This window comes from Spirosoma humi (assembly GCF_054776575.1).
The window spans coordinates 115,343-230,685 of sequence record NZ_BAAHBR010000002.1 but is presented as its reverse complement, the minus strand read 5'-3'; the positions used below and the strand labels follow the sequence as shown (position 1 = coordinate 230,685).

Here is a 115,343-nt window from a genome sequence, read left to right as displayed (position 1 = left end):
GAATACCCAGTTCGGCCAACTGGCCTGCGGCTTCCAGAATGATTCGGCACATGGAGCCATAGGTCACCACCGTCAGATCGGAGCCGGAGCGCAAAATTTCCGGTACGCCCAGGGGTACGCAGAACGCATCAAGATTAGCCGGAAGTGTTTCTTTTAATCGGTAACCATTCAGCGATTCGATCAGCAAAGCCGGGTCATCACCCTTAAGCAATGTATTGTAAAATCCGGCCGCCTGGGTCATATTTCGCGGTACCAGTATATGAAGGCCCCGCAAACTGCTCAGCATTGTGCCCATTGGGGAGCCCGAATGCCAGATACCTTCCAGCCGATGACCGCGCGTTCGAATAATCAGCGGGGCTTTCTGACCACCTTTCGTCCGGTAATGCAAAGTAGCCAGATCATCGGTCAGCGTTGCCAGCGTATAATACACATAATCGAAATACTGAATCTCGACAATGGGGCGAAGGCCGCGCATAGCCATGCCAATGCCCTGGCCGATAATGGTGGTTTCGCGAATCCCCGTGTCGGTGATACGTATCTCACCAAATTTCTCCTGTAATCCTGCGAAGCCCTGATTTACATCACCAATCTGCCCTACATCCTCTCCTAAAGCGACCACCCGTTCATCACGGGCAAATACACTCTCGAAATAACGCTGAAGGAGCAGGTACCCGTCGAGCACAGGGCTTTCGTCGGTAAACTGGGCGGGTACGGCCTCGACCAGCATCGGCGATTCCGGAGACTGGCTGTACAAGTGAGAGCTAAAGCGATCGGCATTTTCAGCATCCGTACGTTCGAGCCAGGCTTTCAGACGCTGGCGCCCCGTACTCGTATCGTTGCGCAATACACGCAGGGCCTTCCGTACCGCCGAAACGGCATCCCGACGAACGGGCGAAAACGTCTTGCGAAGTTCCTCCCGAATCGCCATCAATTCCGTTGATTTGGTATTATGGCGAGCCGTTTGCTGCAACAAATCAAGTGCCTCGTCAAAGTCGCCCTTCAGCGACGCCTGAAAAGCATTCCACGCACTGATACGGGCACTTTTAGCCACTTGGCGGGCTTCCGCTTCTATAGCTTCCAGCTCATCATTGTTGGCGTATCCGTTCTCTAAAATCCACTGGCGGAATACCCGGTTGCAATCGTGCTCGGCTTCCCAAGCCAGGCGTTGTCGGGACTTATAACGCTCATGCGAGCCGGATGTGGAATGTCCTTGGGGCTGGGTAAGTTCCTGTACATGCACCAGTACCGGTACATGCTGTGTACGGCAAATATGAGCGGCCTGCTGGTAGGTTTCCACCAGCGCGGCATAATCCCAGCCTTTTACGGTGAAGATTTCCATGCCTTTCTCATCGCCATCACGTTGAAAGCCAGCCAACGCCTTCGAGATGCTGCCTTTTATGGTTTGATATTCGACCGGAACCGATATGCCGTAGCCATCATCCCAAACCGACATCAACAAAGGAACCTGCAACACACCAGCCGCATTCATTGTCTCCCAAAACATGCCCTGCGACGTTGAGGCATCGCCAATGGTGGCAAAGACAATCTCGTTGCCATTATGCGAAAAGTTCGTCAAGTCGCTCAGGGCAGGATTATTGCGAAAAAGCTTGGAAGCATAAGCCAACCCCAGAGCCCTTGGAATCTGGCCTGCTGTAGGAGCAATGTCACAAACAGAATTATATAGTTCAGTCTGGTTGCGCCACAGTCCCTGTTCGTCGAGCCAGCGAGTAGCAAAGTGCCCATTCATGGATCGACCGGCGGTATTGGGTTCGGCCTCCAGGTCAGTATGGGCGTAAAGCTGAGCGAAGAACTCTGTCCAGCGAAGTTCGCCCAAAGCTGCCACGAATGTCTGATCGCGGTAATAGCCCGAACGGAAATCGCCCCGGTTAAACGCACTGGCTGCCGCTAATTGCGCCAACTCTTTGCCATCGCCGAATATGCCGAACTTAGCCTTTCCTCCCATCACGTCACGCCGACCTAATAAGCTCACCTGTCGGCTTTCATAAGCCAATCGGTAAGCTGACAAGATTTTTTCACGACTTAAAATATCAGTCGAGCGGAGTTGTTCGTTTGCTATCACAACAGAGCTACGGGTTGAAAACGTCTAACAATCAATTTATCGATGAAGTGGCCGGTACCGAGTTGTCGATTCCCTAGCGCAAGTAAAAGTAAGGCAAAACAAGTCAGCTTTCAAAAAAACGATTTTTTGAGTTTATTTGTTGACCGAATGAAAACTAATAACGTTTTGGCAGACTGTTTGCTACACGTACTAGTACACAAGACTTAGTATTTTAAACCAAACCATAATTCCATTTAGTCCAATGAAAAAGACTTTTTCACTTTTCGTAGCTTTGTTCATGCTTGTTGCTGTTAGCTACGCCCAAAAAGGAGTTTTAAAATTTACGAAAGAAACCCACGATTTTGGTAAAGTTGAGCAGGGCAAGCCGGTAACTCACGTTTTCGAATTCAAGAATACGGGGACCGATCCAATCGTTATCAACGACGCGCAGGCATCCTGCGGTTGCACAAAGCCAAGTTTCTCGCGTGAGCCAATCATGCCAGGCAAAACCGGTTCTATTTCAGCCACGTACAATGCTGCCGCTGCTGGCCCATTCAACAAATCGGTAACGGTAACGAGCAATGCCGAAGCTGGTCAGGCTGTTCTGTACCTGAAGGGTGAAGTTGTTTCTGCCGCTGCTGCCGAAACTGCCGCTGCACCAGCTACAGCCGCACCTGCTGCTAAAGACAAGAAAAAAAGTACGAAAACTTCACGCTAATTCACTGAAGGGTTAATAGTGTGGTTAAGAAAGGCATCTGGTCGTTTACCGGATGCCTTTTTTTATGTCCCAAACAGTACCGATTGGGTTGTTAAGGCTTATCTCCCCTTCCATGCCTACGTTCGGGATAAGGCCATCTATATCGTTTTGTATTCTGTAGCGGTAGAAACGTTCCGCGCATGTTGACGGATAAATAACGGGATTCCACCGTAGAGAAGCTCTTATAGAGGACAGGCTTGACCTGCACAAAAGAGGCCCTATTCGCCTGCATAGGTTTGATAGAGCCTCTTTTTTAGTTATCATTGCTTTCCTCCCCATATCCCAGTCTATGCAAAATACAACCTCTACTCAAGAACCTGCCCTTGCCCAACCAGTTCCCATTCGTCGTCTTTTATCCCTCGATGCCTTGCGAGGATTCGATATGTTCTGGATTATGGGGGGCGAAGAAGTCTTCCATGTTCTTGCCAAAACAACCGGCTGGGCATGGGCTGTTTTTCTGGCAGATCAATTTACCCACGTCACCTGGAACGGGTTTCGCCCTTACGACTGTATTTTCCCGTTGTTTCTGTTTCTGGCGGGCGTCTCAACTCCTTATTCACTGGGCAGTCGATTAGCCAAAGGTGATGATCGAACGATGCTGGCCCGGAAAGTCATCAGCCGGGGGCTGATTCTGGTCATTTTGGGTATTATCTATAACAACGGTCTGTTTATGAAACCCCTTGCCGAAATGCGTTTTGGCAGCGTTCTGGCCCGTATTGGGCTGGCAGGGATGTTTGCCCAACTTATATTTCTGTATGTCCGTAACGAACGAGCCCGATATGGCATTTTTGTGGGCATTCTTTTACTTTACTGGGCTTTGCTGATGCTCGTGCCCGTACCGGGTTTTGGCGCCGGTAATCTAACGATGGAAGGAAGTTTGGTTGGGTATGTAGATCGTCTGTTTATGCCAGGACGACTTTATAAGGGCGTACATGATCCGGAAGGGCTCTTGTCAACCTTGCCCGCCGTTTGTACCGGGCTACTGGGCGTTTTTGCCGGAACTACCCTACGTCGGCATGGCCTTTCTGACAACCGGAAAGTTCAACAACTCGTTTTGGCCGGTGTGAGCTGCGTCGCTCTGGGATGGATATGGAATATCGTATTCCCTGTCAATAAAAACCTTTGGACAAGTTCGTTTGTGCTGGTCGCTGGCGGCTGGAGCCTGCTTATTTTAAGCCTATTTTACTGGATTATCGACGTAAAAAACAGGCATGGATGGGCTTTTTTCTTTGTCGTAATTGGTATGAACTCGATTCTTATTTATTTGGCAAAGCGAGTTATTGACTTCGAATACACTACTGATTTTCTCTTTGCCGGATTGCTAAGTTTCTTTAGCGCGCCCGTTCAGGCAGTGGGTAGTGTAGTCGCTTTTCTGGCGGTTAAATGGGCTTTTCTCTATTTCCTGTACAAGAAAAAAACGTTTCTGCGGGTCTAGCTTGATTCCTGTCATTCCGTCTGACAGCATTAAGCCGATGCTATGTGTGGGGGCCGTGGACACACGGCCCCCAGAATAAAGTAATCCAAAGCCTACAGTTTATTTCTTGCCGTACAGGCTGGTCAGCCAGGCTTTGCAGGCATCGGGCCATGCGTTGAGCGAACCGAATTTAGCCGTTCGGAGCCCAAAGCCATGCCCGCCGTTTGGATACAGGTGCATTTCGGCAGGAACCCCACTCTTCAAACAAGCCAGGTAAAACTCAATGCTGTTCTCAACCGGAACGGCTTTATCATCCTCGGCATGCACTAAAAAGGTAGGGGGTGTCTGCGCTGTAACCTGTAGTTCGTTGGAATAATAAGCAATCATCTCTGGTGAAGACACCAGTTTACCCAGCAGGTTATTCCGCGAACCAGCGTGCGCTTTTTCTCCAAATGAGATCACCGGGTATAGTAGAATAGCAAAGCTTGGCTTGGCCTGCTCATTAGCTCTGGGCCCCTTATTATAGTGCGTAGCGAGTGTAGAGGCTAAGTGCCCTCCAGCCGAAAAGCCCATCACGCCAATTTTATTGGGGTCAATCCCATAACGGGCGGCCTCTTTCCGGATAAGTGTCAAACCCTGCATCGCATCCATCAGAGGAACTTCCTGCTGATTCGTCATAATAGCGGGGTTGGGTAATCGATATTTTAAAACAAAAGCAGCAACCCCCATCTCATTGAACCAACGGGCTACGTCTGAACCCTCGTGGCTGGCGGCCAGAATTCCGTAGCCGCCACCGGGACAAATCATCACAGCGGCTCCGGTTGCTTTATTTTTAGACGGTAAATATACCGTTAATGTTGGCACAGACACATTGCTGATCCGGAGAATGCCATTGGCATCTGTTTCAGACTTTTCGGTGATCTGTGCCCCCGCAATTGCGTTGGGAATGGCTCCATCGGGCCAGAGTTTGACAATTTCCTGCGCTAACGCAAGGTTGGGTAGTGCAGTGGCCAGTAGCATACTAAGCAGTAGTAAACGCATGAAGAATGGTCGGCTCAAGGAGCATCGTTAGGTGGTAAAAAAGAAAAAGCCGACCCTGAGGCCGGCTCTACTCATATTTCTACTTCACTTTCTTCAGTTGACACTTTGTCACCCGATCCACCGTGCAACACTTCGATGAGTTCCTTAACCTGGTAAACGGTTGTATTGTAACGGTTTCCGAGAATTATAATCACATACTCATCCTTAGGACTGAACCAGAACATGGTGTTGTACCCTTTCCACCAGCCCGAATGGTAAATGTATTCAGGCTGTTTGTTATCGTTCAGCATCATTCGAAAACCATAGCCGTAGTTCTTCGCGCCCTTCTTTTCAAAACTGCGCGGCACAAACGCTTCGGCAAGCATTTTCTTCGGCAATAAACAGTCGCCGTTCAACGCCCGATACCACCTGAACAAATCTCCTGTAGTTGAATAAATCCCCTTATCACCAACGACATCATCGTAATAATCCTTGGGAATGCGTCGGTTCCACTGGTATCCCGCTGTTCGATGGTGATTGATCGAGTCGTTTTTCGTTGTCGCGACGAATGTTTGGTGCATGCCCAATGGCTCGAATATATTCTTTTGGATGAAAGCTTCATAACTCTGGCCTGTCACCTTCTCGATGATCGACGCCAGCACCATGTAATTGGTGTTGCTATAGCTAAACCCACGTCCGGGAATATTATAGGCTTTGGGTGTTGGCTTAACCGTGGCAAACCAATGCATGATTGTCGCGTTTGATGGATAAGGCTTCTCCTTTTTGTAAAAGTTCACCTTCATGCTATCATCAAAAGCGTATTGGTAATTCGGCAAACCGCTGCGGTGGCTCAACAATTCGCGAACGGTAATGCCATGATAAGGAAAATCAGGATAGAAACGTTGTATTGTATCCTCGAATTTAAGTTTGCCCGCTTCAATGAGTTTGAGTGTACCAACGGCCGTGAAGGTTTTTGACAACGACGCCAGTTGGAACTTCGAATCTTCTACGAGCGTATCGCGTTGATTCCGTTCAAAATGGCCTAAACCGAAGCAGTTCTTGTATAAGACGATGCCTTTCTGAGCCACCAGTACATTACCATTCAGCCCACCCCGGACTTTCTGTCTGAAAATGTCTTCGATCCTTCGGCTTTTCCCCTCGGCATTGATCTGTTGACGAATGGTCGTTTGTTCTGCCGTCGTCAGAACCTGTTCATCAGCACAATTACGCAACGCACGCGCCGACTTATTCAGGTTCTTTTGATCCTGTCCACAGGATGCACCAACACCAACCAGTACTAAAACGCAAAACCAACTCAAGAAACTATTCATTCGCACCATCCAAACTCACGTATTCGTTGAGTGATAAATTAAAAAAGCCTGGGTAAAAATAGCAATTGAGCGTTATACTAACCTGCTATATCTCTTAAAAAGAGATGAAAGTTTGCAATTGGGTTAAGTGATCCCGTACGACCAAGGTTCATTAAAACCCTCGGCGTGGCGAAACGATCGTCTGACGGTTTCCACCTCCTAAAACGCCTGTTTTCCGTAAGCTAATATAGCCCCCCACGCTATTTGGCAAAAGTTTACCTGCATCAACCGCTAACGAACCATTCAGAACAGTTCCCCCAAATAGGCCAATGGGTACCGAAGCGGTTAATAAACCAGAAAATTGCTTAGGAATCGTTAAGTATGGGACAGCGTATGTTCCAGCATTTTGGCTGTAGGATAATCGGACGATAATATCCACTTTATCGGCGACAAGTGCACTCAGGCCAAGGTGATAAGCACTCACTCGATTGTTGGCAATTCCGTAGCGGGGTGGTAACGATGAGCTTACTTCTTGTTGAGGTGTTAGAAAAGGCGTTCCAATTGTGCGACCAAAGTATGTCCAGCCATCTATAAATTGACTATTATTAAAGTAGTCATCCCGCCCTCGTTTCTGAGGATCTTCGAGAATAAATAAATCTCCACCTTGACTTCCCGTAAATAAATACTCCAGGGTAATCTGCCTTAGGAAAAATGCGGCTCCGGTCGGCTGGTCACGATTCCGTATCCGCAGCCCATTTAAGCCATCGACCAGATTCGTTCCATAGAACAGCGACCCATCGTCATATAGAAATTGCCGGTATGCGAACAGATTCCAATGGTTCAGATTAATATCCATGGCCAAGTCGACAGAGCCGAGGTGGTTACCCACTCGGTTTTCTTCAAAATGAGAAATTGTCTGAATACTCTGATCGTCTGGATAAGGATTTCGCGTACCCAGTACAACAGCAGGAAAATACTTGATACTCGAAGGTAGTTTACCGTTTGCGGATACGGTATTATCTAAGTAATCCGAATGCCCACCCCACATAACCTGATGGTTGAATCCACCATAGAAGCGTACACGCCAGGAAGGTTTCCCTATTCGGCCGTACAAAGATGATTGGTGCAAATAAGAGCCCTGCACCAGGCGACCATCATTCTCGAACCAGCCATGCGAAAAAGTACCCATAACCGATAAAACACCTTTCGTAAACGGAATAGGAGTAAAGACGGGTACGGCTAATTGTATTTTTGGGAAAGGTAATGTATTTCCCGACCAGATATAGGAACCGCTCGTGAGCAATGTATCAACAAGTCCAATAATTTCTTTTCGGCGTCCGGCGTAGAGCTCAAATCCGCCAATACGACCTTTTATGTAGGCTTCGGGAAGCAGAAATTGATTAGTTGCGCCAATGTTACCAACGACATTAAGACCATATCCCCAGTCTGCTTTGAGTTTATGCCCCGTACTGTCAGCGAGACGATAATCAGAATACAGCCCGGCATTGAGCCGAAGCGCTGGATTCTTGAGTGGTACAATCCCGTATTGATTGGCTCGCAGCCAGAAGGGCGTTTGATCCGATGAACCCAGAATACCCGTTTCTACCTGGTATTGACTAGTCCGCTGCCCGTACCCAGGGGTACAACCTGCAACAAGAATAACTCCATACCAAATATTCAAAAACAGAAATCTCATAGAAGGCAGGCCGAGTTTCAATTGATCAGACAAGAGCGGTTACTTGCCACGGCCCTGAGCCATCACCCGAAGTGTTTGGGCAATAATCCACATATCAAATAAGAATGACCGACGCTTTGGATACAGCAGATCATATCGCAGCCGCTGAACCATTTCATCGATATTGGAAGCATACCCGTATTTAATCTGGCCAATGGATGTAATACCAGGCTTTACTTTTAACAAAGAGCGATATTCGGGAGCAATTTCAACAATTTGATCAATAAAATGCTGCCTTTCTGGACGGGGACCAACAACAGACATGTCACCAATCAACACATTGTAAAATTGGGGTACCTCATCTAGTCGTGTACTCCGCATAAATCGACCCCAGGGCGTAATTCGATTGTCGAGTAATCCGCCGGACAGCACTGGGCCAGTCTTCTCGGAGTCGACATACATGCTTCGGAATTTATATATCTTAAACGGTTTGCCTCCTCGCCCAATACGCTCCTGCGCGTAAAAAATAGGGCCTGCTGAGGTAAATTTAGTGATAGCCGCCAAAACAAGAAAGAGTGGCATTCCTAAGCCAAGTGCTGCTACCGAGAATAATAAATCAAACGATCGCTTAAGCGTATTAACTTGAAAATCAGCTAACGTTTGCGACGAAAGATTTAGGATCGGCAAAAAATCATGATATTCTACGGATGCTCCACGAGCTAAAAAGCCTCTAAAATCCATTAAAAGTTTAGTCTGGTAATTAAATTCAATACCATGATCAACAACCATGCGAATTTGCTGACTGTCCATGTAGGGCATACAACAGTAGACACAATCGATGTGATTGGCCTGGATATAAGCTAACAGACTTTCGTAATTTCCATTTAGCACTTGACCATTATCAGCTGTTTTATCATCGAAGAAACCGCAGAAATGAAAACCCATTTCAGGGTGTGCGTCATAAAAATCCCGGATTGTATTCGCTAATTTGCCATACCCAACAATAATATACCGTCGATTATTATACCCTCTCGCCCGGTATTCATTTAAGAATAAGACCCCACCAACTCGGAAAACTGTTCCAAAACAAAGGAACAAGGCATAAGTAATAAGCAGATGTTCACGAGAATAATAATACCCCTGAATTGCTACCCAACATAAGGCAATCACGGCGGCATGAGTGAACGTAAGCAGAAAAAGCTGCTTTATCAAATGAAGCGACTTGAATAATTGCCTTGGGTATATATAAGGTTTAAAAAGCAGTATATCTAACAACCAAATTGCATTAAAGAGCCACCAAAGCGATGCATAAGGAGAATCAGTAATTGCTTCGAGTGAATGAAACTCTATCCAATAGGCACCTGCAAAAGCAGCATTTAAGCCCAGGAAATCAATGATAACATGGAGCGGGAAAAATAATATAGAATAACGATGCCTCATACATATCAGGGTTACACGCTGAGTTTGGCATGTGATTACCGAACTGTATGCCCTAAAAATAACGTATTCATTTAAGGAGCCGACAACAATATTATCTTGCGGCTCGATTAACTGGACCGCAAATTAGTGACAAACGCCTAGCAAGCCAAGTTTACATAGCAATATTTTATATACAAAATCCGTCATATCATTTACTTGTCCACAGCTTTTTTATACTCAGAAACGAACCTACACTGTTTTGATACAGTGACCCTACATCAGTCGCTAAAGTGCCTGTAATCAAAAGCCCACCCATAAAATTCAAGGGCGCCACTACATTTATATAGGAAGAAAATTGGTCACGAGGAAAGATATACGGCAAATTATACGTACCCAGATTTCGGCTAAACGATAGTTTTGTCTGATAAGCTATAGGTCCTGATAACAAACGTCCACTGATAGGAAGGCTACCAGCCAATCCAATATGAAATACATAAACTCGATTATTAGCCGTGAATGTTCCCTGCGGATATTGATCTTGCGGACCTAAAGCAGGAGGAATAAAGGGGGTGCCTATGGTATGCTGCCGATACGCCCAGCCATCTCTAAACTGCTGATGATTAAAGTAATCATCTTTACCACGCTTGCTTGGGTCATCGATGATGAATTCAGGGCCACCCTGACTGGTTGTATTCAGAAACTCGAACAGGATATCGCGCACAATAGCCTTTGGGTCATTTCTGCGAATACGAACGCCATTCAGACCATCGGCTATATTAATAAGGTAGAAGAGCGATCCATCCTCATATATATTTTGGCGGTAAAAGTATAACGTATGACGAACCAAGTCGATCTCAGCAGCTAAATCAACCGTGCCTAAGTGATTCCCAACCCGGTTTGTTAAGTCAAAGTAATTATACTGGCTGGTATCCGTTTGGCGGGGATAAAGAGCTGAAACAACATAGAAATAATTGATTAAGCCAGATGGTAACTTGCCATCCGCCTGGATGGTAGGTGGTATATTTTTAGGATCTGCAATTCTTCCTCCCCAAACGACCTGGTGATTTATTCCACCATATACTCTTACGACATCTTGCGGTCGACCAAAACGGAGATATAGTGATTTTTGGTGCAACATCGGGTTCTTAATGTAGCCGTTTGCATCCAGATAGCCATGCGCAAATGTTCCCTGAACAGCTACCCAACCTTTTGTAAAACCGATTGGGGTGAAGTTTGGAATAGAGATTTGAATTTTGGGAACGGGCATGGCATTACCTGACCAGGCGTATGATCCCGTTGACAAGCTGGAATCAGCCAGGCCAAACTTTTCTCGTTGCCTACCAATGTATAATTCAAAGATACCCCGCCTTACTTTCACATAGGCTTCGGGCAACAGCAACTTCCGCTCATAAGATAATTGGTTCTGCGTTGCGTTAGCAACTAAATTAAACCCATAGCCGAAATCATATTTTGACGTACGCCAACGACCCGTACTATGCTGAGAGCTATCATAATCATTATATATCCCTACACGAAAGGTTAGTGCAGGCGACTGATTTGGTACGACACCATATTGATTTGACCTTAACCAAAACGGCGTTTCTGTTGAAGAGGAGAGGTACGTACCTACTTCAGCTGAGTACTGAGTAGGCTTACGAATAGATTGAGCAAATAAACGGGGAGAAGCAATTAGTGAAGAAAAGCATACTAACAGTAAACCTGACTTTAGGCCTATATGCATTGAATGTGGGTTATCACGTGAATATACTAGGTCACAATATTAATGCCATCTGTCTATCTTTATTATACATCTCCTTGTTTTCTTAGAGTACGGACATAAAACGAGGCCTGATAAATTTATCAGGCCTCGTTTTATGTCCTATATAAAGGACACTACTTTTTGATGAGTCGGCTAATCGCTTTCTGATTGTTCGATTCGATAATAGGAATATAGACACCAGCATTTAGTGCATTGGGTTTCCATTCAGCTTTGTGCATACCCGCTGACTGGTTTTCATCCTTTATCAACTGACCTACAACTTTACCCTGTGCATCCGTTATCCATAAGTTCACTTTACCATCCGCAGGAAGATAGTAATCAATCATGGTTGACTGTTCAAAAGGGTTCGGATAAGCTTTCAATTGTAACGAAACCTCTGCAGGGACGTTATTGACTGGTTTAATGTCAGCTGCGAAAACACTTCCGTTCTTAGCCTGAAAACCAGGCAGTAAACTTATCGACTGACCAGCCTGATAAGCAACGACACTTCTCGTTCCTATTATATTAACCGCTTCTATCGTTTCTACAGCTTGTTCCAGATGTTGCCCCGCTTTCTCATAACTGATCTGAATTCGTACCGATTGCGGTATCGTTTGCGCAAGAGCAAGTAACGATAGACAGCAGCCTATTAGCGTCAGTAAATATCTCATATCACTTACGTGTTTTAGGCTGAAGTTTATTTACCCGTTGCTCTAAGCGAGTGCTTTTCTGTTTCAGAATGTCATTCTGTTTTTTCAGTTCGATAACATACAAAGTAAGCTCTTCTACTTTTTCTAGAAGCTTCGCTTGCATTTTGCCAACATCTACACCCTGCTCAACCACTTCCTCTGCTGAAGGAACTCCAGGGAGGTGTTTATTTTTAGTTATGTATGATTCTACATCCCGCAGTTTACGCAAGTGGTAACCCGAATCAAACACTCGGTCTGACCAGTCACTTGTACTTTTTACAGCTACTTTTACCTTTTCTGTTAAAATACCGTCAGAAACATACAACCGGTAACCAGCCGGTGTTTGTGCTACACCAGGCCCAATTATAACGCCCCCTGAATTTGTGTTTTGAACATTGTTTCCGTCAGTCGACCATAAAGCATCTGAGTCAGCAGCAGCACGCACATTAGGAGACCCTGAAGTTGCCAGGATTACATCTCCCTGAGCGTTTACCGTCAAAAACTTATTTGTAGTAGCTGTCGTGGTAGCAGCACTTGTCAAATTTGTTAAACGTAAGCCCGAGGTACCGCTTGTACTCGACACAAGTTCTAGTTTAGCTGCTGGTGCTGAAGTACCGATACCCACGTTAGCCTTATTACCAAGAACAAGCGCATTAGAGGTAGATACCTGTGCGTTTGCGCCAATGGCAATAGCATTTGTAAGATTATCTGCATTAGCCCCTGTACTGTTAGCCTGCCATCCAATAAATGTATTATTATTACCGCTCTTATTATTTAAACCAGCATCTTGGCCAATCATAACATTGTAATTCCCAGTAGTAGAGTAATATCCAGCTTGGCTTCCTAAAAACAAGTTGTAACTCCCATTACCACAATTGTATCCAGCACCATTACCAATGAAAGTATTGAAATTACCTGTTTCGTTCTGCTGTCCAGCTGAGTTACCCATAAAGGTATTATAATTACCTGACTGATTAGAGTATCCAGCATTACTGCCAATAAATAAATTGGCAAATCCAGTAGTAGTTCTATAACCTGTACGTTGACCAATAAACGTGTTAAATGAAGCAGCAGAGTTAACACTACTATAACCCGCATATGTTCCTATAAATAGATTCGCACTACCTAGGCTGTTATAGCCCGCAAACGTCCCCACCGAAACATTTTGAACACCTGTAGAATTATTAACGCTAACCTTAGAGCCAATAAACGTGTTAAGCGTACCCGAGGTATTGGCGGAGCCAGCTAATGAACCAATCATTACATTATCGCTACCCGTGCTGTTCGCTCCTCCAGCATCAGAACCAATAAATGCATTATCATTTCCTGTTGTATTAGCGTATCCCGATCCTGTCCCTAAAAAAGCGTTGTTGTTTCCAGAACTATTAAAGTATCCTGCTCTAGAGCCACTGAACACATTGTTGTATCCCTCTGTATTTGAATATCCAGCCTCTGCTCCCATGAAGGTGTTGCTAACACCCAACGTATTGTTATACCCGGCACTAAATCCGACAAAGGCATTTTTTTGTCCAGATGTATTTTTGTTGCCTGCTAACGCCCCTAGAAAAGCATTCTGAGTACCTGCCATGTTTTGAATGCCTGTACCTCGCCCGATAAACAAATTACTAGCTCCGCTCATATTTAAATTACCGGCTCCAACGCCAACTAGTGTGTTGTCAGAACCCGGTGTGGATGACGATGGACTAGTCGCAATGTAATTAGTTTGAGAATACCCTTTTATTGATGTAAATACAAGAATTAAGGTTACATATACTTGTTTCATCATTCAACCTTTTTGTTTAAAAGTACACACTTTGTTTAAAATTTAGCAAATATCGTACCATACAAGAAGTACAATGTTTTAGATTTAGCTTTTAATTATTATAACTATTCATTTAACTTATACTTCATAGGTATAGGTAGAAGTACGTCTAGATTGAAATAGTAGACTGTTACAGCCACTGGCTGGGGGTTAACGATAATTCATAGAAGGTCCTGTTTAAAAGTCAAAAATAGTAAATTCATTCCTATACACTACTAACGTCTATAAGTTACATAATGCTTGCGCCCAACCCAGCTAGAGCGAAAGTGAGCTGATTAAATAGAGATTCGTCTGTATTTTCAGATAGATATGGAATAAATACTATTACAGACATAGTAATTTACAAAGTAGAAAGGCTGGAAAGGAACTTGAGGTATGGAAAGTAATTGTGGTATCCTATTGAGCATATGAGAGACGGAAGGATCTTTTGGCTATGTGTTACATTATTGAATATAATGAAGCTGTTTAGGATTTCATTTTTCTGTTAATTCTCCTGACGAACAAGACGACAAAAGCCAGCCAGTGAAGCGAGAGCCAATTTGCGATATTTCTCTCGTAACGGACCAACAGCGCTTTGAAGCTATCTATCCAGGCGTTGGCATGCTCAATAACCGTACGCCGTTTATAGAGTTATTCATCAAAATAGGTCCATTCTATTACAACGCTAGTGCCCCAACTAGGGTTGACAGCAATGTTGGTCTCAATCTCCCTCTTTCTACAAGCCAGCCGAAAAACCTGAGCGTCAAAGTCACTATCTGCATTGAGAAACAACCCGTTAAGATTAATCGACTCCAACAGCACACACAGTTCCTCAAAAAGTTTGTCAATCTCAAACAGATCATGCGTGGTGGCCCGTGCCATGATTACCAGCCTGGGGAGTAGCACAAGCCAGCATCAGTCCTTTGTTATCAGCCAAAAACAGACTTGTGGTGGTCTTTGTGGCTTTTCGCCCCTGATAGCCTACCGCTTGTCCCCCATTTTTGGCTGGTGTATGGGAACCATCAAGCTGGAGGCTCGACAAGTCCAGAAATCGTCTATTGAGTCGGAGCACGTTCAACCAAACCTGCTTCCAGGAGCCATCTTTGCACCACTCATTAAAATGGTAGTACACGCCTTGCCAGGTCAATCGTTGGTTGTCAAAGAATTGTTTGACAGGGAGTTGTCTCCATTGGCAACCTGTTTTAAGTTTATACAGAATGTCCTCAATCAAGGCAGGCGCTTCTATTTTAATGTCTTTGCCCCCTTGCCCAACAGACAAGTAGGGCAGTATCCATTTTTCAATCGTAACTTTGTCGAGGACTTCCATGAAGGGCTAAAATTTGTGTTTCGCACCTCAAATTTCGCCCTTCTTTGGGAGTCTTTTGCATTATCCTAAACAGCTTCAATGTCTTATTCTTCGTATATCAAATGGAAAAGAACTATATTTTGCGGTTATATTGGCTTAGTAATTGCACAAGCTAGCACAAAGCAGATTTATATATAATCGCAACTCCAGCCAACTTTATGATAGACTCGTACTATCGATTGTTTATACTAAAACGGTAACTATGAAAATTACTCTAGCATCATTTATAACAGTATCGACGTTCATTTCCAGCTTCGGTCAGCAAATCACAATATCAGACTTGGAACCGTTGAATATACGGTCGGATGCTAATAATGTTACACTCTTCGTCGGTCTTAGTACAACAGCAACTAATGGAGGAAGAGCAAATACGTTTGTTGGTTACCAAGCGGGGCAACGTGTAACTTCCGGAGCAGAAAACACAATCGCTGGTTACCAGGCTGGATTTAATAGCTTAGGATCATCTAACCTTTTTTTAGGAGCTTACGCGGGTTTTAGCAGTGTTAATTCAAATTCATCTTTTAATACATTTATTGGGCAGCGTACAGGTTACAGCAATACAAGTGGCTTTTCTAATATATTTTTAGGTAGTAATGCTGGTTATTCTAATCTGTCAGGTAATTATAATACATTCATTGGTAATTCCGCAGGGCAACAAAGCCAGCTAGGAAGTTTTAATACATTCCTCGGAAACGGAGCGGGCTATAACGCCAATAATGCTAACTATAATCTTTTTATAGGGGCTCAAGCAGGATTCTATACTACTACGGGTAATTATAATGTAATTCTAGGACAAGACGCTGGTCTAAATAATAAGGGTGGCAACAACAATACGTTCATTGGTAAAGGGGCAGGGGGCGATCAAAATAGTCCCAACCTAGAGAACGCAACTGCTATTGGAGCTAATACAATCGTTTCAGCAAATAATTCTTTAATACTGGGTAACAGTGTTAATGTTGGTATTGGTAATTCTACACCAAAAAATAAATTAGAGATAACGCAAGGAACAAATGGAAATAGTGGACTCCGATTTACTAATTTGACCAGAGCGAGCCAAGCTGTTTACGTCGGTCAGACTAAGTTTCTTACCGTTAATGATCAAGGTGATGTGGTATTAGGCAGTACAAGTAGTAGTCCTTTCCGAGAAGCCGCATCTCACAATGATGTCTTATGGAAGAGCAATGGCAGCAACATCGAAAATTCAAATGAAGGAGGTGTAATAATTGGCCCAGGAATAGATAAAATCCCATCAGGTTATCGATTACTCGTTGCCGATGGCATACTGACTGAAAAAGTAAAAGTAGCAGTAAAAACCACCAATGATTGGTCAGATCATGTATTTCAACATAAATATTCGTTACTCAATCTGCTCGATTTAGAACAATATGTGATTAAAAATCAACACTTACCAGGTATTCCTTCGGCCAAAGAAGTGGTTAATGAGGGGATTGACCTTGCTAAGATGGATGCCAAATTACTTGAAAAGATTGAAGAGTTGGCACTATATACTATTCAATTGAAAAAAATTAGTCAAAAACAAGAAGAAGAAATTAAAGAACTAAAAAAATTAGTTCACCTATTACTCTTACGAAAATAAAGAGACCCAGACCAACCGCTTTTCATTTTGCTCAATATCTATTTTGATTGACGATTATTTTTCACTTATACTAACGCGATTCTTTGATATAGATACGTCAAGCAACTTTTGCAGTTGTTCAATTTGGCTTGCTAATTTTTTGTAATCATTTGTATTTTCCTGCAATTTAACTTTGAGGCTTTCAACTTCAAGGTTGAGGTCTTTAACAGCCTGTACCAGAGGAATTACAAATAATGTGTAGCCCAATGTATAATACTTACCACCTTCTTCCTGCCGTACTCCTTCAAAATTATAATCAACTGCCTTGGCGGCAGATTCTACTTCTTGTGCTAAGAATCCACTATGAAGTATTGTGTCTTCTTTAATAACATTAACAGGGTAGCCCAATAGTTTAGCTTCTTTATTTTTATTTATGTGATAAGTAACCGGATTGAGTTTTGTAATAAAATTTAATCCAGGCACGTTCGCCCGGATGTCTTCTTTGATACGCTTGTCAGATAAACTAGAAATAGTTTGTACATTAGAACGTAAGGAAGTGATGGCGGCATCGCCCAAAACAATTGTATTACTGGCACTCACAACAGCATTAGCTCCAATAGCAGTTGCATTATTTATAACGCCGTTGCCTTGTAAAGGCCCAGCATTGAAACCAGCAGCGGTGTTAAAACTACCTGTAGAATTGAATTGAAGAGCGTAGTTTCCGGAAGCTGTATTTGAATTGCCACTCGTATTGAACCTCAATGCTAGAGCCCCTGCAGCTGTGTTTGAGTAACCACCTATATTACGTAACAATGCAGATGCCCCTAGAGCTGTATTGTCGTAGCCAACGGTAGCGTCATTTAGGGCATCAGTGCCAAGAGCTGTATTAGAATAACCGGTTGTATTATTACGTAGAGCGCTTTCGCCAACGCCTGTATTTTCAATTCCACTAATATTAGCAGTTAAAGCGTCATGCCCTAAACCTGTATTTCTACTACCTCCGGTGTTATTGGTAAGCGCTCCAGCCCCTGCAGCTGTATTTGCTACACCATTTGTGTTGTTTCTTAAACTATAACTTCCGAGAGCAGTATTATATGTACCAGTAGTATTAGGATTTATAGAGAAAAAACCTAAACCTAGGTTAAAAAGTATATGATCGATGCGCCCTGCGGTCTGGTTAAACACTTTGAAACTGAGCGGAACGTTATCTAATGTTCCAATAGAGTTTAATTTATCAACAGTGCCGGTGTTTCCAGTTAATAGCCAAGCTCCCGAGCTACCATTGGAATTAATACCACCTGGCATCCAGATTGGCGTAGAAGTAGTACCAGTGTTTACTTCAATCTGATTATTGGTATTGTTAAAAATAATCAAGCCAACAGCTGGATTCTGAATTTGTGCACGTTGAGCGGTAGTAACATTAGGTGCTAGCAAACCTCTATAGGGGCTTCCTGTCGAATATGGCCCTGATCTAACATCTAATGAAGATGACCCATCTACAGTTCCTAAAGGTAAACCTACACGAACTTGTGCATGGATCATGCTTGCAGTTAATACAATTAACAATATTGCTTCTGATAATACAAATAAAATCTGCTTCATAATTTTGCATTAAAAACAAAAAGTTATCACATAGGACAAACCTTCACAAATCAGCATATATGCATATAACTTGTAAAGAAATTATTGTGTTTATATCTGTGAGCTCAGTATATAGAAAATATTTAAAATAGCCTGCAGACGAAACAAATATAACTTAATAGAGTCATATTACTACGAACTCTATTAGAATTTCAGATTTAAAACAATTGAAGGTAGATTGTTAGCTAATGAACATTAAACCAAACTTATCTTTACTAAGTGAATGATGATGAAAAAATCAACTTTTCTATTAACTACCTTTTCATTTCTGACAGTTTTTGATATGTCAGCCTTCGAGAGCCGCAAAATGCTAAGCCCCATAACATTTTTAATCAAAACTGATAAAAGCAACAACAAAAGTGAAAAATGGTTAGCGGTTCCATGTATTAACTCACACAGAATCACGCTAAATTATAACCCAAAACTATCTTGGTACAAGTCAAAGAGAATACATTCTGCAGTTTTGGAATCAACAGAAAAAAATACTATCAATTTGATAAAACGCAATTTACACCTAAAAAACAACAATAACTTTTTTCAAAAGAACAATGCTAGCAAGAGAGTAAATCAACATCGCCCCAGAAATAGCGCTACATTGAAGCAGTTTGGAGCTAAAGGTGACGGAATAAGCGATGATACACAAGCCATTACAAAAGCTCTTAATTCGAACATCCAAACTATTTACGCTGAAAAGACAAAAGCATACTATAAAGTGTCAAATTTAATTGTTGTTAATATGATAGCTAAGAAGAATTTTATTGTAAAAGATGCCAATATTCTAAATAGTGATTTAACTAAAGCCACTTTCTTGTTTCAAAATTCTAAAAACATAGAAATACAGGGAGGAAAATTTGGATACATTATAACACCAGTTAAGAACGGTGGTAACAGCCAACATGTATTTCAATTCGATAAATGCCAAAATGTTTTGGTCAACAAAGTGCATATAACAAATTCTCCCGAAATGGGGATCGCAATTACAAACAGTAACAATGTTGTTATCCAAAACTCACGTATAGAGCATACTTTTCGGGACGGAACCTACTCGCACTACTCTGCAAATGTTAAATATTTGAACAACGTGTATAGCAATATCAAAGATGATGCTATGTCCTTTCATGATTACGGCATAATGGCGGATAAGAAAAAATTGCTATCCTATGGTTACTCACAGGCAACCGATTTACTGGCTCAAGGAAACTACGTTGAAAACGCTTATCAGGGCTTCGGTTCAATTGGAGCAAATAACGTAAAGGTCGTTAACAATAGAATTAAAAATACTGTAATTGCGGGTATAGCTGTCTTCAATTCACTAGAGCTTTACCCCAAAGGAACAGCATTGGTAAAAAATGTAAAAATCCTTAATAATAGCATTGATAACCCTTGTATTACAGTAAGTATCAATGGTACAGAATACCAAAATTTTGGACAAGCATCAACCGGACGAGCTGGAATTTTCGTTGGCTCTTTAGGTATCAATAACCAGATTAACGCTAGTGAGACGAAACGCCTAAGAGATATTTTAATTGAGGGAAACAAAGTTACTAACAGTGGCGCCCACGGATTTGTCGGTACATACATCGATAACTTGAAATTTATTAATAATAAATTCACAAATTGCAGTGGCTCTGTTCCCCAAAAGAGCTTAACTGGTGATGTAATAGAGATGGGTAACATAACAGATCTTTTCGGAAACAAAAACTCAGTCATTGACAATCGTAACCAAGTGATGCATCAGCATGCTTACAGCCTTGTCAATGTTGCAGGAAAGATGGGAAATTGGAATGTAAAGGGTGTACTTGCCAGTGAAAGTAAACTCTCAGAAACCAGGTCGCTAAGCATTCTGCCTAATGAAGTGCAACGAAAATAAGACTATAATTATACCAACTTACTATAGACTTTATTATCACTTACCGTTATGATTAGCGATTACTAAGATTTACTGTATAACACATCGATTTGAACCTGACAGAATCACTGATTTTCTATAAGTGTTAACGTGCCTTAATTTAGGCTTAACTATTTCCAAAACAAGCTGTGCATACTAAATAACCGTTTGAGAGAAACAGGCATATACCTTTGCCCACGGCCTATGCGATAACCTACATATTTAAAAATTGTACGCAGCAATTGAGCTGGTATAAGGTTAATATACCCATTTTTACTCAAATATTTCCATTCTTGAAATACATACTTAATACCTTCAGACTCAGCTTTAGAAAATTGGCTCAAAATAGCGTGCTGTTCTTCATGGAAAACCCCGATATCGAAATATCTTTTAAATTCTTCGATTAGGGTATAATCATGGGAGTGAAAGACTGCTGCCTCCGCTGAATAAGCTACAGCTTTATTATCTAAAATTAAACGTGCCGCAACAGAAACATCTTCGCCCAAAATTGTATTCGAGGGAAAGCCTCCAACAGAAAGTAAATCAGTTTTGAAGTACGCTGCGAAAGAATTAGAACAAGAACACGTTTTGATGCCTAAGATTGGAATTAAATCTTTTGTTTTAATAATGCTTTCTGAAGGATAATTGGTTAGCCTTGCTAAACGACCAAAAACACCCGTTTGAGGATAAGGTAATTGTCTCCCATACGCTAATGCTATGTCTTTTCGACTACGTAATGTGGCGACCAATTTGTCTATACTATCAGTTGAAGCTGGTAAGGCATCTTGTGTCATAAACACAACAATGTCTGATTTAGCTGTATTTAAAGCTAAGTTTCTCGTTTTTCCATGATTGAAATCAGACTTATTAATAGAAATTATAGATACATTTTCTCCTTTCAAGATTTCTATAGTATCATCGGTAGATCCTGAATCTATAATAATTAGTTCATAATCGATAGTTTGCTCTCGCAAGCTCTTTAATAAACTAGGCAGATAAGAAGCAGCATTATATGTTGGAATAATTACGGATACCATAATAAAAAATCAACAATTTAAACAAAATAAGTATATGCTAATCGCTTCGTTATATTTAATAACATAATGAATCTATTCACGAGCTTTTTCTGATAACTATATCCAGCTTCACCAGTTGGTGAAGCATTGCTACCATGTCTTACATAGTTAATCGTAGGATGATGGCAAAAAAAAACGCTACCTCTCACTTCTACTAGTAAACCTATCCACCAGTCGTGCATATAGATATTTTTGGGGAAAGGTAATATGTATGAAAAAATTTCCCGCCTAAAGGCCATACAACATCCCATGTACGAATTCTTGTAAATATTATACCAGAAGCCCGGCCTACTACCTCTATAATCAAAGAAAGATTTTTTAAGCATAACTCCCTCTTTATCAACCACATGACAATCAGATAATACTAAATCATATTTATCAAGCAAAGGTCTGTAAATTAAAATTTTATCCGGCAACCATATATCGTCCTGATCGGCCAAAAAAATATAATCGCCCGTAGCCCTTTCTAAGGCCGATTCAAAATTGCTCAATGGCCCACGTGGTCCGCTATTATTATATATTTTAATACGCTGATCTTGCAAAGAGCAGATTACTTTAATAGTATTATCAGATGAACCATCATCTGATACTATAACCTCATCTTCTGAATTCAGTTGCAATAAAATAGAATTTAATTGTTGTTTTATATAGCGCTCTCCATTATATGACGCCAAACAGACACTTATCTTATTCATAATTTAAAAACGAAACTTTACTTTGGAGTAACGTATATTAATCTTAGTAAATGTAAACCCATAAAATCTGATTTTATATTTTTCAATTTTGCTTAAAATAAAAGGGAAAACAAGTTGGAAAATTAAACCAGAAAAATTCATCATATTCTCAAAAATATTAAAAACTGACATCGCACATAGAATAGCAATTGCAGACAAATAATACCTACTATCTTTATTAAAAAAATACAAATAAATATAAATAAATATAATGTAATACAAAAACACTACTATTGGGCCATACCAGCCAATCCTTATAAATGGTTCAAAATAAATCGAGCCAACAGTCAGCAAAGGGTTAATTGAATACTCAGTCCTATGAAGTCCATCATAATCCTTTTCGATTGGGATTATCCTTTTAGAAATAAAATCAGGCAAAATTTCCCACGCAACAAATCCAGCAATGTCATTTCTAAATCTTATATTTGAAATAGTAGCATTTTGGAAATTAGCAATAGGTGAAGAAGCATATATGTAAAACCAATAATACTCTTTCGGTATGTTACCTTCAATGAAATCATCAGTAGCTTGCGTAAGCCTAGGAAAAGCTAGCGAATCACCATTAAAAGATCTTCTATTACCTAGATAGCCAAATCCATAAAAAAACAAGATGGCAATCACGAATAATAAAATAATTTTTTTTAATAAAATTTTCTTTATTGAAAAGAGATAAAGTATTAAACATGCGCACAATGTCATTATTAAGGCACCTCTATTTACAACTAAAATATTAGGAACTAACAGAAAAAGACATTGAAAAAATATTACCTTTTGTTTACTACTTATATATTGATGAAATAAATACACAGTATAAAACCCACTAAACGTATGCAAAGCTACATGGAAGGTTGGAATCCCGAACTCCATATACTCAATTCGTATTCCTCTTAAAAGTAAAATTAGAGGTATACCTCCGTTATAAAGGAACTCTAAACAATAACCTAGTAGGATTGCTAGAACGACTGTATTCTTTCTAGAGCTTGTAGAAATATTAGAATAACTTATTTTACTTTTTAACCTGTTACCTGCAACAAACGCAATACCAAATGAAAAAAACAAAAATATAATTACTTGAACAGACAGTGTCGGGTAGATTTCAGACCATCCCCAAGAATAAACAAAGAACACTGAGCCGAAACTTAATATATAACAATAATATGGGTTAGCAATCCAACGAGTATTCATCCTATGAAAATTTTCAAAAAGTTTTCAAAAAAAGCGGTATTTTTAAAGCGTAAACTCATTAATACACTGCGAAAAAAAAGTGCAATAAAATATTGTGGATATAACACGAAACTATTTTGAATTTTGCTAGCAGCTCGCGCTCCTTTAGTGTATCTGATGAAGCCATCTAAAGCAGTTTTCAAGTTTGTGTAGTCTACGCTAGATAAACTGTGATTTAAATTACAATCTATCACAACAAAATTTTTAAAGTGCTTTTTCAAACGATCAAAGAAGACAAAGTCGCTAAAGTAAAGCTGAACTGTTTCATCATACCCTTCAGCTTTCCTGAATGCATTTAAACTAATTAATAATCCACTATTGAGAACATTTCGGCCTTTCATCGAATGAATACCAGGACTAACATGATTAAGATTAATGCCCTTTTTTAATACGTACCGACATGGAGAGAATAACAGAGAGTTGCTGTAAACTAATGGACAGTAAATTGGGAAACCATGAAATTGATTCACCGATTGTTGATATTTGGTTACTACATTAGTGGGTAATCCTGTATCTTGATCTAATACGAGTAACCATTTCTTTTTAAGAACTAAGGCTAAGTCAGAAGCTCGATTGTAGGAGAGGCTCACGCCTGGATTATCCAAGTCATGTAAGTATCTGATGTTAAACACTCCCGATTTATTAACTTGAGTAATATCTGTTTTACTATGCAAACTATTATCACATACTAATAAATCAACACTATATGGAAGATTACTTACAAGGATCGACTTCTCTAATGATAGAAATGTTACAGAATCTGTCAAATTAGTATTATATATTACAATAACTATTAACGTGTCAGCCCATAAATCAATTTCTTCAGTTCTTGTTTTCACTTAATATGCTTTTTTAACGATTGCTCTTCATTTTAGCAACAACGCTCTTAATTGTTTTTGAGCGTAATATAGTCGCAAAACAGTTGATAATATCCAATTAGTTGAATTAGCCTTTATGTAACGAGATCGAATTAAATTGGTTTCAAAGATCGATAATGGTATTTCGCCACTAACTCCGCCTTCGCTACAGCTAGCGACAACAAATGGGAATTTTTTATATGGCATTTTATTAAAATATACATGCATATTTAATTCATAGTCTGATAGTATCTTCAATTTTGTATCGTAACGAAATGTTTGAAACAGTTTCCTACTGTAGAATGCTCCCTGATGATGAACAGTGTTCTGTAACATCGTTCTTAAGCCAAAAGCTGATGGATATCGAAATTTATTGTCACCAATATACACATCTCCGTATACTACCATAGCATCATGTGACAAGTAGGGCGAAAGTTGGGACAAAATGTTCGGCTCTAGAACATCATTAGAACCCAGGAAGTAAACCCATTCACCTTTCGACATATTGACGCCTTTGTTCATAGCTTCATATATTCCACTATCTGGCTCACTTATCCAACCAGCCAATCGATCATTGTACCGTTTAATAACATCTACCGAACCGTCAGTACTACCTCCATCAATGATCCAATATTCAAAGAGATCCTTTTGTTGTTGTAATACACTTAGTATCGTTTTTTCCAATTTAGAGTGATCATTATAAACGACAGTAATTATTGAAATCAAAGGTGAAGATCTGAACAATGTCATAAATGCGGAATTTTAGAATTGCAAATATCGTCAGAAACTATTCACAAATAACTAGAAATCATACATTTGAAATAAACCGTAGCATGTAATACTTTGTAACGTATTTACTCCGAACTTTACTGACGCTAAGTACTGGTTTGCTATATTGTATATATAAGCATAGTAACTAAATAACTCAAAAATACATGTCCGAACAACTAAATATTGATGATGCTCCTCTTGTTAGTTTAGTGTTAGCGACTTATAATTCTGAAATGTATTTAGAGGAATGCTTAATCAGCATTCTTGGGCAGAGTTATAATAATTTTGAAATATTAATTATAGACGGTGGTAGTAGGGATAACTCCGTTTCTATAATCAAGAAGTACTCAGACAAAATAAGATACTGGATCAGTGAACCAGATCGAGGTGTATATGATGCTTGGAATAAAGCACTACACGAAGCAAAAGGGGATTGGATAGCTTTCATTGGATCTGATGATATACTTTATCCAGATGCATTAGATACATATATAAATCATATCTTAAATCATCCTAGGAAACAAGATTTAGAATTTGTTTCATCCAAACTCGATTTAGTAGATAATGACCTGACTTTTATCGAAACTGTAGGTGAAGAATGGGATTGGAAACTCTTCAAAAAATCAATGGTAACATGGCATGTCGGATGTTTCCATTCGAAAAAACTATTTATTAAGTACGGTTACTTTAACCCCAATTATAAAATATCCGGCGATTATGAATTTCTACTTCGACCAAAAAATCATTTAATGGCATCATATGTTGACAAAAGAACCGTCAAGATGCGTAATGGAGGTATCAGCAGCACTAAATTGATTCAGGCGAGTGAAGAAACATACAAAGCAAAAATAAACAATGGAGTGATATCTTTTTGGAAAGGATATTTATTGTTAATTATTGATAAACTTCGCTTAAATTTTAGAGCATATTTTTGGGAATAAAATTTACAACTTGTTAAAGTAGAGTTTTGTATAATGTGAGTGTTTCATCGACGGTCCTTTGCCAAGAGAAAAGAGCTAACTGTCTCTGTCCTTCTTGAATTAATTCTTTACGCAAGTTATCGTCTAGTATAACGTTTTCTACCGAGCATCTCATGGAATCAACATTAGCAGGATCAATGTAAACAGCCGCCTTACCAGCTACTTCAGGGAGTGAACTTGTATTACTTAAAACACAAGGACAATTGCAAGAAAAAGCTTCTAAAACAGGAATCCCAAACCCTTCGTACAAAGAAGGAAAAACAAAGGTAATTGCCCCACGATATAAACGTTGTAGAATAACATCATTTATTGGTATTTGCTCCACTAATCCGTTCAAATACAATGATCGAATTAAAGTAACTTCAGCAGTTGAAAAAGCTCCTCCCCCAGCACAGACTAACTTTACTCCATACTTTATTAAAAGGCTAGAAATAGCTTGAAGGAAGGGGATAAAATTTTTATATCCCCCCCGGTTACCTACAAACAATATGTATGGTTGATTGACTATAGGTATATGATTTAATAACGTTTCGCTATTTGGTTTAAAGGAACTTCCTAAATATATAACTGTAATTTTTTCAGGCGCTATACCCAATATATCTACCATATCTTGTTTCGTACTATGAGAAATGGCGATAAGATGATCAGCAGTGTGCGCTATTTTCTTTTTCCTTGAAACAATTACATTATCATTTGAAAGCTCAAGAAATTTATGTGATAATCGTTCATAAATCATATCATAAAAAGTGGTAACAAAGGGTTTTGATCTTATATAACTTTTTAAAAAATCATTAAAATATGTAGCATGATAAATATCATAACTGCGAAAGGTAGCTTCAGTTATATTTATTAGTTGATTAGTCGATTGCAATAATCTGTGCTTTTTAGGAAAGGGATATGAATATTTGCTTAAATCATAATCTTTCAAATGAACATTATTCGACCATAACAGCGATACATAGGCGTCATGATCCTTAGTGTCATTTACTCCCTTTATCATTTCACAAAAATATCTAGATATACCTCCATAATTTTGCAAAGAAAAGGCTTGGTGATCAAAGAAAATTTTCACGCCTTACAATATTTCGATGAGTCCACTTCTGACATTAACTACAGGTAATCCTTTAATCTCCCGCTTTCTTTCGCTTTCGCCGGCAAACGTCAACTCACCTTTAATAGATCTTCCCTCTCTAAAGCGAGCCTGTACAAATCCTTCTTGGGGTGTAACTATTTGAATATTTTCAACCAATTTATTTTTTATAAAATATGCGTTATTACCGGCCATATTACAGCCAACTAATGAATAACCTTTAGTCTCTCCTAAATCGCATAGCGCTTTAAGGGAAGCGCCAAAATAAAGTCCTGAGTAATGAGCAGACAATCGATAAAAACTAGGTTCATATGGAACAGTTATTGAACGGTCTATGCCAAATAGACTGTTATACTCAATGATTACTATATCTGGATCACAAACCGATATAGCCTTCCACACCCAATAATCGTTACCATCAATATCTATACTTAGTATACCAATTTTACCATCAAAACCATTATCTTGAAGTAATTGATTTATGTTTTCAGTTGTAATAAATGAATTGATTGCAGTTAAGTCAAACTTCCAATAGATAGGATCTTTTTTAATATAGTCTATATTCTCTGATGAACCATCAATAACCAACCCTTGCCAATTGTCATGCATTAACAAAAATCGAGTATTAGATTCTTCATAACTTTCGACACCAAACTCAATAAATTTATCTACGCTAATTGGTATTTTGTTTAACAAGAACTGAATAATACCGTCATCACCGAACTGTGAGAAAACTTTAAATTCAGCCTCTCTTATTGATGTTGCATGTTTAACAGTTTTCGCAATAGCAGTACCTATTAAAAAACGAGTCTCAAAACTATCATGCTTGGCGCGTTTAATTTCCTGTACTATAGTTTTTATTTTACTTAGAATCGCCATTATTATTCATTCAAGTGATACCAAAAATATTGATCAAAAGTTGTGCTAGTCTAAATACAGTTATTTAAATAAAACATATATTATGACGCCACATCGAACGTTTTACGAAAGAATATAACTAATTATCCTTCGTATCTTGCTAATTTTCACAGCAAGATACGAAGGTAGTTGAAAGAACTTATTCATCGCATATTCTGTAGCATCATGATTCAGGTAAACTTCATCTGGAAATTTCATCTTCTCGATGTCTATTGGTATTGTAGGTATATTAGCCATATCAGAATTAGCGGTGGTATGAGTTGCGTCCTGGTCAAAGCCAATATTAGACACTAGGTTTTGATTTGGCGTTATGCAAAAACCTTTATGCAGCCAAATTGCGAATACCCATTGGTAATCCCAAGTGTCTATCTTTCCGGTATGCACATCCTTGAATGATCTTCTCCAAAACCTTCTGGATCCTGTGTTTAGAACGATATCATTTAAACTACCAGACTGCTCAAATGAAATGTAATCTCGCATATTTACATCATATTTTTCCCAAGCTCTACGCCATGTAGCCCATCCCCATATGTGGGGTATATTAGTAAAAAAAAACGATTCTTCACCCCACTTTAAGCCTTCATACAAATTACAGCCACCAATATGCATTACCCTACAATCAGTTGAATATTGGTGTAAAAGAGTACGGCAGTACTCGAAAAAAGTATAATCCGGAAGACAGTCATCTTCTAATATTATTCCTTCTTCTACTTGAGAGAAAAACCAGCTTATAGCTTGGCTAACCGCAACTTTGCATCCTAAGTTTCGATTATTTATCAATCTAACTACATCACACTGCCAATCAATCCCGTCTAGTAAAGACAAGCACTCTTGAACGCCCTTAGCATCAGAAGCAACTCCCGCACGAGGTCCATCTATAGACACAAATAATCTTGTGGGTTTGACTTCTCTCAAACGCTCTAATACAAGGTGAGCGTGCTTAGGTCGATTAAATAAAATAAAGAGTACCGGAACATCGAACCCTAAATTATTTTCTTTAAGCATTTATACCAAACTCATTAGCAATAAAATATCCATTCCAAGTAGCATAACCAGCTAATCGATAATTACACTCTATCATTTTTCTATATATGATATTGTCAAGCGGGTGCGCCAAATTAAAAGAATGCATTTCAATAACAATAAGCTTAGGCCTAAACTTATTTAAGTTAATTGAATTTAGTACATTGTAGTCATGCCCTTCTACATCGATAGATAGTAAATCTATCGATGTATTTGCTGGTAAATTTTCCTCGATTAGAGAATTAAGTGTCCTTGTTATTAAAGTAGTTTTACGACTTACCTTCTGTATATCTTTGTGCTTATCATAAAATTCAGTATCAATAGTACTGATCTCATCCATATCAAACTCGTAAAATGTTACTTCTTTTTCTTCGTCTGATACGGCCGCACATATCGCTTTATCATTTGGCCGAACCTTTTTATGCATATTCACCATCTTGATGTTAGCATCTACCGTTATTCCTTTCCATCCTTGTTGATATAAACCAAATGTATTTGAATGTTGAATTGGTTCATTACTACCAATTTCAACATAGAACCCATTTTTTACAGACTCAAGAATATTTCGTATGATAACGTCTTCGCCTGTTTGAGAATAAGCTAGGTAAGCGTTTTTGTTAAAAAATCTACGGACATATTCAAGTAAGCCAAATTGTATGGCATAAATCAAGGGAAATTGCTTAAATAAACACTTCAACATCTTCATCTTGCAAATATTAACTCCATTTATTAGCTAGCCTTGACCATCATGGGACGTTGTAGCGTGAGAAAATTGACAAATGATTTTGACTGTAAATTAAATACAAAACGTGCTGGTTGAAAAAAGAGATTGAGAACATAAGCCTGCAATCCATATGAGATGAGCGTCGCTATAGAAGCGCCTAGAGCACCGTGTTCAGGTATTAACAAAAAATTGAGTCCTATATTTATGATTGCACCAGCTATCGTTTTTATCAACACGAATTTTTGGAGATTCTTTATGATCATCAAATTGTTAGTTCCTACACCTGTAAAAACAAACACGCCAGCCCAAATATGTACACTTAAAATTGGGCCTGCAGAATGATAATCTGCTCCATAAAGCAAGCTAATTAATTGATTCGAAAATAAGCTCACGAAAATAGCTAACCCAATACTTATATAAGTCAATAGATCTAATAAGCCTTGGTACTGTTCATAAAATCTATCTTTGTTACTTGACCACGACTCTGCAATCTTTGGATAAAAAGAGGTATTAATGGCAATAGCAATGAAATACCATGTTTCTGACAAACGTAATGCTGCTCCATAATAACCTAGCTCCTTACTTGTCGATAATCCCTCGATCATAAATTGATCTACTTTCATATAAATAAAGACAAAGAACTCTGTAACCATGATTGGCCATGCCATGCGAATCAATTTACGAACTAGCTCATAGTCAAATATTTCATTAATACGATAAAATATAGACAATACGTGTTGCTCATATATCCTAATCATGAATATATAAACGATAGTCATCTCTATGATATTAATCAACACTAAAAAGAAAATATCTTGATGTGCTAACAGAGCATATACACGTATGATGGAAGCTATACCAAACGCAACTAATTTAACAACAACAGATAATTTTGCTTTCGTTTGAGATTGAAAAAAAGTATCAATAATGTCTGAACTTTGTAAAATAAGGACTATACCTGTCAAATTTATTAATCGAAATAATTCAAGATTGTTATGGTTAAAAATATAATTAACGCAAAAGCTTAAACCATAAGTTAAAAACCCTACTATCACTTTAATTAGTAAACCTATTTGCACTAGTTTGTGCTGTTGATTTACATTGTCTTTAAATGCGACGAATTCAATTAATAGTGTATTGGTTAATCCAAAGCCAGCAATTGATATAAAGACAGTTGGGAAGAGCATTGCATAATTCAAAACTCCAAATTCGTCAGGACCTAAATAGCGTGCAATCCATAGGCTTACAACTATCCCGATTGCCATCCGGAAAATTTTATCAAAAAATATCCAGCCAATATTTGCTAAGATTTTCCGCATTATCTATTTATAGTTTATCTATAGCTGCTATTTTTTCGGTTTTCAACCATGAATCGACCAACGTCTTCCATTCTGTAGTGAGCACTCCATCCCAATTGATTCTTTGCCTTTAATGGATCTGCATATCCTTCTGCAATATCAGTTGGTCGGAATAAAAAGGGGTCTACGCTGACATGTTCTCTCCAATCAAGATCAACAGCTCTAAATACTACGTTAATAAAATCCCTCAGAGCGTTAGTCTGACCTGTAGCAATTATATAGTCATCAGCTATTTCTTTTTGAAGCATTAACCACATTGCTTCTACATAATCGGGTGCCCACCCCCAATCTCGTGCAATGTCAATATTACCTAGCGTCAATACTTCCCTACTTCCAGCAGCAATTCGACAAGCAGACATAACAATTTTCTGTGTTACAAACCGCTCAGGACGCAATGGTGATTCGTGGTTAAATAAAATACCAGTACTTGCATGAAGCTCATAAGCTTCACGATAATTAGCTACTTGCCAAAAGGCAGCAGCTTTTGCAACTCCGTAAGGGCTACGAGGTCTGAAAGGAGTCAGTTCATTTGCAGCCTTATTACCTGTATCTCCAAAACATTCGCTTGAGCCAGCATTGTAAAATCGAATAGGTAAATTACTAAATCTGATCGCTTCTAATAGATTTAGTGTTCCTATACTTATACTCTCAAGCGTTTCTACAGGTTGTTCAAATGACAGGCCGACTGAACTCTGCCCAGCCAGATTATAAATTTCGTCAGGTTTAACTTTCAGAATAGTTTGGAGCACACTTCGAAAATCATTTATACTAAGCGATACTAGATCTATTTTTTCCCTAATACCAAGTCGGCTTAGATTATGAAATGAAGCCATCTGAGCATCTCGCGAGCCACCATAAACTCGATATCCTTTGCTAAGTAAGAGTTGTGCCAAGTAAGCTCCATCTTGGCCAGAGACTCCGCAAATCAAGGCTGTTTTCATTTATTAAGGCTATAATAATTCCGTGTAATGCTTCTTATAACTAAGATTATCAAGGTTATTAAAATACTAGAGATCGCAAAACCCAACACAGTCAGCATTCTTTTTGGGCCGCTTTTGCGTAGTGGCACTGTTGGAGGCTCTAAAATTTTGAATACAGGGGTTTCATCTTGCACTTTAATTTTAGCTTGCTCTAGTTGCTTGGACAATTCATTATAAACTGATTGCTCAAGTAAATAATCAGCTTGTAGCCTCTGCTCATCAATCTTTGCTGTATTTAGAAACAAATTACGGTTGCGATCTCTGTAGCTAGACAAAGCGTATTCGGCTGACTGATAGCGTCCCCTTGATTCATTTACTCTCTGCACTAAAAAGGCAACTTGTTTACGGGCTTTCTCAGTACGATAAGTAGTAATATAATCGGTCAAATAATCTAATGACAAACGCGCAACTGTAGCTGCAACAACAGGATCTGGTTCGATGGCTGTTAAGGTCAGTATTCCAGTTTTTCTATCATATACTGACGTTATATTTGTCTGAATTACCTTGATCAGAATCTCTTGTTCTTTCGTTATTTGAATCGCTTTACTGAAATTGTTTGGATCGAGTTTCGCGTCTTGAACTTCAGCTTTGTTACTAGAAAAAGTGTTTATGAATTTACTAATAAAATTTTCATCACCTATTTTACTGATAAATTCTTTCAACGTCATGCTAGCCTTCAACTTTTCAGAATAAACACGTTGATTTAGAAGATACAGAGCAAACGGGACACTTTGCAAAACATCTGGATATATATCTGGTCGAATAGCATCCACATTTCCACCAGTTGCATTCCCGATATCAATTCCAGCCAAACCAACTAATGAGCTTATGCCTCCTAAGCTTGCGCCTTTAGCCTGTATTTCGGGTAAAACAGTTACTTGAGCGCTGTATATATTTGGCTTTGAAAAGGCATACAATGCACCAATTATGGCTCCAATAATAGCACCCATCAACAATCGACGGATACTACCCCTCAAGAAGTGAACGATATCGCTTAATCGGATTTCTATCTCGTTTTCTTCCAACCTGCTCACCTTTTCAACCTTCGTAAGCGACATATTTCAAACAAAATGATAATTAGCGAAGAATAACATTGATAAGAGCAATAGACACTGTTGTCAGTAACGATAGAATACCTATTCGCTCCGCTGGACTCAACCGGTTAGAATCAATGGGCTTAAAAGGTACGACAACTGTTGACCCTGGCTCAACATGCGGGCGAGATGTAAAGAACAGAAAATGATGAGTGCGATCTTTACGTCCATTTGGGTAGTTCACGTAGGCTTTACTTTTCCTTGCATTATCTGTGAAACCACCTGCTTCGCTGATATAGTCATTGAATGAATAATCCGTCTTGTAGCTAATTGAGGCAGGGTTTAAGACCGCACCCTGTACGGTGATGATTTCGGATCGGCGGGGGATATAGAGTGAATCGCCGTCTTGAAGCAATAGATTTTCTTCACCACCTGGGTCAGCAACGAGATTTCGTAAGTCGTTACCAATCAATTGACCGTTCCGTTTAAACTGAGCGCCGGCCAGATAGGCTTCTGGTTTTAGACCGCCTGCTCGCTGAATGACATCGCCAATGCGCTCCTGACGGTTATAAATAACGTAGTTGCCGGGTTGCATTACCTCTCCATATACATTTACCTGACGTTGTGCCTCATAATTGATTGAGGTACGAACGTAAACGATATCAAATGGTTGGAGTCGAAACGAGCTATTATCCGAGCTACCTTCCATAGCCGTAATCTTTAAGTTACGATCTATTGAAAAACGATGTATCTCCTGCGTTGTTGTCCGTACCCCAACCGAGTCTTGCCGGATTCGGCGAGCTACTTCGATCAGGTTTGGCTTCGCCCCCTCCTGAAAGCCACCGGCATGGGCAATAAGGTCCGCCACGCTCATGTTAGCTACAAACTGAACGGTGTCGGGACGATTTACCGCGCCTTCAATGGTGACGTAATAGGCCTCACGAAGATCGCGAATCGACAATACGGTCAGACTGTCCTGACTCTGCAAGGGTATGTCAGCCACTTCGCCCCGCATTAGTTTGCCTAGGTCGAAAGATAGGTTCTCCCGGTCCATATCGGCCCGCTCACGAATAATGGTGGCTCGATTGGTGAAGGCATCTTTCCGAAGTCCTTCAGCCCGCGTAATTAGTTGCTTCACCGTTTCCAAACCGGGTTCGAGTGAATAATCGCCAGGCCGCATAACAGCGCCTGCAATCTGAATCCGGTTTTCGTATCGTTCCAGAATCTTACCAACGCTGTATTTATCGCCGGCTTTTGGTACGAACGTAGCGATCTGTTCTTCAGTAATGGAAATAATGCGCCGTTCGCGGGCCGTGTTGCGCCGAAGAGTAATAGAAGCCCGGTAGGCGTCATCGCCAAAACCACCGGCAAAACTCAGAACCGTTTTTAGCGTTTCGCCGGATAAGACTTCAAAAATAGCGGGTCGGCGCACTTGTCCGCTTAGTTCAACGTGGGTTTCGTAGTCAGCTACCCGAATGACATCCTGATCCCGTAAGGGTATGTTGTCCCGTTGATCAGCACGGAGGATAAAATCATACAGGTCAAGGGTTCTGACGACACGATTTCCCCGAATGACCTGAATCTTCCGAAAAGACCCTGTTTCAGGATTAGGTCCACCGGCCAGATAAAGAGCATTCAGAACAGACCCTAACGATGAAATCGTATACGTTCCCGGCCGAACGACTTCGCCAACCAAAATAACCCGGATACTTCGGATATTCGTTAAACTTACGTTAGCGCTGGTTCCGCTGCCTGCTTTACCCAATCCCTGGTACCCGCCCTGCCGTAACCGGGCGATGATCCGCTGCTCTGCCTGTTCAATGGTCAGGCCACTGACAAAAATTGGCGCTAGATCAGGCACTTTTACGGTTCCTTCCGGACTGACTTTCAAATTAAAGTCTCCCGTTGAAGCACCGGAAATATCGATCTTAATCTCATCATCCGGCCCCACTACGTAGTTACGGGGGGTAGCTATACGCAGGTTTGGTTCAAATGACATTTTGGCATTTTCAAACAGTGAAGCGCCAAAAACCTTCAACCGACGGCTGGTATCCCGGCGTACGGTATCAGGATATAGTGAATCCTGCCTTACTGAAAGATCGGAAGGAACGGAGCGCCCCTTAAAGCTTTCGGGCGGAAGGTTATTTTGGGGCAGCGAGGTCAGCGTACGAATCTGTGCAATGCGTTTCCGCATCTTCGCAATATCATCGAGAGTATACCCCTGCGACATAGCGGCCTGTTCGGTCTGAACTTCACTCAGCCCACTTGCCTGGGCCTTCCGATAGAAGTTTTGTACATCTTCGTCACTCAATTGATCGACCCGCGAGCGGGGCCGTTGAGCCATAGTCTGGTATGACCCTGTCAGTAAAAGTAACAGGAAAACAACGTGACAGGGGCGAATTTGATGGGTAAAGCGTGACAATTTGTCCTTAAGAAACATAAACAATGGCTATTGGGCCAAAATTTGAACTGCAAAAGTAATGGATTCTTACCAAAACACCACTTCCATATAATAAGGAGTGGCTATCCATGAGCCTCTTAGGTTGTAGTCCCGCTGTAATGCACTAAATTTGTAGAAAAAAGTCGGTTGGTCAGTCAACAGGGAAATGCCCTTTGACTTCCACAGTAGACCTTGACGACTACTTATTAATGATACGATGATTAATCTCATAGCTAAATTTTTCGGAACCAAATCGCAACGGGATATCAAGGAATTGCTTCCCTATGTTGAGAAGGTAAATGCCGAATTTGCTCGGTTAAAAGAACTCTCCAACGACGAACTACGTCGCGTTTCGGCCGATCTCAAGGCTCATATCGCGCAGGAACTGGGTGATATTGATGCCCAACTGGCTGAACTCAACGAACACGGCAGCCAGCCGGATGTAGACGTTAACGAAAAGGAGCGGATCTTTAACCAGATTGATAAACTCGAAGCAGATCGGAATACGGAACTGGAGCGAGTGTTACTCGACATCCTGCCCCGCGCCTTTGCCGTCGTGAAAGAAACGGCTCGCCGGTTTACGGAGAACGAGCAGTTAACCGTAACAACGACCGATTTTGACCGTGAAATTGCATCCCGCAAGAGAAATGTTGTTATCGATGGTGATCAGGCTCATTGGGCTAATACCTGGGATGCTGCCGGATCGCCCATCAAATGGGATATGGTGCATTACAACGTTCAGATCATCGGGGGTGTTGTACTTCATCAGGGCAAAATTGCCGAAATGGCAACGGGCGAAGGGAAAACGCTTGTTGCTACGTTTCCGGCCTTTCTGAACGGTTTGGCCGGTCGGGGTGTGCATATCGTAACCGTCAACGATTATCTGGCCAAGCGTGACTCCGAGTGGATGGCTCCCCTGTTTGAGTTTCATGGCATGCGGGTAGACTGCATCGACAAGCACCAGCCCAATTCTGAGCAACGCAAGCTGGCTTACCTGGCGGATATTACCTACGGAACCAATAATGAATTCGGATTCGACTACCTGCGCGATAACATGGCCCGCGAAACAGGGGAACTCGTGCAGCGGAAACACCATTACGCGATGGTCGATGAGGTTGACTCCGTTCTGATCGATGATGCCCGGACACCGCTTATCATTAGTGGTCCCGTACCTCGTGGCGATGAGCAGGATTACATCGAGCTGAAGCCCCGCGTATCCCGCCTGGTCGAAGCGCAACGTAAATTAGTCTATGACTTCCTGAACGATGCTAAGAAAAAAATTGCCGCCGGTGATGAAAAAGAAGGTGGATTATCGTTGTTCCGGGCTTATCGTGGTTTGCCAAAACACAAACCGCTCATTAAGTTTTTAAGCGAAACGGGTAACAAAGCCCTCTTGCAAAAAACCGAATCGATCTACCTCGCCGAAAACCAGAAGTTAATGCCGGAGGCCGATGCGCCTCTGTATTTTACGATCGACGAGCGGCATAACGGGATCGATCTGACCGAGAAGGGAATCGATTACATTACCGGATCGAGCGAAGATCCAAACTTTTTTATCCTACCCGACCTATCCATTGACCTGAATGCGATCGACAAAGACGGCGAGTTGTCGGAACCGGAAAAAATTCTGCATAAGGAATCCGTTGTTCGTGACTATGCCGTCAAAACGCAGCGGATCAACACTGTTAACCAACTGCTGAAGGCCTATTGCCTGTTTGAGAAAGACACCGAGTATGTCATCATGGATGGCAAAGTGAAAATCGTGGATGAGCAGACGGGGCGGATTATGGAAGGTCGCCGGTGGTCGGATGGCCTGCACCAGGCGGTCGAAGCGAAAGAAAATGTGAAAGTTGAAGACGCCACGCAAACCTACGCAACCGTTACGCTCCAGAATTACTTCCGGATGTATCACAAGCGGGCAGGTATGACCGGTACGGCCGAAACGGAAGCGTCTGAATTCTGGCAGATATACAAAATGGATGTGGTCGTTATTCCCACGAACCGTGCCATTAGCCGCGCCGATGAAGAAGACAAAGTGTATCGCTCGGTACGCGAGAAATACAACGCGGTGGTGGATGAAATCGCCACTCTGGTTGAGAAAGGAAGACCTGTCCTAGTCGGTACAACGTCGGTCGAGAATTCCGAACTGCTGAGCCGGTTCCTGACCATCCGCAAAATACAGCACCAGGTTCTGAATGCTAAGTACCACCAGCGCGAAGCCGAGATTGTCGCTTCGGCCGGTCATCCTGGCACCGTTACCATTGCGACCAACATGGCGGGGCGTGGTACAGATATTAAATTGACACCAGAATCGCGCGCAGCAGGTGGGTTGGCCATCATCGGTACAGAACGCCACGAATCGCGCCGGGTCGATCGGCAGTTGCGCGGACGGGCGGGCCGTCAGGGCGATCCGGGTACGTCACAGTTTTTCGTTTCGCTCGAAGACAGCCTTATGCGCTTGTTTGGCTCGGAACGGATTGCGAAAGTGATGGACCGGATGGGTCTGGAAGAGGGTGAAGTTATTCAGCACTCTATGATCACCAAGTCGATTGAGCGGGCCCAGAAGAAAGTGGAGGAAAACAACTTCGGCATTCGGAAGCGGTTGCTGGAATACGACGACGTGATGAACTACCAGCGCGAGGCCATCTACAAGCGCCGTCGGAATGCCCTGTTCGGGGATCGTTTACCACTCGACATTGCCAATACGATGTACGATGTGGTCGAAGAAACGGTCAATAATGCTGAGGGGAACTATGAGGAGATAAAACTCCAGCTGCTCACCACGCTTGGCCTTTCACCCACTCTGAGTGCCGATGAATTCAACCGCCTGAAAAAGCCGGATCAGATTCGTCGGTTATATGATGAGGCCGAAGCAAACTATCAGGCCAAGAACCAGGCGATTGCCGAAAAAGCCTTGCCTGTTCTAACACAAGTATTGGCTGATCAGGGTCACCAGATTAAAAACATAGTAGTGCCGTTCTCCGACGGTATGCATGAGTTGACGGTTGTTTCTGATCTACGGGAAGCGGTCGCATCAGGCGCTCGCGACATCGTGACCGAAATGGAAAAAGCCGTAACGCTGTCGGTTATCGACCAGGAGTGGAAGGAACACCTGCGCGAAATGGACGACCTGAAACAGTCGGTACAGAACGCTGTCTTTGAACAGAAAGACCCGCTACTCGTCTACAAGTTTGAGTCGGTTGAGCTGTTCAAGCGCTTTCTGAACAAAGTTAATTTCGATACCATCAGTTTCCTGACCAAAGCCGATATTCCGGCGCAGGAGGCCGAAGATGTTCAACAGGAGATTCGGCAGGCACCGGCGCAGCAACGTCCTCAGCCGCAACCACAGCTCCATACGAACATGGAAGATTTTGACGATGATCACCTGGCTACGGGACCGGAAGAATACGCCCGGCGCATGGCCGAAAATGATGCCATGGGCGCTGGAGCACCACCGATGCCCCCCCGTCAGGCTCCCCTACGCGTGGCTAAATTAGACCGCAACGCTCGTGTCAATGTGCAATATGCCGATGGTTCTGTTAAGCGGGATGTCAAGTTTAAAACCGTTGAAAATGATGTCATCACTGGCAAGGCTATGTTGATCGACTAAGCTTCTGGCCATATATAACGAGACGCCCTCTGAATAACCATTCAGAGGGCGTCTCTGTCTATAAGGAGGTTTCGTTTTTCACCTGATAACCAAGCGGTAAGCTGTGTGCCTGGCACGGCCTTTGATGCGAAACTCCAGTATAGCTGGTGCTGCACTTTTTATTATAATGAGCCGTTATTACGGTAGTATGAATAAGGTTTTTTTATGTCTGTTCCTGATTGGGTCGTTGGCATTTTCGGTAATTCCTGACCCGATTCGGCTTCGCTCGGAGCAGTTGCCCTTTGCCCCCAAAGAATTTTATATTGCCGCCGTTACCGATCAGCGCCCCGAGCGCGGCCCCGTTGCCCGGTTGGCTCTGGTTCTCAATCAACCACCGCAAGCTGTTGATCTTGAGAAAGGTGTCGCCACGAGTTTCCAACGGTTTATCGATCAGGGATTGAAGCAGAACAGGGCCTTGAGACCCATTGCAATGCGCGTTCGGCAGTGTCGGGTAAGCGAAACCGCCGTTGGCAATCGTGTGTCCGGACAGTTCTCGTTTTCCGTATCGTTCGAGCTATTGGGTAAAGATGACGCTGGTGTTACCACAAGTACCCGTCTGACCGACTATCAGGGCAGTGCCACCTACACCCGACCGCTAGCCAATCTGGACGTTATTGAATCCACCATTCGGCAGGCAGTAGTCGCTTCGCTGCGTAACCTGAATGAGTATATGAAGCGGGAGAGCGGACGAAATGAGAAACTGGCCCGAAGCCTGAAAATCAACTTTATCGACGATACCCGAATCACAGACGACGATACGGTTCACTACAACACGGCTCGGAAACTGACCTGGGCTGACTTTCAGGCACCTCCACGAAAAGGTAGCCATTATGCCGCCGAAGTGTTTACCAGCTTTTCGTATGAAGGCAAGAGTACGGTAAAAGATGGTGTCATTATTCTGAATCTTCGAGCCAAGGCGTATATGCTGAAACCCTCTTCCTGGGCGCGTCCTGATGCCCACAATGCCTACGCGCTTAACCACGAACAACGCCATTTCGATATCACGAAGATCATTGTCGAGCGCTTCAAGCGAAAAATCCACCCCGATAGTCTTACGCTGGAAGATTACAATAGCATTACTCAGTACCAGTTCATCGAATCGTTTCGGGAGATGAGCAAACTGCAAACCCAGTACGATGATGAAACGAATCACAGCCTGAATCAGGCGGCTCAGGAACGCTGGAATCAAAAAATTGATGCCGAACTACGTAGCCTGGGGGTAATTAAGTGAAGAAGATCCGCGTTTTGCACGTCAGTACGGCCCATCCTGCTTATGACCCGCGGGTGGTATTCAAGCAATGCCAAACGCTTGCCGGAACCTACGACGTCTTTTGTGCATTACCCCACGCAGATGCCTCCATTGCGCCTGACATTCGTTTCATCTGGTTGCCTTATTATCGGCGGGTACTTTGGCGGGTGCTGATTACCTGCCCATTTGTTCTGCTTCGCTGCCTTTGGCTGCGTCCTCGGCTTATTCACGTGTATGTACCTGAGTTTATTCCTTTTGCGTATGTGTTTTGGCTCTTCGGCGCGAAAGTAATTTATGAGGTACAGGAAAATCTGCACAAGAAAATTCACCGAAAAGAAATCAACAAAGGTTATTTTCTGGAAAAAGTATTTCGCTGGTTTGACCAAGTCGCCCGCCAGCATTTCTATTTTATCTTTACCGAACAGGCTTATTTACAGACTTATACTAGGTTGAGTAAGCCTTGTGCTGTCATTTACAACTATCCGCTTCTTTCTTTTCTGGAACCGTTTCAAACCCCTTACAACCCGAATCGGCAGGAACCATCGCTGTTCTACATTGGCCTGCTCAGTTTCGATCGGGCTATCGATACCCTTGTTGCCGGTTTGGCCAAATTGAAAATAACACACCCCCAGTTTATTGTGCATCTGTTTGGTCGGCGTACCTTTACGGCTGATAAGTTGGAGAAACTGGCTACTTACGACTCCGTGCGTAATCATCTTTGTTTCTATGGATACACGAACCAGCGGATCGCTTTTCCCTACGCTGCCCAGGCAACGGCGGGATTGGCTTTACTCAAACCGGTTGGCGATTATCCAGAATCGTACACAACGAAATTATTCGAATATATGGCTCTGGGGCTGCCCGTCGTTACGTCTGATTTTCCGCTTTATCGCGACATCATTGATCGACATACGTGCGGCTTTTGCATTTCTCCTTATGACCCGACACAGGTGGCTGATGCACTTGCTTATTTGATTGAGAATCCTGATGAGGCTCGACTGATGGGACAACGCGGACAAAAAGCGGTTGAGCAGTTTTATAATTGGACCAGCGAAGCGGAAAAGCTCCTTCAGTTTTACGGACGAGTGCTTTATGCAAATTAGGCAGTGAATTTAGTTTGCTTTTACATAAAAAATCAAATACGTTATGGTATTGTTCTAATGACCAATACCACGTTTTCCCGGAAGGATTTAACTTTAAGAATTGATTTGGGTTATACCTGGATTAGTCCTACTTATTTGGCCTGATGTACATACATGCAGTAAGCCATTATCTGCCCGCGCAGGTAGTCGGCAATGAACATTTTACGCAGCTCAATGGCTTGTCCAGCGAGTGGATTATCGAGCGAACAGGAATTGTGGAGCGACGCAAAGCCGCTCCCGGTGAGAACACAAATACCATGACAGTTGAAGTCGTTCAACGGCTCATGGAAAAAGCAGACCTGACCAATGTCGATTTGATTGTAGGAGGCACGTACACGCCTTACGATACCATTGTCTCTATTGCGCACGAAGCGCAGCACTACCTCGGTATCGCCGATATTCCAGTCATTTCCATTTCAACCGCCTGTTCCTCTCTTTTAAATGCGATTGAAGTGGTAGAGGGCTATTTTGCGCTCAACAAAGCCAGCCGTGCCTTGGTCATTGTATCGGAACACAACACGCTGTACTACAACGAAACCGACACCATCTCAGGACATTTGTGGGGCGATGGCGCAGCGGCCTTGCTGATCACTAAAGAACGGCAGAGCGATGATGATTTTGCCATTAAAGCCCTGCAGACCGGGGGCGCAGCGCACACCCCAAAAGCAACGACAGGGGTAATGATGAAACCCGCTGACGGGGGCGTTACGATGCCACACGGTCGCGATGTGTTCATCAACGCCTGTGTATACATGCCTAAAGCCAGCTTGCAGGTGCTCGAACAGTGCGGCCTGGAACTTGCCGATGTAGATTATATTCTCCCTCACCAGGCGAATCTCCGCATTTCGCGCAATGTGATGAAGACGTTAGGCTTGCCTGAAGAGAAGCTGATTTCGAATATCCAGCGATATGGCAATACAGGCTGTGCCGGTTGCGCCATTGCCCTTTCGGAGCGATGGGATAGCTTCAAAAAGGGAGAGCATATTGTTATCACGGTATTCGGAGGAGGATATTCGTTCGGCGCTATGCTAGTGGAAGTGTAAAACAATATAATCGTCCATCAAAAAAGGGCAGGAAGTATATACTTCCTGCCCTTTTTTGATGGACGGCGATTCCTTATTGGGCTTCTGCCCGCCAGGTGTTGTTCTTACTGTTGACATCGGGTAATTTCTGATCGGGGTCAATAACCACGGTCTTCAACGACGATGTCGAATTATATTTGAATGTCCAGGTAGCACCACGCTGCCAAACTTCGATAGGCAGGTTTACCCGGCCTTTTTTCCCATTGCTTTCCGTTATCTCAACCGTGACAGGCATAGCCAGTTTATCCAGATTTTCGATCGAGATCAACGATCCTTTATCGGCGGCACCATCTACGTATTTTACCTCCCGTACGCCCTGATCCAATTTCCAGGTTTCGTAAAAGTAACCACGCCAGAACCAGCCTAGATCCTCGCCGGCTCCATCTTCAATGCTCCGGAAGAAATCATAAGGGGTTGGATGCTTGAAAGCCCAGCGGCTTACATAATTCTTGAAGGCAAAGTCGAAACGATCTGGCCCCAGAATGACCTCACGTAATAATTTCAAGCCCATTCCCGGCTTGTAGTAAGCCAATATACCCAGCGCCCGTGGCTGTTGCACATCGGGAATGGTCATGATGGGTTCGGCGGGATAGAAAAGTGCCGGAGCAATGTCGTGCATGGTTCCGCGCTCCCGGTTGTATTCACCTTTGTTAAAGTTAGCCGTAGAAAGCGTATTGATGAAGGTATTGAATCCTTCGTCCATCCAGGGAAATTTACGCTCGTTGTTACCGACAATCATTGGAAACCAGTTGTGCCCAAACTCGTGGTCAGTCACGCCCCAGAGAGCATCTTTCTTGTCTTTATGATCGCAGAAAACGATGCCAGGGTACTCCATACCGCCCACAATACCCGCTACATTGGTCGCTACGGGATAACTGAACTCGTAGAGGTATTTGGAATAAAACTCAAGACAGCCCTTTACGTATTCTGTCGAACGGCCCCACGAATCGTTCGTCGCACTTTCGACGGGATAGACCGACTGAGCTAGGGCAGGTTTGCCACTGGGCAGGTTCATTTTTGCCGCATCCCATATAAACGCCTTCGACGAAGCCCAGGCAACATCGCGGGTATTCTGACAACGGAATTTCCAGGTCAACGTGCCCGATTTTTTCGGACGGCTGTTCGGGTTATTAACTTCGTCTTTACCCCGAATAATAACTGTTTGGTCGCTTTTACGGGCCTGATCCAGGCGTTTCAGCTGTTCGGCGGTCAGTACTTCGTTCGGATTCAGCAACTCGCCCGACCCCACCACGATGTGATCCCAGGGCGCGGTTATCGTATACTCATAATCGCCATAGTCAAGGTAAAACTCGCCTGCCCCCAGATAAGGCAGGACGTTCCAGCCTTCTATGTCGTCATACACGCACATGCGAGGATACCATTGGGCTATCTCATAAATAATACCATCTTTCCGTTTCAACTGACCCATACGGTCAGAACCATACTCTGGAATTTTAAACGAGTAGGCGACTTTTATTTTCACGACATCACCATTTGGTTTTACAGGCTCCGTCAGGCGAATTTGCATACGCGTGTCTGTAATGGTATAAGGCATCGTCGTAAACTTGCCCTTTCCCTCCTCGACCGTCACGCTTGAAATGGTCAACCCACCGGCGAATCCCAGATTTCCGAAGCGCCCACCCGAAACAGGTGTTGTCTTCGAAGCCCGTGAGGTATCGCTAAAGGCATTCTGATCCAGTTGCAGCCACAAGTAGGCCAGCGATTCGGGTGAATTGTTCTTGTACGTAATGGTCACGTCACCCGTGATCGTATTTTGCTGATCATCGAGCGTAACATTAATCTGGTAATCTGACCGATTCTGCCAATACCGGGGGCCAGGCGCACCGCTACCGGTACGATAGTCGTTACCGGGCTGCATGTTAAATAAGGGATGAAATAGGGCTAGCGGGTCATATTTTGACCCCGGAGCTGACGTTGACGAAGGTACAGTTTGAGCGAAGGACACTAAGCTCAATGCCCACAACCCTGCCCAGAGAGCGATTTTTTTCATGAATAATAAAATACGGACTTTATACTAACAAATAACGGAAGAAAGACCCGAAATCAGCTAATTCTTAAAGAGACAGGCGTAAATCGAGGCCGTGATGAATAACTAAAAAGGCAAACAAACCAAGCCAAAGTATATCGACAAAGTGCCAGTATAAGGCAATAAGCCTGATTTTTAACCAATTGGGGGGATTGACACTGTATACAAACGAATCGACGTAAAGCCGACGGCGCATGGCTTCGACCAGAAGGATCGCTAAAAAGACAAGACCGATTACAATGTGAAGCAGGTGAACACCCGATATAATGTAAACAAACCCACCAGCCGGATTCCCCTGCAGTTCGATACCCGTCCGGGTCATCTGACGCCACCCCCAGGCCTGCAGAATGACAAACAGAATACCTAATCCAAGCGTAGTGGCAATATTGGCACGGTACGTGCCGAAATGCTCATGTCGAAAGGCCTGAACCGCGTTTTTCAGCGTTAGGCTACTCAACAGAATAACCCCGGTACTGATCAGAAACACATTAGGCAGCCTGGTAGCCATCCAGCCTGGACCCGTCTGGCGAACGACATAAGCGATTAGCAGTATAGTGAACAACAGCACACTACTGGCTATGCCCAACCACACCATAAAGCGGAACGGCTCCCGCCGTTTCGTTATCATATTACTCATAGGGTAGGTCCGTCGTTTGTCAACCTGAATTCGCAATTTTTCAGCAAGGAAAAATGACAAACACTAAACTAGTTTATAGTCTTCCTTTCCAAACGCGGTACGCCGAAAATTGGTTTGGCACAACTGACGGCGCATTAAAAATACCGTAGATGGTTGATCCGGAGCCGCTCATGCTGGCGTAAATAGCCCCTGATTCGTAAAGTTGCTGTTTGATCTGACTGAGAAGCGGGTACCGGGGAAACAAACTATCTTCGAAATCATTATGGATCGTTTTGGGCCACTCGTCAATAGGCGCCAGCAACTGATCATATAACGAAACGTCCGTTTTGCGGGGCCTTATTCCAGCATAAGCTTCGGCGGTTGAGATAGCCAGATTAGGATAAACGAGTACGATATAATAACCACTCAGGTCGACGGCTATTTCGGAGAATACATCGCCTTTTTCGGTGCAATACAAGGGTCGATTTTGGACAAAAAACGCACAGTCGCTGCCCAGTAGTCGCGCATAATTCTCCAATTGCGCTGTGCTGAGTTGTATGTTGAACAAATCATTCAGCCCTTTCAATGTAAAGGCGGCATCGGCCGACCCACCACCCAGCCCCGCCCCAATCGGCACGATTTTGTGGAGATGCATCTCGACCGGAGGCAGATCGAAATCAGCCTTCAACAGGTTATAGGCTTTAACGCAAAGGTTTTGACTCAAGCTTCCAGGAATAGACAAGCCGCTATCGGTAAACCTGAATTGCCCAGCGGGTATTATTTCCAGAATATCACCCCAACCAACCGGATAAAAGCACGATTGCAGATTATGAAAACCATCGGAACGCTTCTCGGTGATCCGTAATCCGATGTTGATTTTGCAGGCAGGGAAGGCTAACAAGAATGATAAGCGATGAATGATGAATAAGTGCTAGACTGGCCTACAGCTACTAGGCTTTCAGTACGTCGAAAAATACGATCATTCACACTTCCTTACAAGTATTACTTAATATCAACGACCCGGAACTCTGTCCGACGGTTACGCTGATGTTCAGCCTCGGTACAGATAACGCCATCCGTACAGTTATTCACCAACTGCGATTCGCCCATGCCCAACGCCGACATACGGCGTCGGCTTATACCTTTCGAAACCAGATAGTTAGCAACGGCTTTGGCCCGTTGCAGGGACAGGACTTTATTATGTTCTGCATCACCCCGGCTATCGGTATGCGAACGAATTTCGACAATTAGCGTAGGATATTTCCGCATGGTTGCCACGACTTTATCTAGCTCACGGGCAGCATCGGCTCGTAAGCTGAAGCGATCGAGATCGTAATAAATATTATCAATCGTAACCACATCACCAACGCTCAGCATCCGTAAGTCGGCCGAAACTTCTTTCGGCTTTGTCCTTTTGGGCAACCGTTTGATTCGGTTTGTATTCGTACCGAACTCCGGTTTAGAGGCTACCAACGTATAATCGCAGCCTTCAACCACATTGAAGGTATAGCGGCCATCGGGGCCAGTTACGTACTCCCGCAGCGAGCGATCACACTCATTCCGCAGCCGGACCGTTACCCCGTCTATTGGCTTTCGATCCCGGGCACCCATGACCACACCGCTAATGCGCGACTGGGTTAGGGGTCCAGTGTTGATGGCATTTTCGGTCGCAATGGTATCCATAACGACGGTGGGCTTGATGAGGCCAATTTCCAGTCGGCTGGGCTGATCGTCCGTCAACGAAGTGGTGGTGAAACCAACCGTACTATTAATATACCCATCCCGGCTAGCCTGAAAGGTGAACGCATTATTACCTTCCAGACAAATGCGCACAAATCCGTTGGCGTCGCCAATCAGGGTACGATCAGGTTGACCTTCGCCCCGCGATTTGATCAATACCGTTACGCTGTCCAGTGGCTGCTCCGAATTAGTGTCGTATAAGCGTATAGTCAGGTCGCGGCATCCGAACAGCGAACTTTCCCGAACAAACCGGTAAATATCATCATTGCCATCACGCCGGTTACTGCTAAAATAACCGCCCTGTCTGCCGGCATCCGTTATGAAGCCGAAATCGTCTTTATCGGAATTGATGGGCGCATCGAGGTGCTCGACGCTTCGCACCGTTAGTCCATCTGATAAGGTGGCAAAAAATACATCCAATGCACCAAGCCCTTTACGGCCATCCGATGAAAAATACAGATTCCCGGCATCGTCGACAAAGGGAAACAATTCGTTTCCTCGCGTATTGATGGTTGCCCCTAAATTGACCGGGCGGCTCCACCGGCCGTTTTGGTACCGGCTCACGTACAAATCTGTGCCACCAAAACCACCTGGCATATCCGAAACAAAGTAAAGAAACTGATCATCGCGGCTCAACGTGGGATGCCCAACTGAATACTCGTCACTGTTGAAGGGCAATTCTTCAATAGTCGTCCAGGCCCCATTTTCCTGGATAGCCGTATACAGTTTGAGCTTGTTTACCCCCGTGGAGCTTTGGCTGGCACGGCCATTGTTGTAATTGTTGCGTGTAAAAATAATGTGCAACCCATCCCGCGAAAAGGTGGCCGGGCCTTCGTGATACTTTGTATTTATCGTCTTGCTAAACCGTTTTGCCGCATCGACGCTCTGTTCTTCATAGCCTAATCCTTCTGAGATCTTAATTCCTTCATAGAAATTCGGAACGGTGCGCGAGTCATTGGCTGTTGGGCGGGTGTAGCTGTCCTGTCCTACACTGTATTGGTTTTTAATGTGCGTATCCGGCGCTTTACTGATGCTGCCATCTGCATTAATGATACTGGTTGCCTTCAGGTTATTTCGATTAGGCGCATAAAATAAATCGAGATAGCCTGATCCGCCCCCACCGCCATTAGTTTCGATGGCCGCGCCCCCTTTTTTACCAGCTACATACACCAGACCGTCCCGATAGTATGCCGGACTAAATTCTTCGCCCTGGGAATTTAAAGCCAGGTACTCGAGCCGATACCGTACGGGCTCTTTCCTCGTACCAGCTACCGGACCCGCTGGCATCGCCCGTTCCGGTTGTTTGGCCTTTATTTGTAGATATCGCTCGTATTGTTTCTGTCCTTCCTGAAGCTTGCCATTTTTGACTAATGTCTGGGCAAACTCTAGTATTTGCTGCGGACTCTCCTCCGCGCTATTGGCCGAAGCCTCCCGAAAAAAACGCTCTGCTTTCTGTGTATCGCCTACTTGCTGGTAGGCCGATGCCAGGCCACTTTGTATGGCGAATCGCTGGGTATTGGTAAGCTTAGTATCATACTCGTTGAGGAGTTCAGAGTACGCTTCTATGGCACGGCCATAAGCTTTATAGCTGAGCAATCGGTTAGCCTGCTGCAACAACGAGTCTGTCTGTGCCCAAGCCGTTAATGAGCCTAGCCACAGCAATCCTCCCAAAATCAATACATTCCAGTTTCTATTCATTCGTGACGTTATGCCATGCCTTTTGGGCGCTATACTCACCTTCAATCGGTAAACGAGTTTGCCTTAAAATCAGTACGCTACATTCATCGACCCAACGTCACAAATCGCACATAGCCATGATTATGGCGTAGCCGAACCTGACAATGTTGCAAATTCCACCGAGTCCCCCTTCCTTGTAGACACCAGATCAATAGGTAAGTGCGCGTTTACGAACCTATTGTTGATTCAGTCGCCGTTTGGCGAAAAGCCTTTTAGATAAATCAGCGATTCATCCTTTTTAAAATCAAGCTGACGTTTGCCGAGCAATCCCAGCAGATTATCCCGTCACATCAACGCCCGTTGCCGTTGCTTTGTTGATAATATCAACTTATTTTCTGTCTTACACTCAGACCAATAGTTAACCAAACGCGGTTTGCCTATGCACAGAAACTACGCTATGATCTGTTCTTACTAGCAAGATCACAATACACAAAAAGTTACCGATAATTTTATTTCGTAATTATATCACCATATAAGAATGCTGATTACGCCATCCTCAGACGAATATCATGCCAAGCCTATTTTTTGCTCATACAGACTAGTACCATCGTTACTTTTCCGAATAATAGTAGTACTTGTTGACGCTGATTTTTCCAAATATATGTTCCCAGTTCATAGCTAAAGGAAACGTGACTGTCGCATCATAAACCATGCCAGCAATGCTCCTATCCGAGGAAAGACAAAAACTCAATGTATTTAATTGGTTAACCTTTGAGTAATAGACAAGAAGCCTTTGTTTAAATAGTAACCATAGCGACCTGATAATCAGAGCTACTATTCAGGAAAAGATCAGGCAAGAATCCCGGAACGATTATTCTGGCTAATTTTCACGTAGGGGCACAATTAACTTTAGTCGATCTTGCCAACTAACTAGGCCAGTTAACGGGGGCAGAAAGAGTGAAAAGTTTATCGACAGACTGGGGAAGTTCGCTTCGGTTGTGCGTTACAAACAAAATTGTTCTATCAGTAAAACTATCAATCAGTTTTTTGGCTCGCTCAACATGCCGACTGTCAATAGCCTGAAAGGGCTCATCCAGTAACAACACAGATGCATTTTTCAGAAAAGCGCGTACCAATAGTACCAATCGTTGTTCGCCTGCCGATAAGGTCCCAAAGGGCCGCGCCATGGTATGAGCCAGCTCAAAGTACGTGAGTAAACTGACCAAATCGGCCTCGGTCTCGGCCGAGACACGAACCGGGGGAGTAAGGGTATCGGTCATGCCCGTAAGGGCTACCTGCCGTACTGATAAATGCTGAGGAAAGTATAGATGCAGCTCAGGTGATACAAATCCGATTCGTCGTTTGACATCCCAGATGCTTTCTCCCGCTTTACCCCGACGATGGCCAAAAACACTAACCTGGTTAGCATACGCCTGCGGATGGTCACCGTAAAGTAAGCTGAGAAGTACTGATTTCCCCGCGCCATTCTGCCCAAACAGAGCCCATCGCTCGCCCGCCCGAACAATCCAGTTGATATCATCCAGGATGACCGTATTACCGTATCGAACAGTAATATCCTGCAACCGAAAAGCCTCAACAAAATCAGTATGTTGCGGCTTTGTTTGCAGAACAGGTAGCTCAACGCATTCTATCTCGGGCGAAAACGGAGGCTTGTAGTCACTTACGGGCCCTGACCAACGAAGTTGTCCCTCCTCCATTAGAGCGACATGCGTTGCGAATGGCGGCACTTCCTCTGATTCAGTCACCAGCACAAGCGTCAGGCCATGATTTGTCAATTCGCCCAGCCAGTTGGTCAATTCCATTCGGAAGGCAGCATCCAGACCCACAAAGGGATTGTCTAACAGCAGGACAGCCGGATTTTGCAACAAGGCTTTTCCAATACGCGCCTTTCGGGTTTGTCCATTCGATAGTTTAATAAACGAGCGATCTAACAAAGCCAGCAGGCCCAAACGATCAAGCAGCGCCGTTGCTTCTGACGAGTCAGAAAATTGCAGGAAATCGCGCAGCAACGGAATCGCGGTATACCCGGCATCGCTTCCTTCGGTATTGTCGCTCATGGTTGCCTGATACCGTTGCTGGTAAAAATAGCTGCCGTATGAAAAACGACTAGATTGCTCTTTAAACGAAACAAATTCGGTTACTACCCGGCGGTTCAGGGTTCCTGGAGGAGCCGGAAGCTGTCCGGCGAGCGTCTGCAGAAACGTTGTCTTACCGCTACCCGTTGGCCCTATCACACACCAGCATTCACCTGGTTGGAGTTCAAAGGTGATGTCACGCAGTATAGGCACGCCACCACGCCGGACGGTCAATGTATTCAGACTAATTAATGAAGTTTGTTCGAGCATAAAAAAATCAGGGCCACACCTTCGCAAAGGTATGGCCCTGGGTATTTTCTTCGGCACTTACGCCACTATTTTCTGGGAGGTGTCGAAGTCGTAGGAGTCGTTGTCGGACTCGAAGTCGTTGTTGTCGAGCTACTACTTCTCGTACGACGGCTGTTGTTACCGGTCGAGCCTGAGTTCGTCCGATCTGTCGTGCTTGGTGGTACAGTCGAACCTGAATTCATCGTACCTGCACTGGTGCCTGAATTCATTGTACCTGTATCCGTGCCATATGTGCTTGTTCCGCTACCCGTAGTAGAACCGGTTCCACTGGTCGTAGACCCCGTAGTGCCCATCGTTGTACCGTTAGTAGTCGTTCCATTCGTGGTCGACTGGTTCGAGTTGGTCGGTGGCTGCGTCTGGTAAGTACCCGATGTTGTACCGGTAGTACCCATCGTGCCAGTTCCTGTGGTGCCCATGGTACCTGTACCCGTGGTGCCTGTCGTACCACTCGTACCCATAGTACCAGTACCCGTGGTACCTGTTGTTGTACCAGTCGTACCAGAATTGGTTGTCGAGTTCGTTGTTTGCGCTGCTGCGTTTAGGGTCATGCCAGCTACTAGCATCCAACCCATAATCATTACTTTTTTCATCGTTGAGTTATGTCTTTCGACTAGTTTACTGTTTAGTCTATGGTATAACTCAACCATATCGGCAAGTGTTTATTTATTTTTACTTTTTTTTGCTGATGCTTATTTTATCTGCTAACGAAAAAGCGGGTAGCCATCAATTGATCTGGCTACCCGCTTCCACTTACTAACTATCAACGGTTACTCGTTCAGCCTTATAAAGTACCCTTCTTCATCTCTTTCACTGCAAAGTCGGCTGCACGGGCCGTCAACGCCATATAGGTCAGAGAAGGGTTCACGCATGATGCCGAGGTCATGCAGGCACCATCGGTATTGAATACGTTCTTCACCGAATGCAGTTGGTTATGTGCATTCAGGACCGACGTTTTAGGATCACGACCCATCCGGGCGGTTCCCATTTCGTGAATACCAATACCAGGATGCTTTGATTCGTCGTTGTAAGGCGTAACGTTTTTCAGGCCAGCCGCTTCGAGCATCTCAGCCGCATCATTCATCATGTCGATGCGCATTTTCTTTTCGTTTTCGCCGTAGGCTGCATCGAACACGATCAAGGGCAACCCCCACTTATCTTTCTGATCGGGCGAGAGAGTCATGCGGTTATCTGGATTCGCGATCATTTCACCGAAACCTCCAAGGCTCATTGTCCATCCGCCGGGCTCCGACAGGCTGTCTTTGAACTCGGCCCCGAATCCATCAACACCATTGCCCCGATTCCAGCCACCACGACCAGCACCGCCCTGGTAGCCAAAGCCACGAACATAATCGCGCTTATCGTTATGCCAGTTCCGATAACGAGGAATATAAACGCCATTGGCACGCCGGCCATAGTAATACTGATCCTCCATGCCGTCGAATGTTCCGGCAGCACCGGCCGCTAAATGGTGATCCATAATGTTGCGCCCGAGCTGATCAGAATCGTTACCCATACCATTTGGAAAACGGTGCGACTTCGAGTTCATCAGGATGGATGTACTGGCAAAGGCCGATGCATTCAGGAAGATGATCCGTGCATAGTACTCACGCACTTCCTTGGTATTCTGGTCGATAACCCGAACGCCAGTCGCTTTATTTTTCTTTTCGTCGAACAGCACTTCCGAGACAATCGAATCAGGGCGCAAGGTCAATTTACCCGTTTTCATGGCTGCGGGTAAGGTTCCTGACTGGGTACTAAAATAGGCGCCATAGGGGCAACCCCGCATACACTGGTTACGAAACTGGCAGGCTGCCCGCCCAAGATCGTAGTGAATCTGTTTGGGTGCCGTTAAGTGAGCCGTGCGTCCCATGGTCACGGTACGGGCCGGGAAGGCCTTTTCAATGCGTTTTTTGGCTTCTTTTTCCAGGCAGTTCATCTGCATGGCTGGCTGATAGTTGCCATCGGGCAGTACATCCAGACCATCTTTGCTACCAGATACCCCTACGAAAGTTTCTACGTAATCGTACCAGGGAGCCACGTCTTCATACCGAATTGGCCAGTCGACGCCGATACCTTCTTTCCCATTGGCCATGAAGTCTTCCTTGTTCCAGCGGTAGCTTTGCCGCCCCCACATCAGCGACCGTCCGCCTACGTGGTAACCCCGAATCCAGTCTACTTTCCGTTTTTCGAGGTATGGATTTTCTTTATCGTTCTCGAAAAAATGGCGCCATTCTTCGTTGGCCGTATAGCCAGTCCGCATGTTGGCCCAATACTCTTCGGCCGCCAGCGTCGTAATCCGGCCCCGGTGGGGAAAATCCCAAGGGTTATTGGTAGCCGTTGGATAGCCTTCGATGTGCTTTACATCCCGGCCCCGCTCCAGCATCAACACCTTCAATCCTTTCTGCGTGAGCTCTTTAGCAGCCCAACCGCCAGAAATGCCCGATCCTACGACAATGGCATCGTAGGTCATATCTTTTTTTGCGTCTATATTGAGATTCATGTTTTTTTAAGGAGTTAGACGTAAGGAGTGAGGAGTAGAAGTGAGGAGCCATCCGGGCTCATAAAACATGTGCCAGCCCTCCTCACTTCTACTACTAACTCCTACATACTTATTTAGATGGCCCATGCCTTCTGGCCGGGTTTGAGCGTAACGCAACCGTCATAACGGCCAGGAACCGCTACGTATTCAAGGGCCTGGGTGGCACCAATTTCAGACGTAAAATAGCCGGTCATGGTAAGGTCTTTCAGGATCATAAAGAAAGGCGTGTAGCGTTTCTTGGCATCCGGCATTTGCAGGTCGGCCTGGGCATTCTCTACTTTAGCAGCCGCTTTCGCTGTATTCATTTGCGCCAGTTCCTGCTTGGCCTCAGCCTGTAATTTTTTCACGATCTCAATCCGCTGTGCTGGATCAAGTTGCACGAAGGCTTTACTATATGTATCCTGGCTCAGTTTGTTGGTCTGTGTCAGGCCATCTACAAAACGTTTCTGATCATCTGCTTTGTAGCAATCTTTTAGCATCAGATCGATAAATTCATTCACCTTGGCGGCTTTGGCGCCGGGGGTTTTCGTCGTTGGAATAATGGTTTCAGCCAGTTCAGCAACGGTCGCATCCTGATCGGCCGTCAAGAAAAGCGGCTTACCCGTCAGGGCGCGTCTGGCAGCCGAAGCTTCGAGCGTATCAGCCAAAGCGGGCAACGACATGGTTGCGCCAGCCAGCATGGCCACCCGCATGAGGGCGTCTCTTCTGTTCATGTGCGTAGAGCGAAATTAAACTTTCAAATAGAACGATATTAGGAAGTACAAATGTATAACAATCAAGGATTGGATTGTGAAATTAGAGGACACAGTTTTGGCGAATAGCCCTATTTAGAATAAGGATGCATACGGGTAAAAAAACAGGTCGGTCAGTAGCCCAAAACGGGGTTACTGACCGACCTGTTTTTCGACCAAATCAATGAAGTTGACTGGATCTTTTTTAGGATCTGAAGCTTACATCACGCTCAATTCCTGAACGGCCAGCCAGCTCATCAACCCTGCGCCCGTTTCCAGAGCCGCTTCGTCGATGTCAAAGGTTGGCGTATGAACGCCGGAGATAATACCGCGTTCTTCGTTTCGGGTACCAAGCCGGTAAAAACAGGAGTCGACAACCTGCGAGTAAAAGGCAAAGTCTTCGCCAGCCATCCACAGATCCAGATTAACGACATTAGCGGCACCCATGTACTCGACAGCCTGTGAGCGTACGCGTTGGGTCAACTCAGGGTGATTTTTGAGGAAAGGGTAGCCGTCAACAATGGTAAATTCACAAGTCCCTCCCATGGCTTCAGCAATGCCTTCGGCTAGTTTGACCATCCGTTTTTTCCCTTCTTCGCGCCATTCTTCATTCATGCACCGGAACGTACCCTGAATGGTCACTTCGTTTGGAATTACATTGGTAACGCCATCGGCGATGAACCGCCCGAACGACAATACCGATGGGCTGGCCGGGGGGCGATTCCGGCTAATAATCTGTTGCAGCGCGACAATGATGTGCGAGGCAATCAGAACTGGATCAACCAGGTTGTCGGGCATGGCTGCGTGGCCGCCTTTGCCCCGTACGGTCATAAAAATCTCATCTGTGCTGGCCATGTACATGCCTTCGCGGAAACCGATCTTTCCTACTGGAATATTGGGCGCTACATGCTGACCAAGCATACTGACAGGCGTCGGGTTTTCCAGAACGCCTTCCTTGATCATCAGCGAGGCCCCGCCGGGTGCTTTTTCCTCTCCCGGTTGGAAAACCAGCTTTACGGTTCCATCGAACTGATCACGCAAAACGTGTAAAATTCGGGCAACGCCCAACAGACTCGCCGTGTGCGCATCGTGCCCACAGGCATGCATGACACCCTCAACCGTCGATTTATACGGTACATCGTTGGCTTCGTGAATGGGTAACGCGTCCATATCAGCCCGCAACGCAACTACTTTCGACCCGGCGCTTCTACGGCCTTCAATGAGCGCGACCAGGCCCGTATCGGCTACGCCCTCCTGCGGAGTTATGCCAATTGCTTTCAGTTGATCGGCTACGAAGCGAGCCGTGTTCCGTTCCTGAAAGGAAAGTTCGGGATGGGCGTGTAAGTGTCGGCGCGTCTGAACGATATCGGACGCGTATTGACGAGCAAGCGATTTTATGGAATCAAGCATAGGTCATGCGGCCAGAAAGCCGCCTTTAAAATCTGGTTGCTACGGCTGAAGAGCCGCGCTACTGTGTTGTTATAAACTGATAATCGCTGATAACCGTTTCCAGAAAGACCCGATCGGGCAAATCACTCCGAACACCGGTCACCTGCTTAATTTTATCGGCAGTGAGTTCAAGCACTCTTCCGTCGCCCTGGCGAAGCGTTTGGCGAACGATGCCCACGTCCCGATCTGAAAGCAGGCGTACATCAGGAAACTGCAAAACGTAATTCTCGGGTAATGGTCGAATCAACACATCATCTAACGAAACCGTCGGCTTCAATTTTACGACCGTGGTGCCGGCAGCAATATCGCCCAGCCGCTGGCCTTTGCCATTAGCGGCTACCGTTATGATGGGCACAACACCACCCAGAAAAGCAACCGACTCGACAATCCGTAATACCCAGCGGAGCAAATAAGCTCCCAGGCCGGGCTGCGAGCCATCCAGCATAACGACCCGGATACCCATGGCAATTTTACCAATGCTGCGCCCATTCAGAAACCATTCGGATAGTAGGTCATAGACCACAATCGGAAAAAGCGCGACGAAGACATAAAACGTACCCGGCGTTACGTTCAGCCTGGCCGGAATTCCGAATACGAGCAGTGCCCAGCCGAAAATGACCAGGTAATCAAGCATGGCTGCCAGAATCCGGTCGCCGATGCTGGCTGGTTCGTACGCTACCGAAACGTTTTGGGAAGTGCGGATTGTAACAGGCATGCGTATAAATCAAAACGAAACCGCTCTGCGGCTGAACGCCAAAAGTCGTAAGTCAGAAACTGAGGTCAAAATATTTAGAGTAAAAGAGACTTAAGTCTTTCTAAAAACAGAATTTTACCTCAACTTAACAGTCTTTACCACGATTTTTCCGCTGTTCATCGGCCTACTTTATGCGCGAAGCTCTTTTCGTTAAACGCAACACGGACAAATGGCGCGATATGGAGCAAAATCCGACGCGTGATCCCGATGAGCTGACGGCCCGTTTTGTAGAGCTGACCGATGATCTGTCGTATGCGCAAACGTTTTATCCTGACTCGACTGTAACCCGCTACCTCAATGGGCTGGCGGCTCAGATGCACCGAGGCCTCATGCAGAATCGGCGCGACGATCGCAGTCGGTTTACGACCTTCTGGACGTACGAACTACCCATGCTTTTCCGGCAGTCGCACCGATTGCTGGCCATATCGGCGGGTATCTTTCTGGTAGCTGGCATCCTGGGTTGGGTGTCGGCGGCCCATGATAACACGTTCGTACAGCTTATCTTGGGCGACAGATACGTGAACATGACGCTCGAAAACATCAAAAAAGGAGATCCACTGGGCGTGTATAACAGCAGCGGGCAATCGACGATGTTCATTCAGATTACCCTGAACAACATATACGTCGCTTTCCGAACATTCATATTTGGGTTGTTTGCGTCGTTTGGTACCATGGCCATGCTGTTCTACAATGGCGTCATGCTGGGTGCCTTTCAGTATTTCTTCTACGAGCGCGGCCTTCTTCTCGACTCAATCCTTAAAATCTGGATTCATGGTACGCTCGAAATATCGGCGATTATCATTGCCGGTTGCGCAGGTCTGACGGTCGGTAATAGTCTACTATTTCCGGGCACCTATTCGCGGCTAACTTCTTTCAGGCGGGGTATCAAACAAGGGCTTACCATTGCCATTGGCCTTGTTCCCGTGTTTATTATGGCGGGGTTTCTGGAAAGTTTCGTGACGCGACTAACGTTGCCGCCCCTGGTCAGCGGAAGCATCATTCTGGTCTCGGCGGCTTTCATTATCTGGTATTTCATTCTCTATCCTATAGCGCTAAACCGTAATCGGCAACCATGATTCAACTCTTCGAGCAGCGTGATTTTGGCAACAAAATCAACGCGACCTTCCAGTACATTATTCAGAATATACGTAGTCTGGGAATGGCACTTATTTATATTGTGGGCCCCGTGGCGCTGGTGGCGGGTATTGCTACCGGGGTTATGCAATCGGACATGCTCCAGTTTGTGAAAGACTCCAACGATGTGGATAGACAGAATCCAATGGCAGCCTTTCAATTGATGTCCAATTTTCTGTCGCCCTCTTTCTGGTTAGCTATGTTCTTTAGTGTTCTGGCGAACGTGGCCGTTATTGTGACGACCTACGCCCACATGAAAATTTACGACAGAACCAAGAGCAACACCATCCCTGTAGCCGACGTTTGGGCCGAAGTGCAACCGATGATTGGGCGAGCCATCATTATCACGATTCTCAACTCAATTATCATCGGCATTGGGTTCCTGTTTTTTTTCATTCCTGGCCTCTATGTAGCCATTGTCCTGTCGCTCTCACTTGCCGTTACGGCCTTTGAAGGCGCTGATTTTGGCACAACCTGGTCCCGTTGTTTCCTACTCATTCGGGATAAGTGGTGGTCTACATTCGGGCTGATCGTGGTTATGGGCATTATCGTGGGCGTTGTTGGCCTTCTGTTTGCGGTACCCGCTACCGTTATCGCTTTTTTAACCGGTGCCAAGATGCTGCCTAACGTTTCCGTTGTGTGGCTTATTCTGGGCAACGTCATCAATCAGGTGGGCCGCACGCTACTCAATGTCATCCTGTATACGGCCATTGGTTTTCAATACACCAATCTGGTTGAACGGCAGGAAGGTCGGGGGCTGATCTCGGCTATCGATTCCATTGGCACGTCACCTACGCAGCCCCGCGCAACGGATGAAGGAGGTTATTAACTTACGATTGCTACTGCGCCGTTTGCGGATTGCCGGTCTTGGTCGGTCTTATCTGACTTTTTGGTTGCTCTGCCTGTTGCTCGCTGGTTCATCCGTGGCGTCGGCACAGCCAACCGATACGACCAAGGCTGCCGCCACGAGGGATGACCGAACTCCGCTGCACGTGCGCTATCCCAAACAAGCCCATTTACGCGATCTGCAAACCGATCATGACTATCAATATGGGAATGACGCTCCTACACCCGAAAATCCGTTTGCCCGGCTCTGGGCTTGGTTTCTTCGGAAAGTGGGTGCTTTTCTGTCGAGCTCAGCGTACGAAAACGTTTGGCAGTATGTGATTCTGATCGTCATCGCCGGTGGATCCATTTACCTGCTCCTGAAGGCTGAAGCCCTGGCATTTCTCTTTCCTAAAAAAGCGCAGTCGGTGGAGCTGGCATATGAAAATCTGGGCGAGAATATTCACGAGCTCAACTTTGACACAGCCATTGAGGAAGCCGTCAGTCAACGAAACTTCCGGCTGGCAGTACGGCTCCTGTACCTCAAAACAATTAAGCACTTAACCGATGCAGGACGTATTGCCTATAAACCCGAGAAAACGAATCGTCAGTATGTTTACGAACTGGCGAATTCACCGCTTCAGACGGATTTTGAACGCCTGACGAGCCAGTTTGAACTTGTCTGGTATGGTGATTTTCCTGTAGATGAAGCGCAGTTTACCGCCTTACGAATGGCCTTCGTTGCGTTCAATAAATCGGGGCGGCAACAACCCATAACCTAAGCATCGTCCGATAATCCGGCACTACTGATTTTGCGAAAACCCAATAAGTACCTGCTCATCCTGCTTGTCACCATAACGGCCTACGTGCTCTTCGAGTACTACCGTCCGAAGCCGATTGACTGGAAGGCGACCTACGAGAACGACGATAAGATTCCATTCGGCACACAGGCTTTGTTTGAGCTACTGCCGGATGTCATCCAACCGTCGACGATCGAAACGGTACGTTTGCCGATCTATACGCTATTGACCGAAAGGAAACTGTCAACGCCGAGCAATTACGTAGCCATCTGTCAAAAGTTCGACGCAGATAAAAATGACCTGAAGCAGCTATCTGCCTATGTTGCCCGCGGCAATAATGCATTTATTTCGGCTTATGAGTTGCCCGATTCGCTGGGCGTGACCCTTGGTTTTAAAGCGGAGGTAAAAGACGAGTCGAAAGCCGATTCCACCCTACGGCAGAACTTCGTTAATCCGTCGTTGCACACAGAGACGGGCTATAATTTTTTTCATGATGACGGCCGTAATTTCCTAACAATTAAGCGACCCACCCTCATTACGATTTTAGGCCGTAATGGGCGAAAAGAGCCCACTTTTATTCGTATCAACTATGGAAAAGGGCATTTTTTCATTCATAATTTACCGCTGGCTTTTACGAACTACTATGTTCTGGACCAGAAAACGGCCGATTACGCGTTTAAGGCACTTACTTATCTGCCCCCCCGGACAACCTATTGGGACGAGTACGCGAAACAAGGGCGGTTCAATGAAGATGAGCAGTCTATTTTTCGGTATATTCGTTCCCAGCCAGCCCTTAACTGGGCTTATTATCTGGTGGCGTTTGGCTTGATTTTTTACGCGATTTTTGCCGGGAAGCGAACACAGCGTATCATTCCGGTTGTCGAGCCCCCAGCCAACACGTCGTTGGATTTTGTGCAAACCATTGGCCGTATGTACTTCCAGCAGGGAGATCATGAAAACCTTGCCCGCAAGAAAATTCAGTATTTCCTGGCCGATCTTCGCGAACGGTACGGCCTTAATACAACCAGTCTGGACAAGGAATTCGTCGAAGCCCTGTCTCGAAAAAGTGGCGTCCCACTCAACGAAACGGCCGATCTGGTACGGCTTCTTCGCGACGCCCAGAAAAGCATATCCCTGTCAGAATTTGATTTAATTACCCTGAACCAGGCAATGGAAAACTTTAAACAAGCTATCTGAACCGCTTGGGCGGCCCCATCAGGCCGCTCAAGCGGTTCAGACATTCCTTATGGACTCTTTACAAACTCGCTTAGACCTTACGTCGCTTACGACTGCCGTTGAGGCCATCCGCACCGAGGTCGGAAAAGTCATTGTTGGGCAGCATCAGACGGTTGATTTACTCCTGACGGCGTTGCTCGCCAACGGGCATGTGCTTATCGAAGGGGTGCCGGGTGTTGCCAAAACACTCACCGCCAAACTACTGGCCAAAACCATGTCGGTGGGCTTCAGCCGGATTCAGTTCACTCCCGACCTGATGCCATCCGACGTTCTGGGCAACTCGGTCTTTATGCCCAAAACCGGCGATTTTATTTTTCGGCAAGGCCCTATTTTTTCCAACCTGGTACTCATCGACGAAATAAACCGGGCTCCGGCCAAAACGCAGGCGGCTTTGTTTGAAGTAATGGAAGAGCGCCAGGTAACTAATGATGGAACGACCTACCCGCTCGATGAGCCTTTCATGGTACTGGCTACCCAGAATCCTATTGAGCAGGAAGGCACATACCGGTTGCCGGAAGCGCAATTGGACCGATTTCTGTTTAAAATCATCGTCGGTTACCCTACCACCAGCGAAGAAGTCGACATTTTAAGGGGCAACCATCAACGGCGGAACCTGGCAGATGCGCTCGATGCCGTTAATGCCGTTCTGACGGCCGAGCAATTGTCAACGTTACGCGGGTTAGTGCATCAGGTTCATGTGGAAGATAAGCTGTTCGACTACATTGCCCAGATTGTGCAGACGACCCGGGTTACTAAATCGCTTTATCTGGGAGCGTCGCCCCGCGCGTCGGTAGCGCTGCTCAATAGCGCCAAAGCTCTTTCTACGCTTCGGGGACGCGACTTTATTACGCCCGAAGATGTGCAGGAACTGGCTCCCTCGGTACTACGCCACCGCGTGCTGCTCACCCCCGAACGTGAAATGGAGGGAGGCACAGCCGATGAAGTTATCAATCAGTTGGTACAGAAAATTGAAGTACCCCGGTAAAATACAAACCCTGGATAAATGACTTCGTGAAGCCACGGGTTTATGGACAACGGACACAGACAATAGACGTATCCCGATGAAGTGGATAGCGACCTTATTCATTAACGGCTTGCTGTACGATCGCAGGCAATGGCACATCAGTAGAAACTGGCCTGCCGGACAGAGGCTTCTGAGCGTACAGCAGGTCTTACGTACCATTGTTCTCTGTCTCTATGCTCCATTCCTTCACGCCCAGTCACCCAGCCGTGAGCAGCTGACCGGTACCTGGATTGGCGTTCACACCGAATGGGACAATAATTTCTTTTGTCCGTTGCCGACCTATATCCGGTTGGCTGCCGACGGGGCTTACCAGTTGGGCATGGTCGATAATTCAGCGCAGCCGCTTCTGTCAACCTGGGCCATTCAGGGCGACTCAGTGCGTCTGGATACCATCCATTATGCTCCGCGATTGGTTAGTGTTCAGCGTGATTTGCTTCGCATCGGGACACAATATCCGATGGTATTTCGAAAGTTTGGTGCTATTCCAATCGATTCAGCCAGTGCTTATGAGCAGCTCAATGGACGGGTGTGGCAATCAAATAACTTGACGATTAGCTTGTATGCCAACGGGCAGGTTAGTCTGGAAACCACGGGGACGAAAAAGAAAACGGCTCATTTCTGGCAAATAGTCCAGTTTGGGCCATCGGCATTTTTGGTTATCCGGGGAAATCAACGTAGTACCGATGGAGGTTTTAAGCCGCTTTGGCAGATTGCCGGTCTGAACTCAAACCAGATGCAGGCTATTGGCTGGAATGGCTGTGCCGTAACGACAGAAACATTTCGCCTGATCCGGACTATAGCACCGGATGAGGTATGCCGCCCCAGCGAGTTTCAGCCTTGCGACAATTGTTTCTCACAAACGTGGCATACAAGGCCAATCAGCAGCCCCACTAAACGCTACGAGCTTATGCAACTGATAAAGACCTATTACCAACCCGCTCACCAGGCCGATCAGTCGGGCCTGATCTGGGTTCGGTTCGTCGTTAACTGCGAAGGCGAGCAGGGCTCATTTGAGCTGGGTGGTTTTGACGAAGATTATTGTCCCAAACTATTCGATAGCCGGATAACGAATCAATTACGAGACATTTGTCAGACCCGCGTCGGAGCGGATCCGGCTTTGCGTCAACCACAACCGGCCAACCCTCCCCATGATGTATCGGTGGCAATTACGTTCCGCCTTAAAGATGGGCGCATAACCGATGTTCTGCCATGAAGCTTATTTTGATTCTCTGCCTTCTGGTTTCTATCTCAGTCTTCGCTCAGCCTGGCGAATACTATCTAAAGTCATCGGCCTCTACGCTGGCCGCTAACCGCCGTCCCGAACCCGGCTTTTTTGGTACGGAGAGCCATCAAAGAGGCCATTTTGATACTTCAGTGACCTCCGCTCAGAATTACCGCGCCCGCTTCTTCTATCATCTTTGGCGGTATGATTATGAAAAAGCTACGTTGTGGCTGGAAAAAACGGGCAACGCTTACCCTAAAGAACAGGGTATGGTCGGCGAGGTTTATCTAAGATCGCTGAAGGATTATCCGCGGGCGATCCAGCATTTTGACGCCTACGATGCTCTGACGCCCAACTTCGATGATATGATAAGCCATAATCCGGTCAGTTACATGAAGGGGCTGGCCTATCGCGGTCTCCATAATTACCCGAAAGCGATTGACCAGTTTTGCATGGCGATCGATTCACTCACCCGAAAGCATGGAGCCGAATGGGTCAACTATAAACATTTCGTTAGCAGGGCGGTGAGTTACATGGCCGTCGGACAGGCCGACAAAGCCCTGAACGATCTGGCGCAGGCGGCTAAAAATTTCAACCGAAGTGCGCTGGTCGCCTATCAGCGCGGACGGGCGTTTCTACAACTGGGCCGCCTAACCGAAGCCCGGACCGCTTTTCAGGACGCGTCATTTTTCGTTAAAGCCTTACGTGCCGAACGGGCAGGCGACTACCAGGAAGATGACTTCAATCCGATTTACGAAGAAGAAATTGACGAGGCTATTCATCAGTTAAAAAATCCACCCCATTGACATTCTTTCGCCCTCTTTTCGTCGCTACCCGTTTATGGTTTACGCTCACAGTACTTGTGCTGCTGTTTGTGGCGGCCTATGCGTTTCCAATTTTGTTTCCGCTGGTCCGGGTTGCCTTTGTAGTGTTTGTTATCCTAACGGGCCTGGACGCCTGGCTTTTGTTTCGGAATCAGGCACAAAGTGGCGTCTTCGCCCGTCGTGAAGTTCCTGACCGCCTGTCGAATGGCGATGAGAATCCGATTACGATTTACCTCGAGAATCAATACGCTTTTCGAACCCATGTGGAGGTGATCGACGAAATTCCGTTTCAGTTCCAACGACGTGATGTCCTGTTCAAAGCCAACCTGAACCCGCGCGAAACGCGGGCTATCCGCTATGAACTCCGGCCAACCCAACGGGGAGAATACAGCTTTGGTGCCGTCAACGTTTTTGCATTGTCGCCCCTGGGCTTGTTAAAACGGCGCTTTCAATTTGAGCAGGGCAAAATGGTGGCCGTGTATCCATCGTATCTGCAAATGCGGCAGTATGAGCTTCTGGCGGCTACCAATCGACTGAACGAAGTAGGTGTAAAGCGGATTCGACGCCTGGGGCATAGTATGGAATTTGAGCAGGTTCGCCCGTATGCCACCGGCGACGATGTCAGAACCATTAATTGGAAAGCAACCTCCCGTCGGAGCGATGCACAGGGAACATCGCTGATGATTAATGCCTACCAGGACGAACGTTCGCAACCCGTTTATTGCTTGATCGATAAGGGCCGCGTGATGCAGTCGCCCTTCGATGGCCTGACTTTACTGGACTATGCCATCAACGCCAGTCTAGTCTTGTGCAACATTGCGCTTATAAAACAGGATCGGGCCGGCATCCTGACTTTTTCTAATCAAATTGGGCAACTCCTCCCCGCCGACCGCCGTACAGGGCATATGCTGAGGATTCTGGAACTCCTGTACCGCCAGAAAACCCGATTCCTGGAGACAGATTATGAAAGCCTGTATGCCAGTGTCAGAACTCACATTCGCCAGCGAAGCCTGTTGCTGCTGTTCACCAATTTTGAAACGGTCAGTGCCATGCACCGGCAATTACCCTATCTGCGTCGGTTAGCCAAAGACCATTTGCTATTGGTTATTTTCTTTGAGAATACGGAATTGCGCAGCTTACTTGACCAGCCTGCCACGGATACCGAACAGATCTACCTAAAGACCATCGGAGAAAAATTCACATTCGAGAAGAAACAAATCGTGAAGGAGCTGGCTCAATATGGTATCCAAACAATCCTCACCGCACCGCAGAACCTGACCGCTGACACCGTTAATAAATACCTGGAACTGAAAGCTAGGGGAATGATCTGAAGCTGTTTAATTGTCGCCCAGATTCCCTTTTACGGACTCATAATTAGACTTCAGCCGCCCCATTTCTTTCGCGAGAAACGACTGCAACTGGCGATTAAACTCTTCTTTCTCCGAGTCGGGTAAAGACGCGTATAAATCTTTCAATTCCTGATTGATGGCCGCCCGCTCGGCATCCGTAGCCGCGTTGATAGAGCGGTAATGGTATTTTTTAAAATCGTACTGTTCCATTCCCTAAAAACTACTTACGCAGACAGATCAACCCTTTTGTCTGTCTGCTTTTTAGTAAAGATACACTTACCCATACTAAAGCAAAAGGCCCTCTTGGTTCAAAAGGGCCTCTTTGCTACGTTGTATTTGACTATATTTTATCCAGTTCAGCCTGTGCTTTTAGCCGTGCTTTTTCAATTCGTCCCGACACGATGATACTTACTTCATAGAGTAACGTCAGCGGTAAAGCTACCAGCACCTGGCTATAAATATCGGGCGATGGCGTGATAACACCAGCTACAACCAGAATCACGATCCAGGCATGCTTGCGGTACTCACGCATGTATTTCGGCGTTAAAACCCCCACTTTCGATAAGACATACGCCACCATTGGCATCTGGAATATCAGAGCGCAGCCCAGCGAGAGAGTTACGAGTATGCCGATGTACGACGTGATATCGAACTGGTTTTTAATTTCAGGCGTAATCTGGAAGTTCGCCAGAAAGTTGATGGCCAAAGGAGAAACGATAAAGTAGCCAAACAGTAACCCCATCAAAAATAGCAAGGAAACGAAAAATACAGCGCCACGGGCGGCTTCCTTTTCTACGGAACGTAGGCCAGGTTTGATAAACCGCCATATTTCCCAGAACGTATAGGGAAAGGCAAAGCACAGACCAATAATAGCTGACGAAGTCATGGCCATGGTAAACTGATCGGATACGCCAAGAGACTGCAGTTCGAAATTGAGTTTCTTCACACACAGATCGGCGTAGCCCGTTGTGTCAGCCAGTTTACACATCATCCGGTATGTCCAGAAATCAGGGTTTTTAGGACCCAGAATGACAACTCTGAAAATATCGTCTATGAAGACAAAGGCAATGATCGCAAATAGGAAAATGGATCCCACCGCCCGGATAATGTGCCAGCGGAGTTCTTCCAGGTGGTCCAGAAAGGACATTTCCTTGCCTTCGGACTCGATTTCTTCGTCAGTCAGTTGATCTAGTGGCATTGATTTAAAAAGCGAAAGAGTGAAGAGCGAAAGAGCGAAAGCAGGTAAGTAACGCGAGTTTGTAGCCACTCTTTCGCTCTTTCATTCTTTCGCTCTTTCGTCTTTAATGGTTAACTTTTATAGAGTGGAAATACTTTCATCCACTCGTTGATTTCTTCTTTTACGGTTGCCAGCGTGGCAGCGTCGTCATGATTCATCAGCACTTTGTCGATATATACGACGATTTGTTCCATATCCGATTCTTTCAGGCCGCGCGTTGTCATAGCCGCCGTTCCAACTCGTATACCCGAAGTGACCATCGGCGATTTATCATCGAACGGAACCATGTTCTTATTGATCGTGATATCGGCTTTAATAAGCGTATTTTCAGCTAATTTACCCGTCAATCCTTTCGAACGCAGGTCAATCAACATCAGGTGATTGTCGGTACCGCCCGAAATAATCTCATATCCCCGACTCAGGAACGCTTTGGCCATGGCCTGGGCATTGGCTTTCACCTGAACTGCATAGTCATAGAAATCGTCGCTCAGCGCTTCCCCGAACGCAACGGCTTTGGCTGCAATGATGTGTTCCAGCGGACCACCCTGTGTACCCGGAAACACACCTGAATCCAACAACGACGACATCGTCCGTGTTTCGCCCTTTACGGTTTTAATACCATATGGGTTCTCGAAATCATTTCGCATCATGATAATGCCCCCCCGTGTGCCCCGCAACGTTTTATGCGTGGTGGTGGTGACAATGTGCGCATGAGCGAGCGGATCATTCAATAAACCTTTGGCAATCAAGCCAGCAGGGTGCGATACGTCGGCCAGCAGGAGCGCCCCTATTTCGTCGGCAATGGCCCGCAGGCGAGCGTAATCCCAATCACGGCTGTAAGCCGATGCCCCGCAGATAAGCAGTTTAGGCCGTTCGCGTTTAGCCGTCTCCTCAACGACATCGTAGTTGATAACACCGGTTTCCCGTTCTACCCCATAGAATGTAGGACGGAAATACTTACCCGAAATATTGACCGATGAACCGTGGGTCAGGTGCCCACCGTGTGAAAGGTCGAATCCTAGAATAGTATCGCCGGGTTGTAAACACGCCAGAAAGACAGCCGTGTTTGCGTTGGCTCCTGAGTGTGGCTGCACATTGACCCAGCTAGCTCCGAAGAGTTCTTTGGCCCGGTCAATGGCAATTTGTTCCACCTGATCAACCACTTCACAACCGCCATAATACCGTTTGCCGGGAAGCCCCTCAGCATACTTATTGGTCAGGACGCTGCCAGCCGCTTCCATAACGGCAGGCGATACAAAATTTTCGGAAGCTATTAATTCAATACCCGACTCCTGCCGGTGCTGTTCTTTGGCAATTAGGTCAAATACCTGCGTATCGCGGGTGGTGGTGGCGGTCGTCATGCTACGAGCGTTTTTGTATTCGGTTATTATGATCCTTGGCTGCTTTTGCGAAATGGCAAACAACCAACTCATTAAGCTACAAAGGTACGGTAGAAAATGGTAGAATTTGGAAGATTTTGGGCACTATGCCGCAAGATGAAACCAACATTATATACGATAATTTTATCACTATCACCCTTTTCCTCTTGCCAACGCCTGATATTGGAAAGGAGTTATGCCCGTACTTAATTTAAATTGCCGGTGAAAATGGGAATTGTTGTTATAGCCGCACTCCAGCCCCACTTGTCCAACACTCATATCTACATTGCTCAGTAGCTTGCGGGCGTGCCCGATGCGCAGTTCATTGAGGTATTCGACAAACGTTTTTCGAGTACGATTCTTAAAGTACCGGCAAAAAGCGGCCGGGGCCATTCCGGCAATAGACGCTATCTGCTCCACCCTGACTTCTTCCCGGAAATGGCGCAACATGAACTCCAGCACGCGCTTCATCCGCTCAGTTTCAGCCGCCCCCGGCGCTAACTGGTATCCATCACTCGCCAGCAACTGGGCATTCTGGTCAGTTGATAACATGTTTAAGATGGCCAGCAAGCTCAGTACTTGAGTCAGCCCCGTTTGCTGTGGCAATTTCTCCATCAGGTCAGCGGTCGTCTGGCTCATTTCTGAACTAAACCGAAGCCCATACCGGGCGCGTTCTAGTAGTTCTCGCACGCTGGCCGCTTCCGGTATCGATGCCAGCCCCCGTTCGGTGAAGCTAGCCGGGAACTGTACCACAATCGATTCGGCCAGGTGTATTGAATCAGGCTGATAGAATTCATCATCATTCCGCCAGAAATGCGGCAAGTCAGGACCAAGCAACACTAAGTCGCCCGCTCGAAATGGCTCGACATGATCACCCACAAAACGTCGGCCGTGGCTCTTGACGATGTATGTCAGTTCGTATTCTGGATGATAATGCCAGGGAGCGTCAAAATAGAGTAACTCAAACCGGCGAACCAGTAGCGAACTCTGCTCATTGAACATTACTTTTTCGAAAAGGGCCTTCATAAAAAGTCTTATTTTAACCTATTCTCCGGGTCGCCGACGGTATACGCATCAAAATTAAACATGAATCTGTAAAATCTATGTTAACAGGCCCGGCACTTACAGCTTACTTTTGTTCTATAAATTATGCCAAACCAATTCCCAATGGAAGCTATACGTGATCGGGAGTTATTAATTAATGAACTAGATGCTCCTTATGTAGTCGAGCCCGAAGCGATCGATTTCTATCGTGCAAAAGGCTATATAAAGCTGAAAGATGTACTTAGCCCAGCCGTGCTGGAATACTATGGCTCCATCATCACCGATCTGGTCTTCAAGCTCAATACTCTGGTCAAGCCGATGGAAGAACGCACTACCTATGAGCGGGCCTTTCTTCAAATCATGAACTTGTGGCGCGAAGACGACCAGGCGAAAGAGTTTGTTTTCTCTAAACGGCTTGCCAGGATCGCCACCGATTTGATGGGCGTAAAGGGCGTCCGCCTTTACCATGACCAGGCGTTATATAAGGAGCCATCGGGCGGTATTACCCCCTGGCATGCTGACCAGTTTTACTGGCCCCTGGCATCGCCCAATACCATCACAGTTTGGATTCCACTCCAACAAATCCCTATGGAAATGGGGCCACTGGCCTTCGCCGAAGGTAGCCAGCATATTGAGATCGGACGCGATATAGAGATCAGTGACGCCAGCGAAAAGATTCTTGCAGACGAATTACAGAAGCAGAATTTTCCGATGAACGATACCCCCTTCGATCTTGGCGAAGTGAGCTACCATGCCGGCTGGACATTCCACCGGGCCGGGCCCAATGTTTCCGACCAGCCGCGCAGGGTCATGACGATGATTTATATGGATATGGATCAGATTATTACCCAGCCACGCAACAAATTTCAGGTAGCCGACCATGCCAAATGGCTCGATAACGTTCCTGTTGGCAATCACCCAAAAGACAACCTGAATCCTATTTTATTCAGTTATTAACAAACAGCTTTCGTATTTTTACTGAGAAACCCCGGTATGTACCGGGGTTTTCTTTTGTAGTTAGCTTACAAATGGAAATATTTTTGTTCAATTGCTGTTCAGCTACCAAACCATCACTTACCCAAAGCGGTATGAAATCATTTAGTACGCTCGTTGTGTGGCTGTTACTTCCGCTCGCTACGTTTGCCCAAATTATTAAACCAGTTTCCTGGACATACAAATCCACCAAGTCTTCGGCAAAAATTGGTGACGTTGTCGAGATCCGTTTTACGGCTGCGATCAAAGACGGGTACCATATTTATTCTTCTGATGTAAACCCTAAAATTGACGGTCCTCTGCCCACTGTCATTAAGTTTACTCCTAACAAGACCTATGAATTAGTTGGAAAAATAAAGCCAGTCAGCAAGGTAGAAACCAAATTCGAAGAGGTATTCGAGGGCGATACGTATCTAATGCACGGACCCGCCCAGTTCTCTCAACGCATCAAACTATTAGCAGACAAGCCCATTATCGAGGGAAATATTGATTATCAGGTATGTACAGACAGCGACGGGCAATGTATTCCGGGTAACGACGACTTTGCCATAACGGGTTTATCGGTAGAGGGCTCAACGGATGCTCCAGCCTTGGCCGTCACGGCAACAAATACCACATCGGCTACAACGCAACCGACAGCCGAAGCAATGGCTTCCGACACAACACCAGCCGTAGCGGCTACCAACGCATTGGAGCCAGTAGACTCAGCCAGTGCGACCACAGCCAGCGAACCAGACGCCGTTGTTAACGAAACCACCCAAGCTGCAGGCGGCTCATTGTGGAGTTTCATGCTGGCCGCTTTTCTGTCGGGTTTGGTTGCGTTGCTCACTCCCTGCGTATTTCCGATTATTCCGGCTACGGTCAGTTTCTTCACGAATCAGCAGGGCGGGCAATGGAAGGCGCTGTTGTACGGCTTTTTTATCATTGCCATCTACGTGCTTATTGGCACGGTCGTATCGCGGTTCAACGGTCCCGCATTTGCCAACTTCGTTAGCACCCACTGGCTGCCGAACATCCTGTTTTTTGCCATCTTCTTTATTTTCGGCCTTTCTTTTCTGGGCCTTTTTGAAATCGTATTGCCTAATTCGCTCATCAACCAGGCAGACGCTAAGTCGGAACAGGGTGGCATTGCCGGAATTTTCTTCATGGCCTTTACGCTGGTGCTGGTGTCTTTTTCCTGCACGGGGCCCATTGTTGGCAGTTTGCTGGTAGCCTCAGCCGGTGGCGAAGTGATCAAGCCTATTCTGGGTATGGCGGCCTTTTCGTCGGCCTTTGCCATTCCGTTTACCCTGTTTGCGGCCTTTCCGCAATGGCTCAAAAGCCTGCCTCGCTCGGGAGGATGGCTCAACTCGGTAAAAGTCGTATTAGGCTTTCTGGAACTGGCACTGGCGCTGAAGTTCCTGAGTATTGCGGATCAGGTGTATCATTGGGGATTGCTCGACCGTGAGGTATTTCTGTCACTCTGGATCGTTATTTTCGCCCTGATCGGCTTTTACTTTCTGGGTAAAATTCGGTTGCCGCACGACAGTGAAACCAAATTTGTCAGCGTTCAAAAGCTACTGTTAGCTATTGCCACGCTTTCGTTTGTGGTCTACATGATTCCCGGACTCTGGGGTGCTCCGTTGAAAGCGCTGTCTGGCTACTTACCTCCCGAGACATCACAGGATTTTAACCTGCACAATCAGCAAACGGTGGCGCCATCAGCGAACAGCCTAACGGAGAGACCAAAATACGGCGATCTATTTCGTCTGCCACGTGGCTTACAAGGTTTTTTCGATTACAAACAGGCGTTGGCTTATGCCAAAAAGGTAAACAAGCCGGTCTTCATTGACTTTACAGGACATGGTTGTGTCAATTGCCGCGAGATGGAAGCGCGTGTCTGGTCAGATCCGGCGGTAATGTCACGCTTGCAGAACGACTTTGTCATTTTGGCTCTTTACGTCGACGACAAAACCGAATTGCCCGAGGCCGAGTGGTACACGTCGACGTACGACCAGAAAGTTAAGAAGACGATTGGTGCTCAAAACGCCGATTTACAGATTACGAAATTCAACAACAATGCACAGCCGCATTATTGCCTGGTCAACACGGATGGAAAGCTGCTCGTGTCGCCCAAGAACTACGACCGGGACGTGGCGCATTTCGTAGCGTTTCTGGATTCAGGAAAGGCCAAGTTTTAACTATTATCAAGTACGCAAGTACATTTAGTTTAGCGTACCCTGGATTAACTTTTTGTCGCGTTGAACGATCCGCGTAACAAAAAAAATCTATCACATTTTCTCTGCTATTTCCCACGGCTCGTGTTCTCACGGGCCGTTTGTGCACCCGCCGAATTTACCTGTCGGGGCATGGCCCGTGTCCTCACGGTTTGTCATTTTTTAAAAATGCCATTGCTCGATCAACAGCAATTCTCCGCTCAACAGTCAATGAGAAAGCTTATAAAACAACATTCAGCTGCATGTCAGAGACGAATAAAACATCGCATAACAAAAATCCCCGCCAGTGTCTGGCGGGGATTTTTGTTATGCGATATGATAAAGTAATCTAAGCAGCCGTCTCAACGTGTGCTGCCTGAGCTTGTACCAATTCCATATCCGGTTTCGATTGATCGGCCACGCTTACCCGGCCGCGTTCTTTGCGAACGATGCGCGAGAAAAGCGAAATCTCCTGATCGAACAGAAAACGGAAGAACAGTTTTACAAACGAGGTATGGTATTTCAACGTATCGTAATATTCCGGAGCGCTTTTCTTGATCTCGGGCAGCTTGTTCCAGGGAATAGACGGAAAGTCGTGGTGCTCATTGTGGAACCCCACGTTCAGGTTAGGGCCATTAAGCGGACCGTAGTAGCTATAAGTTTCCTGTTCTGGGTCGAGTGTCAGAAAATGCTCCTGAATCCAGCGGGCACCCAGTGGATGAAAACCGACGGAGAAGAACAGGCAAAGGCCCATAAAAGCCAGCGCCTTCCAGCCAAAAAACACGACAATTAACACGTCGAAGGTTAGTTGTACCGCAAAGTTTAGCATCACCCATTTATCGAAAACGGCTAATTCTTTCATCCGAAGTGTGCGAACACCCTGAAAAAGTGGGAACAGCAACAACCAGATCGCTTTGCCGATAGCGTAATTTTTAATCAGTTTAGCTTCATACCAGTCGGGCAAATCGGCATCCAGTTCATGAACGCCCTGAAAGGCGTGGTGCTTGATATGGAAACTTTTGAACGTAAGCGCTGTGGGGAATACGGTTGGCAAATTAGCTAAGATACCCGTCAGCATATTAGCCTCCGGCTTGCGAAAGATCAGGTTATGGGCCGCTTCGTGAATGCAGACAAACAGGGTATGAGCTGGAAAGGCACCAATAAACCAGGCCGTTGCCACAACAATCCACCACGATTGATCCCGCACTAAGTAGGCCAGACCAGTCATCAAAACCACACACCCCAGGGTAACCCAAAACGTGGTTGGATTCTTTTGCCCAATCAGTTTTTTGATTTCAGGGTGTGATTTGAGGATTTGCCGGGTACGAATGCGATGAGGCTCGGAAGCGGTCGAACGAACAAAATCAGTTTGCATTGTCATAAATTAGGTATCGCCAATACAGATTCGGTAAATAACGAGAAGTAAAATTAACACAATTCCAGATTGAATACCTACTCATGCAACCAAAATTCCCCTTATTTTAACGGTATTCTCATACCAAACAAGAAAGGCGAAGTCAACTGACTCCGCCTTTACTAATTCAGGTTGATTCAATGGAAATTACGTAGGAATGGTAGGAGTATTCATTAATAACCTATTGGGAACGAGTAGCCCAGCGACAAAGCCACCCCCCGATTTCGAACATTGACGTTTACGACGGGCACCTGCACCTGACGGGTAAAGCCCTGTGTGTAGCGGCCTTCGATAAAGAATTTACCCGTACCCGCATCCATCGACAAGCCCAGTCCGCCAACGGCACCCACGTCCCAACGGCTCAGCATACCGCCGTAGTTAACATCCACATCGTATGGACGAGTCGTAACAAGTGCCGATGCCCGTGTGCGGATACGGCCATCAAGGGCATAACTTACCGCAGGGCCAGCAATTAAGTAAGGCTGCACCGCACCGTCGGTCAGGTTGACTTTGAACAGCAGAGGCACTTCAATATGTTGTGACTGGTAAGCAATCGTTGCGCCAATCGGCAGGGTAAATCCACCCACGTTGAGGTCAAACCCCTGTTTTATCGCTACGCCTTTTTGGACATAAGCCACTTCAGGCCGGAACGACACACGCTCACTTAAAGGGATATCCAGAAACAGAGCACCCGTGGGTCCTACGGATGAATGAAAGTTGGGGGTCAGGCTACCCAGGTATTCCGGTTTGGAAGCGAAGCCCCAGTTGGCACCACCCCGAACACCGATCTGAACCTGGGCAAAAGACGTTTGAGTAGCAAATACACCCAGCAGGGCAATGACACCGGCAAGCACAATTCGTTTCATGGCTGTATAAAAAAACTGATGAGAAAAAGGTAAACCTGAACTTGATTGTGTACACTGTCGGGCGATAGGCTCTCTGTTTTTAGTAGCGAATTTGACGGTTAGAGAGTGCAGCCAGGCAAAGGATTAATGCTATTTGAAATTTTCTTAACTATTTTTTGAAAGTTATTGGTGAGAGTAACCCTATTACTTGTTTCTCCTTTATGAATGAGCCAGTTGCAGTTTTTATTGAAAACATTGTTGGGGCCTCGTAACTTTACCAATTACGTGCGACGCCTAACCTACCAATGAAATATATAAAGCCTACCAAATTCAGCTATCTGCCAAAGTTTCTGATGCCTCTGGATATTCTGGGCTTTTTCGAGTGCGACCCATTTGGCAACTCGCTGGTGATCAGACGAATAATCATTGCATTGGTAGGCTGGCTAACCTACGCCCGCTATACAGTGGTGAACCGAATTCAGATCCAGGGAACGGAAAATCTGGAGAATCTGCCCATCAACAACGTCTTGTTCCTATCAAACCACCAGACGTATTTTGCAGATGTCATCGCCTTCTTTCACATCTTTTGTGCGGTGAAATGGGGGTTTCAGAATACCATAGTCCCACCGGTTTATTTACTTGGGCCCAGGGCGCGGCAGTACTACGTGGCGGCTTCGGAAACGATGAAAAAAGGAATTGTGCCGCGCGTTTTTGCAGCGGGCGGTGCTATTACGATTGAGCGCTCCTGGCGCGCTGAAGGGCGCGAAGTACAACGGGCTGTCGACAATACGGCCAACGAAAAAATCGCGAAGGCACTGGCCCACGGCTGGGTAGTTAGTTTCCCACAAGGCACAACAACGCCTTATGCGCCCGTCCGGAAAGGAACCGGCCACTTAATTAAGAATAACGAGCCTATTGTAGTACCCGTCGTCATTAATGGGTTTCGACGGGCCTTCGATAAGAAAGGATTACGGTTCAAAAAGCGAAATACACTCCTTACGGTTCAGTTCAAGGCTCCGCTTCAATTTGGACCCGACGATACAGTTGACGACATCGTGGCCAAAGTTCGCCACGCCATCGAGCAGGATGCGCCGGAATGGGTCGAGTAAGTAAGCTGTTACGACGAACCACCGTAAACATTAAACCTATAAAAGCCAGCGAAAGAAAATATAGAGCGTGAAGGATAGCAGTACGGATACGGGCAGGGTTAGTACCCAGGCGAGTGCAATGTTTCTGACCGTTCCTGCCTGTAAGTTTTTAACGCCTTTGTTAGCCACCATGCTCCCGGCAATACCAGAAGAGAGGACGTGCGTCGTACTAACGGGTAATTTCAGGCCAGAAGCTAAACCAATCATCATGGCAGCGACTAGTTCGGCCGAAGCCCCCTGCGCATAGGTAAGGTGTTGCTTACCAATTTTCTCACCTACCGTTACCACAATCCGGCGCCAGCCGATCATGGTGCCGAGTCCCAGCGATAAGGCAATCATCAGAATTACCCAAAGAGGTGCATAATCCGTAAATCGGCGTAAGCCACCTTCTTCACCTAAATTCCTGTTCAACTGAGCGATCTGATTGGCGCTCAAATTTGATCCTTCATCTTCAACAATCTTTTTCACGTTGCTGTTGATCAGCAGCAGGTCCCGGCGCACTTCCAGCCGCTTCTCATTTGGAATTTTATTGTCAACGAGCGGCCCATTTACTAAACTGCTTAACTCAGCAAGCTCTGCATTCGTCTGCACCAGGCGAGCTCGGTTAGCCGACGATAAATGGGTGGAGTCAACAGACCCCATCGTTTGCTGAATTGTCGTAATGTTTGTCTGCATCAGGTGCGGATCAAGATCGGCTTTAACCGCGAAGTGATAAGGGACAATACCAATCAGGATCAGCATGATCAGGCCGACGCCTTTTTGTCCATCGTTGCTGCCATGAAAGAAACTCACCAGCGAGCAGGTCGCGATCAATATCGACCGAATCCAGGTGGGCGGCTCTGTGTTTTTCTTCGGCTCTTTAAAAAGTTGATCTTTGGCTTCTTCGGGTACAGATCGGCGCAGGATAAACATCAGCACGATAGCCAAACTAAAACCAAGTAAGGGCGACAGTAACAGGGCGTAACCCGTTTCGATAGCCTTTTCCCAGTTGACAGCAGCACCGGTTTTGTTTTCGGGCATGGTCGCAAACGCCAGCCCAACGCCCAGAATGGATCCAATCAGGGTGTGCGAGCTGGAACTGGGCAAGCCAAAATACCATGTTCCAAGGTTCCAGATAATGGCACTTAACAACAGGGCCAGCACCATAGCCACGCTATGATACACGTTCTGATCGACCAGTAGTTCGACCGGGAGCAGGTTTACAATACCCATTGCGACACCAATTCCGCCCAGCAGAACACCGGTGAAATTGCAGATACCCGACCACACGACGGCAACCGTTGGTTTTAGCGAATTGGTGTAAATAACCGTGGCAACTGCATTGGCGGTGTCGTGGAAACCATTAACAAATTCGAAAGCACAAGCAGCGAAGAGGCTGATAAATAGGAGGATAAAAACATCCGTTTCTAATCCAAACATAAGCGGAGTATCTTCTGTAATGAAGCGAACGGTGGGTCCGTAAGCTGATGATTGCCACAAAAGTACGTGAAACTGTTCACAGCCGTATTACTAAATTGTTAAGCAACGCGGTACAATCAGAAAGTCGCCTTGCTCCCAGTGCTCAAAATAAGTAATTTAATCGTAGCCATCCTTTTTGCTACTTTTTACCGGCCAGTTGTCCACAGGCAGCATCAATGTCTTTACCACGACTCCGGCGGACATTCACCGTTACCCCTTTGTTCTCCAGAAAGCCAGCGAATTTGTCCAGTGTTTGGGGGTCCGTATTTTTAAAACTGGCCTCCGCAATAGGATTATATTCAATGATGTTGACCTTGGCCGGTACCCGTTTCGTGAACTTCCAGAGTTCCTGGGCGTCCTGCAGCGTATCGTTGAAATTGTAGAAGAGTATGTATTCGAATGTGATTCGGGTGCCCGTCTTTTTGTAAAAATAGGCAAGTGCGTCACCCAAAACCTCCAGCGTATTGCTCTCGTTTATGGGCATAATCTGATCGCGTTTCAGGTCATTTGCCGCATGAAGTGATAGGGCCAGGTTGAATTTAACCTCATCGTCGCCCAGTTGCCGGATCATCTTGGCAATACCCGCCGTCGACACCGTAATTCGCTTGGGCGACATACCCAAGCCCTCGGGCGAGGTAATGCGGTCTACTGACTCCAGCACATTTTTGTAGTTGAGCAAAGGTTCGCCCATGCCCATATAGACGATGTTTGTCAGGGGCGAATCGTAATTTTCTTTAGCCTGCCGGTCAATGGCTACCACCTGATCGTAAATTTCGGCGGCATCAAGGTTGCGCTTCCGATCCATGTAACCCGTTGCGCAGAACTTACACGTGAGTGAGCATCCTACCTGGCTCGATACACAGGCGGTCATTCGGTCATGGGAACCCTCATCACGGGCGTCAGTCCGCAGAGCCGGTATCAGTACACCTTCAACCAGATTACCATCAAATAGTCGAAACGATGACTTGATGGTTCCATCATTACTTTTTTGCTGCTGATCGACCGTCAACGGTCGAATTTCGAAATGTTCGTTCAGCAGTTCGCGCGTTGGCAGCGACAGGTTGGTCATCTGCTCAAACGAAAGCGCAGACTTTTTCCAGAGCCATTCGTGCACCTGTTTGGCCCGAAACCCCTGTTGATTATTCTCGGTAAACCAGTTTTTTAACTGAGCAGCGGTCAGTTTACGGATATCTTGTTTCATTTGTTCAATGAGTGAATGTGTGAGTGATGAAATGATTGAATGCAGCCGGATGGTATTCTATAAATCAATCATTCTATCATTCACTCACTTCTATCGGCTCGCCATTTCTTCCCTGCGTCCAATCCTTTAGGTACCCAAACAGCGGCTTTGTCCATCACCTTCGGCGCTATTGGCCTGATATACGGATAGATAAGGGCCTTTTCGGTTTGGCGGGCAGGCATTTTGACGCCCATATAGCTGAACAACCAAAGAATAACACTAATTCCAAACACCCACGTAAAAACGCCTACCGTGGCACCCGCTACACTGTCAAACGTGCCCAACACGGTGTACTTAAGCGACCGCCGGATGGCAAAACCCATCTGGTTGATCATCACTACCGTTGGAAAAAAAATGACGGAGAAGCCTAACCAGGGCAGAAGTTTACGCGCAATTTCGCGGCTGATGTATGGACTAAGCAAGTCAATACCGAACGCCAGAAATTTGAACCCGATAATCATGGCCACGACAAACGCAATGACCGCAACGATCTCCACCAGAAGACCTTTACGGTATCCGTTAAAAGCCCCCCAGGCCAGGGGAACGAGCATGAGTAAATCGAGGGTATTCAATGAATAAAGAGTGAAAAGCGAAAGAGTGAAAGAGCGATTAAGCTTTTCACTCTTTCGCTTATTGTAAAAGCTGTTTCACCATGGCCGAAATCGCCTTCCCATCGGCCTGTCCAGCTAATTCTTTGGAAGCGACGCCCATAACTTTTCCCAAATCGGAGGGCACCGATGCACCCAGACGGGTCATGATCGCCTGTAATTTTGTTTTCAGCTCATCTTCCGATAACTGCTTGGGCAAGTATTGTTCGATAACCGCGATCTCAGTTTCCTCAACGGCTAATAAATCAGCCCGGTTTTGTTGGCGATAAATATCGGCCGAGTCCTTTCGTTGCTTTACCGCTTTGGTCAGAATCTTGGTTTCATCCTCGGGCTTCAGATCGCCGGATTGGCCTTCTTTCGTTTCTTCAAGCAAAATCATCGATTTTACGGCCCGTAACGCCCGCAATTTATCCTGATCTTTTGCCAACATGGCCTGCTTGATATCGGCGTCTATTTGTTGTTTTAACGACATAACTGTACTGGTGAATGAACGAATGAGTGAGTGAGTGAATAATAATAGTGAACCATCACTCTTTCGGCAAAGTTACGAATCAACACAACCTATTCCCTAATTCATTCATTCGCTCATTAATAGGTATGACTCGTTTAAGCGTTAACATCAATAAAATTGCCACCATCCGCAATGCGCGGGGCGGCAACAATCCCAATCTTGTCAACGTCGCCCTCGACTGCGAACGCTTCGGTGCCCAGGGAATCACCGTTCACCCGCGCCCCGACGAACGGCATATTCGGTATCAGGATGTGCTGGATTTACACGACGTGGTATCGACTGAATTCAATATCGAAGGCAATCCGGACGAACGTTTCATTGAACTGGTTAAACGGGTAAAACCGGCTCAGGTAACTCTCGTTCCGGATGCGGTCGATGCCATTACGTCCAATGCTGGTTGGGATACCATTCGGCATGCCGATCACCTTCGTCAATTGGTCGAAACGTTTCAGGCTGATGGAATCCGGGTATCTATTTTTGTCGATGCCGATGAGCGTATGGTGGACGGCGCTAAAGCTGTTGGCACAGACCGGATCGAATTGTACACCGAACCGTATGCTGCTCATTACGCCGAAAACCGGGAAGCCGCCGTTGCTCCTTTTGTCCGGGCGGCCAAACGCGCCATTGAGTTAGGGTTGGGCCTAAACGCGGGGCACGATTTAAGTTTGGAAAACCTGCGTTTTTTCGATGAACAAGTCCCTGGTCTTGAAGAAGTTTCCATTGGGCATGCTCTCATAAGTGATGCATTGTATTACGGCTTGGAAAACACGATTCAGATGTACCTGCGTTGCCTGAACCGGACGGCGGAACCGCAGGGCTAAAGTTGATTAACCTGATCCATTTCAAAACTATTATTTTATAGTTAGTTCTGTTAATTAGCTTATAACCGAAATCGTAGTTCACCACAAAAATCCTGCAGGGCCGCCCGCCCGGTTCAGACATGGTTCATCAATTATCCGTCTACGAGTTTTTAGCAAAAGCACGTAACCTCCCCGTTATTGATGTTCGGTCGCCGGGCGAGTACGACCATGCGCATATTCCAGGGGCGGTGAGCCTTCCGCTTTTCGACAATGACGAACGGGCGCAAGTAGGTACCAAATACAAAAACGCGGGTAAAGATGCGGCCGTTTTACTGGGTCTAAACTTTGTGGGGCCTAAGCTGGCCGACTTCGTCAAGCAATCGAAAAAGCTAAATCCTCAAGACAAAGAAGTGCTGGTCCACTGCTGGCGGGGCGGCATGCGTAGTGGCTCCTTCGCCTGGCTACTGGATACGGCTGGCCTTACGGCATCGACCCTGATTGGTGGTTATAAAGCGTACCGAAACGAGGTATTGTCTAGCTTTGCCAGACCGCTGAAACTGATCATCATGGGCGGTAAAACAGGCAGCGGCAAAACCGACATTTTGAAGGAGTTAGCTAGACAAGGCGAACAGATTATTGATCTGGAAGGGTTGGCAAATCATAAAGGTTCGTCGTATGGGGCTATCGGCCAACTGGCGCAACCGGCTACTGAACAGTTCGAGAACCGGCTTTTTCATACGCTACTAACACTGGACACCAATCGCCAAATCTGGATCGAAGATGAGAGCCGAAACATCGGTTCGTGTTTTATTCCAATGGCCCTTTGGCAACAGATGAGAATCGCGCCCGTTGCCCTTGTCGACCTGCCGAAAGACAAGCGTGTACATCGCCTGGTTACCGAGTACGCTAATATTGACCACGGTTTGCTTGTTGAAGCGACCGAACGGATTCGTAAACGGCTCGGGGGAAAGGTAACTAAAGATGCGCTTGATGCCTTGGTTCGGCACGATTACGCGACCGTTGCCGACTTGACCCTCGGTTATTACGACAAAGCATATTTACACGGTCTTTCGCAACGCGAGGCAACCACGATTTTCCCCATCAATGCGCAGGAGGATAATCCTGCGCAAACGGCGAAGCAACTGATCGCATGGGCCGAAACCACGCAGCGTTGACTAGCGATTCTTTTTCTTTGTCTCGCTCATTCGCCGAATGACTTCCCGTTTGCTAAAGCCCAGATGCCAGACCGCGAAGCGTGTTTCCTGCTGGCCAAAGCAGGCTTCACAAATGAGGCTCTTGGATGGAACCGGTGAATTGTAAACGAAAAGCGTATCGTTGATTTTCTGAATGTTGGAAATGGCCGATACCTTCTGTTTAGCGCTATAGAGATAAGCATCCAGAATTTCCCTCTCCTTTGCATGCAAAGCCTGATTCTGTATATCTACCTCACCCAGCAAACGAATGTCCAGCGCATAACGCTCGGCAATAGCCTTAGCCCTGGGCAGGTTTTTTACCTGGCACAGTTTAGCCCGCTCAGCAGGGTTTGTTGTTTTCTGAAGCTGGGTGGTCAGTTCTTTTTCAAGCGCAGCGCTAATTTTTCCACCCAAATTATCAACCGTTTCTACTAAATCAGCATTGGTAATACGCTTGAGTTTCGAGTCGGCCATTTCCTGCTTTAGCTCGTTCGTATAGCGCACCCGCTCAGGATTGCAAGCCGTTAGAAAGCTGATTAATAGACCATAAAGTAGCAGGAAGCGTGTCATAAACAGGAACTTAATGAAGTTGGGTTTCGTAACTTATCTGAAAAACGATTCCCGTAGTCGCTTGGTTGCAATTGGCAAAGACAAAGTCGAACGGCCGGGATGTTGGACTACGGGATTTTCGTAAATTTGCTTTTTGTATCAGTAATCTCTCTTGCTGCTCCAGCAGAGCGGCAAAAAATATAAACGTATGCTTGATCAGTTAGAAGCCATTCGTGAACGCTTCAACGAAGTAGCTCAACAAATTGTGCAGCCCGAAGTGGTTTCGGACCAGAAGCGATTTATGAAGTTGAGTAAAGAATACAAAGATTTAGAAAAAATCGTTGTGCAGTATCAGGCGTATCAGCAACTGCTCGAAGAAATTGAGAACGCCAGAAAAGTGATCGCTACCGAAAAAGATGAAGATTTTCGGGAAATGGCCAAAGGTGAGTTAGATGAACTACTGCCACGTCGGGAAGCTCAGGAAGAAACGCTCAAAGAGATGTTGATGCCGAAAGATCCCAACGACAGCAAAAACGTTATTCTCGAAATTCGCGGAGGTACCGGGGGGGATGAGGCCGCCATTTTTGCAGGCGATATTTTCAGAATGTATCAGCGTTTCTGCGAGAAAATGGGCTGGAAAATGTCGCTTGTCGACTTTACGGAAGGAACATCCGGCGGTTATAAGGAAATTGTTACCGAAATTGAAGGAGAGGATGTATACGGCAAACTCAAATTCGAATCCGGTGTTCACCGCGTACAACGCGTACCGGCGACTGAAACCCAGGGCCGGATTCATACCTCGGCAGCCAGCGTAGCCGTACTCCCCGAAGCCGAAGAGGTGGATGTTGAACTTAATATGAACGACATCCGCAAAGACACATTCTGTTCATCGGGAGCGGGTGGACAGTCGGTAAACACCACGTATTCGGCCGTGCGGCTAACGCACATTCCGACGGGTTTGGTTGTGCAGTGTCAGGACGAACGTTCGCAGTTAAAGAACTTTGATAAAGCCCTTACAGTACTGCGGTCGAGGCTTTATGAAATTGAATTGCAGAAACATAACGACGCCATCGCTTCGCAACGCAAAACGATGGTGGGTAGTGGCGACCGGTCTGACAAAATCAGAACGTATAATTATCCACAAAGCCGCGTCACTGATCACCGCATTGGCCTGACGGTTTATAACCTTCCCGCCGTAATGGATGGTGGCATCGGTGAGTTTATCGAGCAGCTTCGTATCGCCGAAAACGCCGAACGCTTAAAAGAAGGGGCAGCGGCTTAATCTATTTTTTTCAATAAGAGAGGGTGTTTCTTAGGCGTAACCAGCTATGAGAAACACCCTTTTTTTGGGACCGCGTTTTCGGGGACCGTGGGGCTCGGCCCGTTACAAAGTTCTTAACCTGATCAACTTTGTCGGCTAAAGAAGCACCGTTTTTTCAGAAACAATAAGGGGCCATGTGGCAGTGACAAACTACAGATTCAGCAACTTTTTCAGCCGTTCATAGAAACCTGTATTGCGAAACGTAAACGATTTGTGCAACACATAATTGCTGATGAAACTTAATCCCATACCCGTCGTATGCGCGATAAGTTTGTTCAGATTTACGGCCTTCACGGAAAACGGAATGATGACAGTGGCAATCTGAAATTGCTGTACGGAAAAGTCATAGAGAAAGGAGGCACCATACACGGTTATTAAGCAGGAGATAATCGATACGAGTGTAAATTTGACCGCTTCCCGTTGCGTTTTAGCCGAATTCTTCGCGTTGAAAGCAAAGAGTTTTGTCAGGAAAAAGCCTGCTACAAAAGCAATTACATAACCTGCCAGTAACGCCTGCTGATAACTTAGTTGAAACCATTCCTGAAATAAACTGCCCGCTATAAGCTGTACTGTAGCCCCGATTGCAGCAACGATAAAGTACGCAAGGATATCCCTGCGATTAAAAAGCCCACCTGCCATAATTTACTAATAAGGGGGCAAAGCTAAATGTCATTTCCCATTAATCGGTATGTGACCATACAGGAATCCAATAACTACATCAAAAAAAAGTCCGGCTTTCCTGAGAAGGCCGGACTTTTTTTTGGCTGATTATTCCCTCGAAACTATCCCTGTACGTTTTCCGACGACAATTTCGCGCCGAGGTATTCGCGGTTCAGGCGAGCAATGTGATCGAGCGAAATTGATTTTGGGCACTCAACGGAGCAGGCACCCGTAAACGAGCATGCACCAAAACCTTCGGCGTCCATTTGAGCAACCATGCGTTCGGCCCGCTCTTTGTGTTCCGAATGCCCTTGTGGCAGAATGGCCAATTGCGATACTTTTGCCGAAACAAAGAGCATAGCCGATGCATTTTTGCAGGCAGCTACACAAGCACCACACCCAATGCAGGCAGCTGCGTCCATAGCCTCATCGGCAATCGTGCGAGGCACAAGAATCTCATTGGCGTCGGGTGCTGAACCGGTATTTACCGAAACATACCCCCCGGCCTGAATGACCCGGTCAAAAGCCGCCCGGTCGACCATCAGGTCTTTGATTACGGGAAAGGCTCGTGCCCGCCAGGGCTCAACCACAATGGTGTCGCCGTCATTGAACGAACGCATGTGTAGCTGGCAGGTGGTAGCCCCCGTTTGCGGCCCGTGTGCACGACCGTTAATATACATCGAACACATACCGCAGATACCTTCCCGGCAATCGTGATCGAAGGTGACGGGATCTTCCCCTTTACGGGTCAGTGAGTCGTTTAGCACATCGAACATCTCCAGAAACGACATATCTTCCGACACCTCGTCCAGGTGATATTCTACTAACTTACCGTCGGTATTACTATTTTTCTGTCTCCAGACTTTTAGGTTAATCTTCATGATAGTTCGTGGTTGGTGGTTTGTCGGGTGTGCGCTTAGCTGCCAGCAGCCGGAAACCGCACCCAACAAACCACGAACTGTTATTTATAACTACGCTGTGTTAGTTTAACGTTCTCAAACTCAAGAATTTCCTTATTGAGCAGCTCAGGTTGACCTTCCCCCTGATACTCCCAGGCCGCCACGTAGGCATAGTTGGCGTCGTCGCGCAGGGCTTCTCCATCGGGCGTTTGAAACTCCTCCCGGAAGTGCCCTCCGCAGGATTCGTTGCGGTTCAGAGCGTCGTCGACCATCAGTTCGCCAAGCTCGATAAAATCCGCCACACGTCCTGCCTGCTCCAACGCCTGGTTCATCTCTTCCGAATCGCCCAGTACTTTCACGTTCGTCCAGAACTCCTTCTTCAGCGCCTGAATCTTTTGTTTGGCAATTTTCAGTCCTTCTGCATTCCGCGACATACCACAGTACTCCCACATGATGTGGCCTAGTTCCTTGTGCAGGTCATCAACTGGCCGTTCGCCTTTGATGGATAACAGTTTGTTGACCTGATCGTGGATTTTCTTTTCGGCTTCTTTGAATGCAGGAGCGTCAACGGGTATTTTGTCGGCAGGCCCGATTGTAGCCAGGTAATCGCCCACGGTGTAGGGAATCACGAAATAACCATCCGCCAAACCTTGCATCAGCGCCGAAGCACCAAGCCGGTTAGCACCATGATCAGAGAAGTTTGCTTCACCCAGCGCATACAGGCCAGGAATGGTCGTCATCAGGTTGTAATCTACCCATAAACCGCCCATCGTGTAGTGAACAGCGGGGTAAATCATCATCGGCGTTTCATAAGGATTTTCGCCGGTGATTTTTTCATACATCTCGAAGAGGTTACCGTATTTGGCTTCGATCGTTTTCTGACCGTCGCGCTTGATAGCATCGGCAAAGTCCAGATAGACAGCCAATCCCGTTTTACTCACCCCACGCCCTTCGTCGCACATATTCTTCGCGTTCCGGGAAGCTACGTCACGCGGTACGAGGTTACCGAAAGCGGGATAACGGCGCTCCAGGAAGTAATCGCGAGCATCTTCGGCCAAATCGGTTGGCTTCAGTTCGCCTTTCTGAATTCGCCGGGCATCTTCCTTCGATTTAGGTGCCCATACCCGACCGTCGTTCCGCAGCGATTCTGACATAAGTGTCAGCTTGGATTGGTAATGACCCGATACAGGGATACAGGTAGGGTGAATCTGTGTAAAGCAGGGGTTAGCAAAGTATGCGCCCTTTTTGTGAGCACGCCAGGCAGCGGTCACGTTGCTACCCATCGCGTTTGTCGATAAGTAGAATACGTTACCATAGCCACCGGTACAGAGTAACACGGCATGACCCGAATGCGACTCAATTTTACCGGTGATCAGGTTCCGGGTTACAATACCCCGTGCTTTGCCCCCTTCGATCACCAGATCGAGCATTTCAGTCCGTGGGTACAGCTTCACTTTGCCGTTGGCTACCTGACGACTCAACGCCGAATAAGCACCCAACAGTAGCTGCTGCCCCGTCTGTCCACGGGCATAGAACGTACGCGATACCTGTGCACCACCAAAAGAGCGGTTAGCCAGGGTCCCCCCGTACTCTCGCGCAAAGGGAACGCCCTGCGCTACGCATTGGTCAATGATATTGACACTGACTTCGGCCAGCCGGTGAACGTTTGCTTCACGAGCCCGATAGTCACCGCCTTTGATGGTGTCGTAGAATAACCGGAACACACTGTCACCATCGTTCTGGTAATTTTTGGCCGCATTGATTCCACCCTGAGCCGCAATCGAGTGCGCCCGGCGAGGGCTATCCTGGAAACAAAATGCTTTTACATTATAGCCTAATTCGGCCAGAGACGCAGCCGCCGATGCACCGGCAAGGCCCGTGCCGACAACGATAATATCGTATTTCCGCTTGTTAGCTGGGTTAACCAGTTTTAGGGAAAACTTCTGCCGTGCCCATTTTTCGGCTAAAGGACCTGCGGGGAGTTTAGATTCCAGTTGCATATTTAAAGAGCGAAAGAGCGAAAGAGCGAAAGACTGGTCCGTCGGAGCGGTAAACGAGTGAAGCGTAGATAATTTCCATTTTCTCGCTCATGCAGTCTTTCATTCATTCGACTTTAAATGATGTGATGAACCTGTAAATACACGTAAATCGGCATGGCTGCAAAAGCCGCCGGAATAATTATGGCGAAGAAATACTTGCCAATCATTTCAATGAGGGGCGTGTATTTTTTGTGCCGGACACCGAGTGTTTGGAAACCACTCTGGAAACCATGCGCCAGGTGATAACCAACAGCTACCATACAGATAACATACAGCACAACGTACCACAGTTCACCAAAGGCCACTTTCACTACTGAATAGAGATCTTTATACTGCTTGCCATCGTACTCGGCCATCGGAACCGATCCAAAGTGCATTTCGTACCAGAACGTACGCATGTGAATGATGATGAACAGCAACAGAATCGTGCCCAGAATACCCATGTTGCGCGACGACCAGTCGCTGTTCGCTTCCGGCTTGCTATACGCGTACTTAACCGGCCGTGACGACTGGTTGTGGCGGGTAAGAACAAAGGCCATCAGCGCATGCACCAGAATGGAGGTGTAAAGCAGGTACGACACGGTCATAATGACAGGATTATGCGTCATGAAGTACGTATACTCATTGAAGGCTCTACCGCCATCACCCTTGAACAGCTGGAGATTACCAGCCATGTGTATAACTAAAAAAGAACTTAAAAACAGTCCCGTCAGCGACATTATGACCTTGCGGCCGAGGGAGCTGGACAGAGTTTGTGTTACCCAAGCCATACGGTGAACGACACGAAATTATAGTGTAAATGATTGAAAAAAAGCCGGTTTAAACGACGCTTCAAAGCTAAAGCACAAACCCGATGGAAACAACATTAAGCGCTACTATCACCCATTTTATAACTTATTTACAGGCTATATAAATTACATAAATAGCCTAATTTGAGAACAGCCGGTGTTACTTGATTGTTCGTTTAGTCCTGTTTTTAATTCGGTACCTTATGCATCGTCAACACAAGTCAGGCAAATAAAAAGACGGCCACAGAAAACCATCTCATTATCAGCAACATACTGGCGAACTTATTGACTCCTTTTTGAACAACCATAATTATCCAGCTATTTTGCACTCTTCGACCGATTTATCTCCTATATGAAAGCATACGTATTTCCGGGTCAGGGTTCTCAATTTCGGGGTATGGGCCAAGACCTCTATCAACAGTCCGACGCGGCCCGTTTGTTGTTCGAGCAAGCTAATGACGTGTTGGGCTACAGCCTCACCAACATCATGTTTGAAGGCTCCGACGAAGACCTGAAACAAACGATTTATACGCAACCGGCAGTTTTTCTGCACGGTGTCGTACGCGCATTAACGAACGAATCGTTCGCGCCGGATCGGTCCGATGTTTCGATGGTGGCGGGTCACTCGTTGGGTGAACTATCTGCCCTTACGGCGGCCGGTGTTCTGTCGTTCGAAGATGGCCTGAGACTGGCATCTGTTCGCGCAACGGCCATGCAGCGTGCATGTGACCTGGTTCCATCGACGATGGCAGCGGTATTAGGCCTTGCCGATGACGTAATTGAGAGGGTTTGCGGGGAAATTACCGAAGAAATTGTTGTTCCTGCCAACTACAACTGCCCCGGTCAGGTAGTTATTTCAGGAAGTGTAGCAGGCATAAAATTGGCCGAAGAGCGTCTGAAAGCGGCCGGGGCTAAACGGGTTGTACCGCTGGCCGTGAGTGGAGCCTTTCACTCTCCCTTTATGGAGCCTGCCCAAACTGAGTTTGCCGAAGCCGTTCAAAACATGCCTTTCAACGCCCCCCGTTACCCAGTTTACCAAAATGTGAATGCCATTGCGGTAACTGACCCGCAACAGTTAAAAGCTAATCTGATTGCTCAATTAACCTCACCGGTTCGCTGGACGCAGTCCGTTGAGCAGATGGTTGCCGATGGCGCTACCGAATTTTATGAGTGCGGGCCAGGCAAGGTGTTGCAGGGATTGATTAAAAAGATCAGTTCGGCGACTCCGGCAGTGAGCGTATAGTGCTTGATAATCAATAGAAATCTAAATAGCTGCGTAAAAATGCTGTTTTTTTTAGGCAGCTATTTGTTTTTAACCTCATCCATTAATTACCTTTGCACTCGCAATTACAAAACAGTCCGATAGTATAAGGGTAGTACGACAGATTTTGGTTCTGTTTGTGGAGGTTCGAATCCTTCTCGGACTACAGAAAACCGCTTGATTAACTGGATATCCGTTAATTAAGCGGTTTTTCTTTTTACGGTTTGTCTCCTGTACTAAGTGGCTTGTAGGAAAAGTATATAGTCTTTCTCCGGAAACCCTTCCAGATCGTTATTAAATTGGGCGTCCCAATTAGCAAGCCGAAGGTAAGGTTTGGCTTATCGTCGTGCCGATACTGGATGGTTTGTACTTTGCTGTATGTAGGATTGATCGTCTGCTCTGTTTTTATGGCATTACCACGATCATACGTGTAACAGGTGATCTCGGCTCTACTACCCGGCATCACTGTGGTTTTTATAGGTAGCTTATCGGCTCTATACGCTAGCGTTATGGCTTTTGTCAGCTGAATTGTCCATCTTTAGGTATAAGCTAAAAGCACATTCTCTAACTATAAAAAGCCAGTCGGTCAATGGCCTGTTATCAGCCTGCTGGGGCTCACAGAGCCTTGGCGTGTTTTATTTTGTTTTCGTCAGGTCATCCTAGTTTAGGGTGACCTGATTTTTTGTTAGACACGGCTTTTTCTCCTTGTTTATTTCCTCAAGAGCATCTCAATAGAGACATTTTGCTGGCCCAAAGCATGCTTCATTACCAAAAAACGTGCAAAATATGCACTTCATCGAATATAGTTTACGAAGAGATGACAAAGAAGCAAATTTGCACTACCAAACCGATTTCGAAAGAAGTCGGTCTACCAGGCCCATAAATAAGCGAAAAATGAGATCTCAAATTAATGATGAAGAACTGATCAGACAGTATCTGCCCACTGATCCTACTGCCTGTTTTGAAACACTCTACAACCGTTATGTCAGTAAAGTCTACAACCGGTGTTTGTCGATGACCAAAGACGCCGAAAAAGCCGAAGACTTTACCCACGATATTTTCATTCGCACGTTTGCCCGCCTGGATCGTTTTCAAGAACGCTCAACTTTTTCGACCTGGCTATATTCTATTTCCTTTAATTATTGCCTGGATCAGATCAAATTATCAAATCGACTAAACACAACGTCACTAGACGATACGCTGACCAGCCAGTATGTAGATACGGACGATTATGCGCCACAGGAAGAGCAACTGCGCGATCTGGCCAAAGCTATGGATACCCTGTCTCCGCAGGACGCTGACCTGCTACGCCTGAAATACCAGCAAGGCATGAATATTCAACAGATCTCAGCTCACCTTAATATCAAAGAGAGTGCGGTGAAGATGCGCCTAAAACGGTCGCGGGATAAAGTTCGGCAACTCTACGACGCCGTTGCTTACCAGGAGTAATTTCCGGGTTCGCTCTATTCGTTGTAAATCAGTTGGGGCTTGCCGTAAAAATTGTCTAACATCCATTCGTATTTCCTGTTACGTGTAATAGGCTCACATTAGAGCCCAGCCAAACGCATGGATAACGAAACCGTCAAGCAGGACCTGTATCAGGCAATCAATGAATTTCTCAAATTGACTCCAAGTGCCGACAACGAAACGATATCAACCTTGTTCACGTCCATCAAAGTCTTTGCCGATGAACTACCGGTTTACCCAAAGGCACAAACGCAGGCCGAAGTGAACGCGTACAACCTGGCACATGGAGAAAGCGATGCTGACTTGATTTATTTTTCGCCTACGGAATGGGATAGTGCAGACTCGATTGAGAACAGACGCGTAAAGCTGAGCAACTTGCAGGAGAAAGCCGCAGAGATCGAGCGTATTCTACGAGCTGACTCATAAGACAAAGGGTGGCTTTTCAGGGCTTACGGTAGATTTCCCGTAGGCTATCGGCATAGGCCTCCGAATGGGTTTTTGCCAACAATTCATAGCCATGATCGATCAACTCCTGGTACGTCAAGTCCTCATTCTTCAGCCCATGCTTGGTATTTTCAGCCACAGCCAGTCGGCAGAGCTCGTGATTGATCGAATCATTTTTTGTACTCGACCCTACCCGTATGTCGTACCACATGGTTTGGCTACGGTATTTTTTGTCTAACGGCTTAGTCCCACAGCCCAGTACGGTTAAAACAAATAGTGACACAAGCACGCGATTGGCTGACTGTTTCATAACGGCAAATTACAACATCGGTACGGTATAGTAAAAACAGTATCAACATCACAAAAGGATTAAACGCCATTCATACTCAACAGACTCTGTACAAAAAATCCCGCTGATCTGAATCAGCGGGATTTTTTGTAGTTGCCCGAAAAATTATAAAGCCGCTTTCGTAAAAGCGGCTTCGGACTCATCTATAGGCTACAGGACCAAGTTTGTGGCCCCGGAAGGAAATACGGCAATTGGCCTTAAAAAAGGTTTTTAATGTCAATCCGACGGTGCATGTGCTCTTTATCTTTAAATGGCAGCATAACCATTACCTGACCATGTTCGTGAACGGCGTCGATCGAATCGACATCAACGAAGGCTGGAATATCCAAAACCCGCAGGAACATAGGTACTGCCAAACGCTGGCTAGCACCGTCTGCCACAGACTGGTTGGATGTGCTGACCAATAAGGTATAGAGAACGAGTTTGTTGCCCTCGACCAGCACATTAAACGAATTGGCGCTTACGCCGGGAGCAGACAGGGTAATTACCAGGCGCTCATCTTCGCGCTCAACATTCATGGTCGTTTGCGTCGAACCACCATAGAGCGTATTCAGCAAGTCGATTTGACCGCCTGTTCCCTGAAACACATTTTCTATCGCTTTCATCGTGGATGTTGTTTACTATTCTATTACCAGTTCTTAAACAAACCTCGTGCCTAATGAGCCAACCCTAAATTTTCCAGCCAGCTTGTCAGCAAAATAGGGTTCATTCTGGCTAAACAATGCCGTTTTGACACGACTGGCCCCTGTTTTGCCATTTTTTGCAACATATTCACGCCAACCCAGTAGTGTTGCGATTTGTGGTCTGTATGTGGTTGTCTTTCTACACATTGCCACAATGCCTCTGAATAACGGAAAGCCGGTTTTCATGCCGTACCTTTGTCAAATCATGCATATTAGAATTGGCACTCGAAGCAGCCGCCTGGCGGTTTGGCAAGCAGAACATATACAATCGTTGCTGCAGGAAGGAGGGCTAACCTCCGAGTTGGTTCTTATTGAAACGAAAGGCGATCTGGTACTCGATCGGTCACTGGCGAAGATTGGTAGCAAGGGCGTTTTTACACAGGAACTGGAAGATCAACTCCGGACAGGAGCCATTGACATTGCCGTTCATAGCGCGAAAGACCTGCCCTCGACTCTACCGTCTGATTTACATATCATTGCCTTTACCGAGCGCGAACCCGCCAACGATGTGCTGGTTAGCCGAAATAAAAGTCTTTCGCTTACCAGCGGAGAATCGTTTCGAATTGGCACCTCGTCTACCCGGCGGGTGGCCATGCTCAAGCATTATTGTCCGCACGTAACCACCGTCGATATGCGAGGCAATCTACAGACGCGGCTTCGTAAACTCGACGACGGGCAGTGCGACGCACTTCTGCTGGCCTACGCGGGAGTTCACCGCATGGGGTACGATGATTTGATTATCGAGCGGTTGCCCCTTACTGAATTCACGCCTGCCGTTGCCCAGGGGAGTATCGCAGTTGAAGTGGCAATGTCCCTGAACAGTGAAGTGGGCGAGGCTATTATCCAGCTCGTCAATCACGATCCGACAGCGGCCTGCCTGCGTGCCGAACGGGCCTTTCTGGCCAGGCTGGAAGGCGGTTGTAGCATTCCCTCTTTCGCGCTGGCTCAATGGACGGACGAGAACACCATTAGCCTGACGGGTGGGCTGGTGAGTCTGGATGGTCGTGAGTTGATTCGGGACACCTTCGCCGGCGATCCAAACGAATCACCCTTGATTGGTCACTCCCTAGCCGAAGCCATTCTGGCACGCGGTGGTGATATATTGTTACAAGATATCCGTGCACACCTATGATTCCTACCATTGCCCAGTCTGACGAAGACATCCGCCGTTGTTTACCCGCGATGCTGGCGCTTCGCCCACACCTGACGCCCGAGCAGGCTTTCGAGCAAATTCGCTTTCAGCAAGCCAATGAGGGCTTTGTGCTGGCTTTTATTGCAGGGGATGACCCATCCGCCCCAGCACCCGCCGTAATGGGGTACCGAACGCTGAATTTCCTGTACAGTGGCAAGACGATTTATATCGACGATTTGTCGACGCTGCCCACGGCGCGGGGAAAAGGATATGCCAGCGCCTTGGTCGATTTCGTCGTGGATCAGGCTCGACAGACCGGCTGCCAGTGTGTGTCGCTCGACTCGGGTCAGAATCCGGCCCGTTATGATGCCCACCGGCTCTATCTGAACAAAGGATTTAATATAACCAGTCACCATTTTAAACTGGATTTACTGTAGTATTTTGCACTAGCTGTTTTCACTCTTCTGTTTTAACCTGCTACCATGAATCTGTTCCGAATTAGTTGGAGTAATCTTAGAGACAAACCCCTGAGCAGTTTTCTGAGTGGGCTTCTCATGACATTCGGCATCACCATTATTTCGCTGTTGCTGCTCCTCAATAAGCAGTTAGACGACCAGTTCCGCAAGAATATCAAAGGGATCGATATGGTACTGGGCGCCAAAGGAAGCCCGCTCCAGCTGATTTTATCCAGCATCTATCAAATCGATTCGCCAACGGGGAACATGCCCCTTGAGGAAGCGGAGCGCCTGACACGCAATCCGATGATCAAAACGGCCATTCCGCTGTCGATGGGCGATAATTATCAGTCATTCCGGATCGTTGGCACTAATAAAAAATACATCGATCACTTTGGGGCTACCGTAGCACAGGGAAAACTATTCCAGCAGGATTTGGAGACCGTCATTGGGCCACGGGTGGCAGCTGTAACAGGCCTGAAGATTGGCGATACCTTCGCCGGATCGCACGGGCTGGATAAGGACGGCGACGTGCATGCCGACACAAAATACAAAGTAGTAGGTATCCTGAGCCCGACAAACACCGTGGCCGATCAGCTTATTCTAACGCCTTTATCGAGCGTTTGGGCCATTCATGAACACCATGAGGAGCACCACGAAGCCGGTGAAGCGCACGAAGAGGAAGAGCACGAGGAAGCACCAAAGGAAATAACCAGCATGCTCATCAAGTTTCGGAACCCGATGGGCATGATGCTGGCCCGAGGCATCAACAGTAATTCTAAACTTCAGGCGGCCCTGCCCAATATCGAGATCAACCGGTTGTTTTCCCTACTCGGCGTTGGCGTTGAAACCCTGCGGGGGCTGGCCGCGGTTATCATGCTTATTTCGGGCATCAGCGTGTTTGTATCGCTCTATAACTCGTTGAAGGAAAGGCGCTACGAAATGGCCCTCATGCTATCGATGGGCGCTACTCGTGTACAACTCTTTGGTATGTTGCTGCTCGAAGGATTAGTACTAGCGCTTATTGGATTTGTTCTGGGTGTTCTTTTCAGCCGCCTTGGTTTATGGCTGTTCTCAAACAGCGTCTCGTCTGAATACCATTACAATTTGGCCGCCTTCACGATTCTGCCCGAAGAGTGGATTTTGCTGGGCGTTGCCATTCTCATTGGTCTCCTGGCGGCAGCCCTCCCGGCGCTGGGCGTATACAGAATGAATATCTCACGAACCCTGGCGGAAGACTAACAAAAGTGATGTAGGATGTGTGACAACTGGTTTGATCAGAGGCTACCTCTTTCATCACTTACCCTACTACATTGTATATCACGACGGGAGCCGACTTATTCTTGAGCGTTACCTCACCAATGCGTTCACTTGCGAATGACTCGGCGATTTGCTTCTGAGCTGATTCGACAATGACAATTTGACCCGGTTGGGCTACCGATTGCAGACGCTGGGCCATGTTGACCGCATCGCCGATAACCGTATAATCCAGTCGGCGGAGCGTGGCCGACCCAATATTGCCCGACACCATTTCGCCGGTATTGATACCAATTGATATTTGCGGGTGATAATTGGCGTGATTGGGCAGATTATCTTCGAGCTTGGCCACCTGCGCCCGAGCTGCCAGAGCCGCTTCAATAGCCCGGTCGAAGTGGTAATCTCCCCGAAAAACGGCCATTACGGCATCGCCCATAAACTTGTCGACGTAGCCTCCCTGCGCAATGATCTCCTTGACAATGACATCGAAGTATCGGTTCAACAGCCGCACAACGGTATCCGCCGATTCACGCTCGGCAATGGCGGTAAACCCGCAGATGTCGATGAAAACGGCCGTGGCTACGACCGTTTCGCTAGCCGATAAAGACGTTTCGAACTCCGATCGGTTCATAAATGTCAGCACCGACTCATCCACGTACATCCGCAGAATATTATTCTCTTTTATGGCCTGAAGCGTCTGACGGAGTTGCATGATATACTCCATCGTTTTTTTCATGGTCAACTCCAGGTCTTCGAAATTGACGGGCTTCGTTACAAAATCGAAAGCGCCCCGGTTCATGGCCGTACGAATATTGTCCATATCGCCATAAGCCGACACAATGACGGCTTTTAGCATCGGATTGTTCTCGTGCAGTTTAACCAACAACGTTAGCCCATCCATACCGGGCATGTTGATGTCAGTTAATACCATGTCGACATCGGGCTGTTGAGAAAGGGTATTCAGGGCATCTACACCATCGTGTGCAAAAACGAATTCGTATTGTTTTTCCCGTATCTGCCGTCGAAATTTCTGCTTGATAAGTAGCTCAAGATCCGTCTCGTCGTCGACCACCAATATTTTGGCCTTCATGTTAAATCGTGAAGTTTTTGTTTGAGAAGTGTAAAATCGAGGGGTTTCGTCAGAAAATCATTAGCCCCCAGTGTTACGGCCTGCGCCTGCGATTCGGGGTCTCCGTAGGCCGTAATCATCATCACAACCGGAGCCGGGGGGGCCTGAAAATCCTGGCGAATATGGCGCAAAAGTTCAAACCCGCTCATACCCGGCATGTTAATGTCGGACAGGATCAGGATAACCTCCGATGTATGACTGGCTAAATAGTTAAGGGCCTCTTCGCCCGAGTTGGCAAAGGCTAACTGAAATTCGGCGTTACGGATTTCCCGACGGAACCGCTGGAGAAACAAGTCCTTTACATCTGTTTCGTCGTCAACCACTAAAACTTTCATCATAAACAGGAAGGGATGTAAACCAAAGATAGAACATTTTGCCCCATGCCGCTACGCAGCGACCTTGCTTGCGCTTTATCGGGCAGCACCCGGCGGAGTCAGATACCGAGCCAGAAACTTGTAAATCTCCTCCCGCGAATCGCGGGCAAGTCTGGTATCGAGCCGGTTAAAACTATGTCCACCCGGCGCATCCTGATAAATTTTGTACTCAAATTTTTTGTCATGCGCTTTCAACGCGTTGATGAGCGACTCCACTTCCAGTACGTTTACGTCTTCGTCATTCGTGTTGGTGTGAATCAGCAACGGCGTTTTCAGCTTCTGGGCGTTCCAGACCGGCGACCGACGGCGATACTCAGCTACGTTGTCGGACGGGTCTTTCCCGATGTGGGTAGCTTCCGAAAACAGCGTGCGGTAACTCTGGGGTTTATACCCCAATCGGGCAATGATGTCGGTGACCGGCACACCGGCATAGGCCACTTTATAATCGTCAGGATGGTCAAAAATATTCATCAGCGAAATCATACCGCCATGACTCCAGCCGATGATGCCCACGCGGTCCGGATCAACCTGCGGCATGTTCTCCACGGCCCAGCGTTTTCCGGCTAGTACGTCGTCATTTTCGTAATCGCCATAGTCGATTTGACGGTAAAACTCGCCACCATAGCCCGCTGTTCCGCGGTATTCGGGTGCCATGATCAGATAACCCTGATCCAGCAACTCGCGCACAACATGGGCATATAGGGTACTAAAATCACCATGAATGCCATCATGGACAAAAATAAGAAGTGGCAGCTTTTTTGCCGAGGCAAACTTCTTCGGCAGAAAGGTGTACGCTGGAATAACGACCGGATTGGTTGCCCCCTGCCCCGTCGGATTTTTAATAACGTGGGGCGGTTTACTGCCGTAGCGAACTTTGTCGATGGTTGCAACATCACCTAGTTTCTGATACCAGAGCAGATCATCGACTGTTTTGGCTAACGCCTGATTAGCAAACCGAAGGTTTTCTTCGAGCAGCCGAACCCGTTCGTTCAGGTCGGTGGGCGAAGCGGACGCCGTGCCCCCGGGTGTTGTTAACAAGCTCGGTGCGGTACTTTGGCCAAAGGCGGCCCAATGAACAACGAAGAAGAGAAGAATGGTGTACAGTTTATGCATTGCCTGATGAATGGTTGTATTGATTAAGGCGAGTGAGGAAGGCGAATGACAAAGGTGGTGCCCTCGCCCTGCCTGCTTTCAACGCTTAAGATACCACCGTGGCCCTTAGTAACAATATCGTAAGCCAGAGATAAACCCAGACCCGTGCCCTGACCCGACGGTTTTGTGGTAAAAAAGGGCTGAAAAATCTTCTGTTGAATATCCTCCGGAATGCCCTGTCCATTGTCAGTGACCTTGATAACGACTTCCCTACTGTTTCGCTCTGTACGTAACGTTACACGGGGCTGGTAACCCGCTTCGCCCTGTTTCTGGCGCTGCTGAACGGCGTGAAAGGCATTCGTAAACAGGTTCAGCAACACCCGGCCTATATCCTGCGGATTGAGGCTAACCAGCCCTACGTCCGGATTTAACTCTTTCTCCAGTTCGGCATTGAATGATTTGTCCTTAGCCCGTAAGCCATGGTAGGCCAAACCCAGGTATTCGCTGCTCAGTGCATTTAGGTTAGTCGGTTCTTTCTGTCCGTTGCTCGTGCGGGAATGTTCCAGCATACCCCGAACAATGCTCGATGCCCGGTTACCATGGTGAATAATTTTATGCAGATTCTGCGACAGATCGTCCATTAGCTCTGCTTCCAGTGCATCATCCCGGTCAGGGCCTTTTTTTCGTTCTTCGTTTAGTTCCTGTACCAGTTCGACCGAGACTTCGGAGAAGTTATTGACAAAGTTGAGCGGGTTCTGTATCTCGTGGGCAATCCCCGCCGTCAGTTCCCCCAGGGAGGCCATCTTCTCACTCTGAATGAGTTGATTCTGGGTCAGCTTCAACTCCGATAACGCCTGATTGGTCTGGTCGCGCTGGGCCTGTAGCTCTGCTTTTTGTTCCTGCAGAATTAAGTTGGCCTTCTGCTTTTGGCGGTTGTTTCGATAAAGCAGAAATAGCAATCCTAGAATCAGGGCCATCACAACCAGCGTTCCCACTAACAGTTGCTGTTGTCGCTGGGTGGCTTCTGTTTGAAGGGCTTTATCTTTTTTCAGCAAGGCGATTTGTGTTTGCTTTTCGGCAAGGCCATAGTTGTATTGAAGAACCGCCAGTTGCCGTTGCGTATTTCGCCCCGTCAGGGTGTCCACATAGGCCAGGTACTGCTGCTGATAGGCGTACGCATCGGCAAACTTACGCTGGGCAACGTAGGCCTCTGCCAAAATAGCATTTGCGTCTCGGGCCACCTCCCGGTAACCGATTTTGCGACTTAGCATTCGGGCACGCACGGCATACGTCAGCGCATCGTCAATTCGATTTTGCTTTAAATAAGCGCGGGCAAGTACAGTCTGCGTCCAGGCCACAACTTCGGTATCGTGACCGTTGACCAACACCGTCAGAGCCTTATAGGCCATAGTGAGAGCCTCATCGTAGTTTCCTTCGGCGACGAATACGGCCGCCTGATTACTTTCTGCCTGGGCAGCCAGCCGGGGGTTATGCAACGCTTCAGCGAGCCGAATCGACTTGGCATAATACCGGCTGGCCCGCTTATAATTTCCTTCCAGGCGATGAAGTTCACCAAGTCCGTTCAGTACCCGACAAATCCCCTCCTGGTTGTTGATGCGCTCGTACAGTTGGATCGTGGCCGATTGAGCAGCCAGCCCCTGCTGATAATCGCCCAGCATCGTATACAGCCCGCCCAAACGTGCTTTCGTGCGGGCCATTAATTCCAGATCACCCGTCTTGTCGGCCAGTTGCTGGGCCTGCAGGCTATAGGTGAGGGCCGGAACGTAATCACCGCGTTGTGTATAGTACCAGCCCATCTGGCTAATAACCCTCGCTAAGCCAGCGCGGTCATTCAACTGCATAAATAGCTTCCGGGCTTGTTCCAGATAAGGAAGGGCTTGTGAATGCGACGCGTACGTATCATTGCCAACTGCCATGCCATACAGAGCCATGGCTTCGCCCCGCACGTAATGTAATTTCCTTGCTAACGCCAGGGCTTCCTGCGCAAGTTGTCTTGTGCGCTCGGGCTGTTCACTTCGCCACACAGAAGCCAGTTCATTCAGCCGGTTCACCCGTAACGTGTCGGGCTGTGGGTGGCTGGCCAACTGAGCTTGCAGGAAAGTCCGCAGCGAATCCTGCGCCCGAAGGCCCGACACGCTCAGAAGCATCAGCAGAGTAATTACGGAACGAACGAGCATAGTAACAGGATAGCGGTGGTCTTTGAGAACGGATAACGCCAGACAGCTTTTAGGCGGGCAGCTTTATAATAAACGTTGTGCCTTCGCCTTCCTTACTTTCTACTTCCAGTGTGCCATTGTGCCCTTTCGTGACAATGTCATAGGCTAGCGAAAGACCTAGCCCAGTACCTTCTCCGGTAGGCTTGGTCGTAAAAAAGGGCTGGAAGATTTTCTGCTTAAGGTCTTCGGGTATGCCCGTGCCATTATCGCTTACCGTGATAACGGCCGCGTTGCCGACACAACGCGTACTGACCGTTACGGTTGGTTGATAGCCCGGCGTCAGTCCTTTTTTCTGGCGTTGCTGAACCGCATAAAACGCATTGGTGAACAGATTGAGCAACACCCGGCTTACGTCCTGAGGAATCACACTGACGACGCCCATGGAAGCGTCGAGATCAGTATTGAACAAGGCATTGAAAGACTTGTCCTTGGCTCGCAAACCGTGATACGCCAGACGAAGGTATTCATCACACAAGGCGTTTAAATCGACGGCTTCCCGCTGCCCCGTATTGGCACGGGAGTGTTGAAGCATGCCTTTTACAATAGAAGATGCCCGCCCCCCATGATGGCTTATTTTCTGAAGGTTCTGCTTTAAATCCGTCAGCAGTTCGGCTTCCAGCTCCAGATCACGGTCGGGTTTGCCCTGCTCTTCGGCCAGTTCGTCAATCAGTTCAATGCTCACTTCGGAGAAGTTGTTGACAAAATTGAGCGGGTTCTGTATCTCGTGGGCAATCCCCGCCGTCAGTTCTCCCAGCGAGGCCATCTTCTCACTCTGAACTAATTGATTCTGGGTTGATTTCAGTTCAACAAGAGCATGCTCAAGCTCTTCCTTCTGCTGGGTGATTTCAGCCGTTCGTTCAGCCACCAGGTATTCCAGCTCCTGCTTTTTGGCTTCAATAATCCGCCGTTCTTCCGCTTCCTGAGCCCGCTCCTGCTCTACCTTGAGCAAGGTTTTTTTCTGCCGACTGGCGATCACCAGAAACGTACCCAGCCAGATCGTCGAAAAGCCAATCGAATTATCGATGAAGTCGTCGTTGTGCTTATAATAAGAAGGTGCGTAATGTTCAATAAAACTACCGAGAATCCAGAAAAGCAGAAAGGGAGCTACCGCCAGAAGCACCATGCGGGCAGGTTGGTAATAGTACAACTGCATCAGCATGTACACGTAGATCAGGCTCACTCCGAGTGCAACCCAGCCACTCGACAAGTCAATGGAAAAGAGAGCAGACAGGGAAATGAGTACCCCAAAGACAACCCAAATCTTTTTAAAATAAGGCTCCCAGGCAGGCAAGCGGGTTGGTATATCTAAAAAACGGCGGGTAAATTGAAACGCACCGACAGCCAGTAAAACGGTTCCAATACCTTCGGGTGACGAGACATTCATAGTAGACGTTAAGGAAAGGGAATGGCGCAAACAACAAGTTTACCAAAACTGGCCGTAAAAACAGCAACTAGTCGATACGACACTATGTATCGTATCGACATCATCAACGGACCAACACTACGCCTGCGGTGAAACAGGCCGGTTAGCCAGCAATTCGTTTTGCCGACGAATGCGTCCCGACAGGCTTCTGACAATACTACGAAGAACCTCGCTCCGTTCTTCCATCAAATCGTAGAAATCATCCTGATCGATGCGTAACAAACGCACATCGGTGATGGCCTCAGCCGTAGCTGAACGGGCTTCGGTATCCAGCAGCGCCAATTCACCGAAAAAGTCACCCCGCCCAAAGCGGGCCAGTTCCGTATCTCCGTCCAGAATAGCCACTTCGCCCGTATAGATCACATACATACCCGTGCCCAAATCTCCTTTGTGAAAGATCGACCCGCCCGCCGGGTGTTCTTCCTCTTTCATGATGGGCGTAATGCTAGCCAGCACGTTTTCGGGCGTTTGAGAAAACAGGCTGGTTTGCGCCAGCAATAAGACCCGGTCATAGGCCGAAATCTGGTCGGTCGAATGGGCAGCGTGAGCCATAAGTAAGGGAGATAGGGAAGCAAATCGGATAGCCAAAGCCTGCTGGGCCAGCAATGCATCCGCTGGTGGCAGGCTCCGCAAGACAACGTTAACCGTCCACGCGGAAAAAACCTGTTCGCCTTTGCGCAAAATAAACGCCCGAATGGATTCGGTGTCATCAAATGGCCCAAGTTCAACGTCGAGAATACGATTTTTTTCTAGCCGGGGCAAATCGTCCATCAATACCTGTAGCGTTTGGTAGGTAGCCCTCGGAATCAGGTTGTCGAGCATCTCCAGGGCGTTTGCCCGGCGCTCGCGGGCGGGGTGCCCAACGCCCAGACGCGCTCCGGTAATGGTTTCGGTATCGTATAGTTGAGCCAGAATATCGAACAGCCGCTGCACCAGTACCGACAATTCGTAATCAAGGGTATCGGTCAGGTCAGTATCGGTCATACTGCCATGCAGAAGCCGCTGAGCCAGTTGTATTTCCTCGTGCATGAGCGTATGGAACAGCGCATCGTCGGCGGGTTCGTTTGGGAAACGACGTAGCGCCCGTAGAGCTGCCTGCCTAACGACCAGGTCAGGTTGCTGAGCCAGTCCATTCAATAGCTGTCGGCTCTCCGGCGTGTTAATAGCGCCACAAACGGTGGCTATTCGTTCCAGTGTCAACCGGTCCGTAGTGCCGCTTTGAAGAGCCCGCAAAGCAGGAATCGTTTCACTCCCCCGCCCTTTGAGCGCCTGTGTAACCGACCGGCCAATGGCTCTATCCGTTAGGTGTTGAAGCAAATACATAGTTAGTCTGGCATTAGCCAACTGGCCAGCCGCGGCAATTGCGGCCTTCCTGATATCGGTATTCGAACTCGTTAGCCGTTCACTAACCAGGGGCGCAAGGTCGTTCAGATGCAGCGTAGCAATCAGATTCAGGGCGATCTGCTGATATGAGGGGTTTTCATCCTTTGCCAACTGAATCAGCGCAGCCTGCGCGGCAGCATCGTGCGAATTCAGTTCCAGCACGCCCTTTATGGCTCCCTGACGAATGGAAAGATCTGTGTGATGAATAAGCGGAGCGAGTTCAGCCGCATCAGCGTTGATGCGCCTACCCAGCAAATAAGCCGCTTCCTGACGTAGCGATGGTTCGTCGTCCGTTAAGGCAATATGCATCAACTGACGGACCGGCACTTTCTGATTCATATGCCCAACAGCGTTCAGCGTTCGCCGGCGAACGCTGGCATTGGCGTGTTCGAGCAGGGTTGGCACTTGCTGAGCCAATTCGGCCGGGTTGTGCGCATCGAGCCAACTGATAGCCGTTAAGACATCGTCGGGACGATTACTCTGTAACTGGCTCACCAGACTTGTTTTCGCTACCGTGGGCATGGCCAACTGGTCGCGTTCCAAGAACCGGCGGCCAATGGCATCGTTAAGTTCGTGGAGATACCGTTTATAGGTATGACGCAGCAACCATACGGCCCCACCCAGGAGGGTAATCCAGACGAGTGCGCCCCCCGATTCCAGGTTTGTATGCAGTAGAAAGATCAGCGATCCGGCCAACCCCAAACCAATCGGCTCATATAATCCTTTCGCCAGCGTATGACCTTTCAGCCGTTGCGGAGGGAGTAGCGGTTGAAACAACACCAGAAAAACCGGATCGAACAAGGCCCGCCGGACTACCTCAAAAACCAGGTAAATACCACAGAAATAAATAAGCATTACGGTTTCACTGGCCACAAAATAGCGCATCACGACCAGGCCAGCCAGACCAGCTAAAGCAACCCAGGGCAGCGTCAGTAACGAACGTTGCACCCCAAACTGGTCCAGCACCTGCCGGGACAAAAGCAGTTTGACCAGCATAGCCACGCCATACGTTAGCGCCAGCACATAACTCACGTACCGGATCACATCGGTCTGATCATGAAATCGGTGCTTCACATTAATGAAGAAATTGTACTCTATTTCAGTAGCTACGGCTGCCAGGACAGCCAGGCTCAGACACATATAGAAGATCAGTTCACTACCACCAAACCGTTTTCCAATCAGCCTCGACGGCTCCCGGCGGGCAGATCGGTCGGCACCGGCGGGCGCGTGTACATCGTGCGACTGAATGGTCAGTTGAAGTACGTATAAGGCCGCTAAAAATGCCCCGAATGCTACCAGCAATAGACGTAGCACGTCGGCATGGGCATGAACCAGGGCGGCCAGAATAGCCCCAATGGCTTTGGCAGGCATATCGCCCGAACTGATAACCCCAAACAGCCGCTTGCTTTGCCGGGTGTCGAATACCACGGCCGAAACGCCCCAAAACTCAAGATTCGTGAGCAGGTAGATAAGTCGGTAGCCTGCCATGATGGCTACCGCAGCCGCCACCGAGTGCCCTACCACAACCAGAACGCCCACGACTATGGTCATCACAACAGCAGCCAGAAGCACCCGAACAGCCAGGCTACGTAGCGCCAGATGATGCTCGAAATAGGCATAGACTCTTCCCACGCCGATCATGGCCACCGCCGAAGCGATATAGGCAACAGGCAGGCTGGTTTCGGGGTTGTTTTCCAATAAAATGGCATTGGCCGCTACGTAAATGAGGATAGTGCCAATGCCAAGCAAAAAGTTATGAATAAAAAATAACCCTACCGTTCGGCTTTCTTCCGGCCGAATGCCCAGCATACGCTGCCATCGTTGAGAAGAAGTAGGTTGAGAAGTAGCGTCTACACCAACAAGCATAAGCAGGATTTACAACACGATTTTATGGTCAAATATAAGCAACAGCGCCTGAGAAGCGGATAGACACCTCGTGAATAAGTAATACAACCAGCTAAGCTCTTTTTAAACCAGTAGATTATTACCACGTTAAAATGGACTCTGGCAGGAGCATCCATTACAGGGTATGGCTATAAAATTCCCGTCGAAATTTATTTTAGCAATAAATTTCGATTTTCAGTTGTTGTACGTAAAAGTGTGTTGTTGCTAACAATCAGGAGAATAAAAACAAAATTTTTGCGATCAAGTGTTTGGCCGAACCATTACCTTTGCGGCTCATAACAACGACGCGCCCCCGTCATGGACCAGTACTCATATATCGCTAATTCCGACGCGGCTTACGTAGATCAACTCTATCAGTCTTACAAACAAGACCCACAGACAGTTGACGAAAGCTGGCAACAATTTTTTAAAGGGTTTGAGTTTTCACTCACCTACGGCGAAAAAGCCAATGGAACCCATAACGGCGAATCGGCTGAAGCAAAGTCGAACGGTGTTTCATCAAATGGTTCAGCTAATGGCCAAAAGACATCGACCAAACCGGTCGATGCCAGCCATGCTGAAAAAGAAGTGTCGGTTGCCAGCTTAATCAAGGCATATCGGTCACGCGGCCACTTACTGGCCAAAACAAATCCGCTCAAAGAACGGAAAGATCGCCAGCCTCGTGTCGATCTGCCAGATTACGCGCTGTCAGAAGCAGATCTGGACACTGTCTTCGAATCAGGTAAATTGCTTGGTATCGGACCCGCAACGCTCCGTGTTATCATGGAGTCGCTTCGTAAAATCTACGCGGGCGAGATTGGGTTCGAATATATGTACATCCGCGAGCTGGACGTAAAAAACTGGCTCCGGAATAAAATCGAGAAGGAAGCACTCGTTTTCATGCCGACACCGGATGAGAAAAAGCGGATTCTCGAAAAGTTGAACGAAGCGACTGTTTTCGAAAACTTCCTGGCAACCAAATACCTCGGACAGAAACGTTTCTCGCTCGAGGGTGGCGAAGTAACGATTCCGGCGCTGGATATGATTATCAGCCAGGCCGCCGATATGGGCGTCGAAGAAGTGATGATTGGGATGGCACACCGTGGCCGACTCAACGTACTGGCCAATATTCTGGGCAAGTCGTACGAATCAATCTTCGATGGTTTTGAGGGAAACGTACCCGAACAGGTACATGGCGATGGTGATGTAAAATACCATCTCGGGTATTCCAGCCTAACCGAAACGAAGTCGGGGAAACAGATCAGCGTAAAACTGGCCCCGAACCCATCGCACCTGGAAGCAGTCAATCCCGTCGTTGAAGGCTTCGTTCGGGCGCAGGCTGATGAAGAGTACAATGGTGATTTTAAGAAGATAATGCCTATCCTGATTCATGGCGATGCTGCTGTGGCCGGTCAGGGTATTGTGTACGAAGTAACGCAGATGGCTAAACTGGCGGGTTATACAACCGGCGGTACTGTCCATTTTGTGATTAATAACCAGATTGGTTTCACGACCGATTTTGAAGATGCCCGCTCGTCGATCTATTGCTCAGACGTAGCGAAAATCATCGATGCGCCTATTTTTCACGTAAACGGCGACGATCCGGAAGCCGTTATTTTCTGCGCGAAACTGGCCGTTGAATTCCGCGAGAAATTCAACCGGGATGTGTTTATCGACATGGTTTGCTACCGTCGCTACGGCCACAACGAGGCCGATGAGCCTAAGTTTACGCAGCCAACGATGTACAACATCATCGATAAACACCAGAACCCACGCGAGATATACAAAGAACTGCTCATTAAGCGGGGCGACGTAGATGCCGAGCTGGCAACGCGTATGGATACGGAATTCAAGAAGCAATTGCAGGACCGGCTCGACCGCGTTAAGCAAAAGGCAGAAATTCCGTACAAACCGCTTCGGCTGGACCTCGACTGGGCCGAGCTTCGGTTTAGTGAACCCAAGGATTTTGAGAAATCGCCCGAAACCGGTGTGCCTGCCGAAGTTTTGCAAACTATTGGCAAAGCATTGGTAAAAACGCCCGAAGGCTTTAAGCCATTGAAGCAGATCGACAAACTGCTGAAAGACCGGCAAACGATGCTCAACGACACCAAACTGGTGAACTGGGGCACAGCAGAACTACTGGCTTATGGGTCGTTGCTACTCGAAGGCAAGCCCGTTCGGCTGAGTGGTCAGGATGTTCAGCGGGGTACGTTCTCGCACCGCCACGCCGTTCTGCACGATGCCGAAACGAATCTATCGTATTCGTCGCTCGATTTTATTCAGGATGATCAACAGAAGTTCCAGATCTACAACTCGTTGTTGTCGGAATACGGCGTCCTGGGTTTTGAATATGGCTATGCCATGGCCAATCCGCACGCGCTGGTTATCTGGGAAGCCCAATTCGGCGACTTTTCTAACGGAGCTCAATTGATTATTGACCAGTTTATTGCCGCTGGCGAGTCGAAATGGGGTATCCAGAACGGCGTAACCATGTTGCTTCCCCACGGCTACGAAGGCCAGGGGCCTGAGCACTCCAACGCCCGGCCTGAACGGTATCTGCAGTTGTACGCAGATTATAACATGATCGTGGCTAACGTGACTACGCCAGCCAACCTGTTCCACATTATGCGCCGGCAGTTGGCCTGGAATTTCCGCAAGCCGCTGGTCATCATGTCGCCAAAGTCGCTGCTACGTCATCCGAAGTGTATTTCGCCACTGGAGGACCTTACGAAAGGTTCCTTCCAGGAAATCATCGACGACAGCTATGCACAGGCGAAAAAAGTAAAACGGGTGTTGCTCTGTACGGGTAAAATCTATTATGATCTGCTCGAAAAACAACAGGCTGATCAGCGCGATGATGTAGCTATCGTACGGCTGGAACAATTGGCTCCGCTGCCTAAGACGCAGTTGGACGCGGTACTAGCCCAGTACAAAAAAGCCGAACTGATCTGGGTACAGGAAGAACCCGAAAATATGGGTTACTGGACTTACCTGTTACGTCTTGGTTTGAATCTGCCCATTATTTCGCGGAAGGCTGCGGCTTCGCCAGCTACGGGCTATCCAAAAATACATACTCAGGAACAAGCCGATATCGTTCGGAGAGCATTTGAATAAAAAGCAGTCTGTGGTTGGTCGTTTGTAGTTCTGCCGAAAGCAAACTGCGTACCACCGAACGACGAACCACAGACTACAAACTACAAAAAAATGGCCGTTGACATGAAAATCCCTCCTGTGGGGGAATCCATTACCGAAGTAACCGTTGGCACCTGGTATAAAAAAGAAGGTGATCACGTAAAGATGGACGATGTACTTTGCGGACTCGACTCCGACAAAGCGACGTTCGAATTAACGGCCGAAGCCGATGGCATCCTGCACATTCTGGCTCAGGAAGGCGACGTTCTTCCTATTGGAGCCAGTATTTGCAAAATTGATGATGGTGGCAGCGCACCAAGCCCTGCTCCCGTTGCCGAGCCCGCTAAAGCAGAAGCGCCTGCTGCCCCGGCTCCACAACCAGAGCCCACTTCCCAGGCAGTAGCAGAACCCGCCCCGGCTCCCGCTGCACAGGCCGCATCGAGTGTTATCGAAATGAAAGTGCCCGCCGTTGGCGAGTCGGTGACGGAGGTAACTATTGCTTCGTGGAGCAAGAAAGACGGCGATCAGGTTGCCCTCGACGAAGTGTTGTGTGAGCTTGAATCCGACAAAGCAACGTTCGAACTTCCGGCTGAAGCGGCTGGAACACTCCGCATCGTAGCTCAGGAAGGCGAAACGCTCCCGATCGGTGCCCTGATTGCAAAAATCGAAGTTGGGGCAGCTGCGCCAGTTAGCACGCCAGCCCCGACTCCTCAGCCAGCGACGAGTGCGCCAGCACCCGACGTTTCGGCAAATGGACAGAACGGCAACGGATATGCCGCGCATTATCCATCACCGGCAGCCGCTAAAATTCTTGACGAAAAAGGCATTAATGCGCAACAGGTTCAGGGCAGTGGCGTTGGCGGACGTCTGACAAAGGAAGATGCAATGAAAGCAACTCCGGCTCCGACACCAGCACCGGCTCCAACGCCTGCAGCTCAGCCAACTGCTGCTAAACCAGCGGCACTAGCTCCCGCCCCAGCGGCTCCTGCTGTACCGGGTAGCCGGAACCAGCGTCGGGAAAAAATGACGTCTCTCCGTCGGACAATTGCTCGTCGACTGGTAGCGGTTAAGAATGAAACGGCCATGCTGACTACCTTCAACGAGGTAGACATGAAGCCAATCATGGACCTGCGGAACAAGTTTAAAGACAAGTTTAAGGAGAAGAACGGTGTAGGGCTTGGCTTTATGTCTTTCTTCACGAAGGCGGTTTGTATTGCCCTGAAAGACTTCCCGGCGGTGAATGCTCAGATCGATGGCGATCAAATGGTGTTCAACGATTTCTGTGATATTTCTATTGCCGTTTCCTCAGATCGTGGCCTGGTGGTGCCTGTCATTCGGAACGCCGAGCAATTAAGCTTTGCTCAGATTGAAAAAGAAGTCGTTCGGCTAGCGGGCCTTGCTCGTGAAAACAAGCTGACGATCGAGCAAATGACCGGCGGTACATTCACCATCACCAATGGTGGTACGTTTGGCTCTATGTTATCGACACCGATTATCAATGCACCACAATCTGCTATTCTGGGCATGCACAACATTGTTGAGCGTGCCGTAGTGGTCAATGGCGAGATCGTTATCCGGCCAATCATGTACGTAGCTCTGTCTTACGATCACCGGATTATTGACGGTAAAGAATCGGTTAGCTTCCTGGTTCGAGTCAAACAGATTCTGGAAGATCCTACCCGGATTTTATTCGATATGTAATTCATAACGTTTCAACAAAATAAAGGCCGCCCCGATATTCGGGGCGGCCTTTATTTTGCGCAGGGTAGTGTCGGTGGTGTCGGGTCCTCAGACCTAACATGCTCGCGCCAGCAACTTATGTCGGGTCCTCAGACCCGACACCACACTGGTCGGCACTACTCCACGATCAGACTTACACCACCCATTTCAGCAGGCTGTGGAATACCCATTAGCTGCAGAATAGTTGGCGCAATATCGGCAAGTTTACCATCTTTCATGGCTGGATGATACTCTTTGTCAATCAGAATACAGGGCACTAAATTGGTTGTGTGCGCCGTATTGGGTGAGCCATCCTCATTCTCCATAAACTCAGCGTTGCCATGGTCAGCAATGATGATCGTTGTGTATCCGTGCGCCAGGGCGGTTTCCGTAACCGCTTTGGCACAGGCATCGGCGGTTTCGGCCGCTTTAACAACTGCTTCGAAAACGCCCGTGTGCCCCACCATGTCCGTATTGGCAAAATTCAGGCAAACGAAATCGACTTCTTCTTTCTCCAATTCAGGAATAATAGCGTCTCGAATAGCGTAGGCGGCCATTTCAGGAATTTGATCGTACGTCTTCACGGGTACGGTTACCTCAATGCCTTGCTCATCGAGAACAACCATTTCCTTCGGTGACGGACACAACAGACGTTTTTCGCCCACGAATGGTTCTTCGCGACCGCCGGAGAAGAAGAAGGTAACGTGCGGATATTTTTCTGTTTCGGCAATGCGGATTTGCTTACGATCTGCGCCGGCAATAACCTCGCCCAGTGTATTTTGCAGGTTATCTTTATCGAAAATGACTTTCACGTCAGCAAACTCACTGTCGTAATTGGTCATTGTGATGTAATTCAATGACAGCTTCTTCATTCCCTGCTCCGGAAAATCCTTCTGCGTTAATGCCTGTGTTATTTCACGGCCCCGGTCGGTACGGAAATTAAAACACAGAACAACGTCACCTTCTTCAATAACCGCTACAGGCGATCCGCTATTATCCGTCACAATCAGGGGCTTGATGAACTCATCCGTGACACCAGCCTCATAAGAGGCCTGCAGGGCATTTGTCACATCGGCAGCGGTGATTTTTTCACCTTCTCCTTTCACCATCGCGTCGTAGGCCACCTTAACACGTTCCCATCGGTTGTCGCGATCCATGGCATAATAACGCCCGATGACGCTGGCAATCTGGCCCGTTGTCGCGGCCATATGCGCCTGCAGATCAGTCAAATAAACAACACCGCCTTTGGGGTCAGTGTCCCGGCCATCTGTAAACGCGTGAACGAACACATCGGTCAGTTCGCGAGCATGCGCAATGGACAACAAGCCCTTGATATGATCGATGTGCGCATGAACGCCACCATCCGACACTAGCCCGATAAAATGAACCTTCTTGCCGTTTGTTTTAGCATAGGTAAGGGCATCTACCAGAACCGGCTCATTGTCAAGGGTGTGCTCTTCAACGGCTTTATTTACTTTTACCAGATCCTGATACACCACCCGCCCGGCACCCAGGTTCATGTGGCCTACTTCAGAATTGCCCATCTGCCCCGCAGGCAGACCGACGGCCAATCCTGATGCTTCCAGCTTACTGTTTGGGTATTGAGAATACAGCGAGTTCATGAATGGCGTATGAGCCGCTTCGATTGCCGAAACTTCTGGCTTGAGCGGAATGCCCCAGCCATCGAGAATGATAAGAATGACTTTTTTGTCCATAAGAAGCAAAAGAGCGAAAGAATGAAAGAGTGAAAACGTGAAAACCATCCGGCCAATTCACTCTTTCACTCCGCTCCGGCGTTCCGGTTCGCTCTTTCGCTCATTAAAGTTATGTTGTTGAACTAAATACGTAAGTAGTTGCCGACAGCAGCGTAAGCAAATCTGGTAAACTTCTTCAAACACTTCCGGTCCTTCGTAATAGGGGTCCGGTACGTTGGGCTGGTCGCTCACATCCGGATCGAATTCCCGAAGCAAAAAGATGGTGTCGTTTGTGTAAAGTCCCGTACTACGGTAATTCAGCTTTTCAATGGCCTCCAGATTGGTTTCATCCATAGCCACGAAATAATCGAACTCAGCTAGATCCTCGCCAATCAGGCGACGCGCCCGGTGCGATAGCGTCAAGCCGTGTTCGAGTGCGTTTTCGCGCGTTCGCTGATCGGGTAACTGACCGATGTGAAAAGATGCGGTTCCGGCCGAATCAGCCTGAATTTGCTTTTCAAGTCCGGCTTCGTTAATCAGCGCCCGAAACACCCCTTCGGCAACGGGTGACCGACAAATGTTGCCGTAACAAACGAAGAGAACGTTTATCATAATGAAGAATGAAACGTAAAGAATGAAGCGTGAAGAATAGGTTTATCTTATTCTTCACGCTTCATTCTTTACGTTTCACTATTTTTCCAACGGTTCATTGTGCTCATCGACAATAACAAACACATCTTCGCCGGGCTTTTTCATTAAATATTTTTCACGGGCAAACTTCTCCCGCAGGCGATCATTACCGAGTACTTCCTGACGTTCAGTTTGTACAGCTTTAATTTTAGCCTGGTAAAATTTGGCCTCTCCATCGAGCCTACGCAGTTCCCACCAGTTTCGAATCTGGGTTGGCAGATCGTTGGCATCGAAAAACGTCATCCACCCTACCAGCACTAAGCCGGTAGCGACGTAGAAGTTGCGGCCATAGCGGAGAAGACGATTCAGCATACTACGTAGTGTAGTCTGTAAAGTGACGAATGAAGGGTAATAGCCCTGAAGAACTAGTTTTCATTCTTCACTTTACAGTCTTTATTAAAACTTCAAGCCTGGGAAATACGCGGTTTCGCCTAATTCCTCTTCGATGCGAAGCAGTTGGTTGTATTTCGCCATCCGGTCGGAGCGCGAAGCCGAACCCGTTTTGATCTGACCCGTGTTGAGCGCTACGGCAAGATCAGCAATGGTAGCATCTTCGGTTTCGCCCGACCGGTGCGACATGATGTTCTTGTACGAATTCCGCTTGGCCAGGTTAACGGTATCAATTGTTTCGGTTAAGGAACCGATCTGGTTCACTTTAACCAGAATTGCGTTAGCGATATCCTGATCGATACCTTCCTGAAGGCGCGTCACGTTCGTTACGAACAGGTCATCGCCAACCAATTGCACCTTCGTTCCTTTCAGTTCGTCGGTGTGGGTTTTCCAGCCAGCCCAGTCGTCTTCGGCCATGCCATCTTCGATCGACAGGATTGGGTATTTAGTAGCCCAGTCTTTCCAGAAGCCAGCCATTTCCGACGATGTCAGCTTATCGCCCGTCGATTTTTTGAAATGATAAACACCGGCTTCAGACTCGTAGAACTCCGATGAAGCGGCATCCATTGCAATCCAGACATCTTCGCCAGGGCGGTAACCCGCTTTTTCGATCGCCTGAATGATCGTTTGTATAGCTTCTTCGTTCGACTTGATGTTGGGAGCAAAACCACCTTCATCGCCTACGTTAGTGGCCAGACCCATTTTCTTCAATACGCCCTTAAGCGTGTGGAAAATTTCGGTACCCATGCGCAGTGCTTCCGAGAAACTCGCTGCATTGGCGGGCATAACCATGAACTCCTGGAAATCAATGGAGTTGTCGGCATGTGAGCCACCGTTCAGAATGTTCATCATCGGAACAGGCAACGTGTTGGCATTAACACCACCAATATACCGGTAGAGCGGCAAACCGGCTTCCTGCGCGGCTGCTTTAGCGGCTGCCAGCGACACGCCAAGAATGGCGTTAGCTCCCAAACGGCCCTTATTTGGCGTACCGTCCAGTTCAAGCATAATTTTATCGATCATGCTTTGCTCAAAGACCGAAATGCCAACCAGTTCTGGAAAGATCAGCTCGTTTACATTCGAAACGGCTTTCAGAACGCCTTTACCAACATATACCTTCGGATCATTGTCCCGAAGTTCGACCGCTTCGTGGGTGCCGGTCGATGCGCCAGACGGCACCGCGGCCCGACCCAGATAGCCATTTTCGGTGCGGACATCTACTTCAACCGTTGGGTTACCGCGTGAATCCAGAATCTGCCGGGCATGAATGCTTTGGATGGTACTCATTGCAAAAAAATAAGAAGGGTTAACAACGAAAAAATCTATCGTTCCGGCGTACCGGTTTATGGGGTTTGACTACCAAGCCATTAGGCTCGTTAGCTAACCAGCCGCAAAGTAACGAAATACGGGGCAAAACTTTAGAAAAGGAACCGGATTGCTTCGTGACTTCACGAATAATTCATGGTCAAAGGGTCTCGAAACAGAATTTACCAGAAAATGTTGTCTATTTGTGCGCTTAAGAACAGCCACTAAACCATGTGTATCTATGCGAGGACTTTTGTATTTTCTACTATTCCTGTTAGTTGTTTTTGGTGTACTCTACGCACTTACGGGCTGGAGCTATAGCGATGGCGAGCGTGCCGGAACCGTTTCCAAATTCAGTCGGCGCGGATTTCTCTTCAAAACCTACGAAGGTGTGCTGAATGTAGGCGGCTTTTCGGGTGAGACGGGTTCGTTAACCCCTCAGTATTTTGACTTCTCCGTCAAAGATGACGTCATAGCCGCTCAGGTCACCCAGGCCGTAAAGACGGGCCAGCGTGTGACGCTTCATTACGAAGAAAAAATTCTAAAATTCCCCTGGAATGGCGAAACCAAGTATTACATCACATCGGTAGAAATAGTTGGTCCACCGGCTCAGCCGTATGGGGACACCTCGGCCTATCCGGGTTATCAGCAGAGGCAGTCTCAACCGGTTCAGCCCCAGCAGGTGCAACCACAGAATCAGCAACCGGCACCGGCTCAGCAACCCGCTACCGCCGATTCTACGCTGTAACCAAAACGAGACACACTAGTCCAACAAACCTACTGAAAATCAGATAGTTGTTGGGCTATTTTCTCATACTCGACACATTCGTCGAACAAGGGGTAAAAGGCCCCAACTATTTCCTAAATCCATTTGGTAATCTGCCCATTTTTGGGTAATTTTATCTGTTTAAACAACCATCCTAACATGGCAAAATCAGATACGGCGCAAGCCACAGCATCTGCTAATGACAGTAAATTAAAAGCCCTTCAAACAACCATTGAAAAGTTGGATAAAGCCTTTGGTAAAGGCACAGTGATGCGCCTGAGCGAAAGCAAAGTCGTAGACATTCCGGTTATTTCAACTGGTTCGCTGGGACTAGATCTAGCCCTCGGCATCGGCGGTATGCCGCGTGGTCGTGTGGTTGAAATCTACGGCCCTGAATCATCGGGTAAAACCACCTTAACCATGCACTGCATCGCCGAAGCTCAAAAAGCAGGCGGTCTTGCCGCCTTCATCGACGCTGAACACGCGTTTGACCGGGTGTATGCGGAAAAGCTGGGTATCGATACAAAAAATTTGCTCATCTCACAGCCTGACAATGGTGAACAGGCACTGGAAATCGCCGAACATCTGATTAGTTCAGGCGCGATTGACATTATTGTTATTGACTCCGTGGCTGCCCTCGTACCTAAGGCCGAGATTGAAGGCGAAATGGGCGAAAGCAAAATGGGTCTGCAGGCTCGTTTGATGTCGCAGGCGTTGCGTAAACTAACGGGTACGATCAATAAAACGGGTTGCTGCTGTATTTTCATTAACCAGCTTCGGGAAAAAATCGGCGTTATGTTCGGTAACCCCGAAACAACCACCGGTGGTAACGCGCTGAAATTCTACGCTTCGGTCCGTCTGGATATCCGGCGTATTGGCCAGATCAAAGAAGGCGCTGATAACGTAGTGGGTAACCGCACCAAAGTTAAAGTTGTCAAGAACAAACTGGCCGCTCCGTTCAAAGTCGTTGAGTTCGACATCATGTACGGTCAGGGCATATCCAAAGTTGGTGAAATTCTGGACCTAGCGGTTGAAATGGAGATTGTGAAGAAATCGGGCTCATGGTTCTCCTATGGCACTAGTCGTCTGGCTCAGGGTCGTGATGCCGTCAAAGAGCTACTTCTGGATAATCCTGAACTAATGGGTGAGATTGAGGGCAAAATCCGGGCGAAAATCGCAGCTGATGATGACGCTCTTCTTGATCCTGTTCTGGCTGCTACAGCAGAAGACGATGAAGGCGAAATTGACGATTAATTGATTCGCTTATTACTAAATGTCCCGGCCAACGTGAATTTGTTTCACTATTGACCGGGACATTTTTTCGTGACCTGTTTATAATAGTCCAGAGTGATGTCAGTTTTAAGAAACTTACACGGCAGGTTTTGAGAAACCTACTGTGTAACCCAACACCACATCAGCAGGTCTACAAGTACAAACTGATTTTTCCTTTTTCTAAACAGGCTTCGCAGCGGGTTCAATGCGGTTAACGACCTGCCAGCCCAAGCCAATGGCCAACGCATCTTCAGCAAGCCCAACAGCGGCATCAGGCAATCCTTCTTCATGGCTCAGCCAACGGCGCAAGTTGAAGAAAAGTAATGTTCCAGCAACGGCACCCAAACCACCCGCTATAGCCCCATAGGGCACTTCGTTCCCTTCTACTTCGCTTAGAAACGCGCCAC

General features: G+C 46.7%; 95 protein-coding genes and 1 tRNA gene (2 of these 96 running past the window's edge). 34 read left to right on the top strand and 62 right to left on the bottom strand.

All coding sequences use genetic code 11. The features are described 5' to 3' along the window. On the bottom strand, positions 1–2,080 hold the 5' portion of the coding sequence (locus ACYU8Y_RS02770) for an alpha-ketoacid dehydrogenase subunit alpha/beta (RefSeq protein WP_460933967.1). It extends 326 nt beyond the left edge of the window; 2,080 of the gene's 2,406 nt are visible here — the first part of the coding sequence; its start codon is at positions 2,078–2,080; its stop codon lies beyond the left edge, outside the window. A gap of 241 nt (positions 2,081–2,321) precedes the next feature. Between ACYU8Y_RS02770 and ACYU8Y_RS02765 the strand changes: the two genes are divergently transcribed. After that, the gene (locus ACYU8Y_RS02765; protein ID WP_460933965.1) at positions 2,322–2,777 is read left to right on the top strand and encodes a DUF1573 domain-containing protein; all 456 of its coding nucleotides are present in this window, start codon (positions 2,322–2,324) and stop codon (positions 2,775–2,777) included. 328 nt (positions 2,778–3,105) lie between these two features. Further along, positions 3,106–4,251, top strand: a complete 1,146-nt coding sequence (locus ACYU8Y_RS02760; RefSeq protein WP_460933963.1) for an acyltransferase family protein — start codon at positions 3,106–3,108, stop codon at positions 4,249–4,251. Between the two features lie 99 nt (positions 4,252–4,350). Here ACYU8Y_RS02760 and ACYU8Y_RS02755 read toward each other — a convergent pair whose 3' ends face one another. The 8 genes from ACYU8Y_RS02755 to ACYU8Y_RS02720 form a co-directional block, all read right to left on the bottom strand. Beyond that, positions 4,351–5,271: an alpha/beta hydrolase gene (locus ACYU8Y_RS02755; RefSeq protein WP_460933961.1), complete on the bottom strand. Its 921-nt coding sequence runs from the start codon at positions 5,269–5,271 to the stop codon at positions 4,351–4,353. A gap of 71 nt (positions 5,272–5,342) precedes the next feature. After that, complete coding sequence (locus tag ACYU8Y_RS02750; protein ID WP_460933959.1) at positions 5,343–6,590, bottom strand: serine hydrolase domain-containing protein; 1,248 nt, start codon at positions 6,588–6,590, stop codon at positions 5,343–5,345. A 142-nt stretch (positions 6,591–6,732) separates the two neighbouring features. Continuing rightward, positions 6,733–8,256, bottom strand: coding sequence for a capsule assembly Wzi family protein (locus tag ACYU8Y_RS02745; RefSeq protein WP_460933957.1), 1,524 nt, complete (start codon positions 8,254–8,256; stop codon positions 6,733–6,735). Positions 8,257–8,295: 39 nt separating this feature from the next. Then, positions 8,296–9,675 (bottom strand): sugar transferase, encoded by a 1,380-nt coding sequence (locus tag ACYU8Y_RS02740; RefSeq protein ID WP_460933954.1) that lies wholly within the window; start codon positions 9,673–9,675, stop codon positions 8,296–8,298. 187 nt (positions 9,676–9,862) lie between these two features. Continuing rightward, entirely contained in the window at positions 9,863–11,395 is a 1,533-nt protein-coding gene (locus tag ACYU8Y_RS02735) for a capsule assembly Wzi family protein (RefSeq protein WP_460933952.1), read from the bottom strand. Between the two features lie 152 nt (positions 11,396–11,547). Beyond that, the gene (locus tag ACYU8Y_RS02730; protein WP_460933950.1) at positions 11,548–12,084 is read right to left on the bottom strand and encodes a T9SS type A sorting domain-containing protein; all 537 of its coding nucleotides are present in this window, start codon (positions 12,082–12,084) and stop codon (positions 11,548–11,550) included. 1 nt (position 12,085) lies between these two features. After that, the gene (locus tag ACYU8Y_RS02725) at positions 12,086–13,888 is read right to left on the bottom strand and encodes a beta strand repeat-containing protein (protein WP_460933948.1); all 1,803 of its coding nucleotides are present in this window, start codon (positions 13,886–13,888) and stop codon (positions 12,086–12,088) included. 874 nt (positions 13,889–14,762) lie between these two features. Then, positions 14,763–15,230 carry a transposase gene (locus tag ACYU8Y_RS02720; protein WP_460933946.1) on the bottom strand — a complete coding sequence of 156 codons (468 nt, stop codon included), beginning with the start codon at positions 15,228–15,230 and terminating at the stop codon, positions 14,763–14,765. A 241-nt stretch (positions 15,231–15,471) separates the two neighbouring features. On the opposite strand from ACYU8Y_RS02720, the gene ACYU8Y_RS02715 reads away from it, so the two are divergent. Further along, a complete protein-coding gene (locus tag ACYU8Y_RS02715) occupies positions 15,472–16,866 on the top strand; it encodes a bZIP transcription factor (protein ID WP_460933944.1) in 1,395 nt (464 codons plus the stop codon). 54 nt (positions 16,867–16,920) lie between these two features. Here ACYU8Y_RS02715 and ACYU8Y_RS02710 read toward each other — a convergent pair whose 3' ends face one another. Then, the gene (locus ACYU8Y_RS02710; RefSeq protein ID WP_460933942.1) at positions 16,921–18,447 is read right to left on the bottom strand and encodes a tail fiber domain-containing protein; all 1,527 of its coding nucleotides are present in this window, start codon (positions 18,445–18,447) and stop codon (positions 16,921–16,923) included. Positions 18,448–18,709: 262 nt separating this feature from the next. Here ACYU8Y_RS02710 and ACYU8Y_RS02705 point away from each other — a divergent pair, with 262 nt between their 5' ends. Further along, positions 18,710–20,356, top strand: a complete 1,647-nt coding sequence (locus tag ACYU8Y_RS02705; RefSeq protein WP_460933940.1) for a right-handed parallel beta-helix repeat-containing protein — start codon at positions 18,710–18,712, stop codon at positions 20,354–20,356. Between the two features lie 149 nt (positions 20,357–20,505). Here ACYU8Y_RS02705 and ACYU8Y_RS02700 read toward each other — a convergent pair whose 3' ends face one another. Genes ACYU8Y_RS02700 through ACYU8Y_RS02680 form a run of 5 tightly spaced genes read right to left on the bottom strand, consistent with a single transcriptional unit; the run spans position 20,506 to position 24,991 of the window. Next, entirely contained in the window at positions 20,506–21,411 is a 906-nt protein-coding gene (locus ACYU8Y_RS02700; RefSeq protein ID WP_460933938.1) for a glycosyltransferase family 2 protein, read from the bottom strand. A gap of 17 nt (positions 21,412–21,428) precedes the next feature. After that, the gene (locus tag ACYU8Y_RS02695; protein WP_460933936.1) at positions 21,429–22,145 is read right to left on the bottom strand and encodes a glycosyltransferase family 2 protein; all 717 of its coding nucleotides are present in this window, start codon (positions 22,143–22,145) and stop codon (positions 21,429–21,431) included. A 3-nt stretch (positions 22,146–22,148) separates the two neighbouring features. Beyond that, positions 22,149–23,369 carry a hypothetical protein gene (locus ACYU8Y_RS02690; RefSeq protein WP_460933934.1) on the bottom strand — a complete coding sequence of 407 codons (1,221 nt, stop codon included), beginning with the start codon at positions 23,367–23,369 and terminating at the stop codon, positions 22,149–22,151. Then, entirely contained in the window at positions 23,366–24,247 is an 882-nt protein-coding gene (locus ACYU8Y_RS02685) for a glycosyltransferase family protein (protein WP_460933932.1), read from the bottom strand. Before ACYU8Y_RS02685 ends, ACYU8Y_RS02690 begins: the two co-directional genes overlap by 4 nt. A 27-nt stretch (positions 24,248–24,274) precedes the next feature. Continuing rightward, positions 24,275–24,991: a glycosyltransferase family 2 protein gene (locus tag ACYU8Y_RS02680; protein WP_460933930.1), complete on the bottom strand. Its 717-nt coding sequence runs from the start codon at positions 24,989–24,991 to the stop codon at positions 24,275–24,277. Positions 24,992–25,200: 209 nt separating this feature from the next. On the opposite strand from ACYU8Y_RS02680, the gene ACYU8Y_RS02675 reads away from it, so the two are divergent. Beyond that, positions 25,201–25,977 (top strand): glycosyltransferase family 2 protein, encoded by a 777-nt coding sequence (locus tag ACYU8Y_RS02675; RefSeq protein ID WP_460933928.1) that lies wholly within the window; start codon positions 25,201–25,203, stop codon positions 25,975–25,977. Between the two features lie 13 nt (positions 25,978–25,990). On the opposite strand, the gene ACYU8Y_RS02670 is transcribed toward ACYU8Y_RS02675, so the two are convergent. From ACYU8Y_RS02670 to ACYU8Y_RS02635, 8 genes are all read right to left on the bottom strand, one after another. Further along, positions 25,991–27,088 carry a glycosyltransferase family 4 protein gene (locus tag ACYU8Y_RS02670; protein WP_460933926.1) on the bottom strand — a complete coding sequence of 366 codons (1,098 nt, stop codon included), beginning with the start codon at positions 27,086–27,088 and terminating at the stop codon, positions 25,991–25,993. Positions 27,089–27,091: 3 nt separating this feature from the next. Continuing rightward, a complete protein-coding gene (locus ACYU8Y_RS02665; protein WP_460933924.1) occupies positions 27,092–27,985 on the bottom strand; it encodes a hypothetical protein in 894 nt (297 codons plus the stop codon). Between the two features lie 102 nt (positions 27,986–28,087). After that, on the bottom strand, positions 28,088–29,029 hold the full coding sequence (locus ACYU8Y_RS02660) for a nucleotide-diphospho-sugar transferase (protein ID WP_460933922.1): 942 nt from the start codon (positions 29,027–29,029) through the stop codon (positions 28,088–28,090). Beyond that, the gene (locus tag ACYU8Y_RS02655; RefSeq protein ID WP_460933920.1) at positions 29,022–29,717 is read right to left on the bottom strand and encodes an FkbM family methyltransferase; all 696 of its coding nucleotides are present in this window, start codon (positions 29,715–29,717) and stop codon (positions 29,022–29,024) included. The genes ACYU8Y_RS02660 and ACYU8Y_RS02655 overlap by 8 nt, the downstream gene beginning before the upstream one ends. A gap of 59 nt (positions 29,718–29,776) precedes the next feature. After that, positions 29,777–31,090 carry a flippase gene (locus ACYU8Y_RS02650; RefSeq protein WP_460933918.1) on the bottom strand — a complete coding sequence of 438 codons (1,314 nt, stop codon included), beginning with the start codon at positions 31,088–31,090 and terminating at the stop codon, positions 29,777–29,779. A 14-nt stretch (positions 31,091–31,104) separates the two neighbouring features. Continuing rightward, entirely contained in the window at positions 31,105–32,070 is a 966-nt protein-coding gene (locus ACYU8Y_RS02645; RefSeq protein WP_460933916.1) for a GDP-mannose 4,6-dehydratase, read from the bottom strand. Continuing rightward, positions 32,067–33,167 carry a lipopolysaccharide biosynthesis protein gene (locus ACYU8Y_RS02640; protein WP_460933914.1) on the bottom strand — a complete coding sequence of 367 codons (1,101 nt, stop codon included), beginning with the start codon at positions 33,165–33,167 and terminating at the stop codon, positions 32,067–32,069. Before ACYU8Y_RS02640 ends, ACYU8Y_RS02645 begins: the two co-directional genes overlap by 4 nt. Positions 33,168–33,186: 19 nt before the next feature. Next, positions 33,187–35,583: an SLBB domain-containing protein gene (locus ACYU8Y_RS02635; RefSeq protein WP_460933912.1), complete on the bottom strand. Its 2,397-nt coding sequence runs from the start codon at positions 35,581–35,583 to the stop codon at positions 33,187–33,189. Between the two features lie 217 nt (positions 35,584–35,800). Here ACYU8Y_RS02635 and secA point away from each other — a divergent pair, with 217 nt between their 5' ends. From secA to ACYU8Y_RS02615, 4 genes are all read left to right on the top strand, one after another. After that, entirely contained in the window at positions 35,801–39,193 is a 3,393-nt protein-coding gene (gene secA, locus ACYU8Y_RS02630; protein WP_460933910.1) for a preprotein translocase subunit SecA, read from the top strand. 187 nt (positions 39,194–39,380) lie between these two features. Continuing rightward, positions 39,381–40,463: a hypothetical protein gene (locus ACYU8Y_RS02625; RefSeq protein ID WP_460933908.1), complete on the top strand. Its 1,083-nt coding sequence runs from the start codon at positions 39,381–39,383 to the stop codon at positions 40,461–40,463. Next, the gene (locus ACYU8Y_RS02620) at positions 40,460–41,584 is read left to right on the top strand and encodes a glycosyltransferase (RefSeq protein ID WP_460933906.1); all 1,125 of its coding nucleotides are present in this window, start codon (positions 40,460–40,462) and stop codon (positions 41,582–41,584) included. The genes ACYU8Y_RS02625 and ACYU8Y_RS02620 overlap by 4 nt, the downstream gene beginning before the upstream one ends. 143 nt (positions 41,585–41,727) lie before the next feature. Beyond that, a complete protein-coding gene (locus ACYU8Y_RS02615) occupies positions 41,728–42,666 on the top strand; it encodes a 3-oxoacyl-ACP synthase III family protein (RefSeq protein ID WP_460933904.1) in 939 nt (312 codons plus the stop codon). Positions 42,667–42,739: 73 nt separating this feature from the next. Here ACYU8Y_RS02615 and ACYU8Y_RS02610 read toward each other — a convergent pair whose 3' ends face one another. The 10 genes from ACYU8Y_RS02610 to ACYU8Y_RS02565 form a co-directional block, all read right to left on the bottom strand. Further along, entirely contained in the window at positions 42,740–44,716 is a 1,977-nt protein-coding gene (locus tag ACYU8Y_RS02610) for a M1 family metallopeptidase (protein ID WP_460933902.1), read from the bottom strand. Positions 44,717–44,780: 64 nt separating this feature from the next. After that, the gene (locus ACYU8Y_RS02605) at positions 44,781–45,389 is read right to left on the bottom strand and encodes a cytochrome c oxidase subunit 3 (protein ID WP_460933900.1); all 609 of its coding nucleotides are present in this window, start codon (positions 45,387–45,389) and stop codon (positions 44,781–44,783) included. A 73-nt stretch (positions 45,390–45,462) separates the two neighbouring features. After that, complete coding sequence (ispE, locus tag ACYU8Y_RS02600; RefSeq protein WP_460933899.1) at positions 45,463–46,269, bottom strand: 4-(cytidine 5'-diphospho)-2-C-methyl-D-erythritol kinase; 807 nt, start codon at positions 46,267–46,269, stop codon at positions 45,463–45,465. Positions 46,270–46,370: 101 nt separating this feature from the next. Next, positions 46,371–48,806, bottom strand: coding sequence for an OmpA family protein (locus ACYU8Y_RS02595; protein WP_460933897.1), 2,436 nt, complete (start codon positions 48,804–48,806; stop codon positions 46,371–46,373). Positions 48,807–49,711: 905 nt separating this feature from the next. Further along, positions 49,712–51,151 (bottom strand): ATP-binding cassette domain-containing protein, encoded by a 1,440-nt coding sequence (locus ACYU8Y_RS02590; RefSeq protein ID WP_460933895.1) that lies wholly within the window; start codon positions 51,149–51,151, stop codon positions 49,712–49,714. 65 nt (positions 51,152–51,216) lie between these two features. After that, positions 51,217–51,780: a hypothetical protein gene (locus tag ACYU8Y_RS02585; protein WP_460933893.1), complete on the bottom strand. Its 564-nt coding sequence runs from the start codon at positions 51,778–51,780 to the stop codon at positions 51,217–51,219. Between the two features lie 191 nt (positions 51,781–51,971). Then, positions 51,972–53,690: a GMC oxidoreductase gene (locus ACYU8Y_RS02580; RefSeq protein ID WP_460933891.1), complete on the bottom strand. Its 1,719-nt coding sequence runs from the start codon at positions 53,688–53,690 to the stop codon at positions 51,972–51,974. A 113-nt stretch (positions 53,691–53,803) separates the two neighbouring features. Then, positions 53,804–54,442: a gluconate 2-dehydrogenase subunit 3 family protein gene (locus ACYU8Y_RS02575; protein ID WP_460933889.1), complete on the bottom strand. Its 639-nt coding sequence runs from the start codon at positions 54,440–54,442 to the stop codon at positions 53,804–53,806. Between the two features lie 237 nt (positions 54,443–54,679). Next, positions 54,680–55,870 carry a M20 metallopeptidase family protein gene (locus tag ACYU8Y_RS02570; protein WP_460933887.1) on the bottom strand — a complete coding sequence of 397 codons (1,191 nt, stop codon included), beginning with the start codon at positions 55,868–55,870 and terminating at the stop codon, positions 54,680–54,682. A gap of 58 nt (positions 55,871–55,928) precedes the next feature. Beyond that, on the bottom strand, positions 55,929–56,624 hold the full coding sequence (locus ACYU8Y_RS02565) for an RDD family protein (RefSeq protein WP_460933885.1): 696 nt from the start codon (positions 56,622–56,624) through the stop codon (positions 55,929–55,931). 170 nt (positions 56,625–56,794) lie between these two features. On the opposite strand from ACYU8Y_RS02565, the gene ACYU8Y_RS02560 reads away from it, so the two are divergent. The 8 genes from ACYU8Y_RS02560 (at position 56,795) to ACYU8Y_RS02525 (ending at position 65,059) form a co-directional block, all read left to right on the top strand. Then, positions 56,795–57,739, top strand: a complete 945-nt coding sequence (locus ACYU8Y_RS02560; protein ID WP_460933883.1) for a stage II sporulation protein M — start codon at positions 56,795–56,797, stop codon at positions 57,737–57,739. After that, complete coding sequence (locus ACYU8Y_RS02555) at positions 57,736–58,626, top strand: hypothetical protein (protein WP_460933881.1); 891 nt, start codon at positions 57,736–57,738, stop codon at positions 58,624–58,626. The genes ACYU8Y_RS02560 and ACYU8Y_RS02555 overlap by 4 nt, the downstream gene beginning before the upstream one ends. Continuing rightward, positions 58,610–59,404 (top strand): DUF4129 domain-containing protein, encoded by a 795-nt coding sequence (locus ACYU8Y_RS02550; RefSeq protein ID WP_460933879.1) that lies wholly within the window; start codon positions 58,610–58,612, stop codon positions 59,402–59,404. Before ACYU8Y_RS02555 ends, ACYU8Y_RS02550 begins: the two co-directional genes overlap by 17 nt. Before the next feature lie 30 nt (positions 59,405–59,434). Further along, entirely contained in the window at positions 59,435–60,619 is a 1,185-nt protein-coding gene (locus ACYU8Y_RS02545; RefSeq protein WP_460933877.1) for a DUF4350 domain-containing protein, read from the top strand. Between the two features lie 49 nt (positions 60,620–60,668). Continuing rightward, positions 60,669–61,643, top strand: a complete 975-nt coding sequence (locus tag ACYU8Y_RS02540) for an AAA family ATPase (protein ID WP_460933875.1) — start codon at positions 60,669–60,671, stop codon at positions 61,641–61,643. Positions 61,644–61,719: 76 nt separating this feature from the next. Further along, positions 61,720–62,895 carry a hypothetical protein gene (locus ACYU8Y_RS02535; RefSeq protein ID WP_460933873.1) on the top strand — a complete coding sequence of 392 codons (1,176 nt, stop codon included), beginning with the start codon at positions 61,720–61,722 and terminating at the stop codon, positions 62,893–62,895. Then, positions 62,892–63,710 carry a tetratricopeptide repeat protein gene (locus ACYU8Y_RS02530; protein WP_460933871.1) on the top strand — a complete coding sequence of 273 codons (819 nt, stop codon included), beginning with the start codon at positions 62,892–62,894 and terminating at the stop codon, positions 63,708–63,710. The genes ACYU8Y_RS02535 and ACYU8Y_RS02530 overlap by 4 nt, the downstream gene beginning before the upstream one ends. Beyond that, positions 63,707–65,059, top strand: coding sequence for a DUF58 domain-containing protein (locus ACYU8Y_RS02525; protein ID WP_460933869.1), 1,353 nt, complete (start codon positions 63,707–63,709; stop codon positions 65,057–65,059). Before ACYU8Y_RS02530 ends, ACYU8Y_RS02525 begins: the two co-directional genes overlap by 4 nt. Before the next feature lie 6 nt (positions 65,060–65,065). Here the strand turns inward: ACYU8Y_RS02525 and ACYU8Y_RS02520 are convergent, their stop codons facing one another. The 4 genes from ACYU8Y_RS02520 to ACYU8Y_RS02505 all read right to left on the bottom strand — a co-directional run bounded on the left by ACYU8Y_RS02520 (position 65,066) and on the right by ACYU8Y_RS02505 (position 68,719). Then, positions 65,066–65,287: a hypothetical protein gene (locus tag ACYU8Y_RS02520; RefSeq protein WP_460933867.1), complete on the bottom strand. Its 222-nt coding sequence runs from the start codon at positions 65,285–65,287 to the stop codon at positions 65,066–65,068. Between the two features lie 130 nt (positions 65,288–65,417). Beyond that, complete coding sequence (tatC, locus tag ACYU8Y_RS02515) at positions 65,418–66,275, bottom strand: twin-arginine translocase subunit TatC (protein WP_460933865.1); 858 nt, start codon at positions 66,273–66,275, stop codon at positions 65,418–65,420. A 110-nt stretch (positions 66,276–66,385) separates the two neighbouring features. Beyond that, a complete protein-coding gene (locus ACYU8Y_RS02510) occupies positions 66,386–67,675 on the bottom strand; it encodes a serine hydroxymethyltransferase (protein ID WP_460933863.1) in 1,290 nt (429 codons plus the stop codon). A gap of 171 nt (positions 67,676–67,846) precedes the next feature. Continuing rightward, positions 67,847–68,719, bottom strand: coding sequence for a helix-turn-helix domain-containing protein (locus ACYU8Y_RS02505; RefSeq protein ID WP_460933861.1), 873 nt, complete (start codon positions 68,717–68,719; stop codon positions 67,847–67,849). 141 nt (positions 68,720–68,860) lie between these two features. Here ACYU8Y_RS02505 and ACYU8Y_RS02500 point away from each other — a divergent pair, with 141 nt between their 5' ends. Together ACYU8Y_RS02500 and ACYU8Y_RS02495 are read left to right on the top strand one after the other, a co-directional pair. Further along, positions 68,861–69,694, top strand: coding sequence for a phytanoyl-CoA dioxygenase family protein (locus tag ACYU8Y_RS02500; protein WP_460933859.1), 834 nt, complete (start codon positions 68,861–68,863; stop codon positions 69,692–69,694). A gap of 131 nt (positions 69,695–69,825) precedes the next feature. Beyond that, the gene (locus ACYU8Y_RS02495; protein ID WP_460933857.1) at positions 69,826–71,910 is read left to right on the top strand and encodes a protein-disulfide reductase DsbD family protein; all 2,085 of its coding nucleotides are present in this window, start codon (positions 69,826–69,828) and stop codon (positions 71,908–71,910) included. Between the two features lie 364 nt (positions 71,911–72,274). Here the strand turns inward: ACYU8Y_RS02495 and ACYU8Y_RS02490 are convergent, their stop codons facing one another. Next, entirely contained in the window at positions 72,275–73,306 is a 1,032-nt protein-coding gene (locus tag ACYU8Y_RS02490; protein WP_460933855.1) for a fatty acid desaturase, read from the bottom strand. A 206-nt stretch (positions 73,307–73,512) separates the two neighbouring features. Next, a complete protein-coding gene (locus ACYU8Y_RS02485; RefSeq protein WP_460933853.1) occupies positions 73,513–74,205 on the bottom strand; it encodes a porin family protein in 693 nt (230 codons plus the stop codon). 284 nt (positions 74,206–74,489) lie between these two features. Here ACYU8Y_RS02485 and ACYU8Y_RS02480 point away from each other — a divergent pair, with 284 nt between their 5' ends. Next, positions 74,490–75,293 carry a lysophospholipid acyltransferase family protein gene (locus ACYU8Y_RS02480; protein WP_460933851.1) on the top strand — a complete coding sequence of 268 codons (804 nt, stop codon included), beginning with the start codon at positions 74,490–74,492 and terminating at the stop codon, positions 75,291–75,293. 36 nt (positions 75,294–75,329) lie between these two features. Here ACYU8Y_RS02480 and ACYU8Y_RS02475 read toward each other — a convergent pair whose 3' ends face one another. From ACYU8Y_RS02475 to ACYU8Y_RS02460, 4 genes are all read right to left on the bottom strand, one after another. Next, entirely contained in the window at positions 75,330–76,751 is a 1,422-nt protein-coding gene (locus ACYU8Y_RS02475; RefSeq protein ID WP_460933849.1) for an inorganic phosphate transporter, read from the bottom strand. Between the two features lie 178 nt (positions 76,752–76,929). Beyond that, positions 76,930–77,991, bottom strand: coding sequence for a dual-specificity RNA methyltransferase RlmN (rlmN, locus tag ACYU8Y_RS02470; protein WP_460933847.1), 1,062 nt, complete (start codon positions 77,989–77,991; stop codon positions 76,930–76,932). A gap of 80 nt (positions 77,992–78,071) precedes the next feature. Continuing rightward, a complete protein-coding gene (locus ACYU8Y_RS02465; protein WP_460933845.1) occupies positions 78,072–78,581 on the bottom strand; it encodes a CvpA family protein in 510 nt (169 codons plus the stop codon). Between the two features lie 79 nt (positions 78,582–78,660). Beyond that, a complete protein-coding gene (locus ACYU8Y_RS02460) occupies positions 78,661–79,110 on the bottom strand; it encodes a GatB/YqeY domain-containing protein (RefSeq protein ID WP_460933843.1) in 450 nt (149 codons plus the stop codon). Between the two features lie 125 nt (positions 79,111–79,235). On the opposite strand from ACYU8Y_RS02460, the gene ACYU8Y_RS02455 reads away from it, so the two are divergent. Beyond that, positions 79,236–79,970: a pyridoxine 5'-phosphate synthase gene (locus ACYU8Y_RS02455; protein ID WP_460933841.1), complete on the top strand. Its 735-nt coding sequence runs from the start codon at positions 79,236–79,238 to the stop codon at positions 79,968–79,970. 119 nt (positions 79,971–80,089) lie between these two features. Then, a complete protein-coding gene (gene mnmH / locus ACYU8Y_RS02450; protein WP_460933839.1) occupies positions 80,090–81,124 on the top strand; it encodes a tRNA 2-selenouridine(34) synthase MnmH in 1,035 nt (344 codons plus the stop codon). Here the strand turns inward: mnmH and ACYU8Y_RS02445 are convergent, their stop codons facing one another. Next, a complete protein-coding gene (locus ACYU8Y_RS02445; protein WP_460933837.1) occupies positions 81,125–81,712 on the bottom strand; it encodes a hypothetical protein in 588 nt (195 codons plus the stop codon). It lies immediately after the preceding gene. Positions 81,713–81,899: 187 nt separating this feature from the next. Here ACYU8Y_RS02445 and prfA point away from each other — a divergent pair, with 187 nt between their 5' ends. Next, a complete protein-coding gene (gene prfA, locus ACYU8Y_RS02440) occupies positions 81,900–82,973 on the top strand; it encodes a peptide chain release factor 1 (RefSeq protein WP_460933835.1) in 1,074 nt (357 codons plus the stop codon). Positions 82,974–83,162: 189 nt separating this feature from the next. On the opposite strand, the gene ACYU8Y_RS02435 is transcribed toward prfA, so the two are convergent. From ACYU8Y_RS02435 to ACYU8Y_RS02420, 4 genes are all read right to left on the bottom strand, one after another. After that, positions 83,163–83,651, bottom strand: a complete 489-nt coding sequence (locus ACYU8Y_RS02435) for a GtrA family protein (RefSeq protein ID WP_460933833.1) — start codon at positions 83,649–83,651, stop codon at positions 83,163–83,165. A gap of 143 nt (positions 83,652–83,794) precedes the next feature. Then, positions 83,795–84,553 (bottom strand): succinate dehydrogenase/fumarate reductase iron-sulfur subunit, encoded by a 759-nt coding sequence (locus ACYU8Y_RS02430; RefSeq protein WP_460933831.1) that lies wholly within the window; start codon positions 84,551–84,553, stop codon positions 83,795–83,797. Between the two features lie 80 nt (positions 84,554–84,633). After that, a complete protein-coding gene (locus ACYU8Y_RS02425) occupies positions 84,634–86,571 on the bottom strand; it encodes a fumarate reductase/succinate dehydrogenase flavoprotein subunit (RefSeq protein WP_460933829.1) in 1,938 nt (645 codons plus the stop codon). 113 nt (positions 86,572–86,684) lie between these two features. Further along, a complete protein-coding gene (locus ACYU8Y_RS02420) occupies positions 86,685–87,380 on the bottom strand; it encodes a succinate dehydrogenase cytochrome b subunit (RefSeq protein WP_460933827.1) in 696 nt (231 codons plus the stop codon). Between the two features lie 370 nt (positions 87,381–87,750). Between ACYU8Y_RS02420 and fabD the strand changes: the two genes are divergently transcribed. The 4 genes from fabD to ACYU8Y_RS02400 all read left to right on the top strand — a co-directional run bounded on the left by fabD (position 87,751) and on the right by ACYU8Y_RS02400 (position 90,552). Then, entirely contained in the window at positions 87,751–88,641 is an 891-nt protein-coding gene (gene fabD, locus ACYU8Y_RS02415; protein ID WP_460933825.1) for an ACP S-malonyltransferase, read from the top strand. A gap of 113 nt (positions 88,642–88,754) precedes the next feature. Then, positions 88,755–88,825: transfer RNA gene (locus tag ACYU8Y_RS02410), tRNA-Gln, on the top strand. A gap of 728 nt (positions 88,826–89,553) precedes the next feature. After that, on the top strand, positions 89,554–90,108 hold the full coding sequence (locus ACYU8Y_RS02405; protein ID WP_460933823.1) for an RNA polymerase sigma factor: 555 nt from the start codon (positions 89,554–89,556) through the stop codon (positions 90,106–90,108). Positions 90,109–90,225: 117 nt separating this feature from the next. Continuing rightward, entirely contained in the window at positions 90,226–90,552 is a 327-nt protein-coding gene (locus ACYU8Y_RS02400; protein ID WP_460933821.1) for a hypothetical protein, read from the top strand. Positions 90,553–90,568: 16 nt separating this feature from the next. Here the strand turns inward: ACYU8Y_RS02400 and ACYU8Y_RS02395 are convergent, their stop codons facing one another. The 3 genes from ACYU8Y_RS02395 to ACYU8Y_RS02385 form a co-directional block, all read right to left on the bottom strand. After that, on the bottom strand, positions 90,569–90,781 hold the full coding sequence (locus tag ACYU8Y_RS02395; RefSeq protein WP_460933819.1) for a hypothetical protein: 213 nt from the start codon (positions 90,779–90,781) through the stop codon (positions 90,569–90,571). A gap of 335 nt (positions 90,782–91,116) precedes the next feature. Continuing rightward, positions 91,117–91,524 carry an Hsp20/alpha crystallin family protein gene (locus ACYU8Y_RS02390; protein ID WP_460933817.1) on the bottom strand — a complete coding sequence of 136 codons (408 nt, stop codon included), beginning with the start codon at positions 91,522–91,524 and terminating at the stop codon, positions 91,117–91,119. A 33-nt stretch (positions 91,525–91,557) separates the two neighbouring features. Continuing rightward, the gene (locus ACYU8Y_RS02385; protein ID WP_460933815.1) at positions 91,558–91,788 is read right to left on the bottom strand and encodes a hypothetical protein; all 231 of its coding nucleotides are present in this window, start codon (positions 91,786–91,788) and stop codon (positions 91,558–91,560) included. A 19-nt stretch (positions 91,789–91,807) separates the two neighbouring features. Here ACYU8Y_RS02385 and hemC point away from each other — a divergent pair, with 19 nt between their 5' ends. The 3 genes from hemC to ACYU8Y_RS02370 are packed head-to-tail and all read left to right on the top strand — an operon-like array spanning position 91,808 to position 94,431. After that, entirely contained in the window at positions 91,808–92,734 is a 927-nt protein-coding gene (hemC, locus tag ACYU8Y_RS02380) for a hydroxymethylbilane synthase (protein WP_460933813.1), read from the top strand. Further along, positions 92,731–93,171: a GNAT family N-acetyltransferase gene (locus ACYU8Y_RS02375; RefSeq protein WP_460933811.1), complete on the top strand. Its 441-nt coding sequence runs from the start codon at positions 92,731–92,733 to the stop codon at positions 93,169–93,171. The genes hemC and ACYU8Y_RS02375 overlap by 4 nt, the downstream gene beginning before the upstream one ends. Positions 93,172–93,216: 45 nt before the next feature. Further along, complete coding sequence (locus ACYU8Y_RS02370) at positions 93,217–94,431, top strand: ABC transporter permease (protein WP_460933809.1); 1,215 nt, start codon at positions 93,217–93,219, stop codon at positions 94,429–94,431. A gap of 58 nt (positions 94,432–94,489) precedes the next feature. Here the strand turns inward: ACYU8Y_RS02370 and ACYU8Y_RS02365 are convergent, their stop codons facing one another. The 6 genes from ACYU8Y_RS02365 to ACYU8Y_RS02340 form a co-directional block, all read right to left on the bottom strand. Then, on the bottom strand, positions 94,490–95,536 hold the full coding sequence (locus ACYU8Y_RS02365; protein WP_460933807.1) for an adenylate/guanylate cyclase domain-containing protein: 1,047 nt from the start codon (positions 95,534–95,536) through the stop codon (positions 94,490–94,492). Beyond that, entirely contained in the window at positions 95,533–95,913 is a 381-nt protein-coding gene (locus ACYU8Y_RS02360; protein WP_460933805.1) for a response regulator, read from the bottom strand. The genes ACYU8Y_RS02365 and ACYU8Y_RS02360 overlap by 4 nt, the downstream gene beginning before the upstream one ends. 72 nt (positions 95,914–95,985) lie before the next feature. Continuing rightward, positions 95,986–97,062 carry an alpha/beta hydrolase family protein gene (locus ACYU8Y_RS02355; RefSeq protein WP_460933803.1) on the bottom strand — a complete coding sequence of 359 codons (1,077 nt, stop codon included), beginning with the start codon at positions 97,060–97,062 and terminating at the stop codon, positions 95,986–95,988. 23 nt (positions 97,063–97,085) lie between these two features. Beyond that, complete coding sequence (locus tag ACYU8Y_RS02350) at positions 97,086–99,239, bottom strand: sensor histidine kinase (RefSeq protein WP_460933801.1); 2,154 nt, start codon at positions 99,237–99,239, stop codon at positions 97,086–97,088. A 49-nt stretch (positions 99,240–99,288) separates the two neighbouring features. After that, on the bottom strand, positions 99,289–100,662 hold the full coding sequence (locus tag ACYU8Y_RS02345; protein WP_460933799.1) for an ATP-binding protein: 1,374 nt from the start codon (positions 100,660–100,662) through the stop codon (positions 99,289–99,291). Positions 100,663–100,779: 117 nt separating this feature from the next. Next, complete coding sequence (locus ACYU8Y_RS02340; RefSeq protein WP_460933797.1) at positions 100,780–103,950, bottom strand: cyclic nucleotide-binding domain-containing protein; 3,171 nt, start codon at positions 103,948–103,950, stop codon at positions 100,780–100,782. A gap of 336 nt (positions 103,951–104,286) precedes the next feature. On the opposite strand from ACYU8Y_RS02340, the gene ACYU8Y_RS02335 reads away from it, so the two are divergent. Together ACYU8Y_RS02335 and odhB are read left to right on the top strand one after the other, a co-directional pair. After that, positions 104,287–107,082, top strand: a complete 2,796-nt coding sequence (locus tag ACYU8Y_RS02335) for a 2-oxoglutarate dehydrogenase E1 component (RefSeq protein WP_460933795.1) — start codon at positions 104,287–104,289, stop codon at positions 107,080–107,082. A gap of 90 nt (positions 107,083–107,172) precedes the next feature. Then, positions 107,173–108,801 (top strand): 2-oxoglutarate dehydrogenase complex dihydrolipoyllysine-residue succinyltransferase, encoded by a 1,629-nt coding sequence (gene odhB / locus ACYU8Y_RS02330; RefSeq protein ID WP_460933793.1) that lies wholly within the window; start codon positions 107,173–107,175, stop codon positions 108,799–108,801. Positions 108,802–108,956: 155 nt separating this feature from the next. On the opposite strand, the gene gpmI is transcribed toward odhB, so the two are convergent. From gpmI to eno, 4 genes are all read right to left on the bottom strand, one after another. After that, a complete protein-coding gene (gpmI, locus tag ACYU8Y_RS02325; RefSeq protein ID WP_460933791.1) occupies positions 108,957–110,534 on the bottom strand; it encodes a 2,3-bisphosphoglycerate-independent phosphoglycerate mutase in 1,578 nt (525 codons plus the stop codon). Positions 110,535–110,591: 57 nt separating this feature from the next. Next, positions 110,592–111,125: a low molecular weight protein-tyrosine-phosphatase gene (locus ACYU8Y_RS02320; RefSeq protein ID WP_460933789.1), complete on the bottom strand. Its 534-nt coding sequence runs from the start codon at positions 111,123–111,125 to the stop codon at positions 110,592–110,594. A 78-nt stretch (positions 111,126–111,203) separates the two neighbouring features. Then, positions 111,204–111,515 carry an FtsB family cell division protein gene (locus tag ACYU8Y_RS02315; protein WP_460933787.1) on the bottom strand — a complete coding sequence of 104 codons (312 nt, stop codon included), beginning with the start codon at positions 111,513–111,515 and terminating at the stop codon, positions 111,204–111,206. Positions 111,516–111,599: 84 nt separating this feature from the next. Further along, positions 111,600–112,880 (bottom strand): phosphopyruvate hydratase, encoded by a 1,281-nt coding sequence (gene eno, locus ACYU8Y_RS02310; RefSeq protein WP_460933785.1) that lies wholly within the window; start codon positions 112,878–112,880, stop codon positions 111,600–111,602. 259 nt (positions 112,881–113,139) lie between these two features. On the opposite strand from eno, the gene ACYU8Y_RS02305 reads away from it, so the two are divergent. Continuing rightward, the gene (locus ACYU8Y_RS02305; RefSeq protein WP_460933783.1) at positions 113,140–113,646 is read left to right on the top strand and encodes a hypothetical protein; all 507 of its coding nucleotides are present in this window, start codon (positions 113,140–113,142) and stop codon (positions 113,644–113,646) included. 177 nt (positions 113,647–113,823) lie between these two features. Further along, positions 113,824–114,918 carry a recombinase RecA gene (recA, locus tag ACYU8Y_RS02300; RefSeq protein ID WP_460933781.1) on the top strand — a complete coding sequence of 365 codons (1,095 nt, stop codon included), beginning with the start codon at positions 113,824–113,826 and terminating at the stop codon, positions 114,916–114,918. A gap of 198 nt (positions 114,919–115,116) precedes the next feature. On the opposite strand, the gene ACYU8Y_RS02295 is transcribed toward recA, so the two are convergent. After that, positions 115,117–115,343, bottom strand: partial view of a DUF4126 family protein gene (locus tag ACYU8Y_RS02295; RefSeq protein WP_460933779.1) — the 3' end only. The gene runs 268 nt beyond the window's last position; 227 of the gene's 495 nt are visible here — the last part of the coding sequence; the start codon falls outside the window, past its right edge; its stop codon occupies positions 115,117–115,119.

Excerpts from the sequence above, each read along its gene's own strand:
- ACYU8Y_RS02765 (WP_460933965.1), top strand. The coding sequence starts at position 2,322 with ATGAAAAAGACTTTTTCACTTTTCGTAGCTTTGTTCATGCTTGTTGCT.
- ACYU8Y_RS02760 (WP_460933963.1), top strand. The coding sequence starts at position 3,106 with ATGCAAAATACAACCTCTACTCAAGAACCTGCCCTTGCCCAACCAGTT.
- ACYU8Y_RS02755 (WP_460933961.1), bottom strand. The coding sequence starts at position 5,271 with ATGCGTTTACTACTGCTTAGTATGCTACTGGCCACTGCACTACCCAAC.
- ACYU8Y_RS02750 (WP_460933959.1), bottom strand. The coding sequence starts at position 6,590 with ATGGTGCGAATGAATAGTTTCTTGAGTTGGTTTTGCGTTTTAGTACTG.
- ACYU8Y_RS02745 (WP_460933957.1), bottom strand. The coding sequence starts at position 8,256 with ATGAGATTTCTGTTTTTGAATATTTGGTATGGAGTTATTCTTGTTGCA.
- ACYU8Y_RS02740 (WP_460933954.1), bottom strand. The coding sequence starts at position 9,675 with ATGAGGCATCGTTATTCTATATTATTTTTCCCGCTCCATGTTATCATT.
- ACYU8Y_RS02735 (WP_460933952.1), bottom strand. The coding sequence starts at position 11,395 with ATGCATATAGGCCTAAAGTCAGGTTTACTGTTAGTATGCTTTTCTTCA.
- ACYU8Y_RS02730 (WP_460933950.1), bottom strand. The coding sequence starts at position 12,084 with ATGAGATATTTACTGACGCTAATAGGCTGCTGTCTATCGTTACTTGCT.
- ACYU8Y_RS02725 (WP_460933948.1), bottom strand. The coding sequence starts at position 13,888 with ATGATGAAACAAGTATATGTAACCTTAATTCTTGTATTTACATCAATA.
- ACYU8Y_RS02720 (WP_460933946.1), bottom strand. The coding sequence starts at position 15,230 with ATGGAAGTCCTCGACAAAGTTACGATTGAAAAATGGATACTGCCCTAC.
- ACYU8Y_RS02715 (WP_460933944.1), top strand. The coding sequence starts at position 15,472 with ATGAAAATTACTCTAGCATCATTTATAACAGTATCGACGTTCATTTCC.
- ACYU8Y_RS02710 (WP_460933942.1), bottom strand. The coding sequence starts at position 18,447 with ATGAAGCAGATTTTATTTGTATTATCAGAAGCAATATTGTTAATTGTA.
- ACYU8Y_RS02705 (WP_460933940.1), top strand. The coding sequence starts at position 18,710 with ATGATGATGAAAAAATCAACTTTTCTATTAACTACCTTTTCATTTCTG.
- ACYU8Y_RS02700 (WP_460933938.1), bottom strand. The coding sequence starts at position 21,411 with ATGGTATCCGTAATTATTCCAACATATAATGCTGCTTCTTATCTGCCT.
- ACYU8Y_RS02695 (WP_460933936.1), bottom strand. The coding sequence starts at position 22,145 with ATGAATAAGATAAGTGTCTGTTTGGCGTCATATAATGGAGAGCGCTAT.
- ACYU8Y_RS02690 (WP_460933934.1), bottom strand. The coding sequence starts at position 23,369 with ATGAATACTCGTTGGATTGCTAACCCATATTATTGTTATATATTAAGT.
- ACYU8Y_RS02675 (WP_460933928.1), top strand. The coding sequence starts at position 25,201 with ATGTCCGAACAACTAAATATTGATGATGCTCCTCTTGTTAGTTTAGTG.
- ACYU8Y_RS02665 (WP_460933924.1), bottom strand. The coding sequence starts at position 27,985 with ATGGCGATTCTAAGTAAAATAAAAACTATAGTACAGGAAATTAAACGC.
- ACYU8Y_RS02660 (WP_460933922.1), bottom strand. The coding sequence starts at position 29,029 with ATGCTTAAAGAAAATAATTTAGGGTTCGATGTTCCGGTACTCTTTATT.
- ACYU8Y_RS02650 (WP_460933918.1), bottom strand. The coding sequence starts at position 31,090 with ATGCGGAAAATCTTAGCAAATATTGGCTGGATATTTTTTGATAAAATT.
- ACYU8Y_RS02645 (WP_460933916.1), bottom strand. The coding sequence starts at position 32,070 with ATGAAAACAGCCTTGATTTGCGGAGTCTCTGGCCAAGATGGAGCTTAC.
- ACYU8Y_RS02640 (WP_460933914.1), bottom strand. The coding sequence starts at position 33,167 with ATGTCGCTTACGAAGGTTGAAAAGGTGAGCAGGTTGGAAGAAAACGAG.
- ACYU8Y_RS02635 (WP_460933912.1), bottom strand. The coding sequence starts at position 35,583 with ATGTTTCTTAAGGACAAATTGTCACGCTTTACCCATCAAATTCGCCCC.
- secA (WP_460933910.1), top strand. The coding sequence starts at position 35,801 with ATGATTAATCTCATAGCTAAATTTTTCGGAACCAAATCGCAACGGGAT.
- ACYU8Y_RS02625 (WP_460933908.1), top strand. The coding sequence starts at position 39,381 with ATGAATAAGGTTTTTTTATGTCTGTTCCTGATTGGGTCGTTGGCATTT.
- ACYU8Y_RS02615 (WP_460933904.1), top strand. The coding sequence starts at position 41,728 with ATGTACATACATGCAGTAAGCCATTATCTGCCCGCGCAGGTAGTCGGC.
- ACYU8Y_RS02610 (WP_460933902.1), bottom strand. The coding sequence starts at position 44,716 with ATGAAAAAAATCGCTCTCTGGGCAGGGTTGTGGGCATTGAGCTTAGTG.
- ACYU8Y_RS02605 (WP_460933900.1), bottom strand. The coding sequence starts at position 45,389 with ATGAGTAATATGATAACGAAACGGCGGGAGCCGTTCCGCTTTATGGTG.
- ACYU8Y_RS02595 (WP_460933897.1), bottom strand. The coding sequence starts at position 48,806 with ATGAATAGAAACTGGAATGTATTGATTTTGGGAGGATTGCTGTGGCTA.
- ACYU8Y_RS02590 (WP_460933895.1), bottom strand. The coding sequence starts at position 51,151 with ATGCTCGAACAAACTTCATTAATTAGTCTGAATACATTGACCGTCCGG.
- ACYU8Y_RS02585 (WP_460933893.1), bottom strand. The coding sequence starts at position 51,780 with ATGAAAAAAGTAATGATTATGGGTTGGATGCTAGTAGCTGGCATGACC.
- ACYU8Y_RS02580 (WP_460933891.1), bottom strand. The coding sequence starts at position 53,690 with ATGAATCTCAATATAGACGCAAAAAAAGATATGACCTACGATGCCATT.
- ACYU8Y_RS02575 (WP_460933889.1), bottom strand. The coding sequence starts at position 54,442 with ATGAACAGAAGAGACGCCCTCATGCGGGTGGCCATGCTGGCTGGCGCA.
- ACYU8Y_RS02570 (WP_460933887.1), bottom strand. The coding sequence starts at position 55,870 with ATGCTTGATTCCATAAAATCGCTTGCTCGTCAATACGCGTCCGATATC.
- ACYU8Y_RS02565 (WP_460933885.1), bottom strand. The coding sequence starts at position 56,624 with ATGCCTGTTACAATCCGCACTTCCCAAAACGTTTCGGTAGCGTACGAA.
- ACYU8Y_RS02560 (WP_460933883.1), top strand. The coding sequence starts at position 56,795 with ATGCGCGAAGCTCTTTTCGTTAAACGCAACACGGACAAATGGCGCGAT.
- ACYU8Y_RS02555 (WP_460933881.1), top strand. The coding sequence starts at position 57,736 with ATGATTCAACTCTTCGAGCAGCGTGATTTTGGCAACAAAATCAACGCG.
- ACYU8Y_RS02550 (WP_460933879.1), top strand. The coding sequence starts at position 58,610 with ATGAAGGAGGTTATTAACTTACGATTGCTACTGCGCCGTTTGCGGATT.
- ACYU8Y_RS02540 (WP_460933875.1), top strand. The coding sequence starts at position 60,669 with ATGGACTCTTTACAAACTCGCTTAGACCTTACGTCGCTTACGACTGCC.
- ACYU8Y_RS02535 (WP_460933873.1), top strand. The coding sequence starts at position 61,720 with ATGAAGTGGATAGCGACCTTATTCATTAACGGCTTGCTGTACGATCGC.
- ACYU8Y_RS02530 (WP_460933871.1), top strand. The coding sequence starts at position 62,892 with ATGAAGCTTATTTTGATTCTCTGCCTTCTGGTTTCTATCTCAGTCTTC.
- ACYU8Y_RS02520 (WP_460933867.1), bottom strand. The coding sequence starts at position 65,287 with ATGGAACAGTACGATTTTAAAAAATACCATTACCGCTCTATCAACGCG.
- tatC (WP_460933865.1), bottom strand. The coding sequence starts at position 66,275 with ATGCCACTAGATCAACTGACTGACGAAGAAATCGAGTCCGAAGGCAAG.
- ACYU8Y_RS02510 (WP_460933863.1), bottom strand. The coding sequence starts at position 67,675 with ATGACGACCGCCACCACCACCCGCGATACGCAGGTATTTGACCTAATT.
- ACYU8Y_RS02505 (WP_460933861.1), bottom strand. The coding sequence starts at position 68,719 with ATGAAGGCCCTTTTCGAAAAAGTAATGTTCAATGAGCAGAGTTCGCTA.
- ACYU8Y_RS02500 (WP_460933859.1), top strand. The coding sequence starts at position 68,861 with ATGGAAGCTATACGTGATCGGGAGTTATTAATTAATGAACTAGATGCT.
- ACYU8Y_RS02495 (WP_460933857.1), top strand. The coding sequence starts at position 69,826 with ATGAAATCATTTAGTACGCTCGTTGTGTGGCTGTTACTTCCGCTCGCT.
- ACYU8Y_RS02490 (WP_460933855.1), bottom strand. The coding sequence starts at position 73,306 with ATGACAATGCAAACTGATTTTGTTCGTTCGACCGCTTCCGAGCCTCAT.
- ACYU8Y_RS02485 (WP_460933853.1), bottom strand. The coding sequence starts at position 74,205 with ATGAAACGAATTGTGCTTGCCGGTGTCATTGCCCTGCTGGGTGTATTT.
- ACYU8Y_RS02480 (WP_460933851.1), top strand. The coding sequence starts at position 74,490 with ATGAAATATATAAAGCCTACCAAATTCAGCTATCTGCCAAAGTTTCTG.
- ACYU8Y_RS02475 (WP_460933849.1), bottom strand. The coding sequence starts at position 76,751 with ATGTTTGGATTAGAAACGGATGTTTTTATCCTCCTATTTATCAGCCTC.
- rlmN (WP_460933847.1), bottom strand. The coding sequence starts at position 77,991 with ATGAAACAAGATATCCGTAAACTGACCGCTGCTCAGTTAAAAAACTGG.
- ACYU8Y_RS02465 (WP_460933845.1), bottom strand. The coding sequence starts at position 78,581 with ATGCTCGTTCCCCTGGCCTGGGGGGCTTTTAACGGATACCGTAAAGGT.
- ACYU8Y_RS02460 (WP_460933843.1), bottom strand. The coding sequence starts at position 79,110 with ATGTCGTTAAAACAACAAATAGACGCCGATATCAAGCAGGCCATGTTG.
- ACYU8Y_RS02455 (WP_460933841.1), top strand. The coding sequence starts at position 79,236 with ATGACTCGTTTAAGCGTTAACATCAATAAAATTGCCACCATCCGCAAT.
- mnmH (WP_460933839.1), top strand. The coding sequence starts at position 80,090 with ATGGTTCATCAATTATCCGTCTACGAGTTTTTAGCAAAAGCACGTAAC.
- ACYU8Y_RS02445 (WP_460933837.1), bottom strand. The coding sequence starts at position 81,712 with ATGACACGCTTCCTGCTACTTTATGGTCTATTAATCAGCTTTCTAACG.
- prfA (WP_460933835.1), top strand. The coding sequence starts at position 81,900 with ATGCTTGATCAGTTAGAAGCCATTCGTGAACGCTTCAACGAAGTAGCT.
- ACYU8Y_RS02435 (WP_460933833.1), bottom strand. The coding sequence starts at position 83,651 with ATGGCAGGTGGGCTTTTTAATCGCAGGGATATCCTTGCGTACTTTATC.
- ACYU8Y_RS02430 (WP_460933831.1), bottom strand. The coding sequence starts at position 84,553 with ATGAAGATTAACCTAAAAGTCTGGAGACAGAAAAATAGTAATACCGAC.
- ACYU8Y_RS02425 (WP_460933829.1), bottom strand. The coding sequence starts at position 86,571 with ATGCAACTGGAATCTAAACTCCCCGCAGGTCCTTTAGCCGAAAAATGG.
- ACYU8Y_RS02420 (WP_460933827.1), bottom strand. The coding sequence starts at position 87,380 with ATGGCTTGGGTAACACAAACTCTGTCCAGCTCCCTCGGCCGCAAGGTC.
- fabD (WP_460933825.1), top strand. The coding sequence starts at position 87,751 with ATGAAAGCATACGTATTTCCGGGTCAGGGTTCTCAATTTCGGGGTATG.
- ACYU8Y_RS02405 (WP_460933823.1), top strand. The coding sequence starts at position 89,554 with ATGAGATCTCAAATTAATGATGAAGAACTGATCAGACAGTATCTGCCC.
- ACYU8Y_RS02400 (WP_460933821.1), top strand. The coding sequence starts at position 90,226 with ATGGATAACGAAACCGTCAAGCAGGACCTGTATCAGGCAATCAATGAA.
- ACYU8Y_RS02395 (WP_460933819.1), bottom strand. The coding sequence starts at position 90,781 with ATGTGGTACGACATACGGGTAGGGTCGAGTACAAAAAATGATTCGATC.
- ACYU8Y_RS02390 (WP_460933817.1), bottom strand. The coding sequence starts at position 91,524 with ATGAAAGCGATAGAAAATGTGTTTCAGGGAACAGGCGGTCAAATCGAC.
- ACYU8Y_RS02385 (WP_460933815.1), bottom strand. The coding sequence starts at position 91,788 with ATGAAAACCGGCTTTCCGTTATTCAGAGGCATTGTGGCAATGTGTAGA.
- hemC (WP_460933813.1), top strand. The coding sequence starts at position 91,808 with ATGCATATTAGAATTGGCACTCGAAGCAGCCGCCTGGCGGTTTGGCAA.
- ACYU8Y_RS02375 (WP_460933811.1), top strand. The coding sequence starts at position 92,731 with ATGATTCCTACCATTGCCCAGTCTGACGAAGACATCCGCCGTTGTTTA.
- ACYU8Y_RS02370 (WP_460933809.1), top strand. The coding sequence starts at position 93,217 with ATGAATCTGTTCCGAATTAGTTGGAGTAATCTTAGAGACAAACCCCTG.
- ACYU8Y_RS02365 (WP_460933807.1), bottom strand. The coding sequence starts at position 95,536 with ATGAAGGCCAAAATATTGGTGGTCGACGACGAGACGGATCTTGAGCTA.
- ACYU8Y_RS02360 (WP_460933805.1), bottom strand. The coding sequence starts at position 95,913 with ATGATGAAAGTTTTAGTGGTTGACGACGAAACAGATGTAAAGGACTTG.
- ACYU8Y_RS02355 (WP_460933803.1), bottom strand. The coding sequence starts at position 97,062 with ATGCATAAACTGTACACCATTCTTCTCTTCTTCGTTGTTCATTGGGCC.
- ACYU8Y_RS02350 (WP_460933801.1), bottom strand. The coding sequence starts at position 99,239 with ATGCTCGTTCGTTCCGTAATTACTCTGCTGATGCTTCTGAGCGTGTCG.
- ACYU8Y_RS02345 (WP_460933799.1), bottom strand. The coding sequence starts at position 100,662 with ATGAATGTCTCGTCACCCGAAGGTATTGGAACCGTTTTACTGGCTGTC.
- ACYU8Y_RS02340 (WP_460933797.1), bottom strand. The coding sequence starts at position 103,950 with ATGCTTGTTGGTGTAGACGCTACTTCTCAACCTACTTCTTCTCAACGA.
- ACYU8Y_RS02335 (WP_460933795.1), top strand. The coding sequence starts at position 104,287 with ATGGACCAGTACTCATATATCGCTAATTCCGACGCGGCTTACGTAGAT.
- odhB (WP_460933793.1), top strand. The coding sequence starts at position 107,173 with ATGGCCGTTGACATGAAAATCCCTCCTGTGGGGGAATCCATTACCGAA.
- gpmI (WP_460933791.1), bottom strand. The coding sequence starts at position 110,534 with ATGGACAAAAAAGTCATTCTTATCATTCTCGATGGCTGGGGCATTCCG.
- ACYU8Y_RS02320 (WP_460933789.1), bottom strand. The coding sequence starts at position 111,125 with ATGATAAACGTTCTCTTCGTTTGTTACGGCAACATTTGTCGGTCACCC.
- ACYU8Y_RS02315 (WP_460933787.1), bottom strand. The coding sequence starts at position 111,515 with ATGCTGAATCGTCTTCTCCGCTATGGCCGCAACTTCTACGTCGCTACC.
- eno (WP_460933785.1), bottom strand. The coding sequence starts at position 112,880 with ATGAGTACCATCCAAAGCATTCATGCCCGGCAGATTCTGGATTCACGC.
- ACYU8Y_RS02305 (WP_460933783.1), top strand. The coding sequence starts at position 113,140 with ATGCGAGGACTTTTGTATTTTCTACTATTCCTGTTAGTTGTTTTTGGT.
- recA (WP_460933781.1), top strand. The coding sequence starts at position 113,824 with ATGGCAAAATCAGATACGGCGCAAGCCACAGCATCTGCTAATGACAGT.